The organism is Pseudomonas sp. DWP3-1-3b3 (assembly GCF_049896305.1).
Taxonomy (GTDB): Bacteria; Pseudomonadota; Gammaproteobacteria; order Pseudomonadales; family Pseudomonadaceae; genus Aquipseudomonas; species Aquipseudomonas azotoformans_A.
The window spans coordinates 1-111007 of record NZ_JAFCUA010000009.1 but is presented as its reverse complement, the minus strand read 5'-3'; the positions used below and the strand labels follow the sequence as shown (position 1 = coordinate 111007).

The following is a 111007-nucleotide window of genomic DNA, read 5'->3' as shown; positions in this document are numbered from 1 at the left end:
TGGGTGCGCAGTTGTTTACCCGTGAACCGCGCAAAACCCTGCCCACCGCCTTGGGCTTGAGTGTGATCGAGCAGGCACGGGTGATGCTTGGGGCCTTGCAGGCGATTCGCAGCACCGTGGACGAAGCCAGACCGATGCTGCGTGGGACGATTCGCATCGCCAGTTTCCCCATGGTGCTGGCGACGTTTCTGACACCCGCTTTGCAGCGTTTTGCGCAGCTCTATCCCGGTATCGAGGTCACCACCCTGGATGTCACTGACAACGAAGTGCTCACCCTGCTCGACACTGGCCTTATCGATTTAGGCGTGGTGCTCAACCCCACGCCCGAGCGCAACGCGACGGTGCTGGGCCGTGACTTATGGACGGCCGTGCTGCCAGTGGCGCATGCGCTGGCGCAACGCCCGGCGGATGCCACGGTGTCGCTTGAGGAACTGCTTGAGCAGCCTTTCGTGCTGGCTACCGGTGGCTGCACCGCCAATGCCCGCAGCCTGGGCGCCGCCGCAGGGCTGACCCTGCGCGATATCCGCGTTGAGGTGCGTGAATGGAACAGTGCCTTCAGCCTGGTACGTGAGGGCGTCGGCGTCACACTGGTGCCGGAAATGGCCTTGCCGTCCCAGCGCAAGGGCTTGCGCGTGATGGCGTTGGATGTGCCGCTGCACCGCGAATTTGCCTTGGTCGGCTCGCCGGACCGCCCACCGTCAGCCGCCGCGCTCGCATTGTTAAAAATGCTGGCTGACTAGTGGCCTTGCATAGCGCCAAGCCCTGTCTATGCTCACCCAGAACCGTTGATGACGCTTGGCATATAAAGCGATTTGGATGGTTATTTCCCCATGAAGGTGTGCCAGCAATATCCAACAAATGAATGGAATGCGCCTTCCAGGCGCCGGGAATCTAGGGTGATCTGACCATGTTCAACCGCCATCACAAATCCGACCTGCAAGAAATCGAACGTTTCTCCTGCGCCCTCACCGAATCCAACGCCAAACTGGCCGCCATCAGCCGTTCCATGGCCATGATCGAGTTCGACCCCAGTGGCGTGATCCTCGACGCCAACGACAACTTCTGCAAAACCATGGGTTACAGCGCCGAGGAAATACGCGGCAAACATCACCGCCTGTTTTGCGACGAGCCCTACACCCATACCGACGCCTACGCCAAGCTATGGCGCGACCTGGCGCGGGGCGAGGCCCTCAGTGGCACCTTCATGCGCTTGAACAAGCACGGCCAGGAAGTGTGGCTGGAAGCCAGCTACATGCCGGTGCTGGACAAGGACAACCACGTGCAGAGCGTGATCAAAGTCGCCTCGGATATCACGGCGCGGGTCCATCACGAACATGAAAACCAGAGCCTGATCGATGCCATTGGCCGTTCCATGGCGGTGATCGAGTTCACCCCGCAGGGCCAGATCCTCAACGCCAACGAAAACTTCCTGAAGACCGTGCAGTACTCCCTGGATGAAATCGTCGGCCAGCACCACAGCCTGTTCTGCCACCGCAACGAAGTGGAATCGCCGGCCTACAAGGCGTTCTGGGCGTCGCTCAATCGCGGCGAATACCACTCGCACCGCTTCGAGCGCAAAAACAAGTACGGCAAGACCCTGTTCCTGGAAGCGTCCTACAACCCGATCTTCGACACCAATGGGCGCCTGTACAAAGTGGTGAAGTTCGCCAGCGACATCACTGACCAGGTCACCACCTTGCGCACCGCCGCCGACTCGGCCCACGCCACCTCGGTGCAAAACGACGCCTGCGCCCGCAAGGGCTCGGAGGTGGTGCAGCAAACCGTGCAGATCATCGAGGAAATTTCCCACGACCTGAACCAGGCGGCGCAGAGCATCGATGCGGTCAGCAAACAATCGGACATCATCGGTTCTATCGTGCAGACCATCCGCAGCATTGCCGAGCAGACCAACATGCTCGCGCTCAACGCTGCGATCGAAGCGGCACGGGCCGGGGAGCACGGGCGCGGCTTTGCCGTGGTGGCTGACGAGGTGCGCAGCCTGGCGGCGCGAACCAGCCAGGCGACGGTGGAAATCGTCGATGTGGTGCGCAAGAACCACGACTTGTCGCTGAGCGCGGTATCGAGCATGCAATCGAGCTTGAGCCGCACGGGCTTGGGGGTGGAATTGGCGAATGAAGCGGGGCAGGTGATCCTGGAAATTCAGGAAGGGTCACGGCATGTGGTGGATGCGATCGGGCAGTTCAATTCGACGTTGCAGCTGCAATAAACGCATTGTCATCTTGATAAGCCGATCATTGTGGGAGCATGCCTGCGAAAGCATCACCTCGGTACATCAGAAACACCGAGTGATCCGTATCGCAGGCAAGCCAGCTCCCACACAAGTGCGGCTTAGATCGCCGCCAGGGTCTCTTTCACTGCCTGCGCCTGCGGGTCAACGGTCTTTGCCGCTACCTGCTGCTCTTGCTGCTGCTTCAGGCGTTCGGCCACTTGCTTGGAAATCGCATCCTGCTTTTCCTGGGACATGTTCTGCACGTCCGCCTCAGTCAAACCCTGTTCCTTGAGCAACTGCTCACGGATGCGCTCGGCCGGGGATTTGCTCATGTAGTCAGTGAACTCAGAGCGTGCGGTGCTGGCGGTCGCACCGGTTTTTGGCACTTCGGGCGTCGCGGTGGGGGCAGTGACGGCCTCTGTGGAAGTCTGCAACTGCACGCGGGTCTTGGCGAAGGCCTCGTCGATGCGGTCGTTGACCTTGTCCAGTTCCTTCTGCGCGGCCGGCACGGTCACGCTTTGTTGCGCGGCTTGCAGGGCACCGCTGTACAGCGCGCTGGCAGCGGCGTTGGCGGGGTCCATGTCGGGCCGTTTGAGTTGTTGAACGGTCGACACGGCTAAGGTGTTGTTGTTAACCAGCATGATCGGTCACCTGGGGAAATGTTCGGTGCCACAGGTGGAGCAAATAGCGTGCCGGGTGTGAACGCTAGGGAATTTGGGGCCTGGCCAAGCTGCTATGGCAAGAGTTGTCCTGCTGCCGGCCATTTCTTGCCGGTTGCTGGCAGTTTGAAAGCCCCTGTAGGCCTGCTTATTATTTCAAAGGCCGATACCCACTAACTGCATCTCCCCTGCATTGACTTCCAACAACTCACCCCCTGTACCTGTGGCTCTCATGTAGAACCTCGCATGGACTTTTCCAGTGCTGGTATCGAATTCATAAAATGTAATTTCTCCGGACTCAGCTTGAAACCTGAGGGGTGTAGGGTCGGAGGTGTACTTCAAGTCGCAAGTGGCAGTCACCTGTCCGTCGGGGTTGCGGATGGGGTATTTGTCTCGGTTTCCTGTAATTCCAAGTGGGAGGTGGAACTCAAAGAAGACCACATTGGAGCCTTGCATCGTGGCGTCCAAAATATAGCGGAAGGCTGTTTTTCTTAATCTGATTTCATCGGCTCTGAATTCAAGAATCACATTGCCTCTGACGAGTTGTGCTGTGAACGTTCCGTTGGTGGGATTTTTGTCGTCGCGTTCAACTTGGGAATTTGTCATGACGTTATCCTGATGTGTTCGCTAAGGGGCTTCATAGAGCTGTCCTAGCCCTGCTCAAAATCTGATGCCTATAGCGACTTCAAGTCTACTGTCAGAAATAACAGTCACGACAAATGGCAGCGTTGCTGTCAGTGGGCGATGTTTTCCAACGCCAGGCTCCGCGTACGCGGCCCGAACCAACTGATGGTGATCATCACGATCAACATGCTGCTGGCAATGAACGCCAACACCCCCGGTGTGCCCAGGTGTTCGAGGATAAAGCCGATCAACAAGCTGCTGAACACCGTGGACAAACGGCTGAACGAGTAACAGAAGCCTACCGCCCGTGCGCGGATGTTGGTGGGGAACAATTCACTTTGGTACGAGTGATAACTGAAGCTCAGCCAAGCGTTGCAGAACGTGATCATCACCCCACAGATCACCAGCCCCACCGCCGTGGTTTGCAGGGCGAACAGGCTGCCGAAGACCATCGCGCCCAACGCCGACCCGACGATCTGCCATTTGTTTTCAAAGCGGTTGGCCACCTTCACGAACAGCAACGGCCCCAGCGGATAGGCGAGGGTGATGATGAAGGCGTAGAGCAGGCTGTGGGTCACGCTGACGCCCTGGCCCGACAGCAACGCAGGCAGCCAGTTACCAAAACCGAAGAAGCCGATGGCCTGGAACACATGAAACACAATCAGCATCAAGGCGCGGCGGCGGTAAGGCGGTTGCCAGATATCGGCAAAGCGGCCATCACCCTGCACGCTGACGGCTTCGGGCTCGGGCTCATCCAGTGGTCTGCCGTGATCTTTCTGACAGCGTGCTTCAAGGTTGTCCATGATCACACCGGCTTCTTCGAAACGTCCCTTTTGCGCAAGCCAGCGCGGTGACTCCGGCAAGCGCTTGCGCAGTTGCCAGATAAACAGCGCAAACACGGCGCTCGACAACACCACCCAACGCCAGCCGGACACGCCGAACGGCGCTTGCGGCACCAACCACCACGACATCAACGCCACCGCCGGCACGGACAGGAACTGGATAAAAAACGCAAAGGCAAACGCCGAACTGCGCATGCGCTTGGGCACCAGTTCCGAGAGGTAGGCATCGATGGTCACCAGCTCGATGCCCAGGCCAATGCCGACCAGGAAGCGCATGCCGATGATGCCCACGGCGGAGGTCTGGATGCCCATCAATACCGTGGCGACGGTGTACCAGATCAACGCAAAGGTGAAGATCGCCCGCCGCCCGAAACGGTCGGCGATAGGGCTGAGCAGGCTGGCGCCGAGGAACAGGCCGAGGAAGGTTGCCGAGGCAAAGGTGGCCTGGTCCGAGAAACCGAATACGCCTTCGCTGCCGGTGTGGAAGATTCCGTCACTGATCAGGCCGGGGCTGATGTAGGCGGTCTGGAACAGGTCGTATAGCTCGAAAAAGCCGCCGATGGACAGCAACGCCACCAGGCGCCAGACCGTGGCGACGGCAGGCAGGCGATCGATGCGTGCGCTGATATGGGCGGCGCGGATCGGATCGATGCCGTCGGTGCTAGAGAGTGCGGGCATGGGGAAACTCAATAAGTGATCGGAATCTCGAATGTCTGAAACGCATCATCCTGGGGATGGTAACCCAGCACCCGCGTGGTTTCGCTCAAGTCCAGGCGCTTGAAGCGGTTGTTGGAAATGCCATGGGCGATCAGGTGCTTCACGCCCTCGGCTTCCACCGAGCGTTGCAGCAACTGCACCGCATCGCGCGGGCTGAGCCAGGCGCTGAGGTCGCGGGCGTTGTTGAGGTCGTGGGTTTCGGGGAACTCGAAGGCGCCGATGCGCAGGGCAATGGTCGACAACGGGGTTTTCGCGGCGTAGTAGCCACACAGCGCCTCGCCGTAGCATTTGCTCACACCGTAAAGGTTGGCGGGCATGACCGGCATGCCGGGCGTGATCTGGCGGTCTACCGGGTAGCCTTCGATGGTTTGCGCGCTGCTGGCGAATACCAGGCGCTTTACACCGGCCGTCACGGCCGCTTCGAACAGGTAGGTGGTGGCGAGGATGTTATTGGGCAGCAATTCATCGAACGACGCGCTGGCGTGGGGGATGCCCGACAGGTGCACGATCACGTCGATGCCGTCGAACAAGGCCGCCAGGCTGGATTTGTCGCTGAGATCGGCGTGCACGAAGCGGTGCTCGCCCAAGTCGAAATCCGGCGCGATGCGGTCGGTGAGGGTAAAGCGGTAACGGTCTTTGGATGCGTCGAAAAACGTCTTGCCGATTCTGCCGCAGGCGCCGGTGAGCAGTACGTTGAGTCCTTTCACGCTGTAGTCCTTGTTTTAGTTATGGCCGTCGAGGGCAAAGGTTTTGAAGCCGGGGCGCTGGCTGAGGCGCTGGTAATACGCCTCCACCGCCGGGTAGGGCGGATGCTCCAGCGGCGCGTTGCGCCAGCGGTGTACCGAGAGGCCGACGAGGATGTCGGCCAGGGTGAATTCATCGCCGGTGACGTAGGCGCCGGTCTTGATCAGCTGTTGTTCGAGCAGGCCCATCTTGTCGTTCCAGGCCTGCACGCCGGCCTGGAGGCGCTGCGGGTCCTGGTAGTCCGGGTTCTGGCGCACCAGCGCATGGAACGCGTAGCCCCAGGACGGGTTGAGTTCGGTGGCTTGCCAGTCCATCCATTGCTCGACCCGGGCCCGTGGCGCGGGCTCGGCGGGGAGCAGGTCGTGGCGTTGGTAGAGGCTGACCAGGTAACGGCAGATGGTGTTGGATTCCCACAACACACCGTGGTCGTCGATCAGCACCGGCACCTGGGCGTTGGGGTTCAGGGCGAGGAATTCCGGGGATTGGGTGGGGGTGTAGCCGATACCCCAGTCTTCACGCTGGTAGTCGATGCCGAGTTCCTGGCAGGTCCAGAGCACTTTGCGCACGTTGATGGAGGACGTGCGCCCCAAGATTTTCAGTGAGTGTCCCATGGTGCTTCCCTGGCGGTGACAAGGGACTCAATTTAGCAGGGACATGGGGGCGGTGCGAGACCGTTGTCAGGCATAGGTGGCAAGAGCGCTTTTAGAGGACACAGTGCTCTTGCCACTTTAAGAACATGCACTTTATTAATTTCAAAGGCTGGTGAGCGTAACGACCCCATTCGTAACGTTTACTGCCGGCCCATCTGGCCTGCCAGTTGCTTCGAACTCAAATGTCCCGTCAATTTGTGTCTTGGCGAAATCAACACTATTCAAGTTGAAGGTTCCGGTTTCGGCATAGTGGTTATATTGACCATCTGAGTAAGTGTGGAAAATGTAGGCGCCCACATCTTCGTCGCCACCTGGGGCACCTATGGAGTAAGTGCCAGGGACGATATCTTTATTTACGTAAATCAATACTGCGCGGTCACTTGATTCGCTGGTTGCGAGAATCAGGTATTGGTTGCCCGTATCTAGAAAATTCACTTTATGAGAAGTAAATGGCAAGGGTGTGATGGATACAGTACAGCCGACAACCCCTTTGGCGAGTAGCGATGGAGTGGATGTTTTAGAGGGCATGGCAGGGTCCTTTTCGGTGAGATTCAAGCGTCAGACGTCATCGTCGACGCTTCACTTATAAGGCGCTCATGCGCGGGTGCCTACTGTCAACGTTGACAGGTAGATAGACGCGGATCTGCTCTGCCTTGGCTCAGAACGCAGGCAGCAACCCTCTTACGTACTCTCCCGCACCTGCAACTCAAACCCCATGTCCACCACCGGCTTGGCGATCTTGTTACCCGCCATGATCGTCAACAGATGCTCCGCCGCACGCCGCCCAATCGCTTCACGCGGGGTGCTGATGCTGCTCAGGCGCGGCACCATGAAGGACGAGGCGGGCAGGTCGTTGAAACCCAGCACGGCCACACGTTCCGGCACTTTGATGTCATGGCGCATGGCTTCCAGCAAGGCGCCCTGGGCCAGGTCGTCGTTGCCGAAGAAGATGGCGTCCACGTCGGGATGGGCGGCCAGCAGTTGCAGGAACAGTTCGCCGCCCAGGCCCACGGAGGAGGGGCGCGGCGTCAGCAGTTCCAGTGCCGGGTCATACAGCCCAGCCTGTTGCAGGGCCCGGCGGAATCCTTCGCCGCGCAGCAACGTGCGTTGGTCCAGTTGCGCGCCTATATACGCCAGGCGTTTGTAACCACGGGCCAACAGATGCGCCGCCGCCGTTTCGCCCGCACTCAGTTGCGAGAAACCGACGCAGTTCACCCCGGCGTTCGGGTCCAAATCCATCATATAGACGCAGGGCACATTGCTGGCCTCGACCATCCGTCGGGCGCTTTCGGTGCGATCAAACCCGGTCAGCAGCAAACCCCGTGGCTGGTAGGCCATGTAGTTGCGCAGCAGGTTTTCTTCTTCATCGCGGGAATAGTGGGAGTTGCCAATCAGCACTTCGAAGCCCTTGGGCCGCAGCACCTGGTGGATGGCTTCGAGGGTTTCGATAAACAGCAGGTTGGACAGCGATGGCACCAGCACCACCACCGAATGGCTCTGCGCCGAGGCCAGGGCGCGGGCGGCGGGGTTGACCACGTAGTTGAGTTCGGCGGCCGCCTGCTGCACTTTTTCCACCAGTTCGGTGGCCACGGTGCTGATGCCACGCAGGGCGCGGGACGCGGTAATCGGGCTGACGCCAGCCAGGCGGGCAACTTCGTTAAGGGTCGGGCGACCCGTGGTGCGCAATTTTTTATCGTTCTTGGAGGTCATCAGGCGGCTTGCCAAACAAAAATCGAGGCACTAAGGTAGCGCTGTCTCCAAAAGGCTGCAAATTCTTGAACTTTGGGTTGCCTGATCCGGTTCAAATGATTGGAGCGGATGCACGCGTCACTCCATAAAAATGACAAGACGGCGCGGGAAAAGCCTGTTTTTGCACTAGCCTTACAGCGTGCAAAGGTAGCGCTATCTGCGTCCTGAGGTGTTTCATGAGTCAACCTGTTACCGCCCTGGTCATCATGGGTGTTTCCGGCTGTGGCAAGTCCAGCGTCAGCGAGGCCCTGTGCCGCCTGAACGGTGCCACCGCCATTGAAGGCGACAGCTTTCACCCCGCCGCCAACATCGAAAAGATGAGCGCCGGCCACCCCCTCAACGACGACGACCGCGCCGGCTGGCTCGACATCCTCTGCGATGAACTGCGCCGTTCGCTCAAAGCGGGCGAGCATCCCGTGCTCACCTGTTCCGCCCTGAAAAAGAAATACCGCGACCACCTGCGCGAAGCCGCGCCGGGCCTGGGTTTTGTCTTTTTGGAGCTGACCCGCGCCGTGGCCGCCGACCGCGTGTCCCATCGCCCTGGGCATTTCATGCCGGCCAGCCTCATCGACAGCCAGTTCGCCACCCTTGAATCGCCCAAAGGCGAACCGCTGACCCTGGCCCTCAACGCCAGTGAAGACAGCGTCGAGGAACTGGCCGAGCAGACCAACGCCTGGTGGCTGCAACACGGCTTTGAACCTACTCATTAATTTTTTGCCGGAAAAGATAGCGCTATCCCCGGCAGGAAATTCAACACCCGCTTTAATAACAACAACAAACAGGAGAGACCCCCCATGTTTGGCATGTCCCACGAGTCCTACCTGCTGCTCGATGCAGTGGTCACAATCATTGGGTTGATCGTTCTGATCACCAAGTTCAAGGTGCACCCGTTCATTGCGCTGATCATCGCGGCCGGCTTCCTCGGCCTGACCTCGGGCATGCCCGTGGACAAGATCATCAAGGCGTTCCAGGACGGTTTCGGCGGGGTGCTCGGCTTTGTCGGCATCATCCTTGCGCTGGGCACGATGCTCGGCAAGATGATGGCCGAATCCGGCGGTGCCGATCAGATCGCCCAGACCCTGATCCGTGCCTTCGGCAAAGAGAAAGTCCAGTGGGCCATGATGTTCGCCGCGTTCCTGGTGGGCATCCCGCTGTTCTTCGAGATCGGCTTTGTGCTGCTGATCCCGCTGGTGTTTATCGTGGCACGTCGTACCGGCGTGTCGCTGATCAAGATCGGCATCCCGCTGCTCGCCGGCCTCTCGGCGGTACACGGCCTGGTGCCACCGCATCCCGGCCCGCTGCTGGCCATCGGCGTGTTTGGCGCGGACATCGGCAAGACCATCCTCTACGGCCTGATCGTCGCACTGCCGACCGCCATCATCGCCGGCCCGATCTTCGGTACGTTCATCGCCAAGTACATCCCGGGCAACCCGTCCCAGGAACTGGTCGATCAACTGGCCCGCGAGTCGGAACACAAAAACCTGCCGAGCTTCAGCATCACCCTGATTACCGTGCTGTTGCCGGTGTTCCTGATGCTGCTCAAAACCTTCGCCGATATCGGCTTGCCGGACGGCCACATCGTGCGCAACTGGATGGACATGATCGGTCACCCGATCTCCGCCCTGTTGCTGGCGTTGCTGCTGTCGCTGTACACCTTTGGCCATCGCCAGGGCATTCACTCCAAACAGATCCTCAAACTGCTCGACGCCAGCCTGGCGCCGACCGCCGCGATCATCCTGATCATCGGTGCCGGCGGTGGCTTCAAGCAGATGCTGGTGACCAGCGGCGTGGGCGACGTGATCGGCCATATGGCGGTGAACGCGCAGATCAACCCGATCCTGCTGGCGTGGCTGGTGGCGGCGGTGATTCGCGTGGCAACCGGTTCGGCCACGGTGGCGACCATAACTGGCGCGGGCATTGTGGTGCCGGTGGTGGGGATGATTCCGGGGGTTAACCGTGAGCTGCTGGTGTTGGCGACGGGCGCGGGTTCGTTGATCCTGTCTCACGTCAACGATGCGGGGTTCTGGCTGGTGAAGCAGTACTTCAATATGACCGTGGCGGAGACGTTCAAGACGTGGACGGCGATGGAGACGATTCTGTCCGTCGTGGCGTTGATATTCATCATGTTGCTGTCGTTGGTGGTGTAACCGACACAGCAAAAGCCCATTTGGGAACCCAATCAAAATGTGGGAGCTGGCTTGCCTGCGATGGCGGTGGTGAATTCAACACCGCTATCGCAGGCAAGCCAGCTCCCACATTTATTGGGTTTTTACCGGTGGATTGGGTCAGGCCTTGGTGACCAGCCCATCCGCGCGGAACATCCCGCGAATCCCCCGCACCGCCTGCCGAATCCGGTCCTGGTTCTCGATCAGCGCAAAGCGCACATGGTCATCGCCATACTCACCAAAGCCAATCCCCGGCGACACACACACCTTGGCCTCCAGCAGCAGCTTCTTGGCAAATTCCAGCGAGCCCATGGCGGCATATTGCTCGGGAATCTTCGCCCACACGTACATCGACGCCTTCGGATTTTCCACCATCCAGCCCAACTCATGCAGGCCCTTGACCAGCACATTGCGGCGTTGGCGGTACTGTTCGGCGATGTCTTTCACGCACTGCTGATCGCCTTCCAATGCTGCAATGGCGGCGACTTGCAGCGGGGTGAAGGTGCCGTAGTCGTGGTAGCTCTTGATACGTGCCAGGGCGTTGACCAGTTCCGGGTTGCCCACCATGAAACCGATGCGCCAGCCCGCCATGTTGTAGCTCTTGGACAGGGTGAAAAACTCCACCGCAATGTCCTTGGCGCCCGGCACTTGCATGATCGACGGGGCTTTCCAGCCGTCGTAGACGATGTCGGCGTAGGCCAGGTCGTGGATCACCAGCACGTCGTATTGCTTGGCCAGGGCGATCACACGTTCGAAGAAGTCCAGTTCCACGCACTGCGCGGTGGGGTTGGACGGAAAGCCGAGGATCATCATCTTCGGCTTGGGGATCGAGCCGCGAATCGCCCGTTCCAGCTCCGCGAAGAAGTCCACGCCCGGCACCAGCGGCACCGAACGCACTTGCGCGCCAGCAATCACCGCGCCGTAGATGTGAATCGGGTAGCTCGGGTTGGGCACCAGTACGGTATCGCCCTGGTCCAGGGTAGCCAGCATCAAGTGCGCCAGGCCTTCCTTGGAACCGATGGTCACGATGGCTTCCGACTCGGGGTCGATGTCCACTGCATAGCGATCCTTGTACCAGCGCGAAATCGCCCGGCGCAGACGCGGAATGCCCTTGGACGTGGAATAACCGTGGGTGTCTTCACGCTGGGCCACTTGCACGAGTTTTTCAACAATGTGCGGCGGCGTGGCGCCGTCAGGGTTGCCCATGCTCAAGTCGATGATGTCTTCGCCGCGCCGACGCGCAGCCATCTTCAGCTCAGCCGTGATATTGAAAACGTAAGGGGGGAGTCGATCTATGCGCGCAAAGCGGCGCGGCGAACCTTGGTCGGCCATTGTTGCCTCGAAGTACGTAAGCGCCCGGAACCGTCCGAGCGACGTCGGCCACTGCGGTGGCCTGCGGGGCAGACAATACGGTCGATGATGGCCGGTTGTCCAGATGCGCAGGAAAATTTTCTGCATGGAGCCCAATGCGGATATGCCCCTATACTCGATGCGGGTTTGTTCCCTCATAAGAAGGAGACTGTTCGTATGGATCAGCAGACAAAACAACCGTTAGAGCCACGCATGGAAGCCGGTAAAGCCCTGGTGATCGCCGGGGTGCAAGGGCGTTATTCGAAGGCCACCGTGGGGGATATCCCCAAACTGTGGGAGTTGTTCGACACCTGCATCAAGGACATCAAGAAGCGTGTGGGCGGTGTGACCTATGGTGTTTGCCACAACCCCAAGCACGGCGAGTTCGACTACATGGCCGGTGTCGAAGTCCCGACCAAAGCCGATGTGCCAGGCAACTTCGAATGCATCGAAATCCCCCCGCTCAACTACGCCGTGTTCCCGCATTACGGGCCGGTGCAGGCGCTTGAGCAAACCTACGAGCGCATCATGTTCGAATGGCTGCCGCATTCGGGCTACAAGGTGATGGGCGCGGATTTCGAACGGTACAGCGCGGATTTTGATGCGCGCAAGGGCACCGGGACGGTGGAGATCTGGTTGCCGGTGGGCGAAAGAGGCTAAACACAGCCCCGTGACGAAGCCCGGCAAGCCGGGCTTCTGCAGGCGTATCAATACAGTGTGGCTTTGACCCGCTCAGGCATCTCCCGGTCATACGCTTCTGCGTCAAACTGCCCATCATTGAGCCGCTTGTGAAACTCCCCCGCTGACGGCAACGCCGAGCGGTCCAGGTGCTTCTCGGGGTTCCAGCAGTCCGAACGCACAAATGCCTTGGAACAGTGGAAATACGCAGCCTCCACCTGCACCAGAATCACCGATCGCGCCGGTTTGCCATTCACCGCAAAACTCTCCAGCAGTTCAGGCTCAATGGAAATCTGCGCCCGGCCATTAACGCGCAACGTCTCGCCAATCCCCGGAATGATGAACAGCAGCGCAATTCGCGGGTCCTGCACCAGATTACGCAAGGTATCCAAGCGGTTGTTCCCCGGCCGATCGGGAATTGCCAAGGTGCGCTCATCCACAATCCGCACGAACCCCGGCACATCCCCGCGTGGCGAACCGTCGATACCGTCGGGCCCGGACGAACTCACCACCACCAGCGGCGAAGCCCGCACCATCGCCTGGTAGTCCTCGTTGAGAAGCGGGATTTCCTTGCGCACGGCGCGCTCGTGGGGGACGCCATAGAGGGTTTCGAGTTGTTCGAGGGTTGTCAGCATGGAAGTCACCTTGTCCTTGGATGAAAGCAGGCGCGTGTTCAGCCGCCAAAGCTGTATTGATAACCCTGAGCAGATTGTCGAATGGCGTTTGCCACCTCAGGCGCTAACCGGCAGTAATCGTCTTCACGCTTGAGCGTTACTTCAAGGGTTTGGAGCAGCGCCTGGATGCGTGTTTCGGGATTCTCGACTTCGCAGGTTCTGGCAAATTCGAGAATGCCCAGGCGTGAGGCGAACAGCGATTTGTTTCCACTCAGATCCAACGCCAACGAGTCTTCGGGAATATAGGCAGTCGTGTTCACGATGTCGTAAGCGGGTGCCAAACGTGCGTCCGATTTCACTGGATCGCTGTAGAGCACCCCGAAGTTTTTCAGATGCGCATCGCCGTTACCTACGATGCAGCTCAGCGCTACGCTATCGAATAACTGATCGAGCGAACTGCGTTGATGTACCTGTGCGCAAAACACGCGGACGGCCTTTGCAATGGCGGCGTAACTCTTGGTGTACTTTTGTTCGGCGGACAGGCCCATCAGCGTGGTCATGTCCTCAAAACCCAGTGGGTTGAGGTGTTCATCCCGGTCAAAGCGTCGCATGATGAACAACTTATGATTTTTTGACAGGTAAAACGGTGGCACCGGCAGTCCTGCATCACGGGCAATGGACATGCAGAGGTATTCGTTGATGGCTAGCCCCGGAAACTCTTCGCGCCCGCTTTTGACAATCAGGTCGTTGGTTTTCGAGGTGAATTTCTGTTCGGGTGTTTGTGGTTTTTCCGGCACCAGCACCTTGGGCTGCACGCCAGAAATGCCTGCTCGCAGGATGTAGCGATCTACCAGTTCGACGAACAGATCTTCCACGCCGTCCCAGGCGAGAATTTCGTCGAGGTTTTCTCCGGTCGTGGGAGGGCTGTTGCGATGGATCAGCTCGTTTATTTGATCTGACGATACGAACACCCGGCCGATCGGTGCGCTGCTACCCGAGAGCGCCAAGAGCAGCATCGGGTCTACTTTGACGGTCTTGGCGAGGCGGTTGCGTAGTTGCTCGAGAACGTAGCCTTCCGGCAGATTCATCTGGAAAATCGGGTGAAGTTCTCGCCGACGGTATTCTTCTGCGCGGACTGGCATCGACAGGCTGACTGCGCTTTGCGCCAGCGTGTTCTCGCCGTAGCGAAACAGATAGTCGTTGGCACTCATCAAAACACTGCCGCTTTCGCCCTGGGGGGTATGAACGCGTAAGTGGGGGCTATTCATTGAACAAGTCCTCCAGTTCCTCCAGGGTCGGCATGGTGACAGGTACTAATTTGAATTCACTGCCTAGCGCGGCAACCACTCGCGCATAGGCACTCATCGACACCGAAAGGCTGCCTTTCTCGATTTCAATCAGTTTTTGCCGGGTAATCCCGGCCAACTTCGCCAAATCGGCCTGTTTATAGCCGCGATTGAGTCGCAGGGTGCGCAGTTGGGTGCCAAGTCGTTGAGTGATTACAGAAGTATCCATGTCACGTATTCATTACTTTGTCGGTCATAAGTTATGTATACGTTACATTTATGCCCTGTCAAGGTCGCCCTGACCAAAGGCCCACCTCAACCTCCGCTCATACCCAATCCGCCCCTTATACGCCTCTCCGCCATCCACCCACCCCGCCCCCAGATACAGCCTCATCGCCGCCACATTGTCCGCATCCACCGACAACTCCAGTCCCTTGATCTGCGGCCACGCTTGCAACGCCGCTGCGGGCAGCGCCTGCAGGCAGGCTTTGCCGAAGCCACGCCCTTGCTGATGCCGATCCACCTGCAACGCATGCAAGGTCGCGCTGTGTTCATCCGCCCAGTGGGGCAGACAAGGCGGGCGTTTGAGCAGCAGGAAGGCCACGGGCGTTTCGTCGGCGAGCAGGGCGAAGCCCTTGATGGCGTCAGGATGGGGATTGACCAGCAGGCTGTTCAGCGCACAGTAGATATCGCCGGAATACGCCAGTTGCTCGGGGTGCACTTGCAGGGTGTCGAGTTGCTGTTTCTGCGCAAGGCTCAACGTCTCATACAGGGCGAGGCGGGTTTCCATCGGGTGCGTATCCGAAATCCTACAAAGAGGCGTGGATTCTAGCGGGTTTGCCGGGGGCAAAATTATTTTTAAGCGGCTTGTCGATTGGCCGGTGGGCCATTCGACTAAGGGTGTCTTCCGTGATGTTTTCTACCCCGAGGAGTATCGCCATGAGCACGGCCATCAACACCCTGATCGACCAATGGAAACAAGCCGTCACCGCCAAGGATGTCGAGAAGATTGTCAGCTTTTACGCCGACGATATCGTCGCGTTCGACGCCGTTGGCGCCCTGCAATTCAAAGGCAAGGCCGCGTACCAGGCGCATTGGCAGGCCTGCATGGAATTCTGCCCTGGCCCCGGCGTTTTCGACTTTCATGAGCTGCATATCGTTGCCGGAGCAGACAGTGCCTTTGCCCACTGGTTGGCCCACTGCGGCGGCACCGGCCCGGACGGCGTACTCAAGACCTGCTGGATGCGGGTCAGCACCGGCTACCAGCGCATCGATGGTCAATGGAAAGTGGTGCATGAACACTGGTCCGCGCCGTTCGACATGGAAACCGGCGCTGGTCTGTTCGACCTGAAACCTTGACCCGCGCGATCTATAGTCAGTCGTCCGAAAACGGAGAAACCCATGAAATACCTCTGCCTGATCTACAGCAACGAACAGGTGCTGCACACCTCGCCCGACAGCCCGGCAGACCCGGAGTGCTTCGCCTACGCGCAGTCGGTTCAGGCCAGCGGCCGCATGCTGGCTGCCGAGCCGCTGGAGTCGGTGACCACCGCCACCACTGTGCGCATGCGCAATGGCAAGCTGTCGATCACTGACGGGCCGTTCGCCGAAACCAAGGAGCAGCTCGCCGGGTTCTACCTGATCGAGGCCCGTGATTTAAATGAGGCGATCCAAGTGGCCGGCGGCATTCCGGCCGCCCGGGTCGGCAGTGTGGAAGTGCGCCCTGTGCGTGAATTGAATCTCTGAATACAACAACCCTAAGACTCAAGAGGTTTACCCCATGTCTACGCAACCTGCCGAGTTTGAATTGTCCATCAGCCGCGTGATCGATGCACCGCGCAGCCGTGTGTTCCGTGCCTGGACCGAACCCGCCTTGCTCCAGCAATGGTGGGGACCCCATGGCATGACCACCCCCGAGTGCGAAATGAACCTGTGGGTTGGTGGCCTGTTTCGCACCTTGATGCGCGCGCCGGACGGCGCCGAATACCCGACCCAGGGTGTGTTTCTGGAAATCGATGCGCCCAATCGGCTGGTGTTTACCGACGCCTTCATGCCCGGCTGGATCCCTTCGGGCAAGCCGTTCATGAGCGCCGAAGTGACCTTCGAAGAGGTCGACGGCAAGACGCTTTACACCGCCCGCGCCATGCACTGGAGTGCCGAAGACAAGCAGGCCCACGAAGCCATGGGCTTTCATGACGGCTGGGGCCAGAGTCTGGATCGACTGGTCACCCTGGTGACCGAGGGCATGCGCGATTGACCCTGTCGGTCGAGGCCATTTACCGCGGCGAATCACGTCGAGTCCTCGCGACGCTGATTCGCTTGCTGGGCGATTTCGACCTGGCCGAAGAAGCCCTGCACGAAGCGTTTTTCGTGGCGGTGCAGCGTTGGCCGCTAGACGGAGTGCCGGACAATCCCCGCGCCTGGCTGGTGTCGACCGGGCGCTTCAAGGCCATCGACCGTCTGCGCCGCCAGGCGCGGTTCACCCCGTTGTTGCAGGCGCAGGCCGATACACTGGAAGCCGCTGACTGGAGCGATGAAGACGTGGAAGATGACCGCCTGCGCCTGATCTTCACCTGCTGCCATCCCGCGTTGGCGGCTGATGCCCAGGCGGCGTTGACCTTGCGCGAGATCTGCGACCTCACCACCGAAGAAATCGCCCGGGCGTACCTGGCCACGCCGGCCACCATTGCCCAGCGCATCGTGCGGGCCAAGGGCAAGATCCGCGAGGCGAAGATCCCTTACCAGGTGCCATCCCGCGACGAATTGCCCGAGCGCCTCGAGAGCGTATTACGGGTGATTTACCTGGTGTTCAACGAGGGCTATTCGGCGTCCATGGGGGCGGACCTGACCCGTGAGGATCTGACCCGTGAGGCCATTCGACTGGGCCGATTGTTGATGGAGTTGCTGCCTGAACCGGAAGTCATGGGCCTGCTGGCGTTGATGCTGCTGCACGAATCCCGCCGCCCGGCACGCACCTCGGCCAGTGGAGAGTTGGTGCTGCTGGATGAACAGGACCGCTTGCTGTGGGATGTGTCCTTGATCGACGAAGGCTGTGCACTGGTTGAGCATGCGCTAAGTAAACGGCGCTTCGGTCCCTATTGCCTGCAAGCCGCGATTGCAGCCGTGCACGCCGAAGCGCCCAGTGCGAGTGAAACCGACTGGCCGCAGATTGTCGGGCTCTACGATGTGTTGCTCAGGATGATGCCGTCAGCCGTGATCGAACTGAACCGCGCCGTAGCGCTGGCCATGCGCGATGGACCCTTGGCGGGATTGCAGCAGATAGAAGGGATTCTGGCCCGTGGCGAGTTGCTGGATTACCACCTGGCGCACTCGGCGTGCGGGGAGTTTTACCGGCAATTGGGCCGTGTCGAAGAGGCACGAGTCGCCTACGAACGGGCGCTGGCCTTGACCCAGCAAGCACCCGAACGCAGGTTTATCGACAAGCGTTTGGCCGAACTCTGAATCAAGGCTGCTGGCGGGTGGCGGCCAATACGATTTCGCGAATGCACACATGCTGCGGCTGCTGGTAGGCATAGGCAATCGCCGAGGCCACGTCATCGGCGCTGAGCACGGTGCCGCCCATGTCCTGTTTCCACGCCTGATAGCCGGACTTGATCGCTTCATCGGTGGTATGGCTGAGCAATTCGGTTTCCACCGCACCTGGGGCAATGGTGATGACGCGTACGTTGCTGGGCGACAATTCTTCGCGCAGGTTTTCCGAAATCCCATGCACGGCAAACTTGGTGCCGACGTATGCCACGTGATTCGGGAAGGTCTTGCGGCCCGCCACCGAGCTGACGTTGATGATAGTGCCGCCTTGGCGTGCAACCATGCTGCCGGCCACGGCGTGGATGCCGTTGAGCAGGCCTTTTACGTTCACATCCAGCATCTGTTCCCACTGCGCCGGGTCTTGCTCGCTGACGGCGCCCAGCAGCATGACGCCGGCATTGTTGATCAGTGCATCGGCCGGGCCGAACTGGGCTTCGGCTTCTTGCACGGCGGCGACCAGGGCGGCGCGATCGGTGATGTCGACACCACGGTTCAAGGTATTCGGCAGGCCCAGATCGTTAAGGCGATCAATGCGACGCGCCAGCAGCAACAACGGGTGGCCGGCGGCCGACAACAAGCGGGCAGTGGCTTCGCCGATACCGGAGCTGGCGCCGGTGATGATGATCAATGGCTTGCTCATGCATGAACTCCTGAGATAAGAAAAATCGATAACGGGATCGTGGGCGCAGTATATTTACCGTCGCCAAGGCTGAAAAATGCCTTATTTCTCTGTCAGTCATCGGATTAAGCTATGGATGTTCGTCACCTCAAGGCATTTCTTGCAGTCTTTGAAGAGCGCAATATCACTGCGGCAGCCCAGCGGTTATTTATCAGCCAGCCGACGTTGTCGGTGACGATCAAGCAGTTGGAAGACGAGCTGGGCGTGGCGTTGTTTGTGCGTCAGCCACGGGGTGTGGAAGTGAGTGCCGAGGCGCGTGTGCTGTACCCTCAGGCGCGACGCATGGTGGCCGAAGCCGAGGCGTTGAGCCGCCTGTTTCGCGGACGCGAAAATCGCATCGCCCTGGAACTGGGTGTGGAAGGCGATATTGCCGACAGCCAGATCGAAACCTTCCTGCGCATGGCGCACCAAGGCCTGCCGGGCTTGTTGCTGACTTTGCAGGAAGGCTGCGAAGGCGAAGGACGCCTGGCCGTGGAGGAAATGTGCTGTGAGGACGAATTGTTCCTGCCACTTTGGGAAGAGTCCTACGTGATGGTATTGCCTGCCGCGCACCCCATGGCGCAATCGGGCAAGGAACAGGCCTGGGCACCGATTGAAGACTGGATCACCTGCCCACAACACGATTCACACCAACGCTTGATGGCCTTGTACGGCCGGTCGCCGCAAGCGGTGGCCGGGCACGCCGGTTCGCTGACCCAGGCGTTGCATATGGTGGCGGCTGGTGTGGGCGTGGCGATGTTGCCGCTGTCGCTGGCGGTTGAGCGGGCCGGTGTGGTGATTCGGGAGTGGCATTTGCCGGCACCCACGCGTCGGGTCGGACTGTGTTTCGCCGCGCAAGCCCTGGAGCTGCCTGCGTTGCGTGCCTTGCACGAATACTTCCAGAACAACCGCCCGCCGCAACTGTCGGCCGCATAACCCTGTGGGGTTATTCGAGCATCTGGCTCATCATCCAGCTGCCAGCCGGCCCTGGTGGATGCTGCCGCGACCACAGCGCATCCACCGCCACCGAGCGGGGCCAACCCCGGACGTTGAGTTCAACCAGTCCGGCGTTGCCAAAACGCTCCACCAACCAACGCGGTAGCTCTGCCCAGCCAAAGCCGAGTTGCGCCATCTCCATCAACATCAAAAAACTCGGTGCCGACCACACACGGCCCGAGGGGCGCGTTTCGTTAGGGCTGATGATGCTCGCCAGGCGCAGTTCACGGTGTTGCTGCAAGGCTTGCGGGTCGATGTTCTCTACGCGGGTCAAGGCGTGGCCGGGTGCGACGAACAGCGCGATTTCCGTGCGTTCGGCCACGGGCGAACGGGTCAGGTCGGGAGGGTAAACCGCCTGGGCTTCGATCAAGGCAATCTGTGCGCGGCCGCTCTGCACCAGGGCGATCAGGTCTTCGCACTCGGCGATCAGCCATTCCAGTTCAAGGTCCGGGTAGCGTTGTTCGAACGCCTTGAGCGCAAGCTCAAAACGTTCCGACTGGTAGGTGTCTGACATGGCGATCGTCACCTTCGGCTCCAACCCCTGGGCCAACTGGCTCGCCGCCAACTCCAGACGGCTGCTCGCCTCCAGCACCTGCTCGGCGCGTTGCAGCAGCACATGCCCGGCGGGGGTCAGTGTCGGTTTGCGACTGCTGCGGTCGAACAGCACCACATCCAGGTCAATCTCCAGGCTCGCCACTGCCGCGCTGACAGTGGACTGGCTCTTGCCCAGCTTGCGCGCCGCCGCAGAAAACGAACCCTGGGTCGCGGCCTGGACAAACGCTTGCAGCACTTCGTGGGAGGCCATGACTATCGCCTTGATCGATGGTTATTAGTTATGAAGTATCGATTCAAAGGGTAATCATGGCAACCATCGTCACTCACGGAGAAGGGTCATGCACCCCACCAAGTCGATTACTGAACGTGTTTGCCAGGCCCTGGGGTTTGAAGGCCTGGCGTTGTTGATCTGTACACCGCTGCTGGTCTGGATCACCGGGCGGCCGGCCCTGGAAATGGGCGCGGTGACCCTGGGTTTGAGCCTTTTGGCGCTGACCTGGAATATCATTTTCAACAGCCTGTTCGACCGCCTCAAGGTGCGCCTGCAACTCTCGGGTGGTGGTTGGACGCGGGTGTTGCATGCGCTGATGTTCGAAGGCGGGCTGATCATCGTCGCGGTGCCGTTGATTGCGGCGTGGCTCAACATCAGCCTGATGCAGGCGTTTATGCTCGATATCGGCGTGCTGCTGTTCTTCCTGCCTTACACCTATGTGTATCACTGGGGGTATGACGTGATCCGGGAAAAAGTCGTACAGCAGCGCCTGCCTAGCCAAGCTTGAGCCCGGCGACAAAATCCAGGAACGCTCGCACCTTGGCGGCGGGCAAGTGCCGCGACGGGTAGTAGGCGTACAACGGAAAACGCTCGTCCGGCCAATCCGCAAACAACTCCACCAACCCGCCGGCCTTCAGCGCCGGCTCCAGCCCGAGGTCGAGCATCTGCGCCACCGCGTGCCCGTGTTCGCACACGCTGTACAAGGTGCTGGCATCGTTGACCACCAGGCGACCATTGGTGCGCACGATCAGCTTTTCGCCGGGACGGTGGAATTCCCAGGCAAACGGACGACCGGTTTGCGAGTCGCGAAAGTCCAGGCACATGTGCCCGGTTTCCAAGTCTTGCGGGACAGTGGGGCGACCGTACTGCTCAAGGTAGGCCGGGGAGGCCAGGGTCAGCACGCGCACTTCCATGAGCTTGCGGGCGATCAACGAGGAGGATTGCGGGATGCCGAAGCGAATCGCCAGGTCGAACCCGTCGGCCACCAGGTCACCGAGTTGGTCGCGGGTGTGCAGGTCCAGTTGCAGGTGCGGATAAAGGCGCATGAAGTCGCCGAGTACCGGGCCTAACACCAGCCGCGAGAAGTACGGGTCGATGTTCACCCGCAGGCGCCCGCGCACGGTCAATGCACTGTCGGCAGCGGCGTTGGCGGCGTCTTCGAGGCCGGCCAGCAGCGGGGCGATTTCCTGGTAGAAACGCCGCCCCTCGTCGGTCAATTGCACTGAACGGGTGGTGCGATCGAACAGGCGGATGCCCAGGCGTTTTTCCAGACGGGAAATCGCCCGGCTGACCCCCGACGGGGTCATGTCCAGGCTGTCGGCGGCGCGGGCGAAACTGCCGCTGTCGACCACGGCCGCCAATACGCCCATGCCGCCGGCCAAACCTGGATCAAAACTCATCGGTGATTGCCTGTCAGTGATCTGAAGGCATGGATGCTAGCGCAGAATGTTCAGAGAAACATGCCGCCCGAGGCCTCGATGCGCTGGCCGGTGATCCAGTTGCTGCCATCGGCCAGCAGCGTGGAAATCGCCCCGCCGATGTCGTCCGGCAAACCGGCGCGCCCCAGGGCCGTATTGTTGGCCACCATCGCATTCACATCCGGGTTGTCGCGCACCGCGCCGCCGCTGAAATCGGTGGCAATCGCGCCGGGAGCCAGGGTGTTCACGGTGATCCCGCGCGGGCCCAGTTCCTTGGCCTGGTAGCGCGACAGCACTTCCACGGCGCCTTTCATCGACGCATAGGCCGCATACCCCGGCAGACTGAACCGCGCCAGGCCGCTGGAGATATTGATGATGCGCCCGCCATCGCGGATCAGCGGCAGCAGTTTTTGCGTGAGGAAAAACGGTGCCTTGAAGTGGATCGCCACCAGTTGGTCGAACTGGGCTTCGGTGGTCTCGGCAAAACTGGCGTGGGCGCCGATGCCGGCGTTGTTGATCAGAAAGTTGAAGTGATCCTGTGCGAATACATCCTTGAGCAAGCAGCCGACTTCACCGACAAAACCATCGAAGCGGCCACTCTGGCTCACATCCAGTTGCAGCATGGCGGCGCGGCCACCCAGGGCCTGAACCTGTTCGACCACCGCTTGGGCTTCCGCTGCCGCGCTGTGGTAGGTGCCGATGATGTCAACGCCCTGTGCCGCCAGGTGCAACGCGGCGCTTTTGCCCAGGCCACGGCTGGCGCCGGTGATGAGTGCGATTTTACGGGTCATGGTGCGGTCCTCTCAGGTGATCAGTGGAGCTGAGTGTATTTATTCGCCCATAACGTGATAAACAGCGCTTTACCGGAATCACTGGCCGGATAAGGCGAACAATCCCATGAACAAGCTTGAGCTGCTGCGCACCTTTGTGCGCGTCACCGAACTGTCGAGTTTCACCCAGGCCGGCGAGAGCCTGGGCCTGCCGCGTTCTACCGTGTCGGAGCACGTGCAGGCGCTGGAGGAATTGCTTGGCGCGCGTTTGTTGCAACGCACCACGCGCAAGGTGCAGGCGACCCAGGATGGCCGTGTGCTGTATGAGCGCAGCAAGGATTTGCTGTCGCACATGGAAGAGTTGGAGGGGTTGTTTCGCCAGGATGAGGCGCAGCTGACCGGCCGGATTCGCGTGGACATGCCCAACGTGATGGCGCGCGGCATGATCCTGCCGCACTTGCCGCTGTTCATGGAGCGCCATCCGCTGATCCAGATGGAAATCAGCAGCTCGGACCGCCAGGTGGACCTGATCGCCGAAGGCTTCGACTGCGTGTTGCGGGTGGGCGCCCAGCCCGATCAAACCGTGGTGGCGCGCCGGGTGTGCAGCATGCCGATGGTCAACTGCGCGAGCCCGGCCTACCTGCAACGCTATGGCGTGCCGCAGACCCTGGCGGACTTGGCGGATCATCAATTGGTGCATTACGTACGGCCGTTGGGCGCACGTTCGTCCGGCTTCGAATATCAGGCGGGCGGCAAAGTGCAGCGGGTGCCGATGGCCGGGCGTGTCACCGTCAACAGCACCGATGCCTACCAGGCGGCGTGCCTGGGTGGCTTTGGCATTACCCAGGTGCCGCTGCTGGGGATTCGCACCTTGTTGGCCAGTGGAGAGCTGGTGGCAGTGTTGCCGGATTACCCGGCGCCGCCGCTGGACGTGTCATTGCTCTACGCCGGCCAGCGGCATTTGCCGTTGCGGGTGCGGGTGTTCATGGACTGGTTGGCGGCGACCCTGCAAGCCCACCTCTAACGCCGTGCCGACAACTGCTGCGGCGCCAGGAACGCGTCGTGGAAATAATCGCGCACCGCCTGCATTGCCGGGGTAAACGCGCGCTCGCGGTGCCAGGCCAGGCCCACGCTCATCGGCGTCACTGGGTCAGTGACCGTGAGCGTTTCGATGCGTTTGCCTTCCAGGGACCAGGGCCGGTGCACCAGGTCCGACAGGATCGCCACGCCGCTGCCATTGGCGACCATGCTGCGCACCGCCTCCACCGAACTGGTGCGCAGGCGCACCTTGGGCGTCTGCCCGGCCTGCTCCCAATAGCGCATGGCGCTGTGTTCGGCCTCGTCAACCGTGAGCAGGATATACGGCTCCTGGGCCACATCCGCCAGGCTCACGGCGCCACGTTCGCACAAGGGATGATGGCTGGGCAGCCACAGGCGGCGCTCTGAATTGAACAGGATTTCCGAGACGATATCCGGGTGGGTCAGGTTGGCAGTGAGTACCACCGCCATGTCGAACTGGCCGTCGAGCAAACCCTGTTCGATGGCCTGGCGTTCCTGTTCGAAGACTTCGATGGTCACGTCCGGGTGCCAGTGTTCCAGGCGTTGCAAGTGGTGCGGCAGGAAGTAACCGAGCACCGTGTAACTGGCGGCCAAGCGCAGCACGCCACGGGCGCGGTGGTCGGGCAGGGGGCTGTTCAGCGCGTCATCGACACTGCGCAGGATCACGTAGGCACGGTTGAGAAAATGCCGGCCCGCGTCGGTCAGGTTCATGCCCTGGGCCGATCGCACGAACAGCTGCACGCCGAGCATCGCCTCCAGCTCCTTGATCGCTGTGGTCACCGCCGATTGCGAGATATTCAGGTGAATGGCCGCCTGGGAAATCTGGCCGATTTCGGCGGTGGCGACGAAATAACGAATCTGGCGCAAGGTGAGGGACATCGGCCTCTCCAAAACATAGGGCTATCTGATTTTCAGAAGATGGGCCATCTGATAATAGATCTTCCCAAGGGGTCAAGCCGCAGCCTACTTTTCGTCCATCACTTAGGCGGAGCGACTCTGATGCAGGCAGTGGATTTCAACTCGGACATGGGCGAAGGCTTCGGCCCCTGGACCATCGGCGACGGCGTCGACGCGGAGCTGATGGCCTACATCAGCTCGGCCAACATCGCCACCGGCTTCCATGCCGGCGACCCCGGCACCATGCGCCGCACCGTCGAGCGCGCCAAGCAACTGGGCGTGGCCATCGGCGCGCATCCGGGCTTTCGGGACCTGGTCGGTTTTGGACGTCGCCACATCAACGCACCGGCCCAGGAGCTGGTGGACGATATGCTCTATCAGCTCGGCGCCCTGCGGGAAATCGCCCGCGCCCAAGGCGTGATCCTGCAACACATCAAGCCCCACGGCGCGCTGTACATGCACCTGGCCCGTGATGAAGAAGCGGCGCGGCTGCTGGTGCAGAACCTGCAAATCATCGAACCGACGCTGTTGTTGTACTGCATGCCCAACTCGGTGATCTGGCGCGTGGCCAAGGAGTTGGGGCAGCCGGTGGTGCGGGAGTTTTATGCCGACCGTGAGTACGATCTGACCGGCTCCATCGTGTTTACCCGCACTGTGCGAGCGCTGGATCCTGCGACGGTGGCAGCGCGTGTCCTGCGGGCCTGTCAGACCGGGCTGGTGCGAACCGTGGAAGGCGAAGACCTGTTTATCGAATTCGATTCCATCTGCCTGCACAGCGACACGCCGGGTGCGCTGGAGCTGGTAGAGGCGACCCGCGAAGCGTTGGACCAAGCGGGCATCACCGTCAAAACACCCCAATAAAAACGATCCCTCAATTTTTTCGCCTGCCTTTCTACAATGATTCCAAGAGGAACAGACATGGCTGAAACATCCCCCATCCGCTACAGCTTCGGCGGTGATGAACACCTGTTTGCCGAGGTCAGCGACAGCATGTCCCTGGAGGCCTTTTTCAAAGGCATGGCCGTGACCCGCGCTGTGGAGCGCCTGGCGTTGGAGGGTGTGCTGGATGTGTGCCTGGCCAACGCGTCGTTCCAGATCCGCTTCGACCCCGACCGCATCGCGCCCCATGTGCTGCTCGACGCGGTGCAGACCGCCGAAGCCCAGGCCGTGGCGGAGCGCACCTTGCACACGCGCATCATCGAAATCCCGGTGTTGTACAACGACCCGTGGACCTTTGAGACCCTGATGCGTTTTCGCGACCGCCATCAAGACCCCAGCGGTACGGACCTGGAGTACGCCGCGCGCATCAACGGGCTGGCCGATGTGGAGGCGTTTATTGCCGCTCACAGTGGGGCGCCGTGGTTTGTGTCGATGGTCGGGTTCGTGGCGGGCCTGCCGTTCATGTTCCAGATGGTCGAGCGCGAACGGCAGTTGCAGGTGCCCAAGTACCTGCGGCCACGCACCGACACGCCCAAACTGACTCTTGGCCATGGCGGCTGTTTTGGCTGCATCTACTCGGTACGCGGTGCCGGCGGTTACCAGATGTTCGGCGTGACCCCGGCGCCGATCTACGACCCGGCGCAGCAACTGGCGTACCTCAAGGAACACATGGTGTTCTTCCGCCCCGGCGATATTGTGCAGTTCAAACCTATGGACCGTGAGGCGTACGACTTGGCCGTTGCCGAAGTCGACGCAGGACGTTTCGACCTGCGCATCCGCCCTGTGGAATTTTCCCTCGATGCTTTTCTCGCCGACCCCATCGGTTATCCGAAATCCCTGCAGGAGGCGCTGGCATGATCAAGGTCCTCAAACCCGGCCTCGCCACCTCCGTGCAGGACCTTGGCCGCGAAGGCTATTACCACCTGGGCATCCCGCCGTCGGGTGCATTGGATCAATATGCGTTGAGTGCGGCCAACCATTTGGTGGGCAATCCCGTCGGCGCGGCGGGCCTGGAATGCACATTGATCGGCCCCGAGCTGGAGTTCCAGCAAGACGCGCTGGTAGCCCTTAGCGGCGCCTTGATGTCGCCGCGCCTGGACGGTGAAGTGGTGCACCAGGACACCGCGTTCCAGGTGCGCGCCGGGCAGGTGTTGCGCTTTGAGTTTCCCAAGGCGGGCGCGAGGACTTATCTCGCGGTGGCCGGTGGCATTGACGTGCCGTTGGTGCTCGGCAGCCGCTCGACTTATACCCTCGGCGCGCTTGGCGGGTTTAGCGGGCGGCGCTTGCAGGAAGGCGATGAATTGCCCATCGGTACAGCCAGTGGCACGGGCCGGGCGGGCAACAGTCTGCCGATGGCACTGCGCCGATCAGTGGGCGGCGACGTGACCCTGCGTGTGGTGCCGGGGCTGTATTACGAGCGCCTCACTGAGGCGGCGAAAAGCAGCTTCTTTGCCGAGCCGTGGACCGTGGGTTCCGAAGCCGACCGCATCGGCTATCGCTTCAAAGGTGGCAGTGCCCTGAGTTTCCAACCACGGGAGCAGCCGTTTGGCGCGGGGTCGGATCCGTCGAATATCGTCGACAGTTGCTACCCGATTGGCTCGATCCAGGTGCCGGCGGGATTGGAACCTATAGTGTTGCACCGGGATGCAGTGTCGGGCGGTGGCTACGCGATGATCGGCACGGTGATCAGCGCCGACCTGGACCTGATCGGGCAGATGCAGCCGAACCAGCGGGCGGGGTTTGTGGCGGTGACGCTGGAAGAGGCGTTGGAGGCGCGGCGGGTGTACAAGAAGCGGTTGAAGATGATGTCGGGGTTGTTCGCCGGCTAAAAAGTGTGGGAGCTGGCAATCCAGCTCCCACATTTTGCTCGGTGTTGTGTCAGAACAGTTTGGTGAACAGCCAGTAGAGGCTGCCTGACAGCAGAATCGCAGCCGGTAATGTGAGCACCCACGCCATCGCCAGGTTGCGAATCGTGCGCATCTGCAACCCACCGCCATTCGCCACCATCGTCCCCGCGACACCAGACGACAACACGTGGGTGGTCGACACCGGCAACCCATACATATCCGCCGCGCCAATCGTCAGCATCGCCACCATTTCCGCCGAAGCGCCCTGGGCGTAGGTCAGGTGCGTCTTGCCGATCTTCTCGCCGACGGTGACCACGATGCGCTTCCAGCCCACCATGGTGCCCAGGCCGAGGGCGATGGCCACGGCGATCTTCACCCACAGTGGAATGAAGCGTGTGGAGCTGTCGATCTGTTGCTTGAACAGTTGCAGCTTGCCCTGGGTATCCGCGTCGAAATTGCCGACCTTGCCCTTGTCCATCAAACGGATGGTTTCGCTGGTCAGGTACATGTCGTTGCGCACGTTGCCTACGGCTTCGGCGGGCACTTTGGCCAGGGAGCCGTAGCCTTTCACCTCATCACCGATCTGCCCGGCCAGGGCGGCGAGGGCGGGGACCAGTTCCGGCGTGGCTTCCTTGGTGCGCACGTAGGTCGAGAGGATCGGGCGCGGGTCGCCGGCCAGTGCTTGCGGCGCACTTTTCACCAGGGCGACTTGGGTCACTTCGGCCACCGCCGCGAACTGCAACGACTGCTCGGCGGGCATGGTGCGGTTCAGCGCGTAGGCCATCGGCAAAGTACCGACCAGGATCAGCATGATCAGGCCCATACCTTTCTGCCCGTCGTTGGAACCGTGGGCAAAGGACACGCCGGTGCACGTGGCGATCAGCAGGCCGCGAATCCACCATGGCGGCGGGGTGTCGCCTTTGGGTGCCTTGTACAGAGCACGGTTCTTGACGAAGGCACGCAGGGCCAGCAACAGCATCGCCGCAAAGGCAAAGCCGATCAGCGGTGACAGCAGCAAGGCGTAACCGATCTTGATCGCCTGGCTCCAGTCCACGCCGCTGGTGCCGTCACGTCCGTGCATCAAGGCATTCGCCACGCCGACGCCGATGATCGAGCCGATCAACGTGTGGGACGACGACGCCGGCAAACCCAGCCACCAGGTGCCGAGGTTCCACAGGATCGCGGCGATCAACAGGGCGAAGATCATCGCGAAACCGGCGGAAGAACCCACCTGCAAAATCAACTCCACCGGCAGCAACGCAATGATGCCGAACGCCACCGCACCGCTGGAAAGCAGCACGCCAAGGAAGTTGAAAAAACCCGACCACACCACCGCAAAATGTGGCGGCAGCGAGTTGGTGTAGATCACCGTCGCCACAGCGTTGGCTGTGTCGTGGAAGCCGTTGACGAACTCGAACCCCAGGGCGATCAACAGCGCCACGCCGAGCAGCAAGAAGGGGGTCCAGGTGGTGAGTTGGGCGCCCATTTCGTGCATGTCGTGCATCAGGCTGTAGGCGGTGAACAACAGGCCCATGGCGAGCACGGCGAAGAAGATGATCACCGTCACCAGGCCGGGTTTCTTGTCCAGCCTGGGTTTGGGGTCTGCGGGAGAGGCGTGGGGGGAGGCAGTCAGGGAAGGGGTGGCCATGCCGGAGCATCCATGTTGGGAGGATGTCGTTCATGATCATTGCAAGATGTTACAGAGATGCTGCCATATATCAGTGTTTAGGTGATTGAACCGGCCGCTGGTCAGTAATCCTTGCGCTTCCTGAACGCCCAGCGCCCGGCGATCAGGGTAAAGGTCGCGACCAACGCCACCAATATCCAGAAGCCTTCCGGGTCCTGGGAAAGCGGTACGCCGCCTACGTTCATGCCGAAAAAACCGGCGATGATGTTGATCGGCAGCGCCAGCACCGTCACCACCGTGAGGGTGAACAGTGTGCGGTTGCTTTGCTCGTTGAGGTTGGCGGCGATCTCTTCCTGCAACAACTTGATGCGTTCGCCCAGGGCCATCAGGTCGTTGATGATCAACGCAAACTCCTCGGTGGATTTGCGCAACTCCTTCACGTCTTCCTTTTGCAGCCATTGCGGCGGGCGGTTGAGCAGGCGCAACAGCGAGCCCGGCTCCAACGCCAGCAGGCGTTGCAGGCGCACCAGCACTCGGCGTGCGGCGCCCAGTTCAGCACGGTTGGTGGACAAACGTGAGGACAGCAACTGGTCTTCGATATGGTCAACGCTGATGCTGGTCTTGCGCACGATCTGGGTCAGTACTTCACCCTGGTCGCGCAGCAAATGCACCAGCAAGGCCAGCGGTGAACGAAAGCTTTCGCCAGCCTTCACCGACGAGCGCAACTTGTCTACCGAGTGCAAGGGTTGCAGGCGCGCGCTGATCAACAGGCGGCTGCGGGCGCAGACCCACAGCGTGGAAATGTCCGACGAGACCATGCTGCTGAAGTTGAACACCACATCGTTGACCACCGCCAGCAAGGCCGAGTCGACGTGTTCGATGCGCGTGGAGCGCGAGCCTTCATGCAGGGCTTCGAAGAACTCTTCCGGCAGGTCCAGGTGGGCCTGCATCCAACGCTCGCACGCGGCATGGGCGAGGTTCAGGTGCAGCCACAAGAACTCTTCCGGGTCGCCCGGTTGGCGTAACGCTTGGAGCGCCGCCGCCGAATCTATCTGCTCACCCTTTTCCCCTGGGCGAAAACGAAAACCGTAGAGCAAGCCAAACAGGTCGGAATCCTGGTGGCTGTGATCGATGCTGTGGTTCATGAGGGCTCGCAGAAAAAGCGCCTGTAGGAGATTTCACAGGTTCGCATGCGCGAATCATTGCAAGGGAATTTGACAGTTTTGTGACGGTTTTGAATTTATTTCGTTGCGATGACATTTATTTGACCGTCTGTCAGGAACCGTTCAAGAAGGCTCTAATTCGGCCGATTCAGGGCATCAAGAACCGCTGTGGATGGGCGGTGCCTTTTGATGACAAGGACGTTAGGCGTGCATGCACCAATTCCTTGTATCGAGGCTTTTCCCCGATGAATGTTTTGCGAACCTCCTTGAGAGCACAAATCCTGTCGCTGCTCGGTGGCAGCCTGTTGGCGATGCTGTTGATCGCCCTGGCCTGTTTCAACTTTTTGTCCAACGGGGTGCAGAGCTATCGCAGCTTGATCGATGGGCCGCTGCTGACTTCACAATTGATTGACGAGGCCAACCTGCAATTCAAGGTGCAGGTGCAGGAATGGAAAAACGTCCTGCTGCGCGGCAAGCAGCCCCAGGACATGGAGAAATACTGGGGCCAGTTCCAGGACCGCCAACGCGATGTGCAAGGTATCCTCACCCGGTTGGTCACCCAGACCAGCAGCGACCCGAGCCTGAGCCGCCGCATCGAAACCCTGCGCCAGGAACACCAGCAACTCGGCGTGGCTTACCAGAAGGGCCGCGATGCCTATGTGGCCGCCGGTGGCGATGCAACGGCCGGCGACACTGCGGTAAAAGGTGTGGACCGCGCCGCCAGTGAGCAGATGAGTGCATTGGTCAGCGACCTGCGCGAACAAGGCAGCCAGCAATCCAAGGCCATCAGCGCCTATGCCGAGCGCACGGTGCTGGTGGGGCTGGCGATCATGTTGTTGTCCGGTGTGTTGATCGGACTGTTCAGCCTGTGGCTGATCAACCGCAACCTGATCCTGCCGATCCGTGGCTTGATCGACTACGTGACGCAACTGAGTCATGGTCGCTTTGCCGAGCGTGTTGCCAGCCGTCGTCAGGATGAGCTGGGCCACCTGGCCGCTGCCGCGAATACCTTGCGCGACTTCCTGGCCGAAACCTTCAGCCGTTTGCAGCGCAGCGCGACCGACCTGGTCAGCGCCAGCGGCGAGTTGAATGCCATCGCCGGGCAGATGGCGACGGGCACCAACGATCAATTCAACCGTACCGACCAAGTGGCCACGGCCATGACGGAAATGTCGGCCACCGCGCAGGAAGTCGCGCGCCACGCCGCCAGTGCCTCCCGCGCGGCGGACGAGGCCGATCACTCGGCCCGCGAAGGCGGTGAAGTGATGAAAGTCACCATTGCCACCATCGGCCAGATGCGCAACGAGATCCTTAACACCGGCACCATCATCCGCCGCCTGGAAACCGACAGCGTGCGCATCGGCAAGGTGCTGGAAGTGATTCGCGGCATTGCCGAACAGACCAACCTGCTGGCACTCAACGCCGCCATTGAAGCGGCACGTGCGGGTGAAGCCGGCCGGGGTTTTGCGGTGGTGGCCGATGAAGTGCGCAGCCTGGCGCAACGCACGGCGGCGTCGATCATCGAGATCAACGGGATTATCGAAGCGGTGCAGACCGGCGCGGTGGATGCGGCTGAAGCCATCGTGAGTGGCCAGTCGTGCAGCGATGAGAGCGTGGAGAAGGTCACACAGGCCGGCGCCATGCTCGCGCACATCACTCAGGCGGTGGAGGCGATCCGCGACATGAATCGTCAGATCGCCACGGCGGCCGAAGAGCAGACCTCGGTGGCCGAGGACATCTCGCGCAACATCACGCAGATCACCACGGTGGCAACGGCCAACCTGGATAACGTGCAGCGCACCGAAGCAGCGAGCCACAACCTGCGTGGGTTATCGAGCGAGTTGAATGAAGTGACGGCGCGTCTGGGCGCCTGATCGGGCACAAAAAAACGCCACCCAAATGTGGGAGCGGGCTTGCTCGCGAACGCGGAGTGTCAGTCGACATATTCATTGACTGATCCACCGCATTCGCGAGCAAGCCCGCTCCCACATGGGGTTCTGCGTTTTAATCAAGTATCGAGTTTGTTTTCCAGCACTTCGCTGGTTTTGGCATCGAGCTTCACGTCCCACTTTTTGCCGGTGGTGTCGGTCAGGTCGACTTCGTAGACCAGGCGGCCGGCTTCGTTGTCCAGCTCGGTGTCGTTGATCACGGCGCCGGGGTGTTTGGCCAGGGCATCTTTGTTGAGCTGCTCGAAAGGCTTCACCGCACCGGACTGCAACAGGCTTGGAATCTGGTCGGGGCGAACATCGGCCTGGGCCAGGCCAGCGGTCAGGGTCAGGGCGGTAGCGGCGAACAAAGCGGTCAGTGTTTTCATGGTGTGTGTCCTTCTGGTGAGCTGTTTAAGTGGGATCAGGTTATCCAGCGCAACTTAATTCACCCTTAATTATTTCAAGCGGTTGCGCAGTTTGTTCAATCCGCCACGCGCAGGGAATTTCATGCTGGAGGCTCACTTCAAAGGAGACTCGGCATGAAACGATTTGTGAGTTGGCTCTACGCCCCTGCATTCCTGCTGGGGTTTCTCGGTTACGCGCTTTGCCAGCCGGACAGCTTGATTCTGCTGTTTGTGATTGCGGTCGCGGTGTCATTTCTGACAGAACAATGGTTGCCCTATGAACCGCAGTGGAATCGCAGCCTGGGCGATCGTCGGCGCGATACGTTGCACGCCCTGGTCAATGAAAGCCTGAACGCGCTGGGTTTGTTGATCCTGCCGGGGCTCACGGCGCTGTTGGCGTTCGAAGGCATTTGGCCGCGTGGCTGGCCGCTGTGGGAGCAACTGCTGATGGCCATCGTGCTGGCCGATGCCGGTATCACCTTGATGCATTACGCCAGCCATCGCATCCGGCCGCTGTGGCGACTGCATGCGGTGCATCACAGCGTGCAGCGGCTGTATGGTTTCAACGGGCTGATGAAGCATCCGCTGCACCAGATGCTGGAAGCCACGGCCGGGTTGCTGCCGTTGATCCTGCTGGGGATTCCCCTGGACGTGGCGCAGTTGCTGGCGTTGGCCATTGCCCTGCAACTGCTGTTGCAGCATTCCAATGTGGACATGCGCCTGGGGCCGTTGCGCTGGGTGTTTGCCTGGGCGCCGGTGCATCGGTTTCACCACATGAAATATGGCCGCGCCGGGGATGTGAATTTCGGTCTGTTCTTCAACCTATGGGATTGGCTGCTGGGCACGGCGTATTACCGCGAACGCTATCGCATGGGGCCGGGGGATCTGGGGATTGGCAGTCGACCGGATTTCCCGGTGGACTATGGGGCACAGTTGCGTGATCCCTTCAGGCCGGTTCGCTTGAGCAAGGAACCGTCACTGCCGGACGATTTACGTTAACAGTTGAACATCCAGCTGGCGCAATGAGGCTGCCGCCGTGACGCCAAACAGCTGCTTCATGGTCCGCGAGAAATGCGCCGAATCGGCAAAACCCGCACCGTGAGCGGCTTCGGTCAGCGTGCCTCCGGCAAGCGCCAACTGCAGGGCGATGCGCAATCGTCGCCACAGCACCAGACGACGCACGGGTAAACCGAGTTGGTGGGCGAACAGCCGCTCCAGTTGGCTCAATGACAGGTGCGCGGCCTGGGCCAGGGCCTGGGCTGACACTTTGCCGTTGAGTTGTTGATCCAGTGCGGCGAGGGCGCGCTCCAGGCGCGGATCATCCAGGCTGCGTCGGGGGAGTTGGCGCAATGCCTCCAGGGACAGGTCCTGGTGCAGCAAAGGGGCGATATCAAACACGGCCGGTTCGGCATACAGCACCGAGACCTCACCTTGAGTTTCAAGAATGGCGTGGGTCTGTCGCGACGGGATGAACAGGCGATGGGCCGTGGTGACCTGGCCATCGAGGCTGACCGTGATCGGTGCGCCTTTGGAGCACATCAGTTGGTCGGCGTAGTGCGCATGGGGCGCGGTGCGCCCCAGCTCGCCCAGGATCAGGCCGTAGTCACGACCCAACCACAGGCGGCCTGACCATTCGGCCTTCACTCAGTACTTATAGTCGTTCAGCAGGTCTTGCACGCTGGACGACGGCCAGCGCTTGTAGAACTTCAGCAGTTCGGCGGCGCGGTTGGTGAAGATGCCATCGACGCCGGCCTTCATCACTTTGTCGAAGTCCACCGGCTCGTCGACGGTGTAGACGTGCACCAGCAAGCCCTTGTCATGGGTCAGCTTGTTCATCTCCGGTTTGACCAGGTCCGAATAGCTCTGGTCGCCGTGGTGGGTCAGCTCAGCCGAGGGGCCGGTGCCGATGGCGCCGAGGCTCTTGGCTTCGTCGACCCACTTTTCGAACTCGGCCGCGTCTTTCGGCTCTTGCTTGGCGTAGTAGGCGGCCTTGGTGGTTTCACCGGACTCCGCGAACGTCTGCTTGTTCTTCGGCTCGATGCTGCCTTCACCCACCCACAGCAGCAGGATTTTCGGGGTGTTCGGCATTTCTTTCTGCAGCTCTTTCAGGCTGGCCACTTCGAAGGTTTGCAGCACCACGCGCCCTTTGCCCTGGCCGACGCCAGTGTTGCTCTTGCCCAGCTTGGAACCGGCAGAACTCAGCCAACCTTTGTCGAGCAGCTTGTTCTTCAGGTCGGCTTCAATGCCCGGGAATTGCTTGGGCTCCTTGGTTTCGATGTACAGGCCGGGTTTGTGCTGCGGGTTGCCTTCGGCGATCTTGATGATGTCGTCCAGGCTCTGGATCTTCAGGCCGACGAAGCCTGGGCGCGCACGGTCCGGGTACGCGGCGTTGAACCAGCTGCCGGCGTCGAGGGTTTGCAGTTCTTTCCAGGTGAACTCGTTGGCTGGAGCGTCCTTGCGATCCGGGAACTTGGTGGCCACGTCGGTGGTGCGCTGCAGGTTGTTGTCGTGCAGGGCGAACAGCACGCCGTCCTTGCTGCGCTGCAGGTCCATTTCCAGGTAGTCGGCACCCAGGTCGCGGGCGATCTTGTAGGCGGCGGCGGTGGATTCCGGTGCATCGAAGGAGGCGCCACGGTGGGCGATCACGGCCGGGTACGGAATGCCTTCATTGGTTGCCAATTCAGCCGGGCTGATCGGATCGGCAGCCTGCGCTTGGCCAAGGCCGAGCAGCAGAGCGAGCAGCAGGGCGCTCTTGGTAAACGTGACAGGCATATGCGAAGTCCTTTCGTGGAGGTAGCTTTGAGAAGGCCTCCTTTTTAACAATTGATTGCGAAAGGCGCTATCACCAAACCGACATTAACGTGCGCAGGCTTCAATTTTCTCGGATTTTTTGCCAGGCATTGCAGTATTCTTGCCCGAAGCTGCCCCGTTAGAGGGCGGTACTTTCCGCCACGCGTGTAAACCATCTTTCCAGTCCCTGTGGGACTTTTCAGTGAGGTTTACCATGCGCATCACTTCCGAACTTATCTGCCAGGCTGCCGACCAACTCCACGGGTTTGTTGGCCTCAACCGCAAGACCGGCCAGTACATCGTGCGTTTCAGCGAAGACGCGTTCGGCATGGACGTGGCCGATGACGGCATCATCCCCACCGCCGAATTCGTCTGGCTGCCGGCCCCGGAGCAGACCATGACCCTGTCCCGCGAGCGCATCCAGTTGCTGCTGGACCAGAACATCGACGACCGCATCAACATCACCGAGCCGTTGCGGGTGTATATGCGCCGGGTGGAGATACCGCAGATCAGTGCGTTGCGCAGTCTGGTGAGCTAATCCTGTGGCGAGCGGGCTTGCCCCGCGTTGGGCTGCGTAGCAGCCCAAGTAAGGGCGCCGCGTTCGTTCAGTTAGAACGGAGTGTCAGGTTTGGGGCCGCTGCGCAGCCCAACGCGGGGCAAGCCCGCTCACCACAGGAAGCCACAACAAGTCCGATCATCACTGGGTTTATTTGCTTTCGAAGGCGTAGGCCCGTTCGACTTTACATACCCGGGTCTGGAAGGCCGAGTACCAGGTGGCGCGCCCCTGTTCGCGCACTGTCCGGTGTTCGGCCTGCTGCTTCCAGGCAAGGATGGCCGCCTCACTCTCCCAGTACGACACAGTAATGCCCAGGCCGTCTTCCCGTGCGGACTCCACGCCGAGAAACCCCGGTTGTTCACGCGCCAGTTCCAGCATGCGGCTGGCCGCCTGGCCGTAGCCTTGATCGCCTTCGGTGCGCAGTGAGCTGAAGATCACCGCATAGTAGGGCGGCGAAGGTGTGCGGGCGATCATGCAGACACCGCCTGGCAAGCCTTGAGCAGGGCCATCGCCAAGGGCGGGGTAATGCCTGCCAGCGCGGTACGTTCGGGCTGGAACAGGGTGGCGACGAAGAACGGGTGGTCGAGCAGTTCCACCGCGCGCAGGTCGCCGGCCGAATCATGGCCGCTGGGGATCAGGTCGCCTTCGAGCAAGGCACCGAGGAACTCGGGGTTCACGCCATAACGGCAGCGATAGCCTTCTTGCACATCCAGGGTGCCATAGGCTTCGGCGATCCGGGTGTAGGGCGCCAGGCGCACGGTGTCGGTGGCTTCCACCAGGGCGCAGCTCAGCGGTGCGATCACGGCACGCTTGGCGTGTGGCGCGAGTTCGCCATGTTCGGCATCCTTCCAGCCCAGGACATTGCGGGCGTATTCCAGCACGGCATGCTGAAAACCGCCGCAGGTGCCGAGGAACGGTCGGCGTTGCTCGCGGGCAAACCGGATCGCCCGCATTGCGCCTTCAGTGTCGCGGTAAGGGCTGGCGGGGACGCACCAGAAACCGTCGAAGTCATGCAGTGATTGGGGCAGGTTATCGGTATCGAGCCACTGCACATGAACGTTCAGGCCGAGGGTCTCGGCCGCCTGTTGCAGCGCCACAGGGATGGCCTGGTGGGCGATGACATCGGGGTTGTAATCGCCGATCAGAGCGAGGTGCAGAGGCGTGGTTTTCATTGTGTTCATCCCATGGCTTGTGGTGTCCTGGGGCGCACTATAGATTGGCGCTCACGCAATCAATATTGGCGTTTTAGCAAATGCTCAATGCAGTCACGCACTATTCAATCGACTACCCGGACCTCTCGCTGATCCTCGCCCTGGTGCGCGGCGGCACACTCGCACGGGCGGCCGCGTTGTTGCGGGTGGACGTGTCCACGGTGTTCCGCGCGGTGCGGCGCCTGGAGGCGGCGCTGGGCCAGACGTTGTTCGAAAAAAGCCGCGCCGGCTACCTGCCCACCAGCCTGGCAAGCCATCTGGCGCAGCAGGCGGAACGCGCCGAGCAGGCGCTGGAGGCCGCACGCATTGGTGTGGAGCAGGGCGGTGAAGTGATCAGCGGCACGGTGCGCCTGACCTGTACTGACTCGGTGCTGCAAGGGTTGCTGTTACCGGCCCTGGCGCAGTTCATGCCGCAGTATCCGGCGTTGACCCTGGAACTGAGTACGTCGAATGATTTCGCCAACCTCAGCCGCCGCGACGCGGATATCGCGCTGCGCCTGACGCGCACGCCGCCGGAGCATCTGGTGGGTCGGCGCCTGGGCAATGTGGCGTATCAGGTGTGCGCCAGTCCGGGTTTCGCCCAACTGCATGAAGGCCGCGAGCTGGCAGACCTGCCCTGGATTGCCCCGGATGACTTTCTGCCCGATCACCCCACCGTCGTCTGGCGCCGCGAGCAACTGCCGGGCGTGCGTCCCAGCTATCGCTGCAACAGCATGTTGTCGGTCACCGAACTGGTACGCGCGGGGTTGGGAGTGGCGGCATTGCCGGACTTTCTATTGGGCAACGGCCTGCAACCGCTGGGCCCCGCATTGGCGGGGCACGACACGGCGTTATGGTTGCTCACACGCCCCGATTGTCGAGCATTGCGCTCGGTGGTGACGCTGTTTGACGAGCTGGGGCGACACCTGCGGTTACCTTAGGTTTTTCGCACAAAGTGCTCGTGCATTTCGCTAGTCAGGCTTTCGATGTGTTCTGTCAGCTGTTTGGTCATTTCCGTCAGCCGGGTGTTTTGTTCGAGCAGTTCCAGCAACTGTTTGGTGGTTTGCGCGGCCTGGGCCTGGCGCTCGGTGTTGGCAATCGCCAGGGCTTCACGGTGTTGCGCGTCGGCATCTGACTGCGCTTTGTCGCGAGCCGCCTGGCGGGTCTGGGCCAGCAGGATCAGCGGCGCGGCATAGGCCGATTGCAGGCTGAACGCCAGGTTGAGCAGGATAAACGGGTACACGTCGAAGTGCGTGACGCCGGTCATGTTCAGCACCACCCACAACACCACGATGGCGGTTTGCGCGCCGAGGAAGGTGGGCGTGCCGAAGAATCGGGCGAACGCTTCGGCCTTGAGCGCAAAGGTGTCGTTGCCGAAGGTCGGTGCCAGGTGGGCATGAGGGCGGTGGAAACGCAGGTGGTCGACGGGAGCGGTTTCGGTCTTTTCTGGGGTCATGGCAGGCTCGGATCATTTGCTTGAAGACAAGCAAGCACTATAGACCGAGCCCCCAGCGCTCCGTATGAAGATCGGGTCAGTTGCCACCGCGCTCATTGGCGAATGCACTCACCGCTTGCACGGCCTCGCTGGTGCCTTCGCGGATCTGCACGATGACGGTACCGGCTTGGTTAGCCAGCTCCACACCCAGGGCGGCGCGGTCGCGGGTGCCGTCCATGCTGTGGATGGCCTGGCGGGTTTCGTCCTGGATCATCGCGATCATGCTGGAGATTTCCGCCGTGGAGCCGCTGGTGCGCGCTGCCAGTTGCCGCACTTCATCGGCTACCACGGCAAACCCACGACCTTGCTCGCCGGCCCGCGCCGCCTCGATGGCGGCGTTGAGCGCCAGCAGGTTGGTCTGGTCGGCGATGCCGCGAATGGTGTTGACGATGGCGGTGATCTGCTGCGAACGCTCGCCCAGCTTGGCGATCAGCTGCGAGGAGCCGTCGATGTCCGCCGCAATATCGCGCATGCCACTGGCGGTTTGCTGGATCACTTCGGCGCCTTTTTCGGCGATGTCCCGGGTGTTCAGGGAGATGTGATACGCCTGGGCCGCGCTGGCGGCGTCGGCGGTGTGTTGCTGCACCATAGCAGTCACGTCCGAGGCGAACTTGACCACTTTGCACAGGCGTCCGCCGGCGTCGTACACCGGGTTGTAGTTGGCTTCGAGCCACACGGCCTGGCCGTTCTTATCCACCCGTTCGAACTGGCCGCTGAACATTTCGCCTTGATTCAGGCGCTTCCAGAAGTCGCTGTAGGTCGAGCTGCTGGCCACGGCCGCGCTGCAGAACATGCGGTGATGCTGGCCCTGGATCTGCGCCAGGGTGTAACCCATGCGCTGCAGGAAGTTGGCGTTGGCTGTGATGATGGTGCCGTCGAGGTTGAACTCGATCACCGCCATGGCGCGGCCGATGGCGGCCAGTTTGGCATTGGCTTCGCTTTCAGCCTGCAGGCGCGGCGTAACGTCCATGGCGTACTTCACCACTTTGGTGACTTGGCCTGCTTCGTCACGCACCGGGTTGTAGCTGGCCTCCAGCCAAACCGATTGGCCATCGCCCGCCACCCGTTCAAAGGTGCCTGACTGGAACTGGCCATTACGCAGGTTCGACCACAACTGGTTGTACTCGGCGCTGCGGGCGAATGCGGGGGTGCAGAACATACGGTGGGGCTGGCCCTCGATCTGCTCGGCGCGGTAGCCCATGGTCTGGAGGAAGTTGTCATTGGCCCGCAGCACAGTGCCGGACAGGTCGAATTCGATCACCGCCATGGAACGCTCGATGGCATCCAGCAGGCTGGCCTGTTGGGCGACGGTGTGTTGCAGGGCATTGATGGTTTTTTTATGGGCGTTGAATAGCATGTTCGGGTGCTCGGGCAAGCAAGCTACTGGATTTCCTTGGGTATGCGCCTGCCCCCGTAAGGCATTCGCTATACGGTTGACTTGCTCATTGTCAGCTTCCTTGTGCCGACAGCGGGGGTGGAACAACGGGTTCAGAGTGATCAGCCTGGCAAGAAGTTCGCCTCAGGGGCAGGACCTTTTTTGGGTAGCCGACAAGTGGTGGCATTATGCTTTCTCCTCGCGCACAGGCAGGAAGATTCAGACGAGGAGTCGTAGGACAACCTCAGGCGGAATGAGCGATCACCGCTTCGCTGATGTTGACCCGGTTGCGTCCGGTGTCCTTGGCGGCATACAGCGCCCGGTCCGCCGCATTCAGCCACATGGCGGCGTCGGTAAAGAAGGGTTGGAAATCAGCCAGGCCGATGCTCAGGCTCACGCGCAGCTCAGGGATCTGCGGGTTGCGGTAATTGCTGAAGGTCTCGCGCATGCGTTCCATCACCTGTGCCGCCTCTTCCAGCGGAACTTGCGGAAGAATCACGCAGAACTCATCGCCTCCGTAACGCCCGGCCAGGTCGTTTTCACGCAGGTTGCGTCGCAGTTCCAGGCTCAGTTGGCGCAGGACGGCGTCGCCGACGATGTGGCCGTGGGTGTCGTTGATCTGCTTGAAGTGATCGATATCGATCAAGGCGATGGTGGCGTGGCTTTGCTGCTGTTGGCACTTATGAAATTTAAGGTGCAGCAAGTCTTTCCAGGAGCCGTGGTTCAGCAGGCCGGTGAGGCTGTCGGTTCGGCTGAGGGCACTGAGTGCGCGTTTGTGTTCCGATAATTTGATCGCCAACTGGTAGCAGACCGTGCCGATGGCCATGGGGTAGAGCGTCAGCATCGGCAGGCAGGTGTAGACCTGGGTGAGGCTGACGTTGGGGTTGAACCGGATGCCGAAAAGCGCGCACGCCACCCCGATACCGACCACTTGCGCCAGCAGCCCGCGCAGGAACAGCCGCTTGCCACCCGCTGCCACGTTGTTCATGGTCATCATGGAAAGGATGGTGACGGTTGTCAGTGGTGTGAACTGCGTGGCGGCGGCCCAGAACCCGCCGAACAATGAGTCGTACAACAGGTTGCGTTGCTCGGTCTGATAGGGGAATTGCGAGCGCACTGAGAGTTGGTAGGCCACATGCGCCCAGGCGAAACCGTTGAACAGCAGGAATACCCAGACCCAGCCCGGCATTGCGAGCGGATAAAGTGCGCCTGTGACACTGATGCAGCCGATGCCCAAGCCGATAATCCTTGGCTTGTAGATACGTCTGGCAAATGAAAGCCCTTTGCCTCGTCTGTTTTCCATAATTTCCTGGAGCCGTTCTTTTTCTGCAGGTGCGGCAAGATGCGTCAGCGGGTCGAACCGTTGATCGGATAATAGTTGTGAATATTGTCAGTTATTCGCGTGGGAATAATCAGTGTCCTTCCAAGCCATTTGTGTAGGACGGCGTGCGAATATGTCAAAAACGACCAGGAATGTCGTTCACGCAACAGGTTTTTACAGCTGGCGGGATGGCGTGACTTCGTAGCCGGCCAGGAACAGGTCGATGGCCGACTCGATAACACTGGCCTGACTGGCGGCGTCCAGGACCGGCTGCCCCAGGGTAATCTGCGGCCAGAAGGCAAACGCCTTGAGCAGGCTCTGAATCTGGTGGGCGGCAAAGGCCGGGTCGCTGCAATTGAGTCGACCGCCTTCCTGGGCTGCACGTACCCATTGGGTAAAACCTTCTTCGCGCTTGCTCAGGCGGGTGACCATGTCTTGCGCACGTTCCGGCGAATGGATGGTGGCGGCGATGGCGACCCGGGCCAGGTCGAGGAAATTGGCATCCGCCATCATCTTCATCTTGGCTTCCAGCAAGCCGCGCAATTGTTCGCGCAGCGGGCGGTCGCTGGCGTAGCTGACGTCAAGCTGGGCCACGCTGCTGGCCCAGAGTTGATGAAGAATTTCAGCGAACAACTCTTCCTTGCTGGGGAAGTGGTTGTACACCGTGCGCTTGGAAACGCCGGCGGTGGCGGCGATTTTGTCCATGCTGGTGACCTCGAAACCGTTCTCGCGAAATTCAGCGATGGCCGCGGCCACGATGGCTTCGCGTTTACGGTCGGTGAGGCGTTGAGGGGCAGTCATGGAGGGCGCTCGGTTCGTCAAGGAAAGTTACACTCGGTAGTTTACTTGCTGTGTATTTTGTTGCAATCTTGAAACTACACTGTGCAGTGTAATTTAAGAGCGGTCTGTAGGAGTCACCTGTAAATGGCCACGATTTCGTCCCGTGTCGATTCTTCGCCGGCAGCGCCCAAGCAAGACCTGGGGCACTTCAGCAACGAGGCGCCCGTACAGCAGGGCGGCTTCGGCAAGACTTTGCGTATTTTCTGGAACATGCTGTTCAACAAACCGCGCAGCACGCGGCCGGTGGGGCAGATTCCGGTACAACCGCTGACCCGCGAGCAGTTGCTGGCGGCGCCTGATCACAGCGTGTTCCGCCTTGGGCATTCCACTGTCTTACTGAAAATGCGCGGCAAATTCTGGGTGACCGATCCGGTGTTCGCCGAGCGTGCGTCGCCGTTCAGTTGGGCCGGCCCCAAGCGTTTCCACCAGCCGCCGATCAGCCTTGAAGAGCTGCCGCCGCTAGAGGCAGTGATTCTTTCCCACAACCACTACGACCATCTTGACCGCAAGGCTGTCGTCCAATTGGCCGATAAAACCCGCTATTTTCTCGCGCCGCTGGGCGTCGGGGACATTCTGGTGAAATGGGGCGTGGACGCCAGCAAAGTGCGCCAGCTGGATTGGTGGCAGGGCACTGAGGTGGACGGCATTCGGTTTGTTGCCACGCCAGCGCAGCATTTTTCCGGGCGCGGCCTGTTTGATGCCAACCAGACCTTGTGGTGTTCCTGGGTGATGATCGATGGGGCGCGGCGGATTTTTTTCAGCGGCGATACCGGTTACTTCGACGGTTTCAAACGCATCGGCGAACAGTACGGCCCGTTTGACCTGACGCTGATGGAAACAGGTGCTTACAACGTCGATTGGCCCCACGTGCACATGCAACCTGAGCAAACCCTGCAAGCGCATATCGATCTCAAAGGCCGCTGGTTGCTGCCGATTCACAACGGCACTTTCGACCTGGCGTTCCATGCCTGGCACGAACCGTTCGACCGCATCATGGCCCTGGCCTGGGAGCGCAACGTGTTTATCACCACACCGCAGATGGGCCAGGCGTTCAGTTTGAACCAGCCTGAGCGCGGGTATGCGTGGTGGCTGGAGGTGGAAAATCAAGGTGCAGAGGAGCGCCTCGTCAGCTGAAGGAAGAGGCGTCGGAAAAAGGAGTTTTCAAGCTGTTTCAGAGCTGCGACAGACGCCAGTCAACGGTGCGATGATCCCCGGAAAGTCATTTCTCGGGGACGGTTTTTATGGAGAGTAAGTGTCAGAAATATTGGCAGGCGGGTCTGGCTTGCCCGACGGGCCAACCTGCTTCAGTGCTCGCTGAAGCGTCTGGACTGGCGACTACGTTCAGCGAGCAAGTGAATCCGCGAGGTATCGCTTTTGGTGTCGAGCCCCAGGCCCGTGACAACCCTGGGCGAAGCGTCCCGATTCCTGGATATGACGCGCCAAGTCTTCCCCTGAAACCCTCGCGGGATCCGTCGCTGTCACTGATTGCCTTGAGTGGAGTTGATCCTTCTGGGCCGGTGATGGTGGAAGTCCCCCTGGTGGAAAACAACACGACCTTCACGGCGGATCACGCGCTCGGCGGCAGACGCGTGGGGTTTGCCGAGCGGTTTGTGGAGGGTAGCCAACATGAGCAGATCGAGCACAACCCCTCTTTCCTGAGAGCCTTGGATGTCTTGCGCCGGTCTGGAACCGAGCTGGTACCGGTGCCTGCGCACCGGGCCAACCACACCCTGCATTCGCGCAACGAAATCGATGAACTGGTGCGCGCATTCCGCCTGGACGCGCTGGTTTCCGACAGCCGCAGCAGCGCATTCCACGGGGCGTGCTGGAGTGGCTACCCAGGGTTTGGTGAGCCCCTTGGGGAGGGTGCGACGCTGTGGTTCTACGGCGCACGATGGGCCAAGGATTGGTTGCCGGCCTTGGTGCAGGGGTATCGACGCGCTCGTCGCGCGGCGGATCTGCAGGATGAGCCACCCACTGCGTTGAACTATCCCACACGCTGAATCGCCTGCGTCGCGCTGCCTGGGAGGAGTGGAGTTTTTAGACTGGGCCACGGATCAACGTTGGTCCTTCTTCATTTCTTACTCCTCAGGAGGTCGTATGTTAGGTATCGCGTATGGGATGGGCTCCATGGTCCGGCAAGTCGTACAGTCCTTTGCTGGAGACTACTCACCCGCTGCTTCAACACCCGTACCCGCTGGCACTGAGTACCTGAGTGTCAAAGAGCTTGGCACGCAAATGGCCCAGCCGGGCGGACTCACCTCGGCCAGTCTGGTCGCTTACCTGCAGGAGCGGATCGGCAGGTTGGATCCGCAACTCAGCTCCGTCATAGAGCTCAACCCCAAGGCACTTGAGATTGCGCGTGAGTTGGACCGTGAGCGAGCCAGTGGCAAGGTGCGCGGGCCACTGCATGGCATTCCCATCTTGCTCAAGGACACGATCGAAACCGAAAGTATGCAAACCAGTGCCGGTGCGTTTGGGCTGGTCGGTGACGCGGCCGGCAAGAATGCCCCGTTGGTGGATTACCTGATCAAGCAGGGCGCGGTGATCCTCGGTAAAACCAATATGACTGAAATGGCAGGGTTCCGTGGAGGTCCGGATGGCTGGAGCAGTCGGGGCGGGCAGACCCGAAATCCTCATCGATCAGATGCCGATGTTGGGGGGTCAAGTTCCGGTTCTGCCGCTGCTGTTGCAGCCGGGTTGGCGCCCTTGGCGGTGGGGGCGGAAACCAACGGTTCGATCATTGTGCCGGCAGCACGCAACGGTATTGTCGGGCTCAAGCCCACTGTCGGCCTGTTGGACCGCAACGGGATTATTCCCGCGAGCCATCACCAGGATACACCGGGCCCAATGACGCGCTCGGTGTATGACGCTGCCCTGATGCTCAATGCCATGTCTGGCAGTGATCCTAAGGACCCGGCAAGTGTGGGAGCGCCTCAAGGTATCGATTACACGCAGTTGCTGGTTCCAAGCGCTTTGAAAGGCAAGCGTATCGGCTATCCCGCCACGTTCTCCAAAGAGGGTGAAACCTTGCCTGTGGAGAACAGCGCGCAGTTCAATCGGACACTGGAAGTGCTTCGCGAGCAAGGCGCGGTGTTGGTGCCGGTCAACCTGCGGCTGGCTGATGCCTCGCGCTACGATGAGTTGCTGCTCTCGGATGTGAAAGAGGAGCTGAACACCTACCTGGGCAAACGTTCTGGGTTGCCGGTCAAATCGTTGACCGAGTTGATCCGGTTCAATGATCTACGTGACGGCAGTGAGACGGATCATCAGCCAGTGCTCAAGGAAATCAGCGCCTCAACCCTGACGCCAGAGGAACGCAAGCCACTTTGGGATGCGCTCATTCAGGATTTCAGAAACACGATCGATGACCCGATCAAGGCAGAAAACCTGGACGCGATGGTGTCGGATTTCGACACCAATAGTTACTTCGGTGTCGCGGCGGCTGGCTATCCTGGAATCGCCGTACCGTCTGGTGTAGATGAGGATGGCCTACCCACCAGTGCCTACTTTTTTGGTACCCAATGGACCGAACCCACCTTGCTGGCAGTGGCCCATGGGTATGAGCAGGCCGCTCAGGTAGCGGTTAAGCCGGAGCTTTGATGCCATAACGTGCCGCTGGGGAGCGATGCGACAGGTTGGGCCCCAGGGCCAGGCGTGCTGTCTCGTAGGCGTCCCAGTCGAGGCTGTCGGGCAATGACGGGATGGTCACCTTTTCGCCCTGGGCAAGGCCTGCCAGTGCCGCATCCACCAGATTTTCCGTGCTCATGACGATGGTGTCGGGAAGGTTGTTCACGGGCAGCCCCGCAACATCCCAGAACTCGGTGGCGGTGGCGCCTGGCAGCACCACTTGAACACTGACCCCCTTGTCACTCAGCTCATGGTCGAGGGATTCACTGAACGCCTGCACAAAAGCCTTGGTGCCGGCGTACACACCATTCAACAACTTAGGCGCGACCGCGACGATCGACCCGATGTTGATCAGGGTGCCACGACCCTGGGCGACAAAATTGGTCGCGGCGGCTTTTGCCAGGCGGGTGAGCGCGAGGACATTGAGCAGGATCATGGCGTCCATCTTGTCCGGGTCAGAGGCCAGCAATGACGCCGTCGCACCAACGCCGGCGTTGTTCACCAGCAGGCTGATGCGGCTGTCTTCAAGCAGAATCTGTTCTATGCGCGACAGGTCGGCAGGCAAGTTGAGATCGGCGGCCACTACGTGAATGTCCCGTTGGGTCTCGACTTTCAGTCGGGCCGCCAGTTGGTCGAGTCGTTGCTGATTGCGCGCCACCAGCATCAGGTCGTAACCCTGGCGAGCCAGGCGGTCGGCATACACGGCACCGATCCCGGATGAAGCGCCAGTGATCAGGGCATAACCTTTGGATTGAGTCATTGCAGTTGCTCCAGAAGGGCCGGGGAAGGGCGGCCTTGTTGGAGACAAGATTATGGGTGTAATGTATTGGCTGCAATGTCGTATATCCCTCCTTTCGGGACATGAGGTTTCGCCATGGTATCTATCGGTATTCTGCTGTTTCCCGGGTTCCAGATGCTCAGCCTGGGCACCAGTACCGTGTTCGAATTCGCCAACTTCGAGTTGGACCAGCCGTTCTATCGCGTGGACCTGTTGTCGGAACATGGTGGGCCGATCAAAAGCTCCATGGGCTTCGCCATCGCTACCATGCCCTTCGGCCAACAGCACTACGACACACTGTTGGTGGTGGGAGACAACGAACTGCTGCAAGCAACGCCCGGCATGCTCACTTACCTGCAGCAAGCCATGCTCACTTCGCGTCGCGTGACATCGGCCTGCACCGGCTCCTTTTATCTGGCCGCCGCCGGGTTGCTAGAGGGCCGCAAAGCGACGACCCATTGGTATCACGCCCACACCTTTCGTCAGGCCTACCCGAATGTACGGCTGGAGGAAGACCGGATCTTCACCGTCGATGGCCCGCTCTGGACCTCCGCCGGCCTGACTGCCGCCCTCGACCTGGCCCTGGCCTTGGTCGAGCATGACCTGGGTGTCGAGGTTGCACGTGCAGTAGCGCGTAAATTGGTGGTTTACCATCGACGCGCAGGTGGCCAGTCACAGTTTTCCGCACTGTTGGAGATCGATCCCAAATCCGACCGCGTGCAAACCGCACTGGTCTACGCTCGGCAGCACTTGCAGGACGATCTCTCAGTAGAGCAGTTGGCTGAAGTCGCCCACCTGAGCCCGCGCCAATTCAGCCGATTGTTCCGTGCCGAAACCGGCCAGTCACCCGCCAAGGCTATCGAGCGGTTGCGCATCGAGGCAGCCCGCCTGCTGCTTGAATCTGGCGATCACTCCATTGACATCATCGCCCGCGAAACCGGCTTCGGCGACCCGGAGCGCATGCGCCGCGCCTTCCTGAGGGCCTTTGGCCAACCGCCGCAGATGATGCGTCGGGCGCTGCAACTGCAGGCTTGAGGCTCTATGCACCACTAGGTTTAAGGGGGGCCGACGTTGCCCCTATCAAGCGAGAGAGGATGCCTTGCGCTACAGGCTCTGATTCTTCGGTGTCAAACCGGCGCACACTCATCCCCCACCCCGGCGCAAACCCTGGGAAGAACACCAGCCCTTCAGCCTCCAACCGAAACGCCAAGGCCAGGCGGGTTTCATCACCTACGTCATGATGGTGTTCAAACTGTTGAACCGCTTCAACCGCCACGCCGGCCTGGCAAGCCAGGTCTTCCCGGCTCCAGCCCAGCATCGCGCGGGCCTGAACGCTGTGTTTGGCGGTGAATTGATGCAGGACGATCTGCTGTTCTACGAAAGAGCTCATTGCCAGAGAGGACATGGGTTTTCTCCAGGTTCGACGGGGGAGGACAAACTATACTGTGTTTTTGTACAGTTGTTTTGACCGCTCATCAACTGGATTGTCGCGGACCCGCTATTCCACCCCTGGCGCCTCCCGAATGATCAGATGGTCCAGATTTTCGATGTTCGCGCTGAAGACCCCGAACGTTTGCTCGGGGTTCTTCTTGCTCGGCACCTGTTTCAGTTCCGGCGTCACCCCATAGAAGAAGCAGTACAACGCGCGCTCACTGTCCACTGCGGCCTTGATCTGCTCCAGGAACGCTTTGCGCTTGCGGTAGTTCTCAATGAGTTTTTTGCTCAGGTACACGTTGACCGAGTAGGGCCTCTTGTCGAGCCACACCTTCTTTTCGAAGTCGATGCGAAAGCTGCTGGTGTAGTCCTTGATCGCCTTGATCTTGCCCCAGTAGATCAGGCCCTTGTTGTCCTGCAGGTATTCGATCTTCTTGAAAAACGTCCAGTAGGTTGCGGTGTGCTCACCGATCTTCAACGGCATGGACTTGAGCTTGTCCTTGTCGTCGCTGTTAGACACGAAACATTCCACGGGGTGGGCGAACACGCTGGTTTTGTCTGGAGTGCTGTCACTGGTGCTGTGGGAGGCATAGCTTCGATTTGAAGGCGCCTTCACGGGATCGGGTGAGATGTTTCCCTCTACCCCGACAAGCGGCGTTTTGCGTTCGTACTGACGACGGGTGAGTACAAACTCCGATGGGAAATTGTCCTCACGCTCGTCGTCATTTTCCCCTGTCGCAGTCTTGTGCGTGCTGGCGTAACGGCAACCGTCGATATGCCGGGTGCTGGTCTTGTTCTTGAAATGCGGCGTGCGCAGGTAATTGACGTTTTTGGCGTTGAAGGTGCTCAGTGCGTTGCCGGTATCAAACGCCGCGCGACACTCATCATTGGGGCAGAGGAAGCTGTCCTTGTCTGAATCGAAGTCGGTTGTTTCGTCGAAATTCAGGTCTCGTACGTCGTAGATCGACAGCTTGTCATCGAGACTCAGGCTGTAGGCCGTGTCGAATTTCATGGGGCTCGGGTCCGTGAGAGGTTTCGCTATTAATAGCGGGATCTTGCGTAAATATCAGCAAGAACCTGCAACCCGTCGCCCGCTCAAGAAACACAGCGTTCCGCCCACCGCCGTCAACCCGGCCAGCGCATAAAACATCGTGGTCGGCGGTGAGTTGATCAATAGATAGCCACAAATCACCGGGCTCAGCGCGCCGCCAAAGGCCGCCAGGTTCTGTGCGCCGTAGTAACTGCCCCGCAGCGACTCGGGGGCGAGGGTGTCGATAAACAGGAACTCGGATGGGAAAATAATCATCTCGCCCAACGTAAACACGAACATCGCCACACACCATGACAGCAGGCTGTCAGCCTGGCTGAAGCCGATCAGGCCACCGATGAACAGCGCAGTGCCCAGCAGGATCCAGTAGCGCAATTGCTCGCGCTTGAGGAAGCGGCCGATCTGGTATTGCAGCAACATCACGGTAATGGCGTTACAGGCTAGGACCGCGGAAAGAATCTTCAGCGCATCATCCGGGTTGTGAATCACCAACAGAAATTGCGACAGGTACAAGGTATAGCGGCCATGCACGATGGTGCTCAACAGGCTGCCGCCGGTGAACAGCACCAGGCTGCGGTCGTTGCGCAGGGTTTTCAGCGTGGTGAGAAAACTCAAGGGTTTGCTGCTTTCATCACGCTGGGTGGGCGGGATGCCGATCATCAGGAACACGCTGATAAACGCAATGGCGCTGGACAGCATGAACGGCAACAGGGGCATCTGCCCAGCAATCACCACGCCGACCATAGGGCCCGTGGCATAGCCGATATTGGTGAGGGTGTAGCGCAGGGAAAACACCTTGGCGCGCTGCTCAACCGGCAGGTTCTCGCTGATGATCGCCTTGGAGCCGATCAGGAACAGCGCCGATGCCGACTCGGTAATCACCAGCGTCAACGTGGTGAGGTAGAGGTTGGTGGCAAAGGTCAGTAACAGAAAACCGATGGAGCTGGAGAGCATCGCCAGGATCAGCAATTTGCGCTTTTCCATGCGGTCGATGACGTAGCCGCCGTACAGGCCCATCAAGGTGGCGGTAAACACCGCGATGCCCATCAGCAAGCCGATGTCCTGCTGATCGAGGCCCAGGCGTCGGCTCAGCAGCAAAGTCATCAAGGGACTGGTCATGGCCCGGCTGATGACGATAGTCAGCGAGCAAATCATCAGGCGGCGGATTACCAGGGAGTAGGTGGCCACGGCGGGGCGAGTGTCCTTATTATTTTTTCAACGCAACACACATCAAATGGGGGAGCAGGCAAGCCCACTCCCCCATTTAGATCGGGTTACTGGCCAGAGTTGATGGTGATCTTCTCTACAGCACCTTGCTCCAGATCCCACTTCTTCAGGATCTTGCCGTACGTGCCGTCATCGATCATGCCCTGTAACGCTTCACTGATCGCGGTGACCAGTTCAGTGTTGCTCTTCTCGATCCCCAGCCCGGTGAATTGCTTGGAAATCGCCAGGCCCACCGGCTTGTACTTGCCCTTGTCCAACGACATCAAATAAGGAATGGTCTCGCTGCCCTGCATCGCCGCATCCAACCGGTTCTGCTGCAACTGCGCCCGCGCGTCCGCCGAACCTTCAGTGCCGATCACCACGATCGCCGGCTTACCCGCCGCTTCGCAGTTTTCCTTGCTCCACGCGGCGATTTCCGACGGCCAGGTGGTACGGCGGCTGGTGCCGACTTTTTTACCGCACAGGTCAGTCAATGCCTTGAGGTCTTCACGCTTGGCCAGGGTGTACAGCTGCGGGCCGCTGGTGAAGTAGTCGATGAACGTCACGGATTTCTGGCGTTCGGCGGTGTCGGTCATGCCGGACAGCACGATGTCCACGCGCTTGGTGGTCAGGCCGCTGAGCATCTGCTCGAAGCCGGTTTCCTGCCACTTGATCTTCACGCCCAGGCGCTCGGCCAGGGCGTTGCCGAGGTCGAAGTCCAGGCCGGTGATCTTGTTGGTGGCCGGGTCCTTGAAATCCATCGGCGGATAGTTCGGCACGATGGCCGCGCTGATCTCACCCTTGTCCTTGATGGCCGCCGGCAATGCCGCGAATACACAGGTGGAGGCCATCAGGCCTGCAAGCACGGTTGGGATAAACAATCTTTTCATTGGGGGCGTTCTCGTTTGTTTTTTAGTTAAGTGCGAACGGCAGAAATAAAGCTTTGGGTACGTGGGTTTTGTGGGCTTATTAGAATTTCTTCGGGGCTGCCGGCTTCCACAATCTGACCGGCATCCATGAACACCATGCGGTTGGACACTTCACGGGCGAAGCCCAATTCATGGGTGACCACGATCATGGTCATGCCGGTGGTGGCCAAATCGCGCATCACCGACAGCACTTCGCCTACCAGCTCCGGGTCGAGGGCTGACGTGGGTTCGTCAAACAGCATCAATTTGGGGCGCATGGCCAACGCGCGGGCAATCGCCACACGTTGCTGCTGGCCGCCGGACAACTCCACCGGGTAAGCATTGCGCTTGTCCGCCAGGCCGACGCGGGCCAGCAGTTCCAGCGCATCTTCGATGGCCTCCTTGGGTGAGCGCTTGAGCACCTGGCAGGGGCCTTCGATGATGTTCTGCAACACAGTCATGTGCGGGAACAAATTGAAGCGCTGGAACACCATGCCGGTCGCCAGGCGCTGGCGGGCGATCTGCGATTCATTCATCTCATGCAGCTTGTTGCCGACGACGCGGTAACCCACCAGTTCGCCGTCGACCCACAGGCCGCCCTTGTCGATTTTTTCCAGCTGGTTGACGCAGCGCAGCAGGGTGCTTTTACCGGAACCCGACGGGCCGATGATGCACATCACTTCGCCTTGCTCGACCTCGATATTGATGTCGCGCAGCGCGTGATACTGGTCGTAATACTTGTTCAGGTTGACGGCCTTGACGATGCTTCTCATGGGGCAAATCTCCTCAACCCAGGCTTACGAACGCTTGCCGGCGCCGCGGGCAAAACGACGCTCGAGGCGGCTTTGACCAAATGAAAGAACAGTCACCACCGCCAGGTACCAGATGCCGGCCACAATCAGCAGCTCCATGACCCGTGCGTTGGCGTAGTAGATGTTTTGCGCGTTGTGCAGCAGCTCCGAGTACTGGATCACGCTGGCCAGGCTGGTCATTTTCACCATGCTGATGAACTCGTTGCCTACAGGCGGAATGATCACGCGCATCGCCTGCGGAAGAATGATCCTACGCAGCGCCTGCAGGCTCGGCATGCCGATGGACTTGGCGGCTTCGTATTGGCCGGTATCCACCGACAGCAAACCCGCGCGCACCACCTCGGCGGTGTAGGCGCCCTGGTTGATGCTGAGGCCGAGCAGGGCGGCCACGAATGGCGTCATCAGGTCGACGGTGTCGATGCTGAACAGGCCGGGAATCGCGATCACCGGGAAGATCAACGCCAGGTTGAACCACAGCAGCAGTTGCAGGATCAGCGGCGTGCCGCGGAACAGCCAGGTGTAGGTGATGGCCACGTAACGCAGGATCGGGTTGGCCGACATGCGCATGATCGCCGTGATCACCCCGATCACCACGCCCAGCGCCATGGCCAGGATCGACATGACAATGGTGTTCACCAGACCCCACAAAATGGCCTCAGACGTGAGGAACTGCCCGATGTAGGACCATTCGATTTGACCATTGGCGAATGCACGCAACAGCGCGGCCAACACGATCACGATCACGGTGGCAAAAAACATCCGCCCGTAATAGCGACGCGGCACGTGCTCATACTGCGTGATATCGAACTGGTTCTCGGACAACTTGCGCTCGGCTTCCAAGCGCTCTGCCGGGGTTTGGTTCATGGTGAATCTCCAAAAAAAGCGACTACCGCTGTACTCGGTCCAACTGTTAAAACCCGATCCAATGTGGGAGCTGGCTTGCCTGCGAAAGCGCCCGGCCAGACACCTCATCACCCACAGGCTTAAATGCGAAATCCCTGGTAACTCTCTGTCCATTTTTGCTGTTCGGCCAATGCCACTTTCAACCGCCCAATCTGCTCCCGAACCCGCTCCGGCGCCGTCCCACCCCAACCACTGCGGGCGGCAATCGCCGCTTCCAATGTCAGGCAGTCGCGCACCTCAGGCGTCAACCGAGCATCCACCTCCGCCAACATCGCCGGCGATGCTTCCCACAACTCAATCTCATGCTTCTCACAGGCCTGCACCAAGGCGCCGGTAATCTCATGCGCCTCTTTGAACGGCACACCACGGGTGGCCAACCAATCCGCCACCTCAGTCGCCAAGGTAAAGCCCATTGGCGCCTGACGCCGTAGCTCTTCCACCTGCACCTTCATGGTCGCAACCATTCCCGCCATCGCCGGCAACACCAGCAGCAAGGTATCCACACTGTCCAACACACTGTGCTTGTCTTCACTCAAATCGCGGTTGTACGACAGTGGCAGCGACTTGAGCGTCGACATCAATCCCGTCAGGTTGCCAATCAACCGCCCCGCCTTACCTCGCGCCAGTTCAGCGATATCCGGGTTCTTTTTCTGCGGCATGATCGAGCTGCCAGTAGCGTAGGCATCGTCCAGCACTACCCAGCGAAATTGCCGCGAAGACCACAGGCAAAACTCTTCGGACAGGCGCGAAATATTCACCCCGAGCATGCCCGCGACAAACAGGAATTCCGCCACATGGTCACGGCTGGCGACGGCGTCAATGGAGTTTTCGCACGGCCCGGTGTAGCCCATTTCCTTGGCGGAATGTTCCGGCTGACGGGCAATCGCGGAACCGGCCATGGCGGCGGCACCCAACGGCGACAACGCCGTGCGCGCATCCCAATCCACCAGACGTTGTACATCCCTCAACATCGACTGCGCGTGAGCCAGCAAGTGGTGAGCAAACACAATCGGTTGCGCTTGCTGTAAATGGGTAAAGCCGGGGCAGATGCTCTCGATATGCTGCTCGGCCTGTTCCACCAACGCCTGCTGCAAACCCAGCACCTCGGTGGTGATGGTGCGCGCATGGTCGCGTAGGAAAAGGCGCACGTCATTGGCGGTCTGGTCATTACGCGAACGCCCGGCGCGCAGCTTGCCGCCCAGGGCGCCGAGGCGCTCGGTCAATACTCGTTCGATGAAGGTGTGCACATCCTCGTCATCCAGGGTTGGATGCAGGTTGCCGGCAGCGAAATCTGCGCCAATATCGTCCAGCGCCTCTAGGGTGCGCAGGGTTTCCGACTCGTCCAGTAAACCGGCGCGCTGCAACTCACGGGCATGGGCACGGGAGCCGGCCAGGTCGTAGGGCGTCAGGCGGAAATAGCGCTCAGGGCAACGGGACAATGCGGCCAATGCAGCAGACGGACCGGTCTTGAAACGAGCGCCCCAAAGGCGGTCGGTGGGCTGGGACATGGGTATTCCTCACGCTTGTTTTTAGAAGAGTCGGAGGCAGTAAAAATAAGTTTTCAACTAGACTGAACCAGCGTCTGACGCGCCGTATTCAAGGTTGCCAAGGGCGGATGTTTATGTTCATTATCGCCGCCTGGCTATGTTCAAGGATTGGGTTGAAGCCTGTTGAATATGGCACTTGAGGTCAACGCGTATTATGGAAACCCCACTTTCCACTTCTGGAAACCTACCGCCAAAACCCGGCTCAAGACCGCCCCTGCAACTGAGCGGCCTGGACTTCAAATTGCTGCGCGTGTTCATGGCCGTTGTCGAAGCGGGCGGCTTCAGCGCCGCGCAAAACGAGCTGAACGTGGGCCTGGCGGCGATCAGTAAACAGATCTCCGACCTGGAAATCCGCATCGGCATGCGCCTGTGTACACGGGGGCGGGAAGGGTTCGGGCTGACCGAAGAGGGCAAGTTGGTATATCAAGCCTCTATCGAGTTATTTACCTCGGTGGACAGTTTTCGCGACAAGCTTAGTTCGGCGCAAAACGAGCTTATTGGCGACCTTAGTGTCGGCGTTATTGATAACACCGTGTCCGACGTTAATTCCCCGCTGATTACCGCGTTGGGGAAATTACATAGCGAATCGCCCAAGATTAGATTGCGCCTACATGCCTCGCAATTGGACGAAGTTGAACGCGGCGTGGTGGAAGGGCGGCTGATTGTCGGCATCGTGCCGGTGTACCAACGCCGCGAAGAATTCGACTATTTCCCACTGTACGAAGAAAAGGCCCACGCCTACTGTGCTGTAGGACATCCACTGTTCAACGCGAGCAACATCACGCCCGACGTACTGCGCCAATACGAAGTAGTGAACCACCGGTATGCGATCCACCGCGACAAGGTCAACTTCGTCACTTACGACAGTCAGTCCGCCTCAGCGTCCCAGGTCGAAGCCGTCGCCATTTTGATCCTCACTGGTCGTTTCCTGGGCTTCTTGCCAGAACACTACGCTGCGCCACTGGTAGGGGAAGGGCGCCTGCGCGCACTGTGCCCGGAGCAAGTTCACCTGAGCACCGCCTTCAACCTCATCCTGCGCCATAACGCCCCCAGAAGCCCGATGGTAAAAGCCTTCGCGACGGCGCTGGGCGTAGACCTCAAAACCACTGTCTGATCAACCTGTGGTGAGCGGGCTTGCCCCGCGCTGGGCTGCGCAGCAGTCCCAAAAAAAACGCCGCATGCTGTCGGACAGAATGCGGCGTTTGGTTTTAGGCCGCTACGCGCCCCGAACACAGATCAACCGGCTGACAAAGATCAAATGTGGGAGCAGTCGAGCCCCAGCGAGGCTGCGAATGGATCGCCTCGGTTTCCCTGTCGGGCCCACGACCTCATATCGCCTCTCTACGGACCGTTATCGTTTTTCACGTGGATAGCCAATTTGTTAGCGAATTTCAGAGCGCATTAGCGTTCTCCTGATCGTAGGAAGCAGCTATCAGGAGGGGTGAATCGGATGATTGACCCCTAGTCCCCCAAGCTAGTGCGCTAAGAACAGACATTCGTCGGATGGTTGCCATAGAGCTATGCAATAGAGCATCCTCGAACTATCATTCTTCCTAGTCTTTCCCTACCCAGAGAGGTGTTCTCTATGTCTTCTGGAACCATCTTTACTAACAATCGGACGCAAAATATCCGCATCCCTGCCGACATGCGTTTTCCTGCGGGAGTGAAAACTGTCGAGGTCCGTGCTGTAGGGAGAGAGCTGATTATTTCGCCTGTAGAAAACACTTGGGACAGCTTTTTTCTTGCCAGTGAATCGGTATCTGAGGATTTTATGGAGGAGCGTGCCGATCAAACCCAGCAAGAACGAGAGTCCTTTGATGATTAAGTACATGCTTGATACCAACATCGTGATCTACATCATCAAGCGTCGGCCGATCGAGATATTGGAGAAATTCAACGCCAACGTAGGGCGTATGGTGATCTCTTCAATCACACTCGCAGAGCTGATGCATGGCGCAGAAAATAGTCAGCTTGTAGAAAAAAACATGCGAGCCGTGGAAGACTTCTCTTCCCGGCTCGATGTCCTTAGCTACGACGACAAGGCGGCTTTTCACTACGGCTCGATCCGTTCAGACCTGGAGAAAAAGGGCACGCCTATTGGCGTCAATGACCTACACATTGCCGGGCACGCTAGAAGCTCTGGCTTGGTGTTGGTGACTAACAATGAAGGTGAGTTCAAGCGCGTAAATGGCTTGATTGTGGAAAACTGGATAGGCGCCTAGCGAGTATCTGCCAACCCCACCCGCATCACCGCTGCAACCGAGCCCGCTTCTTCTTCGCATGAAAATGCCGAAAATGCGCATCCTGCGCCGCCGCCAACAACTCCCGATCCCCACGCGTATCGCCCCAGGCCCGCAGCCGATACTCGCCCAAATCCCCATACACCGCCTCAAGCCGCAGCACCTTGTTTTCACAACGGCAGTTGTTCCCGGTGAGCTTGCCGGTCAACACCCCGTCGACCACCTCAAGCTCAGTCCCGATCAACTTGATCCCCAGCCGATTCGCAAACGGCTGCAACACCAACGCCGGCGACGCCGAACACAGCGTAACCTCCGCCCCGGAGCCCAACTCCTGCTCCACCGACAACACCCCCGTCGACCGCATCAACCGCGCCCAGGTCTTCTGGCAATACTCCTCGGCCTTCTGCTGCACCCACGCCTTCTCCACCCCGGTCATAAAGGTGCGGATCAACTGCGCCTTCAACTCATCCCGGCTGATCTGCCGCACCAAAAAACGCAGCCCCGGCACTGCCAGCTTGACCATACGGCCATAGAACTCGCCAGGGCCAAAGGCAAACTTGAGGAAGGGCACGAAACTGTCGTGGTGGGTCAGGGTGCCGTCGAAGTCAAAGACGGAAAGTACTTTGGCGTCAGCGGGGCCGGCTTCGAGCATGTCTGGGTTCACGGGTTGGCCTCGGTCCTATCTGGTATTTTTTTGAGTGTTCATCAGGTGTGACAGCGGGAGTTTACTCCCGTGCCAATCTTCCGACTTTGGCGTAAAGCCACTTCAGTGAAGGCATTCCGATCACTACGCTGATGGCAATTGGGGCACAAGGCTACAGCATTGGTGATGCGATCCGAACCCTTTGGGGCGAGGTGGTCAGCTTGATGTGCTTCAAGAAGTGGCGATTCACCGGGCATAAAAAAGCCCTGAACGTGTCAGGGCTTAATGGGGTTGATGAGCTCCGGAATCAATCCCAGCTCAGCGCGCCGCCAGTCTGGTACTCAATCACACGAGTCTCAAAGAAGTTCTTCTCTTTCTTCAAGTCCATGATCTCGCTCATCCATGGGAACGGGTTAGTCGTCCCTGGATACTCTTCCTTCAAGCCAATCTGCGACAGGCGACGGTTAGCGATGAACTTGAGGTAGTCCTCCATCATCGCCGCGTTCATACCCAGCACGCCACGCGGCATGGTATCGCGCGCATATTCAATCTCCAACTGAGTCCCTTGCAGGATCATCTGGGTCGCTTCTTCCTTCATCTCGGCATCCCACAAATGCGGGTTTTCGATTTTGATCTGGTTGATCACGTCGATACCGAAGTTCAGGTGCATCGACTCATCCCGCAGGATGTACTGGAACTGCTCGGCCACGCCGGTCATTTTGTTGCGACGGCCCATGGACAGGATCTGGGTGAAGCCGCAGTAGAAGAAGATGCCTTCCAGCACGCAGTAGTAGGCGACCAGGTTGCGCAGCAGCTCTTTGTCGGTTTCGACGGTGCCGGTTTCGAACTTCGGATCGGAGATCGAACGGGTGTATTTCAAACCCCAGGCGGCTTTTTTCGCGACCGACGGGATCTCGTGGTACATGTTGAAGATCTCGCCTTCATCCATGGCCAGCGATTCGATGCAGTACTGGTAGGCGTGGGTGTGGATCGCTTCTTCGAAGGCCTGGCGCAGGATGTACTGGCGGCACTCCGGGTTGGTGATCAGGCGGTACACGGCCAGCACCAGGTTGTTGGCGACCAGGGAGTCGGCGGTGGAGAAGAAGCCCAGGTTGCGCATGACGATGCGACGTTCGTCGTCGGTCAGGCCTTCGGGGTTTTTCCACAGGGCGATGTCGGCGGTCATGTTGACCTCTTGCGGCATCCAGTGGTTGGCGCAGCCGTCGAGGTACTTCTGCCAGGCCCAGTCGTACTTGAACGGCACGAGTTGGTTGAGGTCGGCGCGGCAGTTGATCATACGTTTTTCGTCAACGGCGACGCGGGCGGCGGAGCCTTCCAGCTCTGCGAGGCCTTCGGCGACGTCGAGTTTGTCGAGGGCGGCCTTGGCGCGCACGATGGCGGCGGAGTCACTGGCGGTGACGGCGCGGGCTTCGATGGCGGCGGCGGCGCCAGCACCGTCGAGGCGGTCCATGTTGGCTTCGGTGGCGTGGCCGGCGTTGGCGCCTTTGGTGGCTACTTCGCCTTCTTCTTCTTTGTCGAATTCGTCCCAGCTCAGCATGACGTGTCGTCTCCTGCGTGAGGGCTCAAAGGTGCCCGTGTGAAACCGGATGGTTGGGTGTTCACACGGCCCTGAGGCCGCGGTGGATCTTAAGGAATCGTTTGTTGCAGCTAGCGCACGCATTAAACGGAATAGGGTTACGGGTGGTCTGCGTGAGGCTTGAGGTGCGGAGCGGTAGGTGCTTGCTCCCGCGGGAGGCCTCAGGTCTGGCTCTTCATCCCAGTGTAAAGGGATATTGCAGGCCCGATTTACCCGCGCATTATAGGGAAAAAATCGACTTTGTGTTGTGGCGGATGGTCACGGATCGCAGACAAAAAGCCTGCTTTTCAAGCCAAGACGCGGGTTTGCTGGGGTTGGCCGGAGGGACGAGCGGCGGGATTTTTTTCGAGGGGGCACAGCGAGGTGAAGAGGAGGCGGGTTCTTAGCCGCAAGAACGATTTCTTGCGGCGAATAAGATCAGGTTCAGATCGAACGCATCAGGTTATTACCCGTTAGAGCAACCATTGCCCATCACGTGGTAATTAAGAATATGACGCTGACCTTGTGAGTCTTCATATTCCATCTTCACCGGTACAACTTCGCAGACTTCCGGGATAGTGCTCATGGACAATACTTTGGCCACATCCAAGTGGGTGCTGTAAGTGTAGTCCTCGACGATCGGGGTGTTGCGGCTAGCTACGTCAGTCGGGGCTTCGTCGGCCAGGGCGGCGGTGGCGCACAAGCTGCTGAGGGCCATAACTACTAAAGCTTTCATTTCTCTATTTACCTTATTCAGGGCGAGTGGGGTCACGGGGCCCTTGTGAGGCCGCGTGTGTAACTTAAAAGTTGGGAAGTTCGGATTAACGTTGCCTTCGTGGGGGCTGTTGCGTTGTTAATCACAGTGCCTTGTTGGCGGAGTTGATTTTAGGCCTCCAGGTTATATTCATATACCCGTCCTTTTGATAAACACTATTGGCGGTTTTTGTAACAATCCCGTGGTAAAGCTTTTTTCACAAAGCCGCGAAGCGCCGCAGCCTGCGGGCTAGAGGTGCACAAGGGGATATCAGGGCAATTTGTAGGGGCTTGTTACTACCATCGTCGAATGGTTCTATAGGTCGGCCCCGGCTACAACAGGGCCATACAAAAACAACTATGTCACCGAGGTAAGAAAGATGAGTGCGGCTTCCCTGTACCCCGTTCGCCCCGAAGTAGCAGCCAACACGCTGACCGACGAGGCGACCTACAAGGCCATGTACCAGCAGTCGGTGGTCAACCCCGATGGCTTCTGGCGCGAGCAAGCCAAGCGCCTTGACTGGATCAAGCCTTTCACCACGGTGAAGCAGACCTCGTTCGACGATCACCATGTCGACATCAAGTGGTTCGCCGATGGCACCCTGAACGTTTCCTACAACTGCCTGGACCGTCACCTCGCCGAGCGCGGTGACCAGGCCGCCATCATCTGGGAAGGCGACGACCCTGCCGAGAGCCGTACCATCACCTACCGCGAACTGCATGAAGAAGTCTGCAAGTTCGCCAACGCCTTGCGCGGCCAGGATGTGCATCGCGGTGACGTGGTGACTATCTATATGCCGATGATCCCCGAAGCCGTGGTCGCCATGCTGGCGTGTACCCGCATCGGTGCGATCCATTCCGTGGTGTTTGGCGGTTTCTCGCCGGAAGCCCTGGCCGGTCGCATCATCGACTGTAAGTCTAAGGTGGTGATCACCGCCGATGAAGGCATCCGCGCCGGTAAGAAGATTCCGCTGAAGGCCAACGTCGACGACGCCCTGACCAACCCGGAAACCAGCAGCATCCAGAAGGTCATCGTCTGCAAGCGCACCAATGGCAACATCAAGTGGAACCAGCATCGCGACATCTGGTACGAAGACCTGATGAAAGTCGCGGGCACTGTGTGTGCGCCAAAAGAGATGGGCGCCGAAGAAGCGCTGTTCATCCTCTACACCTCGGGTTCCACCGGCAAGCCCAAGGGCGTGCAGCACACCACCGGCGGCTACCTGCTGTATGCGTCCCTGACCCATGAGCGCGTGTTCGACTACCGCCCAGGCGAAATCTACTGGTGCACCGCCGACGTCGGTTGGGTCACCGGCCACACGTATATTGTCTACGGCCCGCTGGCCAATGGCGCGACCACGCTGCTGTTCGAAGGCGTGCCGAACTACCCGGATATCACGCGGGTGGCGAAGATCGTCGACAAGCACAAGGTCAATATCCTCTACACAGCACCGACTGCCATCCGCGCCATGATGGCGTCCGGCACTGCGGCGTGCGAAGGCGCAGACGGCAGCAGCCTGCGCCTGCTCGGTTCGGTGGGCGAGCCGATCAACCCTGAGGCGTGGGACTGGTACTACAAGAACGTCGGCCAATCCCGTTGCCCGATTGTCGACACCTGGTGGCAGACCGAAACCGGCGGCAACATGATGAGCCCGCTGCCGGGCGCCCATGCGCTCAAGCCGGGTTCGGCGGCACGGCCATTCTTCGGCGTGGTGCCGGCGCTGGTGGATAACCTGGGCAACCTGATCGAAGGCGCTGCCGAAGGCAACCTGGTGATCCTCGATTCGTGGCCAGGCCAGGCACGTACGTTGTACGGCGACCATGATCGCTTCGTCGACACCTACTTCAAGACCTTCCGTGGCATGTACTTCACCGGTGACGGTGCGCGTCGTGACGAAGACGGTTACTACTGGATCACCGGCCGCGTGGACGACGTGTTGAACGTGTCCGGCCACCGCATGGGCACCGCCGAAATCGAAAGCGCCATGGTTGCCCACCCGAAAGTCGCCGAGGCTGCCGTCGTCGGTGTGCCCCACGACATCAAGGGCCAAGGCATCTATGTGTATGTCACGCTCAAGAACGGCGAAGAGCCTAACGAAGCCCTGCGCCTGGAGCTGAAAAACTGGGTGCGCAAGGAAATCGGGCCGATTGCTTCGCCGGACGTGATCCAGTGGGCACCGGGCTTGCCGAAGACGCGGTCGGGGAAAATCATGCGCCGTATCCTGCGCAAGATTGCCACGGCCGAGTACGACGGGCTGGGGGATATCTCCACCCTGGCGGACCCAGGTGTGGTCGCGCATTTGATTGAGACGCACAAGACCATGAACGTCGCGTAAGGCGCAATAGTCAGATAAAGCCCCATTTGGCGTAGGCCGGGTGGGGCTTTTTTGTGTTCAGGGCAGGTTGTTGTGGTGAGTGATATCTGATCGGAGGCCAATAAATATCGGTTTCTCTCGTAGGAGGTTTCTGAATGTTACCGTCGAACGCAAATGTGTAACCCGTCGCCCAAACATGAGGCAAAGTGCTACGCCCATGCCCCGAAAAACCGCGTTTTAGACACGCCGCTAAATAAGATTAAACGCCAGACTTGCCGTGCTAGAAGGGTTTGCGAATAATAGGCCCGCAATTTGCAGCGTCTACAGGTTTAATGTCTTTTGTCTCTGCATAAAAAACAGAGGCTGTCAATGAGCTGGAACCGCTTTCTCGGTGCTTCTGTAAATTGTTGTCGCATTGAGGAAATATCGGCTTCCGGCCTGTCGTTAGAATGCCGATCACTCGCTCGTCGTCTCCAGTGTGTAACTGGTGTAGGACGCAGCACCGCAATTCGGTTTCCCTTAAGTCGCATCGTGGGCCATGGCTCATACTGCTGTTTTGCCCTATACCGATGGAGTCCCAAGATGAAGAAACTCGTGCTGTTGGGCGCCCTGGCGCTGTCCGTGCTGTCCATGCAGGCTTTCGCTGAAGGCAAGCCCCTGAAAATTGGTATCGAAGCGGCTTACCCTCCGTTTGCCTCCAAAGCCCCCGATGGCAGCATCGTTGGTTTTGACTACGACATCGGCAACGCCCTGTGCGAAGAGATGAAGGTCAAGTGCACTTGGGTCGAGCAAGAGTTCGACGGCCTGATCCCAGCGCTGAAAGTGCGCAAGATCGACGCGATCCTGTCGTCCATGTCCATCACGGAAGACCGCAAGAAATCCGTGGACTTCACCAATCGCTACTACCTGACCCCAGCACGCCTGGTATTGAAGGAAGGCACTGCGGTCAGCGACAGCCTGGACGAACTCAAAGGCAAGAAAATCGGTGTACAGCGCGGTTCGATCCACGATCGTTTCGCCAAGGAAGTCCTGGCCCCTAAAGGCGCCACGGTTGTGCCTTACAGCTCGCAGAACGAAATCTACCTGGACGTGGAAGCCGGTCGCCTCGACGGCACCGTGGCTGACGCCACCCTTCTGCAGGAAGGTTTCCTCGACACCCCGGCCGGCAAAGGCTACGCGTTCACCGGCCCATCCTTCACCGACGTCAAATACTTCGGCGACGGCGTAGGCATCGCGGTTCGCAAGGGCGACAAGGAAAACCTGGACCGCATCAACGCGGCTATCGCGGCGATCCGCGCCAGTGGCAAGTACAAAACTATCCAAGACAAGTATTTCAACTTCGACATTTACGGCCCTGAAGCCAAGTAAATCGTCTTAGCGGTCTGTCCGAAATGGCGCAAGCAACAGAATTCCTGAGGTTTGCGCCATTTTTTCATCCCCCTTTTCGAGGACCTGAATCATGTTGAAAGGCTACGGGGCCGTCATCCTCGATGGCGCATGGTTGACGCTTCAGCTCGCCTTGTCGTCCATGGCCTTGGCCATCGTTCTGGGTCTGATCGGGGTCGCGTTGCGCCTGTCGCCGGTGCGCTGGTTGGCCTGGCTGGGTGACTTGTACTCCACGGTGATCCGCGGGATCCCCGACCTGGTGCTGATCCTGCTGATTTTCTACGGCGGTCAGGACCTGCTCAACCGCGTCGCGCCGATGTTGGGCTACGACGACTATATCGACTTGAACCCCTTGGCCGCCGGTATCGGCACCCTGGGTTTCATCTTTGGCGCCTACCTGTCGGAAACCTTCCGCGGCGCCTTCATGGCCATTCCCAAGGGCCAGGCCGAAGCCGGCCTTGCGTATGGCATGAGCAGTTTCCAGGTGTTTTTCCGGGTGATGGTGCCGCAGATGATCCGTCTGGCGATCCCCGGTTTCACCAACAACTGGCTGGTCCTCACCAAGGCCACTGCGCTGATTTCGGTGGTGGGCCTGCAAGACATGATGTTCAAGGCCAAGCAGGCGGCAGATGCCACCCGCGAGCCTTTTACCTTCTTCCTCGCGGTGGCGGCAATGTACCTGGTGATTACCAGCGTGTCGTTGCTGGCCTTGCGTCATCTTGAGAAGCGCTACTCGGTAGGCGTAAGGGCGGCTGATCTATGATCTTCGACTACAACGTCATCTGGGAGGCCATGCCGCTGTACCTTGGCGGCCTGCTGACCACCCTGAAACTGCTCGCCATCTCGCTGTTCTTCGGCCTGCTTGCCGCCTTGCCCCTGGGCTTGATGCGCGTGTCCAAGCAGCCGATCGTCAATGGCGCGGCCTGGCTTTACACCTACGTGATCCGTGGCACGCCGATGTTGGTGCAACTGTTTTTGATCTACTACGGCCTGGCCCAGTTCGACGCCGTGCGCGAAAGCTTCCTGTGGCCGCTGCTGTCCAGCGCGACGTTCTGTGCGTGCCTGGCGTTTGCGATCAACACCAGCGCCTACACCGCCGAAATCATTGCCGGTAGCCTCAAGGCCACGCCTAATGGCGAGATCGAAGCGGCCAAGGCCATGGGCATGTCGCGCTACAAGCTGTACCGCCGCATCCTGCTGCCCTCGGCCCTGCGCCGCGCACTGCCGCAGTACAGCAACGAAGTGATCATGATGCTGCAGACCACCAGCCTGGCCTCCATCGTCACCCTGATCGACATCACCGGTGCCGCGCGCACGGTGAACGCCCAATTCTACTTGCCGTTCGAAGCCTATATCACCGCTGGCGCGTTCTACCTGTGCCTGACCTTCATCCTGGTGCGCCTGTTCAAGTTGGCCGAGCGCCGCTGGCTGAGCTACCTGGCTCCACGGAAGCACTGATATGGAACGTATCGATCATCGGTTGCCCTGGGGGCATTTGGGTTGCGAGCGCCAACTGAGCGTATTCCGTTTCGGCCAGGGCGAGCGTAAGGCCTATATCCAGGCCAGCCTGCACGCTGATGAATTGCCCGGTATGCGCGCCGCGTGGGAGCTGAAAAAGCGCCTCACCGAACTGGAACAGCAAGGCGCGCTCAACGGCGTGATCGAGTTGGTGCCGGTCGCCAACCCGATGGGCCTGGGCCAACTGCTGCAAGGCAGTCACCAGGGACGTTTCGAGGTGGGCAGCGGCAAGAATTTCAATCGCGACTTCGTGGAGTTGAGCGAGCCGGTTGCCGAGTTGCTCAACGGCAAGCTGGGCGATGATCCCCACGCCAATGTGCGTATGATTCGCCAGGCCATGACCGATGTGCTCGCCGCTTTGCCCGCGCCAGGCAGTCAATTGCAAGGCATGCAGCGGGTTCTGCTGAGCCATGCCTGCACCGCAGACATAGTCCTCGACCTGCATTGCGACTGCGAAGCCGCGCTGCACATGTACGCGCTGCCCCAGCATTGGCCGCAGTGGCGTTCGCTGGCGGCGCATTTGAATGTGAAAGTCGGCCTACTGGCGGAAGACTCCGGCGGCAGCTCGTTCGATGAGGCCTGTTCAACACCTTGGTTGCGCCTGTCCGGGTTGTTTCCCGAGGCGCAGATCCCCTTGGCGTGCCTGGCGACTACGCTGGAGTTGGGCGGTCAGTCAGACACCGGGCGTGATGAGGCGATCTTCCATGCCGAGGGCATCCTGGCGTTTCTGGCCGAGCAAGGCATGATCAAGGGTGACTGGCCGGCGCCGCAGCACGAGCCGTGCGAGGGTATGCCCTTTGAAGGCACCGAAATGTTGTTCGCTCCCCATGCTGGCGTGATCAGCTTCCTGCGCGCGCCGGGCAGTTGGGTGGAAGCCGGCGAGCCGATTTTTGAAGTGATTGATCCCTTGTCCGATCAGGTCAGCATTGTCTGCGCCGGCACGGCCGGGGTGTTGTTTGCCGTTGAACGGCTGCGTTATGCCCAAGCAGGTTTTTGGCTGGCCAAGGTGGCGGGACGCGAAGCCCTGCGCCATGGCAATTTGCTGAATGACTGACCCACTGTTTTTGTGAGAACCGACCGCATGTACAAACTTGAAGTCCAAGACCTGCATAAACGCTATGGCAGTCATGAAGTGCTCAAAGGTGTGTCCCTGGCCGCCGCAGCCGGTGATGTGATCAGCATCATTGGTTCCAGTGGTTCGGGCAAAAGTACCTTTTTGCGCTGCATCAACCTGCTGGAGCAACCCCACGCCGGCAAGATTCTGCTCAATAACGAAGAGCTGAAGCTGGTCGCCAACAAGGACGGCGCCATGAAGGCCGCCGATCCTAAACAGCTGCAGCGCATGCGGTCGCGCCTGTCGATGGTGTTCCAGCACTTCAACCTGTGGTCGCACATGACCGCGCTTGAAAACGTGATGGAAGCCCCGGTGCACGTGCTGGGCATGTCGAAGAAAGAAGCCCGTGAAAAGGCCGAGCATTACTTGGCCAAAGTCGGCGTGGGTCATCGCAAAGATGCGTTCCCCGGTCATATGTCCGGCGGCGAGCAGCAGCGCGTAGCCATCGCTCGCGCCCTGGCGATGGAGCCTGAGGTGATGCTGTTCGACGAACCCACCTCGGCCCTCGACCCGGAACTGGTTGGCGAAGTGCTCAAGGTGATGCAGGACCTGGCCCAGGAAGGCCGCACTATGGTGGTAGTGACCCACGAAATGGGCTTTGCCCGTGAAGTGTCGAACCAGCTGGTGTTTTTGCACAAAGGCATCGTCGAAGAGCGCGGCAACCCGCGTGAAGTGCTGGTGAACCCGCAGTCCGAGCGTTTGCAGCAGTTCCTTTCCGGTAGCTTGAAATAATCAAGACTGCCGTTGTGCACTGATATAGGGCATGCTTCGCGCTTTGCGCAACATGCACTATGTTGGTGGTTGCCACTTTTGGCCTTAACACTGTTACTCGCTTCGGATAGCCCTCCATGACCGCCCATCGCATTGGTTTCCTGATTTGGCCCAGCACAAAAGCACTCACGCTTGCGCTGGCTGAGGAGGCCTTGCGCGTTGCCCAGCGGGTGCATCCGGACGTGGTCTACGAGCTGTCGTTCCTGCAAGCCGAACCTGCGACCGAAGGCGCCTGGCAACTGCCGGGAGAGCCATGGGCCGGCAAGCTTGAAGGTTTCCAGAAGCTGTTCCTGCTGGCAGATGAACCACCCACTGTCATCGCCTCGCAACTGAGCACTGCGCTCAAGCAGCTTGTCCGGGCCGGTTGTGTAATCGGCGGTTTGTCGGCCGGTGTCTACCCGCTGGCCCAGCTCGGCCTGCTCGACGGCTACCGCGCCGCCGTGCACTGGCGCTGGCAGGACGATTTCGCCGAGCGTTTCCCCAAGGTCATCGCCACCAGCCATCTGTTCGACTGGGACCGCGATCGCCTGACCGCTTGCGGTGGCATGTCGGTACTCGACTTGCTGCTGGCGGTGCTGGCCCGTGACCACGGCGCTGAGCTGGCCGGTGCAGTCTCTGAGGAACTGGTGGTGGAGCGCATCCGTGAAGGCGGCGAGCGCCAGCGTATCCCGTTGCAAAACCGCCTGGGTTCCAGCCACCCCAAGCTGACCCAGGCCGTGTTGTTGATGGAAGCCAATATCGAAGAACCGCTGACCACCGACGAAATCGCCCAGCACGTCTGTGTGTCGCGACGACAACTGGAACGGATCTTCAAGCAATACCTCAACCGCGTTCCCAGCCAGTACTACCTGGAACTGCGCCTGAACAAGGCGCGCCAGATGCTCATGCAAACCAGCAAGTCGATCATCCAGATCGGCCTGTCGTGCGGCTTCTCCTCGGGGCCGCACTTCTCCAGCGCCTACCGTAATTTCTTTGGCGCCACGCCCCGTGAAGACCGCAACCAGCGGCGTAGCAGCAGCCCGTTCGAGTTGTCTTCGGTGCCTTCCGAGCGCGGCTGAGTTTTTATTCCTCTCCCTCTCCCTCTTCTTCGGATTGAGTGTCGCTGAGCGTCGCCGCGGGCTGTCGTGCTTCAGGCACGTCAAAGTCCACTGCTGTACGACGGTAATAATGGCGCAGCTTGGCGATCGTCTCGGCAGAGAAGGGGTTGCCGCTGAGATTAAAACCATCAGCCCTGTCAGCGTCCAGCTCAAAGAGATCGTCAGGAAGCTCGGTTATTTGGTTGTTGCTCAAGTCCAGTATCTCAAGCCGTGGCAAGTTGAGTACTCCGTGGGGCGGCTCAGTGAGGCCGGCATTTTCGATCATCAGAGTCTCCAGGTCGGATAGTTTGCTGACGTCGGGGGAAATTCCCAGGCCGGTGTTTTCACTCAAATCCAGGTAGTGAAGCGTGTGCAGGTCGCTCAAGTCTGCGGCGCTCTTTTGCGTCAAACGGACATTGCTTTGAGTCAGGGTGAGTCGCTTGAGCTTCGCCAGGTTGAATACGTCGGCAGGTATGTCTTGCAGTGCATACCTATGGATAAACAAACTTTCCAGATTGGGGAAACGCTGGAGAAATCCCGCCGGGATCGATGTGGTGTTTTCGCCCCGTAGTTCCAGCCTTGAAACATGCTCGAAATCAACCCTAAGTACCGGCAGGTCGCCGAGTAACGGCACGGTTAACGTCATGTCGTGGGAGTTTGCAGAGGGACCTTGCTCTGAATCGAGGCTGGTTTCCCGTCGCCAACCTTCCTCCAGCGCTGCCTTGAAGCGGTCTCGCAGGATTTGTTGTCGCGCCTGCATGTCTTCGTCCAGAGGCGCGCCATCGTGCTGTCTGGGTACGTCGGCCGCCCATTCTCCCAGGTCCGATTGCAGTCGCTCGTAGTCTGCCTTCAGGCTTGCCAGTATTGCCATTGAGTCGTCCAGCCCACCGGGTAGCCTGAAAATAAAGTTGTTGGCTTCATTGGTGGTATAGGTGGGGTAGAGCTCATGGACCAGCCTACGCTCGGCAGGATGGGCGTCTGCGCCAAAGTGTTCGCCGGTTCTCTGGCAATAGCTTTTGATGCTCTCAAGCGTTGCGCGTGAGAGTGGGTTGCCCGATAAGTTAAGGGTTCTGGCGATTTCCCGGGGCACGTCGAAGAGAGTGGCGGGCAACCTCCTTATGTAGTTGTTGCTGAGGTCGGTACTCGTCAACTGAGGGCGGTTGAGTAGGCCTTCGGGGAACTGAGCAATGTTGGTTTGGCTCAGGTTCAGCGTCTGCAAGTGGTTCAAGGGCCTAAGGTCGGGGGGGAGTGATAGTTGGTTGTTGTTAGAGAGGTCCAGATGTCGAAGCCCGGTCAACGTGGCAAGGTTTGTACGGTTTGGAATGGATAGATGGAGGTTGCAATTGCGCAGCGTCAGGCTGTTGAGATGGGGCATCCCTATAACCTCGGGGGGAATGGTGATGAAGGCAATATCGCGGATATCCAATGTGCGCAGATTGGGAAAGCTCGCCAGGAAGGCGGGTGCGTTCCGGGTGGTGTGGTATCCCTTCAGATTAAGGGTGGAGATGAATTGGAAGCGCTTATCCAGTGTCGGAAGTTCGCCGTATGCTGCATCGAGGTGCAATAGGTGGCCTCCGCTAAACGTCGGGTCCGGTGGGGTTTCATGACGCCAGGCGCCGAGCAGTTGTTGGCGCCATCTCCAGCGGGTGAGTCGCTGATCGACGACTGTCTGGGGAGGGAGCGGTATTTCGGTGTCAAGGAAGGTGCTCGGAGTATTTCGGTACCAGGCCGAAAGGGCATTTTCAAAGCTTAAATAGTCAGCCTTCAAGTCTTGAAGCGTTCGCAGTGGCGAGCCGGGCTGGCTTCGCATGAAGTCCAACGCGCTGTTTATTTGTGCTGGGCGCAGCCAGGGGTACAGCTCATGTAACAGCTGAGCCTCCAGATTGCCGCTGTCTGCTGCGGTGGCACCGTAGCCTTCCATGCCGCCGTGCAGGCGCATCAGGTTCGGGTCGTACATGGGTTTGCGCACGGGGTGTTCGGCCAACAGAGTGCCCAGCGCTTCACGCGTCAATGTGTGTTGACGCAAGGTCTGCCTGAGCAGCGGCCCCTGGGCGATGTGAATGCCCAGTGCGTTGCGTTGCGCATCCGGCAGCGCCTGGAGGACGGCAGTGTAGAAGTCGGTTTCTCCAAACAGCGTGCCTTTGCCGTCCTCGGGAATGTAATCGCCCTCGACAGTGCGCACGAGGGTGCGTTGCAGGGGCGCCTGAGGGCTGCCGATAGCATCTCGCACCGTGCCGGTACGGCTGAAGTCGGTGACGACCAGGCGCACCTGCGGCGACCATCCCGGCAGGTTTTCCAGTGAGTGCAGAGCGAGCCGGTGTGAGTCGTTGCTTGCCAGCGCCTCCATGTATAGCCCTTCATAGGCTCGACTGATTCGCACTTCATGAGCGGCCCAGCGTGCGCGCTCAATCACCGATATGGGGATTTTGCCGGCGTCGACGTCCAGCAGTTCTTGGCCGGTGGCGCCGCGTAGTATTTCTTCGGCCATGCTCGTTGGCAGGCCAGAGGTGGTGTCGATGATCTTTTGCTGGCGTGCGTCATCGGTTATTTCCGCTTTTCGATAGCGTGAGTCAAACAGGCTGGCGCGTTTGTCGTGGGCTTGGCGTGCCAGGCGTTTGCGTAGTTTGGCAGTGCGCACAGGCATCTGGGTGATGGGTGTGCCGAAGTCTTCTTCCAGCAAGGTTTTGCGCTCTGACTCGTTCAAGGTTTCCAGCAGGGTTTTCAACAGGTCGCCGTTGTTCATCTGGGCTTCGTGTATTTGCGCCACGGCGGCGTTTTCTTGGCCTTGATGCTCCCAGACGGTTTTCCCCTTTGCGTTGAGAAACCGCAGGGTCTTGGTTTCGGGCCACAAGCCGGTCTGGCTCAGCAACCACAGTTGGGTCTGTGGATCGGCCTTGTGATAGATCAGAGGGTCGTCACTGTTCATCTGGTCGATGAAGTCTTGTAATTGCTCATCGATCCTGACGCGCTTGAGTGCGTCGACCAGCAGTGGCGGCGGTGGTTGATGATCCAAATGCATTTTGCGCAGTGCGCCATCGCTGGTTCCGCTGATGCGATGGGCCAGTTCAAGGCCCGTCTCGCTGATGGCCTCGGCCGCAGGGCCGAGGCGGCGCAGCAGCGTGGTGCGGTTCCACGTCAGCGGGCGATCTTGTGGCATCAACCAGGCCCCCTTGCCATTGCTGGTTATGCGCGGACGGTGGGCGTGCACGCGGTTGGGGTGTGCAAGGACCCTGTCGCCCGATTGTTGCGTGACGGAAAAATGCTGCCCGTTGAGCGCCAGGATCTGTTTGCCTGCGTGGGCATGCAGCCCCTGCTGGTCAGGGCGAGAGCCGACGGCCAGCTGAATGTCATGGGCGTAGGGGGCAGGTTCAGGGTTCCACAGGCGGGTTTTACCGTCGGTGGTGACCTGCGTGAGTGAATCAAAAAAGCCCCACAGTTCCTTTGGCAGCTTCTGTCGCAACAGGCCCTCGGCAATCGGCGCACCGATCGCAAACATACCCAGTTGAACCATTTGCTCAAGGATGGACATCAGGTGTTCGAATGCTTGGTGTTTGAGGCCTTCGGCCCAATCGACGATGCCTTCTATAACCTCATCGAGCAGTTGATAGGCGGTATAGCCGAGCATCAGCAACCCCAGTGGTGGAATGAAGGGTGTGGCGATGAACGCGGCGATTTCGAGAATGGCTTTACCGATTTTTTGCACAACGTCCCAGCGCCGCCAGCGTGCCTCGCTATCGGCGTCGGCGGTGGGTATGGCGATCGCCCGCGCATCATTGAGCAGCTTGTCGAGTTTGCTTTCGTACAGGTGCTCGTACAGGTCGCCGCTGATTTTTTCTGCGTCGAACTGCAAATGGGGGCTGGTGATCGGCTCGTCGCGCCAGGTGGGCCGCGGGTCACCGACGACGTGCTCGTGCCAGACCACTTGTGATAAGCGGCTGTTGAGATCGGCAAAGAAATAGCCACGGTGTTCATGGTTGACGAAACGGCTGAAAAACGCCTGGTAGTCAGGGTTGCGCAGCTTGTTGGCCAGGTCTTGCATGAACGCTGTGCTGTGGCGGTAATGCTTGAGGGGAGACTGCGGGTCGCCGGGAATGTAGGCCACCACCGGGACAGCACTGCGCGCCAGCTCCAGGTCGGCGGCGAACAGCACGATGTCGCTCATCGGTGCGTTCATCAGGCTCAGGCGGTGGCTGAGCAGTGTCTTGCCGGCAAGCTCGGCGTCAAGGTTATTCAGGTGCAGATTCAATGCATGATCGACTGCGGGCGACACATCCTTTTTCAGTCGCGCCATTTTCAGGGCGGCCCGCGCTTCGGCTTTCAGGCTCTGGATGACCTTGTTGCGCAACTGCAGCTTGAGTGCAGCGTCCTGGAAACCGAAAAACTGCTTCAGGTAGCGCTGGTACTGCGCGCCGATATCCAGCTGGCGGCATAACCCGACGAATTGCGCGATGCTGATTTGGTCGCGCACCTCGGGCAGTGTGTCGAACTGCCCGGTAGCGGACGGTTGGGTAATAAAGGTCGATTCTGTGGTGTAAGCCGTTGATTGGCTTTCACTCGCGTCGAAGTTGTGCAGTGCCGCCTCTACCAGCGACACGGTCCAGGACTTCACGCCGTCGGACTGGATGGGGAGCAAGGGCAGGGTGATCGGGGTGTACAGGCGCAGATAGGTGGTGCTGACATCGGCTTCAACATCAAATTGCGTCTTAAGTGCCTGTTGCAATAGCGGTGCGGCAAAGGCCTGGGGGGATTGTAAGGTTGCGAGGGCGCTATCGACCTGGTTTTGTGCCTCCCAACTGGCCTGTATTGCCCGTTGGAGGGGGGCGTGCTGCGAGCGATTGGCAGCGCCATACCAATCGGCGAATTTAAGTGGGCTGTTTTTCAAGGCTTGGCGCTTTTCGCTCGAAACGTTCGCCAGCCAGCTCGGAAGGCGGGTGTAAGCGCCGGTCGGTACTCTGTTCGCCGCATCTTTAAGGCTTTGAAGGAGAGGAGGTACGGTATTTGGGGGCATGTGGCTAAACCTTTCGTGAGGGGTGTCGGCGCCATCACATCAAGCCAAGTGGTTGCCCGGGCAGCGGATAATTAGGGCATGCGCAGATAATCAGCGCACGGTGCCCCTGCCTCTCAAGCGGCACACCGTTTAAACTGCGCCATTGCGATGCTATTTGTCGCATTGGCGTAAACCCGCCAAAATCGCGGGTTGGCGCTATAAGAAGTTGTCGCTTGGCGGCAAGGCCGCGCTGAAAACTGTCCTTACAATCCCTGCATCGCCCGCCAGTTCCAGGCAGGCGTTCCTCTTCAGGAGACTCCGATGTCCGTTGAGCAAGCCCCGGTGCAACGTGCCGATTTCGACCAGGTCATGGTGCCTAACTACGCACCGGCCGCATTCATTCCTGTGCGTGGCGAAGGTTCGCGCGTGTGGGACCAGGCGGGTCGCGAGCTGATCGACTTTGCCGGCGGCATCGCGGTCAACGTATTGGGCCACGCCCACCCGGCGCTGGTCGGTGCACTGACTGAACAGGCCAACAAGCTGTGGCACGTCTCCAACGTCTTCACCAATGAGCCGGCCCTGCGCCTGGCCCACAAGCTGATCGACGCTACCTTTGCCGAGCGCGTGTTCTTCTGCAACTCCGGCGCCGAAGCCAACGAGGCCGCGTTCAAGCTGGCCCGTCGTGTTGCGTTCGACCGTTTCGGCACTGAGAAGTACGAGATCATCGCCGCGCTGAACAGCTTCCACGGCCGTACCCTGTTTACCGTCAATGTCGGTGGCCAGTCCAAGTACTCCGATGGTTTCGGGCCGAAAATCACCGGCATCACCCATGTGCCTTATAACGACCTGGCTGCGCTAAAAGCCGCCGTGTCGGACAAGACCTGCGCCGTTGTACTGGAGCCGATCCAGGGTGAAGGTGGCGTACTGCCGGCCGAGCTGGCTTACCTGCAAGGCGCCCGCGAGCTGTGCGACGCGAACAACGCGCTGCTGGTGTTCGACGAAGTGCAAACCGGCATGGGCCGCAGCGGCCACCTGTTCGCTTACCAGCATTACGGCGTGACCCCGGACATCCTCACCAGCGCCAAGAGCCTGGGCGGCGGTTTCCCGATTGCAGCCATGCTCACCACCGAAGCGCTGGCCAAGCACCTGGTGGTCGGCACTCACGGCACCACCTACGGCGGCAACCCGCTGGCGTGCGCGGTGGCTGAAGCGGTGATCGACGTGATCAACACCCCAGAAGTGCTGGCGGGTGTGAACGCCAAGCATGACCTGTTCAAGGCGCGCCTGGAGCAGATCGGCAAGCAGTACGGCATCTTCACCGAAGTGCGCGGCATGGGCCTGTTGCTCGGTTGTGTGTTGAGCGATGCGTACAAAGGCAAGGCCAAGGACGTGTTCAACGCGGCCGAGAAAGAAAACCTGATGATCCTGCAAGCCGGCCCGGACGTGGTGCGTTTCGCGCCGAGTTTGGTGGTGGAAGAGGCGGATATCAAGGAAGGCCTGGACCGTTTTGAGCGTGCTGTGAAAGTGCTGACGCAAGGCTGATGACCCTTCACCACCTGGCACGCCGGGTGGTGAACCGAATTGTGTGTGTGCCGGGCCCGCCCGGCATTTTTTCCTCTGTGCAGGCTCCAGGCCTGCCTGTTTTTCGAGTTAAGGAGTGACACCATGCTGGTGATGCGCCCCGCGCAAATGGCTGATCTGGGCGAGGTACAGCGTCTGGCTGCGGACAGCCCGATTGGTGTCACCTCCTTGCCGGACGATGTGGAACGCCTCAGCGACAAGATCGCCGCCAGCGAAGCGTCCTTCGCGGCCGAGGTCAGTTTCAATGGCGAAGAGAGTTATTTCTTCGTGCTCGAAGACACCGAGACCGGCAAGCTCGCCGGTTGCTCGGCCATCGTCGCCTCGGCCGGCTACTCGGAACCCTTCTACAGTTTCCGTAACGAGACCTTCGTGCACGCCTCCCGCGAGCTGAAGATCCACAACAAGATCCACGTGCTTTCCCAGTGCCACGACCTCACTGGCAACAGCCTGCTCACCAGTTTCTACGTGGTGCCTGAGCTGGTTGGTTCGCCGTGGTCTGAACTCAATTCCCGTGGCCGCCTGCTGTTTGTCGCCAGCCACCCCGAGCGCTTTGCCGACTCGGTGGTGACCGAGATCGTCGGCTACAGCGACGAGAGCGGTGACTCGCCGTTCTGGGACGCTATCGGGCGCAACTTCTTCGACCTCAACTACGCCGCCGCCGAGCGCCTGTGTGGGCTGAAAAGCCGTACCTTCCTCGCCGAGCTGATGCCGCACTACCCGATCTACGTACCGCTGCTGCCGGACGAAGCCCAGGAAGCCATGGGCCAGGTGCACCCGCGTGCGCAGATCACCTTCGACATCCTCATGCGCGAAGGCTTCGAGACCGACCATTACATCGACATCTTCGACGGCGGCCCGACGCTGCACGCACGGGTCTCGGGCATTCGCTCGATCGCCCAGAGCCGCGTGGTGCCGGTGAAGATCGGTGAGATGGTCAAGGGCGTCGGTCGCCAGTACCTGGTGAGCAACGCGCAGTTGCAGGATTACCGTGCGGTGATGCTGGAACTGGACTACGCGCCGGGTAAACCGGTGACGTTGGACCTCGCAGCGGCCGAAGCCCTGGGTGTTGGCGAAGGCGCGAGTGTGCGCCTGGTAGCGGTTTAAAAAGAGAGTTTCGCGGGTGGCTGACAACAGCGGCCCGTTCGAGGAGATAGCATGATCGTTCGTCCCGTACGCAGCAGCGATTTACCGGCCCTGATTGATCTGGCGCGCAGCACCGGCACCGGCCTCACCACCTTGCCGGCCAACGAAGAGCGTCTGACCCACCGCGTGGGCTGGGCCGAGAAAACCTTTCGCGGTGACGCCGGGCGCGGCGATGCCGACTACCTGTTCGTGCTGGAAAACGACGAAGGCCGCGTGGTGGGGATTTCCGCCATTGCTGGCGCCGTTGGCCTGCGTGAGCCTTGGTACAACTTCCGGGTGGGCCTGACAGTCAGCGCCTCCCAGGAGCTGAACATCTACCGCGAAATCCCGACGCTGTTCCTGGCCAACGACCTCACCGGCAACTCCGAGCTGTGCTCGTTGTTCCTGCACGCCGATTACCGCACCGGCCTCAACGGCCGCATGCTGGCCAAGGCGCGCCTGCTGTTTATCGCGGAGTTCCCGCAGCTGTTTGGCAACAAGATCATCGCCGAGATGCGCGGGGTGTCCAACGACGCCGGGCGTTCGCCGTTCTGGGAGAGCCTGGGCCGGCACTTCTTCAAGATGGAATTCAGCCAGGCCGATTACCTCACCGGCGTGGGCAACAAGGCGTTTATCGCAGAGCTGATGCCGAAGTTTCCGCTGTACAGCTGCTTCCTGTCCGAAGACGCACGCAACGTGATCGGCAAGGTCCACCCGGACACCGAGCCGGCGCTGAGCATGCTCAAGAGCGAAGGCTTCAGCTACCAGGGCTATGTCGACATCTTCGACGCGGGACCTGCGGTGGAATGTGAAACCACCAAGATCCGCGCCGTGCGCGATAGCCAGTCGCTGGTACTGGCCATCGGCACGCCGGGGGACGACGCCACGCCGTTCCTGATCCATAACCGTAAGCGCGAAGAGTGCCGCATTACGGCCGCACCGGCTCGCCTGGCGGCAGGCACGCTGGTGGTCGATCCGCAGACCGCCAAGCGCCTGCAACTGGTGGTGGGTGATCAAGTGCGTGCTGTTCCGTTGTCCGCTGCTCGGGAGTCGAAATAATGAATTCGCTGTATATCGCAGGTAGCTGGCTGGCAGGCCAGGGTGAACTGTTTGAATCGCGCAACCCGGTCACCCAGCAGGTGCTGTGGGCCGGCAATGGCGCTACCGTCGAGCAGGTTGAGTCCGCCGTGCAGGCCGCGCGCCAGGCGTTTCCGGCCTGGGCCACGCGCCCGCTGGAAGAGCGCATCGCTATTCTGGAAACCTTCGCCGCCACCCTGAAAAGCCGCGCCGACGAAATCGCCCGTTGCATCGGTGAGGAAACCGGCAAGCCGCTGTGGGAATCGGCCACTGAAGTCACCAGCATGGCCAACAAGATTGCGATCTCGGTGCAAAGCTACCGCGAGCGTACCGGCGAGAAGAGCGGCCCGCTGGGCGACGCCACCGCCGTGCTGCGCCACAAGCCGCACGGCGTGGTAGCGGTGTTTGGCCCGTACAACTTCCCTGGTCACTTGCCGAACGGGCATATCGTCCCGGCCTTGCTGGCGGGTAACACCGTGCTGTTCAAGCCGAGCGAACTGACCCCCAAGGTTGCCGAGTTGACCGTGCAATGCTGGATCGAAGCCGGGTTGCCGGCGGGTGTGTTGAACCTGCTGCAAGGCGCGCGGGAAACCGGTATCGCGCTGGCGGCCAACCCTGGTATCGACGGGTTGTTCTTCACCGGTTCCAGCCGCACCGGCAATCATCTGCACCAGCAATTCTCCGGACGCCCGGACAAGATCCTCGCGCTAGAAATGGGCGGCAACAACCCGTTGGTGGTCGACGAAGTGGCCGACGTGGATGCGGCGGTCTACACCATTATCCAGTCGGCGTTTATTTCGGCCGGCCAGCGTTGCACCTGTGCCCGTCGCCTGTTGGTGCCGGAAGGCGCGTGGGGTGATGCGTTGCTGGCGCGCCTGGTGGCGGTCAGCGCGACGATTGAGGTGGGCGCTTTTGATCAGCAGCCGGCACCGTTCATGGGCTCGGTGATCTCCCTCGCGGCGGCCAAAGCCTTGATGGACGCCCAGGAACTGATGCTCGCCAATGGCGCCGTGGCGCTGCTGGAAATGACCCAGCCCCAGGACCAGGCCGCCTTGCTGACCCCCGGCATCATCGACGTGACTGGCGTGAGCGAGCGCGAAGACGAGGAGCTGTTCGGCCCACTGTTGCAGGTGATCCGCTACGCTGATTTCGAAGCGGCGATTGCCGAGGCCAACAACACCCAGTACGGCTTGGCCGCGGGTTTGCTGTCGGACTCCGAAGCGCGCTACCAGCAGTTCTGGCTGGAAAGCCGCGCGGGCATCGTCAACTGGAACAAACAACTGACCGGCGCCGCCAGTACCGCGCCGTTTGGTGGAGTAGGGGCGTCGGGCAACCATCGCGCCAGTGCCTATTACGCGGCGGATTATTGCGCATACCCGGTGGCCTCGCTTGAGACCCCGAGTCTGGTGGTGCCCGCCACGCTGACCCCAGGTATTACGCTGAACTAAAGATGCCACCGATCCAATGTGGGAGCTGGCTTGCCTGCGATGGCATCACCTCGGTCCGATTGACAGACCGAGTCGTCTGCATCGCAGGCAAGCCAGCTCCCACATTGAGCGGTGGTGGATTGAAGTCATTTGAAGCCTATAAAAACAGATGTTCGTGGAGCCTCGCCGATGAAATCCTATGAAGTCAATTTTGACGGTCTAGTGGGGCCGACCCATAACTACGGCGGTTTGTCCTTCGGCAACGTCGCGTCCCAGAGCAACAGCCAGCAGCATTCCAACCCCAAGGAAGCGGCGTTGCAGGGCCTGCAGAAGATGAAAGCCCTGATGGACATGGGTTTTGTGCAAGGGGTGTTGGCACCTCAGGAACGTCCTGATGTGGCCGCCTTGCGCAGCCTGGGTTTCAGCGGCACCGACGCCCAAGTGATCCAGCAAGCGGCCAAGGATGCGATGCCGTTGCTGGTCGCGAGCTGCTCCGCATCGAGCATGTGGGTGGCCAATGCCGCCACCGTTAGCCCAAGCGCCGACACCTTTGACGGCCGCGTGCATTTCACCGCCGCCAACCTCAACTGCAAATACCACCGCAGCATCGAGCACCCGACCACCAGCCGTGTGTTGGGCGCGATGTTTGCCGATGATAAACACTTCGCCCATCACGCGGCGTTGCCGGCGGTGGCGCAGTTCGGTGATGAAGGCGCGGCCAACCACACGCGCTTCTGCCGTGACTATGGCGAAGCGGGCGTCGAATTTTTTGTGTTTGGTCGCAGCGCGTTCGATCCCCGTTACCCGGCGCCGCAGAAATATCCGGCGCGCCAGACCCTTGAAGCCTCTCAGGCCGTCGCACGCCTGCACGGTTTGAAGGATGACGGCGTGGTCTACGCCCAGCAGAACCCGGCAGTGATCGATGCCGGCGTGTTCCACAACGACGTCATCGCGGTCGGCAACGGCGAAGTGCTGTTCTATCACGAGGACGCGTTTCTCAATACCGAGCAGATGCTCGCCGAACTGCAAGGCAAATTGGGCAAGTTGGGCGGCAACTTCCAGTCCGTCTGCGTGCCCCGCGCCCAGGTCAGTGTCGAAGACGCGGTACGTTCCTACCTGTTCAACAGCCAATTGTTGAGTCGCGCTGACGGCTCGATGCTGCTGATTGTGCCGGAAGAGTGCCGTGCTAATGAGCGCGTCTGGCAGTACCTGCAAAGCCTGACTGCCGCCGGTGGCCTGATCCGCGAAGTGAAGGTATTCGACCTCAAGCAAAGCATGCAGAACGGCGGCGGCCCGGCGTGCCTGCGTTTACGTGTGGCGTTGAACGAAACGGAACTGGCGGCGGTGAATCCAGGCGTTATCATGACAGCGCCGTTGTACGAAACACTGACTCAGTGGGTAGGCAAGCACTACCGCGACAGCCTGCGCGAAAGCGACTTGGCTGACCCGCAATTGCTGCTTGAATGCCGGACGGCACTGGATGAACTGACGCAAATCCTTAAACTGGGCGCTGTTTATCCTTTCCAGATCAATTAAACGCCGCATGGCTGAGAGCTATTTATGACCACCGACACCCTGAAACTGATTCTTGAAGACACCGACGGCACCCAGCTGGAAACTTCCTGCACCCGCGTCGCCGTGGTCTGGCAGGGCAAGGAGATCTGGATCCAGCACGACGGCCGTGGCCAACTGCTGATCGGCGTGGACGTGGAAGAAGGTGACGCCGAGTACGCCAACCTGCTGATGCGCCCACTGGCCACCAACCTGATGAGCCTGCAACTGGAAATGGAACCGGCCGACGTTGAAGGTGATGACGACGATCACGTCCACGGCCCAGGCTGCAACCACTAAGGAAGCTGCGTATGCTCGCCCTCGGCAAACTGCTTGAACTGACCCTCGCCGGTCGCGAACCGGCGCAAAAAATTCAACTGACTGTCGACGGCGTGCAGATGCGCTGGCTCAGCGAAGGCGCGCTTGAAGTGCGCCCACCTGAAGCGAAGGACAATGGCGGCGACCTGTTGCTGTCGTCCGGCATCCATGGCAACGAAACCGCGCCGATCGAACTGCTCGACCGCCTGTTGCATGGTATTGCCCGCGGGGAGATCAAACCCCGTACCCGTATTCTGTTCCTGTTCGGCAACCCCGAGGCCATGCGCCGCGGCGAGCGTTACCTGGAACTTGACGTCAACCGGCTGTTCAACGGGCGCCACGAAAAAAACATCGGCCCCGAGGCCATGCGTGCCGCCGAGCTTGAGCAGCTGGCTCGTAGCTTTTTCAGCCAGCCTGGTCGTTCACGCCTGCATTACGACCTGCACACGGCCATTCGTGGCTCGAAGATCGAGCAGTTCGCGTTGTACCCGTGGAAGGAAGGCCGTCAGCATTCGCGCCATGAACTGGCCCGCCTGCGCGCTGCCGGCATGGAAGCGGTGCTGTTGCAGAACAAGACCTCGATCACCTTCACCGCGTTTACCTACGAGCAGCTAGAGGCCGAAGCCTTCACCCTCGAACTGGGTAAGGCAAGGCCGTTCGGGCAGAACCAGGGCGTGGACGTGTCCCGCCTGGAAACCCGCCTGAAGCAGATCATCGAAGGCTCCGAGCCGCAAACCGAAAGCCTGGATGGCTTGCAACTGTTTGCCGTGTCCCGTGAAGTCATCAAGCACAGTGATTCGTTCCTGATGCACCTGCCGGCGGATGTGGAAAACTTCTCGCCGTTGGCGCAGGGCTATTTGTTGGCTGAGGACGTGGCCAAGACCCGTTGGGTGATTGAGGAGGAGGGTGCGCGCATCATCTTCCCGAACCCGAAGGTGAAGAATGGTTTGCGAGCGGGGATACTGATTGTGCCGACCACGGACGCTGGCCTGGCCTGAAAAAGAAAAAACCCGGCTTTTACACCGGGTTTTTTGTGTCTCTTAGACGGCTACAGCCCGTGGCTCGCTGCGACGGATCGCACGCACCTTGTGCAGGGTGTCGGCGCAGGTGCGCGCGGCTTCCTGGCCCTTGTGCACAAAGTGATCGTGGAAGAACGCATGGTGTTCGCTGCCCGCGTGGAAGTGATGCGGGGTCAGCGACACCGAGAACACCGGCACTTCGGTTTCCAGCTGCACCTGCATCAGGCCGCTGACCACCGATTGGGCGACGAATTCGTGGCGGTAGATGCCACCGTCCACCACCAGCGCGGCAGCAACGATACCGGCGTAACGGCCGGTCTTGGCCAGCAGCTTGGCGTGCAGGGGCATTTCAAAGGCGCCGCCGACTTCGAAGAAATCGATGTCCGATTCCTGGTAGCCCTGGGCGATCATTTCGGCAAGGAAACCTTTACGCGATTGGTCGACAATATCCTTGTGCCAGCAGGCCTGGATAAACGCGACGCGCTCGCCGTGGTGGTTTTTGCTTTTGCTGTCGATTGCGGTGGGTTGCATGTTCTGACTCCTGTTTAAGAAAAAAACAGGGCGTTATGAATCGAATGGGATTTAAGGGTACGCAAGACGAGCGGCCCTTAGGTGCCAATCCCGTTCTCTCTTCATCCGGACTATGACCGTCGGCCCCGGGATCACACCGGGTCTGCTGACCTTGTCGCCGTCCTGCCGGAGCAGTTCGAGGCGCCAAGCGCTCGCGGGCTATACACATTGCGTGTAATTACCGCCGGTGGGGAATTGCACCCCGCCCTGAGAACGTTGCCGCCAGAACCCTGGCGGCGGAGAGTTTTTAACACGCTTTTTCGAAAACTGCACGATTGCCGTATCGATAACCTATATCGGTTTGTTTGGTTGGTATTCGATTGAATGCAATGGGGGCTTGATATTCCGTGGCATTGCCCGCAGTAATCACACTCAAAAGGAACTTACTCAACCCTTCAGAGGCTTGTTTCATGTCTGTGATCGACCTGCGCAGCGACACCGTGACCCAACCCACCCCCGGCATGCGGGACGCGATGGCTGCTGCCGTCAGCGGCGATGACGTGTATGGCGAAGACCCCAGCGTCAATCACCTCGAAGCCGAGCTGGCCAAGCGCCTGGGCTTTGCCGCTGCGTTGTTCGTCCCGACCGGCACCATGAGCAACCTGCTGGCGTTGATGGCCCACTGTGAGCGCGGCGAGGAATACATCGTCGGCCAGCAGGCCCATACCTACAAATACGAGGGCGGTGGCGCGGCGGTGCTCGGTTCGATCCAGCCGCAACCCCTGGACGTGCAGGCCGACGGCTCACTGGACCTGGACCAGGTACTGGCGGCGATCAAGCCCGACGACTTCCACTTCGCCCGCACCCGCTTGCTGGCGCTGGAAAACACCATGCAAGGCAAGGTATTACCGCTGGATTACCTGGCAAAGGCACGGGCGTTCACCCGCGAGCATGATCTGGCCCTGCATCTGGATGGCGCGCGGCTCTACAACGCAGCGGTCAAGCTCGGCGTGGATGCACGCGAGATTGCCCAGTATTTCGATTCGGTGTCGGTGTGCCTGTCCAAAGGCCTTGGCGCGCCGATTGGCTCGGTGCTGTGCGGTTCCACGGCGTTGATCGCCAAGGCCCGGCGCCTGCGCAAAATGGTCGGCGGCGGCATGCGCCAGGCCGGCTCGTTGGCGGCCGCGGGGTTGTATGCCCTGGATCACCAGGTTCAGCGCCTGGCCGACGACCACGCCAATGCCCAATGGCTGGGCGATGCGTTGCGCCAGGCCGGTTATGAGGTGGAGCCGGTGCAGACCAACATGGTCTACGTGCAGATCGGTGACCAGGCCCAGGCCTTGAAGGCGTTTGCCGCCGAACGCGGGATCACGTTGAGCGCCGCCCCGCGCCTGCGCATGGTCACGCATTTGGATGTCAGCCGGGCGCAGATCGAGCAGGTCGCGCAGACATTCGTCGAATTTTCGCGGAAATGACAGTGCAGACCGTCTAATTGAACGTTTCAATCGTATAAACACGCTGTACCACCGGCAAAGGGCCGATATAATGCGGCCCTTTGCCGTCGCTCCGTCTGATGATGTTGCGCACTGGCCTTTGGCCGCAGCCTCCGTGGAAGAACCTAATGAAAAGCGCAGAAATCCGTGAAGCCTTCCTTCGCTTCTTCGAAGAGCAAGGTCACACCCGTGTCTCCTCCAGCTCCTTGATCCCAGGCAATGACCCAACCCTGCTGTTCACCAACGCGGGGATGAACCAGTTCAAGGACTGCTTCCTGGGCCAGGAAAAGCGCGCGTACACCCGCGCCGTCAGCAGCCAGAAATGCGTCCGCGCCGGTGGCAAGCACAACGACCTGGAAAACGTCGGCTACACCGCCCGTCACCACACCTTTTTCGAAATGCTCGGCAACTTCAGCTTTGGCGATTATTTCAAGCAAGACGCGATCAACTTCGCCTGGACCTTCCTCACCGGCGTGCTGAAGCTGCCGAAGGAAAAACTCTGGGTCACCGTCTACGCCAGCGATGACGAGGCCTACGACATCTGGACCAAGGAAGTCGGCGTGCCGGCAGAGCGCATGGTGCGCATCGGCGACAACAAAGGCGCCCCGTACGCCTCCGACAACTTCTGGACCATGGGCGATACCGGCCCGTGTGGCCCGTGCACCGAGATCTTCTACGACCACGGCGCCGACATCTGGGGTGGCCCACCGGGCTCGCCAGAGGAAGACGGCGACCGTTACATCGAGATCTGGAACAACGTGTTCATGCAATTCAACCGCACCGCCGATGGCGTGTTGCATCCGTTGCCAGCGCCGTCGGTAGACACCGGCATGGGCCTGGAGCGGATCAGTGCGGTGATGCAACACGTGCATTCCAACTACGAGATCGACCTGTTCCAAAGCCTGCTGGCCGCGGCAGCCAAGGCCATTGGTTGCACCAATGAAGACCAGGCGTCGCTGAAAGTCGTCGCTGACCACATCCGTTCCTGCGGCTTCCTGATTGCCGACGGCGTGTTGCCGTCCAACGAAGGCCGTGGCTATGTGCTGCGTCGCATCATCCGTCGTGCTTGCCGTCACGGTAACAAGCTGGGCGCCAACGGCAGCTTCTTCTACCAGATCGTCGCGGCGCTGGTGGCCGAGATGGGCGAAGCCTTCCCGGAGCTCAAGCAGAACCAGGCGCACATCGAGCGCGTACTGAAGGCCGAAGAAGAGCAGTTCGCCAAGACCCTGGAACAGGGCCTGAAGATCCTTGAGCAAGACCTTGCCAACCTGCAAGGCACCGTGGTGCCGGGCGACGTGGTGTTCAAGCTCTACGACACCTACGGTTTCCCGATGGACCTGACCGGCGACATCGCCCGTGAGCGCAACCTGACCCTCGACGAGGAAGGTTTCGAACGTGAGATGGAAGCCCAGCGTGTGCGCGCTCGTTCGGCCAGCTCGTTCGGTATGGACTACAACAGCCTGGTCAAGGTTGACGTGGCCACCGAGTTCACCGGCTACAAGGCCACCAACGGTTCGGCCAAAGTGGTTGCCCTCTATAAAGAAGGCCAGTCGGTTGACGTACTGAATGAAGGTGACGACGGTGTGGTGGTCCTGGACCAGACGCCGTTCTACGCCGAGTCCGGTGGCCAGATTGGCGACTGTGGTTTCCTGAAAGCCGCGTCCGGTCGTTTTGACGTGCGCGACACCACCAAGACCGGCGGCGCATTCCTGCACCACGGTGTGCTGGCTTCGGGCAGCCTCACCGTCGGTTCGCCGGTGGATGCACAGGTGGACGCCGATGTGCGTCACGCCACCTCGCTGAACCACTCGGCCACGCACTTGCTGCACGCTGCGCTGCGTCAGGTACTGGGCGATCACGTGCAACAAAAGGGTTCGTTGGTCGACAGCCAGCGCCTGCGCTTCGACTTCAGCCACTTTGAAGCGATCAAGCCGGAGCAGATCAAGGCCCTGGAAGACATCGTCAACGCCGAGATTCGCAAGAACACGGCGGTAGAAACCGAAGAAACCGATATCGAGACTGCAAAAGCCAAGGGCGCCATGGCGCTGTTCGGCGAGAAGTACGGCGACAGCGTGCGCGTACTGAGCATGGGCGGCGACTTCTCGGTAGAACTGTGCGGCGGTATCCACGCCAACCGTACCGGCGACATCGCCCTGCTGAAGATCATCAGCGAAGGTGGCGTGGCGTCCGGTGTGCGTCGTATCGAGGCGGTCACCGGCGCTGCGGCCCTGGCCTACCTGAATGCGGCAGAAGAACAACTCAAGGAAGCGGCCAGCCTGGTCAAGGGCAGCCGCGACAACCTGATCGACAAACTGTCCGCTGTGCTGGAGCGCAACCGCGCCCTGGAGAAACAGCTGGAGCAGTTGCAAGCCAAGGCAGCCAGCGCGGCGGGCGACGATCTGTCGGCTTCGGCGGTGGACGTCAAGGATGTGAAGGTTTTGGCTGCACGCCTGGACGGTCAGGACGGCAAGGCGCTGTTGGCCTTGGTCGATCAGTTGAAGAACAAGCTCGGCCGCGCAGTGATCCTGCTCGGCGGTGTCCATGAGGATAAGGTCGTTCTGGTTGCCGGTGTAACCAAGGACCTGACTGGCCAACTCAAGGCCGGTGATTTGATGAAGCAAGCCGCCGCGGCAGTGGGCGGGAAGGGCGGTGGTCGTCCGGACATGGCGCAAGGCGGTGGTGTAGACGCCGGCAGCCTGGACGCAGCCCTGGCCCTGACCGTGCCGTTTGTCGAGGCAGGTATTTAAGGCACTGTTAACCGGCCCGTGGTCTAGTCACGGGCCTGTTCGGTGCTGGTTGATTGGATATTAGGCGCCCCTTTACGGGCTGAGGCGGCTTAGAAATGGCTTTGATCGTACAGAAATTTGGAGGCACCTCGGTCGGTTCTGTCGAAAGAATCGAGCAGGTGGCCGACAAGGTTAAGAAATTCCGCGATGCCGGCGACGACCTGGTGGTGGTGCTGTCGGCCATGAGCGGCGAGACCAATCGCCTGATCGATCTGGCCAAGGCAATCAGTGGCGATCAACAGCCGCTCCCGCGTGAGCTGGATGTGATCGTGTCCACCGGCGAGCAGGTGACCATCGCCTTGCTGGCCATGGCGCTGAACAAGCGCGGTGTGCCGGCGGTGTCCTACACTGGCAGCCAGGTGCGCATCCTGACCGACAGCGCGCACACCAAGGCGCGCATCCTGCAGATCGACGATCAGAAAATCCGTACGGATCTGAAAGCCGGTCGCGTGGTAGTTGTAGCGGGCTTCCAGGGCGTGGACGAGCAGGGCAACATCACCACCCTTGGGCGTGGCGGTTCGGACACCACCGGCGTGGCGCTGGCAGCGGCGCTGAAGGCCGATGAATGCCAGATCTACACCGATGTGGACGGCGTCTACACCACTGACCCGCGAGTGGTGTCCGTGGCTCAGCGCCTGGACAAGATCACCTTTGAAGAGATGCTGGAAATGGCCAGCCTCGGTTCCAAGGTGTTGCAGATCCGTGCGGTGGAATTCGCCGGCAAGTACAACGTTCCGCTGCGCGTATTGCACAGCTTCAAAGAGGGTCCGGGCACCCTCATTACTATTGATGAAGAGGAATCCATGGAACAGCCGATCATTTCCGGTATCGCTTTCAACCGTGATGAAGCCAAGCTGACTATCCGTGGCGTGCCAGACACCCCGGGCGTGGCCTTCAAGATTCTGGGCCCGATCAGCGGCGCGAACATTGAAGTCGACATGATCGTGCAGAACGTTTCGCACGATAACACCACCGATTTCACCTTCACCGTGCACCGCAACGAGTACGATGCGGCGGAGCGGATCCTGCAGAACACTGCGAAGGAGATCGGCGCCCGTGAAGTGGTCGGTGATACCAAGATCGCCAAGGTGTCGATCGTGGGTGTGGGCATGCGCTCTCACGCGGGCGTTGCCAGCCGCATGTTCGAGGCCCTGGCCAAGGAAAGCATCAACATCCAGATGATCTCCACGTCGGAAATCAAGGTCTCGGTGGTGATCGAAGAGAAGTACCTGGAACTGGCTGTACGCGCGCTGCATACCGCTTTTGAGCTGGACGCTCCGGCCCGACAGGGCGAGTGACGAAGTGCCAGGAAGGCGCGGTTTACCGCGCCTTTCCTTTTTTTGTAGGACGCATGTTCTTTTGCGTGCGCTCGACAATACTTAGGCGGGTAGGGCTATGGCCTTTGGGTTGTAGGTCGAAGGCCTTTTTTTTGCAGACTGTTGTTCCTGAACTGAAATGCGTGAGGAGAAAGGTATGCTGATTCTGACTCGTCGTTGCGCAGAAAGCCTGATTATCGGTGATGGCGAAATCACCGTGACCGTGCTCGGCGTCAAAGGCAATCAAGTGCGTATCGGGGTTAACGCTCCGAAAGAGGTAGCGGTACACCGCGAGGAAATCTACCTGCGGATCAAGAAAGAGAAGGACGAAGAACCAAGCCTTTAATTTTTATCGTTTTTTATGTTTGCAAACGGGGATGAACGTGGTTAATATACGCCCCGTGTTGCGGAGAGCTGGCCGAGTGGCCGAAGGCGCTCCCCTGCTAAGGGAGTACACCTCAAAAGGGTGTCGGGGGTTCGAATCCCCCGTTCTCCGCCATTATTTGCTTAGTACGTTGCAATCTGGTTTTTTCGCTAAGTTGTTGAAAATTAACGAAAAAATAGCTTTACATAGAGATTGAACGGCCTATAATGCGCGGCAACAAATGCACTCGTAGCTCAGCTGGATAGAGTACTCGGCTACGAACCGAGCGGTCACAGGTTCGAATCCTGTCGAGTGCACCATTTAAGAGTCAGTTGCAGTAATGCAGGTGATTCGGTTACAACCAGTTGTGATCTGGTCTAAAAACACAATCTGCACTCGTAGCTCAGCTGGATAGAGTACTCGGCTACGAACCGAGCGGTCACAGGTTCGAATCCTGTCGAGTGCACCATACAAACAAAAAGCCCGCCTAGTGCGGGCTTTTTGCCGTCTGGGGTTTGTGTAGGATTTTTTCTTTTTCTCTCGCCTTCATGTGTTCTCCTTCTCCACTGCGTCGTCGCAGTTCATAGATGCAGCCAATGCTCAGCTTTGGCTCGCAAGCGCTTGTTCTTTCCAGTTTTTTGACGTTTAAAGTGGCCGGGCGGTGTATCATTGCGCCCGTCAGCCCCGCCGGGGCTTGTGGAATACCTCCATGGACTTACCCAGTAGTTGCTCAGTACCCCGCTTTACCAATCATGAATTGACTGATTGATCCTTCCGGCGTGCCCCGCTGCTGGGAGTGGAGTTCGCCTATGACCGAAGTAGAAGTAAAGAAAACACAAGAAAGCCTGCAGGATCGCCTGGCTCAAGTCATCGAGCTGCTGCAGCGCCAGCGTGTGGTCGAAGACCTTACGCATCGCCAGGACGGCCCGAACAACAACCTGGTCGAAAACCTGGTTCATCGGCAAAACCTTGTTGAGCTGCAACGCAAGCTCGACGACCTGCACTCCGCCGACGTCGCCTACATTCTCGAAGCGTTGCCACTGGATGATCGACTGACCCTCTGGCAGTTGGTCAAGGCTGACCGCGACGGCGACATCCTGCTCGAAGTATCCGACTCGGTCCGTGAAACCCTGATCGCCGACATGGACGATCACGAGCTCCTGGCTGCGGCCAAGGAGATGGACGCCGACGAGCTGGCCGACCTGGCCCCCGAACTGCCCCGTGATGTTGTCCATGAGCTGATGGAGGCCCTCGACGGCCAGCAGCGTGAGCGTGTGCGCTCCGCGCTGTCCTACGACGAGGATCAGGTTGGCGCGCTGATGGACTTCGAGATGGTCACCATCCGCGAAGACGTCAGTTTGGAAGTGGTCTTGCGTTACCTGCGTCGTCTCAAGGAATTGCCAGGCCATACCGACAAACTGTTTGTGGTCGACTATGAGGGCATTCTCAAGGGCGTGCTGCCGATCAAGCGCCTGCTGGTCAACGACCCTGAGAAAAAAGTGGCCGACGTCATGGCCAGTGATCCGGTGAGTTTTCACCCGGATGAAGACGCCTACGAGGCAGCCCAGGCGTTTGAGCGTTATGACTTGATCTCGGCGCCGGTGGTCGACAAGAACGGCAAGTTGATCGGCCGTTTGACCATCGATGAAATGGTCGACCTGATTCGTGAAGAGAGTGAGACCGAAGTCCTCAACATGGCGGGTCTGCGTGAAGAGGAAGACATCTTTGCCTCGGTCTGGCGCTCGCTGCATAACCGTTGGGCGTGGCTGGCCGTTAACCTGATCACCGCTTTTATCGCGTCGCGGGTTATTGGCTTGTTCGAAGGTTCGATCGAGAAGCTGGTGGCGCTCGCTGCGCTGATGCCGATTGTGGCCGGGATCGGCGGCAACTCGGGTAACCAGACGATTACCATGATTGTGCGCGCCATGGCGCTGGACCAAGTGAGTACGGCGAACTCGTCGCGCCTGCTGCGCAAAGAGTTGGCGGTAGGTCTTATCAACGGCCTGGTGTGGGGTGGGGTGATCGGTGTGGTGGCCTACTTGCTGTATGGCAGTTGGTCGCTCGGTGTGGTGATGACCGCCGCCATGACCCTCAACCTGCTGCTGGCGGCTTTGATGGGGGTGTTGATCCCGATGACCCTGGCCCGTCTTGGGCGCGACCCGGCAATGGGTGCCAGTGTGATGATCACGGCCATGACCGACAGCGGTGGCTTCTTCATCTTCCTGGGCCTGGCAACGATCTTCCTGCTCTGATTCCACCCTGCGGGGGCAAGTCTGCCCCCGCCTCAACACTTCTTCCCAAATCCCACGCAAAAAAAAGCCAGCACATGGCTGGCTTCGGCTTTCAGTTGCAGATCAATTGGCTTCTGCGGCCGCCTCAACGTCGTGCGCGATAAGCGAGACGAGAGCATTTTGCTGGCGGTGGGAGAGCTGACGAAAACGCTGCAGCAGTTCGCGTTCGTGCAGCGACAGCTCGGGGCTGTCCAGGCGCATGCTCAACTCTTCGCCCAACGCACCTTCCTGAATGAGGCTTTGTTCCAGGCGCGCGATGATTTCGGAGTTCATGCTGCGGTGATGATTGCGAGCCACCTCGGCAATGCGTTCCCGCATTCCGTCTGGCAGACGTACGACGAACTTGTCAGCCGTACGGCTGGAATAAATTGCCTGTTTCAATGGGCGCATATATTTAACCGGTTAGTTCAGGGGAGCGGTTTTTGGAATTGGCCGCAAGATGTGTGTTAGGACAAGGCTTGCAGCCAAATGTTCAACCTGAATTGCAAAGAGGCCGCATCATGCCTCAGATTTGCCAGTTCCTTGGCGTCAATTCTGTGACAAATATTGAACTGCCTAAAGGCTTTATGCCAGCACTCATTTGCATTTTTGCGGACTGGTTGGAAAACTTTTCAACGCGTGAATCTGCGAAGGAACTTCCCGTAAGTCCAGGCCACCACAGGGTTTGAGGCCGCACATCCTATAGCAAAGTGGCCTTTTGCCCTTAAGTTTAAGACTAGTGGCAATTTGCCGATTAGCGAGGGGGAGGCGACATAAGGTAGGCGAGGGAGTTAGCGCAGTACTGGGTCGAATTTGATGCGTCGACCCACGATCAGGGTGAGCAGCCATAGGCTGGCGAAGACGCCGCTGGCGATAAATGCAGTGGTTTGGCTGTCGTGGGATTCGGCATTCAGGCCCAGAATCCCTGTTATTGCGGTCAGGCACAAAAACAGCCAGGCAAATTTGCTCATCAAAGCTTCCTCAGAAAACCCAGTGTTCAGAGGCGGGTGCGGACTGAGTGTCTTGGGTCAGGCGCACGGGGGATTGTGCATTAGGTGTCATCACCGCCAGTTGCGGGCGTTGTTGCAGATGATGTGGCACAGCCTGGCTGATCTGCGCAGGGTCATTGCTGCCGGTCGATTGAAAGTGAAACATCAGTAATGCAGCCAAGGCTACGGTGTTGAGGGCTAACAGAAGGGCACTGTTCATGGTCATGTTCTCCGCTTAACGCCGTGGCTTGTTGGGTTTGTAGGAGAAGTATTGCAGGTGTCGTGCCAATCTATTTATTCAATAAAAACAAGTACTTGAGTCTACTTTAAGTGACTGGAATGTTGCAATTTGCAATGATGGCGTTTTGGGGGAGTGCATTTTGCACGATGGCCTCACAGGCCCGTGTTTGCGGGGTCAAGGCAGGATAAGTAAGGCTGGCATCGACCTACACTCAAAAAGCCCACGGACGACATGACAAAACCCACCTCGGCCGTTAACATGCACGCCGTCCGTCGCCGCGCCTTTAGCGCTGCGGCTGTCATTTGTCCCAGTAGCTCAATTGGATAGAGCATCCCCCTCCTAAGGGGAAGGTTGGCCGTTCGAACCGGCCCTGGGACACCACATTCAAAGCCCCGCACAGTTCCGTCTGGCGGGGCTTTTTTGTGGGCCTTTTCCGAAGATGGGCCGAACCTTGCCGGGGTTATGGGTTCACAGCCCTGGCATCGTGTATTTATAGCAATCCGTGTATCCCGCGAGCAGCCAGGCAGCGTCAGAGCCTTGAAGCAAAATAATCCCCGGAAACAGCGCATACCGCCTGTCCGGACCCGGCCACCCCGGACTATCATGCCGATAGCCCTGTCTCTCACCGCAAGGAGCCGCTCGGAACGCCGATGCGCCAGATCTGGAAATCTTTTCGAGCCCTTTATTTCGCCTCCTTGATGATGCTGATCGGCTCCGGCCTGCTCAGTACTTATCTGGCCCTGCGCCTGGCGGCCGATCATGTCGACAGCCTGTGGGTCGGTGCGTTGATGGCGGCCAACTATTTTGGCCTGGTGCTGGGTGGCAAGATCGGGCATCGCCTGATTGCCCGGGTCGGGCATATCCGTGCCTATGCGACCTGCGCCGGGATCGTCGGTGCGGCGGTGTTGGGGCACGGTCTGATTGACTGGTTGCCGGCCTGGATCGTGCTGCGGATGATCGTGGGCCTTGGCATGATGTGCCAGTACATGGTCATCGAAAGCTGGCTCAATGAGCAGGCCGACGCCAAGCAGCGCGGCGTGGTGTTCAGCGGCTATATGATCGCGTCCTACTTGGGCCTGGTCCTCGGCCAGCTGATTCTGGTCATGCACCCGCAGTTGGGTCTTGAACTGCTGATGCTGGTCGCGCTGTGCTTTGCCTTGTGCCTGGTGCCGGTGGCCATGACGCGGCGGATTCACCCGGCGCCTCTGCATCCTGCGCCGATGGAGCCGCGCTTCTTTATCAAGCGCGTGCCGCAGTCACTGAGTACGGTGCTTGGGGCCGGGTTGATCGTCGGCTCGTTCTACGGTCTGGCGCCGCTGTATGCCTCTCAGCAGGGGCTGACCACTGAGCAGGTGGGTCTGTTCATGGGTAGCTGCATTTTTGCCGGGCTGGTGGTGCAGTGGCCATTGGGCTGGCTGTCTGACCGCTATGATCGCGCGCTGCTGATCCGCTGCTTTGCGCTGTGCCTGGCCGTGGCGGCGTTGCCGTTGGCGATACTGACCCAGGTGCCGCTGGAAGTGTTGTTCGTGGCAGGCTTCGTCTGCTCCCTGGTGCAGTTCTGTCTGTATCCGCTGGCAGTGGCGTTCTCCAACGACCATGTGGAAGGTGATCGCCGTGTGTCGCTGACGGCCATGCTGCTGGTGACCTACGGCGTCGGCGCCAGTGTCGGGCCTTTGCTGGCGGGTGTGGTGATGAAGTTGTTCGGCAGCCACATGTTGTATGCGTTTTTCAGCTTGTGCGCGTTGATCCTGGTGTGGCGAATCCGGCCGAAAGCGGTGACCAACCTGCATCAAGTGGACGACGCACCACTGCACCATGTGGCAATGCCTGACAGTATGTCCAGTTCGCCGTTGGTCGCCGCACTTGATCCGCGGGTGGATGAGGCGGTGGTGCAGGAACAAATGCAAACCACGGCCCCGGAGCCTGAACCGCAAACGGAGCCAAGTCCGGAGGCAGAAGAACCGCCCTTCGTGGGGCCTCCTGAACCTGTGGGGCCAGACGAGCACCCTCACGACTTGAGCAGGGCACGCCCCTGAAAGCAAATAACGGGCAGATCCCATCAGGATCTGCCCGTTTTTTTTTTGCCGCGATCTTTAAGCTTTAAAAATCGTCGTCTTTGTCAAAGCGTCGTGCTTCACGTTGCAACTGGTACACAAAGCGCTCGACCTGGCGCTGCACCAAGCCACTCATGTTGTGGAAGCGTACGCCGGCGAACGTGGTGTTGATCTTCTCTTCGAAGTGCAGGTAACGCAGTTCGACCGAGGTGGTCATGCTGCCAAAGGGCAGGGCGGCGATAAAACGGTCGTAGACCTGGCCCAGTTGCAGGCGCTCGGAGATATCCCCTTCAAAGCGCAGTTTGCAGCCGGTGGCGGAAATATCCAGCAGTTTGCCGCTGACGGGAGCTTTGAGCTTCTCGCCACCCAATTCAATATTGACCAGTTGGGCCAGCTTCAAGGCGGCGCGGAACGCATTGCGGCGCTGGTGGTAGACCACTTCGTCAGGCATGCCGCCGGTGTAGATGCGATGACCGTCTTTTTCGCTGATGGTGTAAGTGCCGTTGCTTTCCCATGCGACACGTACGCCTTCATGAAAACCTTCGATGCGAAACGGTTCGCCGCCTTCGAGGAAGCGCTCACCGTCGCGCGGGATCATTTCGTCCAGCGCCAGGGTCTTGCTGTCCCGGTCAACGTCCACCAAGTAGCTCTGGAAGCGCTGGCTGCGTTCGTGGAAGGTGATGATCAGCGGGTCATGGCTGTCTTGCAGCATCCGCAAGGTGCTGGCGATTTCCAGAGGCGTGGTGAGGACCTTGGGTGGCTGCGGGGCATCTTCCGCATTAAGGGCGTTGAACACGGTTCTTCCATCTCCAGACAAAATACGACTACACGCAAGAGCAGGCATTCTGCCAGTATGTGGCGCGCCTTGGATAGGTCGCGCTGTAAACCGGCGTCAGGCTTGGCTGCGGGTGCTTGGCTTGACCAGGCGCGAGGTGGAACCCTGGGCGTTGTAAAGCGCCGGAGGCTCTCCGCCGTGAAGTATACGCAACTGGTTGGCGGTCGTGGCTTGCTGAAGCTGGATCGACTGACCGTTGAGCAGGTTGGCTTCCTGGCACTGGCTGAGCAATTGATTGAGTTCTTTGCTCTGGGCCAGTAATTGATCGCCAACCGAAGAGTGGCTGGCCAGCTGCGCCAGGCCGTCATGGTCTGCCGGCAGGCCCAGGCTGGCGAGGATCTGGCTGCGTTTCTTGCCGTGCTGTTCCAGCAGGACAATCAGCGACTGCTTACGCGCCAGGATTTCTTCCAGCAGTGGCATGTCCCGGCCGTAGAGGGCCAGGGATTCTTCCCTGAGCAGCTCGAGCAGCTGTTGCGTCGGCGCAAGATCATCAATGATCAGTTGAAGCAGATTTTCGTCGTGATGCATGGCTGGCCTTGGGGTTTAAGCGTCCAAAAGCCCGGCGCAGGCCTTAGCCTAGCGCTCGGCTTCGAAATTAAGCAGCTTGCTGGCTACACGGTTGCTGTCGACTTTATAGCTGCCATCGGCGATTGCCTGTTTCAATTCGGCCACACGGGCTTTATTGACCACCGGTTGATCGCGCAGCGAGTCAGTGACCTTCTGCAACTGTTGAGCCTCATTGCTCAGGTGTACGGATTCCCCGCTCTGGCTGGCGCTGGCCTGTTCTGCCTTGGCGGGCAGTGGCTGGGCCTTGGCTTCTACGCTGTCCTTGGTGACAGTGGCTCGCGTAGGGGCCGACGTGGTCGGGGTGTTATTTAAACGACTGAAATCGATGACCATGATCAAAAAACCTCTGGGTATTTGGACGCTTGCCATGTTTTCGGCCATACCCGGACAAACTTTAGGCTCGATTGACAATAAAACCTACAGGCCGGCATCCAACCGACAGTGTAGGAAAAGCGCGCGCCCGATACCAGTAATCTATAAAGCCACCTCCACCTGACCCGGTGCGGTGACCCGCGCCTTGATCACCCGGTTGGAGTTGAGGTTCTTGACGCGGATTTGTTCGCTCATACCGCCGTTGGACAACGCTTCCCCCGGCATTTTGACCTGCAACGCGCCGCTGCTGGCGGAAATCACTACCTGGTCGCCTTTGCGAATCACCTCCGCCTGCTCAAGATGCACCAAAGTAATGACCTGGTCGGTGACCACTGGTCGGGTCAATTTCTGCCCGACTGCCTGGTCGAGGGTGGTCAGGTAGCCCTGGCTGATCATGCTGATGTCGCGTTCGCGCAGCACAACGTCGTCGAAACCGATGATGCCGGTGCGTTTCAATGGCCGAGCAACCACTACCACATCGCGGAACAGCTTGACCTGCGCCGGCACGAACACGGTCCAGGGCGAGGCGCCGTCGCAGCGCACTTTGACCGTCACGCGGCCGATGGGCTGGGCGGGGCTTTCCAGGGTGGCTGTCAATTCCTTGTCGCACATGGGCATGCGCAACCGTGGGTCCAGCTGGTTGACCTGGATTTCATATCGCCCTGGCGTCTGGGTAGTCGCCAGATAATCTTCTACAGTGAACTCAAGAAAGCCTTGAGTGACGCCGATAAGTAGATCAGGCAAGGTGACGTTGTCTGCGCGGGCCGTGGCGCCCAGGCCCAAGGCGAGCAACGCCAGCGGTACGCAGAGCAATCTGCGGTACCGTGTCAGGATGGGGCGTCGGGAAACTGTCGTTTTAATATCCATGACCTGTAAATAGCAAAGGCCGTGCCGTTTAGTGTTGGGTGCGCGTCGCACCTTTAAAGGTTTTAGCGTAGGAGTCTGGGCATGGCAGGAGTAATGGATTCAGTAAACCAGCGCACACAGCTGGTAGGGCAGAATCGCCTGGAGTTGTTGCTTTTTCGCCTGGATGGCAAGCAGTTGTATGGCATCAACGTGTTCAAGGTGCGGGAAGTGCTGCAATGTCCCAAGCTGACGATCATGCCCAAATCGAGCCCGGTGGTGTGTGGTGTCGCCAACATCCGTGGCGCGACGATCCCGATTCTTGACTTGGCCCTGGCCACCGGTTCGGCGGGTTTGCAAGACCGCGAGAACCCGTTCGTCATCATTACCGAGTACAACACCAAGACCCAGGGTTTTCTGGTGCGCTCGGTGGAGCGCATCGTCAACATGAACTGGGAAGAGATTCATCCGCCGCCCAAGGGCACCGGTCGCGATCATTACCTCACGGCGGTGACGCGGGTCGATAACCAGTTGGTGGAAATCATCGACGTGGAGAAGATCCTTGCTGAAGTGGCGCCCACATCGGAGTCAATTTCCGTGGGGGTGGTGGACGCTGAAACCGCGCACAAGGCAATCTCCCTGCGTGTGTTGACGGTGGACGATTCCTCGGTGGCGCGTAAACAGGTGACCCGTTGCCTGCAAACCGTCGGTGTGGAAGTGGTGGCCCTCAACGATGGTCGCCAGGCGCTGGATTACCTGCGCAAGCTGGTGGACGACGGCAAGAAGCCGGAAGAAGAATTCTTGATGATGATCTCCGACATCGAGATGCCGGAAATGGACGGCTACACCCTCACGGCCGAGATACGCAACGATCCACGCATGCAAAAATTGCATATCATCCTGCATACTTCGTTGTCGGGTGTCTTCAACCAGGCGATGGTCAAGAAGGTCGGTGCCGATGACTTTTTGGCCAAATTCCGTCCTGATGACCTGGCATCCCGGGTAGTCGACCGGATCAAGGCAGCAGATCACGGCTAGGGGGATTTCCCCTGGCGGTCACACGATTTAAGAGGCGGTATCATTGTCTACGGGTAATTTGGATTTCGAACAATTCCGGGTCTTCCTGGAAAAAGCCTGTGGCATATTGCTCGGTGAAAACAAGCAGTACCTGGTATCCAGCCGTCTCAACAAACTGATGGAGCAGCAGGGCATCAAGTCGTTGGGTGAGCTGGTCCAGCGCATCCAGGGGCAGCCGCGCAGCGGGCTCAAGGAGATGGTGGTCGATGCCATGACCACCAACGAAACCCTGTGGTTTCGCGATACCTACCCGTTTGAAGTGCTCAAGAGCAAAGTGCTGCCGGAGGCCATCAAGGCCAGCCCCGGCCAGCGCTTGCGCATCTGGTCGGCCGCCTGCTCTTCGGGGCAGGAACCGTACTCGATTTCGATGTCCATCGATGAGTTCGAACGGACCAACATGGGCCAGTTGAAGGCGGGGGCGCAAATCGTCGCCACCGACCTGTCCGGCACCATGCTCACCAACTGCAAGACCGGCGAGTACGACAGCCTGGCCCTGGGCCGTGGTTTGTCCCAGGAGCGCTTGCAACGTTACTTCGACCCGAAAGGGGCAGGGCGTTGGGCGGTCAAGGCGCCGATCAAGAGCCGCGTGGAATTCCGCTCGTTCAACCTGCTCGACAGCTACGCCAGCCTGGGCAAGTTCGACATGGTGTTCTGCCGCAACGTGCTGATCTACTTCTCGGCCGAAGTGAAGAAAGACATCCTGCTGCGCATCCACGGCACGCTCAAGCGTGGCGGTTATCTGTTCCTCGGTGCTTCCGAAGCGCTGAACGGTCTGCCGGATCATTACCAGATGGTGCAGTGCAGTCCGGGGATCATCTACCAGGCCAAGTGATGCACGCTTGAACAGACAATGGGAGGCCTCACAAAGGCCTCCCATTTTTTTGGCCGCAAAGCGGCAAACGCCATTGCCGCTTTACTGGCGCCACGCGGAAACCGCTTGCCGCTTTTCTGGCATTGCCGCCGCCAAGCGCCCCCCAAACCCTTGATATACGGGGGTTGGTAAGATTGGCACACACCTTGCTATAACCCAGTTAACGAAAAGCAGGTCAGCCCTTAAAGGTTTCCGCCATGAGCATCAGCTTCGATAAAGCGCTCGGTATCCACGAACAAGCCCTGGGCTTCCGCGCCCAGCGTGCCGAAGTCCTGGCCAACAACATTGCCAACGCCGATACCCCGAACTACAAGGCTCGGGACCTGGACTTCTCCGCCGTGCTCGCCGCGCAGCAGGACAAGACCAAGAACGGCACCTTCGCCTTGAACATGACCAACAGCCGTCATATCGAAGCGCAAGGCCTGAGCAATGGTGACGAGTCGTTGCTGTATCGCACGCCGATGCAGCCGTCGATCGACCAGAACACCGTCGACGCGCAGCTGGAGCAATCGGCCTACGCCGAGAACTCGGTGAACTTCCAAGCCAGCTTCACCCTGCTTAACAGTAAATTCAAAGGGCTGATGTCAGCCCTGCGTGGAGAGTAAGCCATGTCCCTGTCCAGTGTTTTCAATATTGCCGGCAGTGGCATGAGCGCGCAGACCACGCGTTTGAACACCGTCGCCAGTAACATCGCCAACGCCGAGACCGTGTCTTCGAGCATTGACCAGACCTACCGCGCCCGTCACCCGGTGTTCGCCACCATGTTCCAGGGCGGCCAGGCGGGCGGCAGCGATTCGTTGTTCCAGGACCAAGGTGCAGCAGGCTCCGGCGTGCAAGTGCTCGGCGTGGTCGAAGACCAAAGCAACCTTGAAGCCCGCTACGAACCCAACCATCCCGCCGCGAACGAAAAGGGTTATGTCTACTACCCGAACGTCAACGTGGTCGAGGAAATGGCCGACATGATTTCCGCCAGCCGTTCGTTCCAGACCAACGCGGAAATGATGAACACCGCCAAAACCATGATGCAGAAGGTCCTGACCCTGGGTCAGTGATAAGGGGCGCCAAATAATGGCCATTGTTGATACGAGTAACAACACGCCAGTCCAGGACCTTTTCAACTCCAAGGTCAAGACCGCGACAGACAACGCCAGCAGCCTGGGTGACGCTTCCAAGGCCGCGACCGGCAAACAGTCGCTGGGCAAGGATGCGTTCCTGCAACTGCTGGTTACCCAGCTGAAAAACCAGAACCCGCTGTCGCCGCAAGACAACGGCGCGTTCGTGGCCCAGTTGGCGCAGTTCAGCAGCCTGGAAGGCATCAACACCCTGAATGACTCGGTGAATGCGATCTCCAGCAACTTCAGCTCGTCGCAAGCGCTGCAGGCGTCGTCGCTGGTAGGGCGCTCGATCATCATCCAGACCGACAAGGCCATGGTGGATACCAGCAAGAGCATGACCGGTTCGGTGGATGTGAAAACGGCGACGGGCAACGTCACCGTCAAGGTCACCGACAAAGACGGCAACCTGGTGCGCACCATCGAAATGGGCGCCCAGGCTGTCGGCAGCCAAAGCTTCATCTGGGATGGCAAGAACGACAAGGGCGAGGTCGCCCCTGCGGGCACCTACACCTTCAATGCCACCACCAAGAATGACAAGGGCGACGCCGTTGCCCTGACCACTTCGCTGCCAGCAACGGTAACGAGCGTGACCCTGAGCAAGACCGGCGGCGAAATGCTGCTGAACCTGGCTGGCGGCATGGGCAGCGTCAAGCTGTCGCAAATTCAGACTATCGGTACATAGAGCCGGCTAAATACGGCAGAGGGAGAGAAACATGTCTTTTAACATCGGCCTTAGCGGCCTCTATGCGGCCAACAAACAACTGGACGTGACCGGCAACAACATCGCCAACGTCGCGACCACTGGCTTCAAGTCGTCCCGTGCGGAATTCGCGGACATCTACGCCGCCTCCAAACTGGGCACCGGCCAGAACAGTATCGGCAACGGTGTGAACCTGGCGGCGGTGTCCCAGCAGTTCACCCAAGGTGACGTGAACGGCAGCGGTGGCATCCTGGACATGGCGATCCAGGGCGGCGGCTTCTTCGTGCAGAAGGGCAGCGACGGTTCGCTGGAGTACACCCGTAGTGGTGCCTTCCGTGCCGACAAAGATGGCTATATCACCAACAACACCGGCACTTCGCGCCTGCAAGGTTATGCTGCGGACGAGAACGGCAAGATCATCAAGGGCGGCCTGACCGACCTGCAACTGAACTTGGCGAATCTGCCGCCCAAGGCATCCACCAAAGTGGACTCCACCAGTAACCTGAACTCCTCGGAGCCGGTAATCGACCAAGTGGCGAAGCCGTTCAACCCGAACGACACCAGCACCTTCACCACCCAGTACAGCACCACCTTGTATGACTCTCAGGGCAATGCACACCCGATGGTGCAGTACCTGGTGAAAACCGACGGCAACAAGTGGAATGCCTATACCCTGATTGACGGTCGCAACCCTGACGGTTCGCCACCTTTCGGTACCGGTGCGGATGTGAAGGCGCCGGTGCCGTCAACCTTGACCTTTGATGGTGCCGGCAAGCTCACCAGTGTCGTGACCGGTACTGTGTCGAATAAAACCCTGACCATTACCGGCTGGGTACCGGGTACCGTGACCGACGGTGTGTGGAAGAAAAATGGTGCTGATGCGAACCCCACCGGGATCGCCGTCAACATGGCCAACATTACCCAGTACAACTCGGCCACGTACCGCAACCCACCGGTCACCGATGGCTACGCCACCGGCCAGATCACCGGCCTGAAAATCGACGGCAGCGGTGTACTGTTCGCAACGTTCAGCAACCAGCAGAGCAAGGCCATTGGCCAGATCTCCCTGGCCAGTTTCAACAACGAACAAGGTCTGCAGCCCAACGGCGGTACTACCTGGAAAGAGACCTTCGCCTCGGGCCAGCCAGGTTATGACACCCCGCAAGCCGGCACCCTGGGGTCGATCGTGGCCAACTCCCTGGAGAACTCCAACGTCAACCTGACCAACGAGCTGGTGGACCTGATCAAGGCCCAGAGCAACTACCAGGCGAACGCCAAGACCATCTCCACCCAGAGCACCATCATGCAGACCATCATTCAGATGACGTAATGTCATTGGTCTGACGCTGGCGAAAGAAAACCCCTCAACGAGGGGTTTTTTTTGCGCGTTCATTTTGTAGGCGCGACTTTTCGTACTGCCTGCGTCCCTACGAGACCACTCGTTTTTACTGGAACGGCCGACGCACTTTTCCCTACCAAGTACACCAACGGTGGCTTACGGGCGGGGGAAATTTATGCAATGGGCTCAACAGATATCAGGCCAAACGGCCCGAGTTTACTTTGGCGACAGAACCGCTGCTTTTGGTGCTGAAAACACCCAGGACAAAACCGATGGTGTTCAGAGCCTGGAGGCCGATAAGGCGGTGGTATCCAATCTTCTGAAGGCATTGGAGGAGGCGCAGAAAACCTCCAAGAGCCAAACCGTCCAGGACTTGCGTGACAAGCTCAATGAGGTGCGCAAGAAACTCGGAGAGGAGAAGTTCAAGGCGATTATCGAGGCGTTAAAAAAAGACGCATCTGACAGTTGGCTCGCATTTTTGAAGGCGCTTTTTCCAGAGCTGTTTGCAGATGATGAATCGCCCTCTCCACCGGCCCCCCCAGACATTGGTGGCGGTGGAGGAGGTGGCGGAGGTGGCGGTGGCGGCCGTGTGAACCCGGAGAATTTTGGCCCTTCCGAATCCATGAGCAACAAGCCCATCACTGAGGGGGCGAAACACCATGATTACCAGCCTGATAAAAGTGTGCGTGGGAAAAAGCCGGATAACATTTGGAGTGGTTTCTCTCAAGGCTTCGAAGGCAATTGCACGACAGTATCCTCAATAAAAGCCGCCATGCAGCACTTCGGCCAGGACCCCAAAGACGTTTTCAAGAATGTCGAGTTGAAGGGCAATACCTATGAGGTGGAGATGCGTGATGGATTCAAACTCAAGCTGACCAAGGATGAGCTGCGCATGGCTGCGCGAGAGGCGCGCTTCAAGGGTGATGACCCTACCTTAATGACCAACGCCAACTTTATGTATGCGGCGAGTGCCAAGCGAGCGCAGATGGAAGGCAATAGTGGCTCTCCTGGCGAAAACGACAGAAATGCCACGAGAAGCTTCAAGGATGCGCTGATCAGCTTGAATGATGGAGAGCATTCTCGTGAGGGCTTGCATAGGCTTGGGCTGAAAGATCACTACAGGCCGGGCTTTCAAAGTGATTTTGCGCGGGGGATGGTGGGGACTTATGAAACGAATGCGCACTCCATGGCGGTGATTGGCAATCGTAAGGAGTTATGGGGAGGGCGAGGCGGTGCTCCAGGACCAGGTATTTACACGGTGCTTTTCTAAGCGGCCATAAAAAAGCCGACAAACCCAATCATGCTCAGGTTTGTCGGCGTTTTTTCAGTTCCGGATCATTGCGACCCGCAACCGTCTCAGCTTATTGGCAAGCCTCGCAATCCGGCTCATCGATCGCGCAGGCTTTTGGCACTGGTGCCGGGCCGGCTGGCGCTGCAAGCACCGAATCATCACCGTGGTTGCCGCCGCTGGAAACCGCGTTCAGCTTGCCGGTGTTGATGGTCGACTTCTCGGTGCTGGTCGCGGCCAGGGCACGGAGGTAGTAAGTGGTTTTCAGGCCACGGTACCACGCCATGCGGTAGGTCACGTCAAGCTTCTTGCCCGAAGCGCCAGCGATGTACAGGTTCAGCGACTGCGCCTGGTCGATCCACTTCTGGCGACGGCTGGCGGCGTCAACGATCCACTTGGTGTCCACTTCGAAAGCCGTCGCGTAGAGCTCTTTGAGTTCTTGCGGGATGCGCTCGATCTGCTGCACGGAACCGTCGTAGTACTTCAGGTCGTTGATCATGACCGAGTCCCACAGGCCGCGGGCTTTCAGGTCGCGAACCAGGTACGGGTTGATCACGGTGAATTCGCCCGACAGGTTCGATTTCACATACAGGTTCTGGTAAGTCGGTTCGATCGACTGCGATACGCCAGTGATGTTGGCGATGGTCGCGGTCGGCGCGATGGCCATGATGTTGGAGTTACGAATACCTTTCTGCACGCGGGCACGTACTGGCGCCCAGTCCAGGGATTCTTCCAGGTCAACGTCGATGTACTTCTGGCCGCGTTGCTCGATCAGGATCTGTTGCGAATCCAGCGGCAGGATGCCTTTGGACCACAGCGAACCCTGGAACGTCTCGTAGGCGCCGCGCTCGTCGGCCAGGTCGCAGGAAGCCTGGATCGCGTAGTAGCTGACCGCTTCCATGGACTTGTCGGCGAACTCGACTGCAGCATCCGAACCGTAAGGAATGTGCTGCAGGTACAGCGCGTCCTGGAAGCCCATGATGCCCAAGCCGACCGGACGGTGCTTGAAGTTGGAGTTCTGCGCCTGTGGCACCGAGTAGTAGTTGATGTCGATCACGTTATCGAGCATGCGCACGGCGGTGTTGACGGTACGTTCCAGCTTGGCGGTGTCCAGCTTGCCGTTGACGATGTGGTTCGGCAGGTTGATCGAGCCCAGGTTGCAAACGGCGATCTCGTCCTTGTTGGTGTTCAAGGTGATCTCGGTGCACAGGTTCGAGCTGTGGACCACGCCCACGTGCTGCTGCGGGCTGCGCAGGTTGCACGGGTCTTTGAAGGTCAGCCATGGGTGGCCGGTTTCAAACAGCATGGACAGCATTTTGCGCCACAGGTCTTTGGCCTGGATGGTCTTGAACAGCTTGATCTTGCCAGGGTACTGAGCCAGGGCTTCGTAGTACTCGTAGCGCTCTTCGAAAGCCTTGCCGGTCAGGTCGTGCAGGTCCGGCACTTCGGAAGGCGAGAACAGGGTCCACTGGCCGTCGTCGAAGACACGCTTCATGAACAGGTCAGGGATCCAGTTGGCGGTGTTCATGTCGTGGGTACGACGACGGTCATCACCGGTGTTCTTGCGCAGCTCGATGAACTCTTCAATGTCCATGTGCCAGGTTTCCAGGTAGGCACAGACAGCGCCTTTGCGCTTGCCACCCTGGTTCACGGCGACGGCGGTGTCGTTCACCACTTTCAGGAACGGTACAACGCCCTGGGACTTGCCGTTGGTGCCCTTGATGTACGAACCCAGTGCACGCACCGGGGTCCAGTCGTTGCCCAGGCCGCCAGCGAATTTGGACAACATGGCGTTGTCGTGGATCGCGTGGTAGATGCCCGACAGGTCATCCGGCACGGTGGTCAGGTAGCAACTGGACAGCTGTGGACGCAGGGTACCGGCGTTGAACAGGGTCGGGGTCGACGACATGTAGTCGAAGGACGACAACAGGTTGTAGAACTCGATGGCACGGTCTTCTTTCTGCTTCTCTTCGATTGCCAGGCCCATGGCCACGCGCATGAAGAACACTTGCGGCAGTTCGAAGCGGATACCGTCCTTGTGGATGAAGTAACGGTCGTACAGGGTTTGCAGGCCCAGGTAGGTGAACTGCTGGTCACGCTCGTGGTTGATCGCCTTGCCGAGTTTTTCCAGGTCGAAGGTGGCCAGGACCGGGTTCAGCAATTCGAATTCGATACCCTTGGCGATGTAGGCAGGCAGCGCCTTGGCGTACAGGTCGGCCATTTCGTGGTGGGTGGCGCTGTCGGCGACTTTCAGGAAGCCCAGGCCTTCGGCACGCAGGGTGTCCATCAGCAGGCGCGCGGTCACGAACGAGTAGTTCGGCTCGCGTTCAACCAGGGTACGGGCGGTCATCACCAGGGCGGTGTTGACGTCGGTCAGGGCCACGCCGTCGTACAGGTTCTTCAGGGTTTCTCGCTGGATCAGGTCACCGTCGACTTCTTCCAGGCCTTCGCAGGCCTCGGTGACGATGGTGTTCAGGCGACCCAGGTCCAGCGGTGCAAACGTACCGTCGGCCAGGGTGATGCGGATCGATGGGTGAGCTTGTACCGCAGCTTCTTCAGCTGGGGTGCGTACAGCGCGTTCCTTGGAACGTGCGTCACGGTAGATCACGTAGTCGCGGGCAACTTTCTGTTCGCCGGCACGCATCAGGGCCAGTTCGACCTGGTCCTGGATTTCTTCGATGTGGATGGTGCCGCCCGAAGGCATGCGACGCTTGAAGGTCGCGGTGACTTGTTCGGTCAGGCGGGCAACGGTGTCGTGGATGCGCGACGAGGCGGCAGCGGTGCCGCCTTCAACTGCAAGAAACGCTTTGGTGATGGCGACGGTGATTTTGTCATCGGTGTAAGGAACGACAGTGCCGTTACGCTTGATCACACGCAATTGGCCGGGTGCAGTGGCGGACAGATCCAGGTTCGAATCGGCGGCCTGCGGCACGGAGCCTTGCGGGTTCTCGCGAGTTGTGTCGGTTTGCATGGGGGGTTGTCTCCACGTTCTATATTTGATTGCGAGTGCCAGGCTCTTCCTGCAACACCCGTACCGTTTTCCATATCGGGGATGGGAAACAGCTGCCATCCGCGTGAGCGGTTTGGTCTACTGAAAATCGGTTGGTTCCATGCTGCGCTAGCAATAAAACGCTTGAATTTCTTGCCACTTGTGTGGTTGGGCGCTTTCTTCGAAAACCCCACATGTAGGGTCTTCTCCAGTGCCGAGGTACAAGATAATGCGTTTTCGAGGGGTTAGCAACGCAGTAACCTGTGGATAACGCTGTGGGTAAAATGTGTAAGAAAGGTTGAATGGGTGTGTAGGCCGCACTGCTGCTGGATTACGCCGTTTGTCATTAAATGTTTCGGGCTTAAAACAACCTGCCCATTTTCGAAGGGCGCGAACCCTATCACAAAAAAACGCGATCACCGAATGGATTTCCCGGCTTGTGTTTGAGGGCTGGCCCATGGCTACAATCGGCCGCATCGGGCTGTGCAGTTACCCAGATCATGCCCGCCTTTTATGACAGACATTGAGGTCACCCGTGGAGCAAGAAGCCTGGCAGGTATTGATAGTCGAAGACGACCAGCGATTGGCCGAATTGACCCGTGAGTATCTGGAGAGCAACGGCCTGCGGGTGTCCGTGGAAGGCGATGGCGCCCTGGCCACGGCGCGCATCATCGACGAACAGCCTGACCTGGTGATCCTCGACCTGATGCTGCCCGGTGAAGACGGCTTGAGCATCTGCCGCAAGGTGCGCGAGCGCTATGACGGCGTGATCCTGATGCTCACCGCGCGCACCGATGACATGGACCAGGTGCTGGGCCTGGACATGGGCGCCGACGACTATGTGTGCAAACCCGTGCGCCCGCGCCTGTTGCTGGCGCGCATCCAGGCCTTGCTGCGGCGCAGCGAACCGGCGGAACCGGCGGCCGTGGAGAATCAGCGTCGCCTGCAATTCGGTCCCTTGGTGGTGGACAACGCATTGCGCGAAGCCTGGCTGCATAATGAGGGTATCGAGCTGACCAGCGCCGAATTCGACCTGCTGTGGCTGTTGGTGGCCAATGCCGGGCGCATTTTGTCCCGCGAAGAAATCTTCATCGCCCTGCGCGGTATCGGTTACGACGGCCAGGACCGCTCCATCGACGTGCGTATCTCACGCATCCGCCCCAAGATAGGTGACGACCCGATCCATCCGCGCCTGATCAAGACCATTCGCAGCAAGGGCTACCTGTTCGTCCCTGAAGCTGCCGCCGACATGCCGCTGTGAACTCGATCTTCCTGCGCATCTACGGCGGCATGTGCGCGGCGCTGATCCTGGTCGCACTGCTCGGCGTGCTGGCCCTGCACCTGCTCAACGAGGTGCGCAGCGGCCAATACCGCGAGCGCCTGGCCCACGGCACCTTCGCCTTGATGGGCGACAACCTGCAACCCATGAGCCCCATCGAACGCCAGCGCGCCTTGGCCGTGTGGGAGCGCTTGCTCGGCATTCCCTTGGAACTGCGCCCCCTGGCCGATGCGCAACTGGACTTGAGCCAGCGCAATCGCCTGCAACGCGGCCAGGTGCTGGTCGAGCAGACCGGGCCTCACGCCGCGCGGGTGCTGCGCCTGGTCAGTGATCAGTCGCAACTGGTGCTCACGGGCGAAGTGCAGCAGATCAGCGAACAGCTGGCGCGCGCGACTATCTACCTGCTCGCCGACGAACTGGTGCGCTTTCCGGTGGCTGAACAGCCGCAACGCCTGGCGGATATAAAAGACGCCAAGGGGTTTGGCTTCGACATGCACCTGATGACGCTCGACCAGGCCGACATGGACGAAGACCAACGCCGCCGCGTCTCGGAAGGCGACACCGTGATGGCCCTGGGCAAGGGCGGCGATTCGATCCGCGTGTTCGCTGGCATGGTCGGCACGCCTTGGGTGCTGGAACTGGGGCCTTTGTATCAGATGAACCCTTACCCGCCGCAATGGCTGATCCTGATCGCGTTGATCGGCCTGACCCTGATCGGTTTGATCGTCTATCTATTGGTGCGTCAGCTTGAGCGTCGGCTGCGCGGCCTGGAAGCCGCCGCCACCCGCATCGCCAAGGGCAACCTGGAAGTGCGTGTGCCGGCCCGCGGCGCTGACTCGGTGGGACGCCTGGCCGCGGCGTTCAATGGCATGGCCGAGCACTTGCAGCAGTTGCTGGCGATCCAGCGTGAGCTGGTACGCGCGGTGTCCCACGAACTGCGCACACCGGTGGCGCGCTTGCGGTTCGGCCTGGAGATGGTCGGTGATGCCACCACGGCCGAGGCGCGGCGTAAATACTTGGAAGGCATGGACAGCGATATCCAGGACCTTGATGGCCTGGTCGATGAAATGCTCACGTATGCGCGGCTGGAACAAGGCTCGCCGGAGCTGAATTTCCAGCGGGTCGACCTCGATGCGCTGCTTGATCAGGTGATAGGCGAATTATCGCCACTGCGTCCGCAGGTCAAAGTGAGCAGGGGCATTTGCCTGTCTTCGGCGCATTGGGAGGATGCGTGGGTGGATGCCGAGCCACGTTACCTGCACCGTGCGCTGCAGAATCTGGTGAGCAATGCCATGCGTCATGCCCAGGGCCAGGTGTTGATCAGTTATCAGGTGGGCCAGGTGCGTTGCCGCATCGACGTGGAGGATGATGGCCCCGGTGTGCCTGAGAGTGCCTGGGAGCGCATCTTCACGCCATTCCTGCGCCTGGACGACAGCCGCACTCGTGCGTCTGGCGGGCACGGGTTGGGGTTGTCGATCGTACGGCGGATCATCTATTGGCACGGCGGGCGGGCGTTGATTGGCAAGAGCAACAATCTGGGTGGGGCGTGTTTCAGTTTGAGTTGGCCGAGGGATCAGGAGAAAACCTGACACCGCTTTCGCGAGCAAGCCCGCTCCCACATTCGACCGAGTTCCAGCGTTGGAATACGGTCAACTGTGGGAGCGGGCTTGCCCGCGAAAGCGATGGATCAGGCGCCGATAGCCACCAGGCTCAACAACTGCCCGTCATCCACCGCAAACTGTCCCGCCAACTCCTTGCCATGGCACCATTCCTCGGACAAGTCCGTCAGCAACCGCAGCCTTATATACCCGGCCTCAGTCCACTCCATTACTTCGGCATGCTCAAAATAGAAACGCTTCTGCACGATTGGGTAGAGCGCCTTGAACAGGCTCTCCTTGACCGAAAACGTCAATGTCACCAATTGTGCGATCTGCTCTCGCGGTAGCGTTGCCATACGTTGCAGTTCATCCGCCGTCAGGATCTCCCCGGCCAAGCGCTCCGCCCGTTCCAGGCTCAGCACATTCTCCAAGTCCATCCCCAGCCCACGCCATTGCGCCTTGTGCGCGACAATCGCGGCGGCATGCCCGGTGCTGTGGGTGATGGAGCCACAGATATGCGCAGGCCACACCGGCGCACGGTCTTCACCGATTGCCGGGATGTAGTTCAGGTGATCGAGTTGTTGCAGGGCTGCGCGGGCACACACTCGACCGGCCAGGAATTCGGCCTGGCGCTTGGCCACCGAGCGCTGGATGCTGGCCGGGGGCGGTATGGCGCTGCGCTGGAAATCGCCAGCCGTTAATAACGCGGGGTCAAAGCGCGTGCTGAGAAACACCGTGCCTGGCAAGGGTTCGGGCAGCGGCCAATCGGCGTCGAGTGGGGTGCAGCAAGCGGGTAGGGAATTCATGGGCGGTATTTTGCCGAGTTGACGCGCAACAGGATAGCCCGCTGCGGTTCAGGTGAGGTTCAGAGCCTGTTCAGGGGGAGTTCAGGGGCGCCTGCGTAGTCTGGAACTCACACAAGGGTAGCAGCCAAACGCGTAGAGGTAACACCATGACCGTGATCAAACAGCTGATGTTGGCGTTAACCATGCTCAGTGCCACTGCCGGAGCCCAGGCAGGCGATCGTGCCTTTGCCGCGTTCGGCGGTGAGAAAACCAAGAAATCCAGCACCTTGATCCAGCGTGTCAGTTTCGAAGAATCTGCCAGCCAACCCACGCCCTGGGGCCAGTCCCTGGGCCTGGCAACCCCGCAGCCGGCCTATCGCGCCGGCTATGAACACCTGACCGGCCAGTTCAATGGCATTAAACTGCGCCCGCAAGACTTGCAGGGCCGCTATGATATCCCTCTGTCGGACAGTTGATTTGCTTTGGAGAGCCTTATGAAATTGCTGGTGGTGGAAGATGAGGCGCTGCTGCGTCATCACCTGTTGACCCGCCTGACCGACAGCGGGCATGTGGTCGAGGCCGTGGCCAATGCCGAAGAGGCCCTGTACCAGACTGGCCAGTTCAACCATGACCTGGCGATCATCGACCTGGGCCTGCCCGGCATGGGCGGCCTGGACCTGATCCGCCAACTGCGCACCCAGGCCAAGACCTTCCCGATCCTGATCCTCACCGCCCGTGGCAACTGGCAGGACAAGGTCGAAGGCCTGGCCGCCGGTGCCGACGACTACGTGGTCAAGCCGTTCCAGTTCGAAGAGCTGGAGGCGCGGATGAACGCGTTGTTGCGCCGCTCCAGTGGCTTTACCCAGTCGACGATTGTCGCAGGCCCGCTGCTGCTGGACCTCAACCGCAAGCAGGCGTCCCTCGACGAACAGCCCCTGGCGCTGACGGCCTACGAATACCGAATCCTTGAGTACCTGATGCGCCATCACCAGCAAGTGGTGGCCAAGGATCGCTTGATGGAACAGCTCTACCCCGATGACGACGAGCGTGATCCGAATGTCATCGAAGTGCTGGTCGGCCGCCTGCGTCGCAAGCTGGAAGGCCCGGCCGGTTTCAAGCCCATCGACACCGTGCGTGGCCTGGGCTACCTGTTCAATGAGCGCTGCCGTTGATTCGCTCGCTACGCGTGCGCTTGATGCTGGCGGCCGCGACCCTGGCCGTGCTGTTCATGCTGGGCTTGTTGCCGGCCATGCAAGGGGCGTTCAGCCTGGCGTTGCAGGATTCCATCGAGCAACGCCTGGCGTCGGACGTCACCACGCTGATCTCTGCCGCGCGGGTCGAAAACAACCGCCTGCTGATGCCGGCGCAGTTGCCGGACGAACGCTTCAATCTCACTGACAGCCGCTTGCTCGGCTACATCTATGACCGTGAAGGCCACTTGGTGTGGCGTTCGCGGGCGACCAAGGAAGAAAATATCAACTACAAACCGCGCTACGACGGGCGCGGCAATGAATTTGCACGGATTCGCGAGGCCAACGGCCAGGAGTTCTTTGTCTATGACGTCGAGGTCAGGCTGCTCGGCGGTAAAAGTGCGGCGTTCAGTATTGTCGCCCTGCAACCGGTGCGCGAATACCAACTGACCCTCGAAGGCCTGCGCGAAAACCTCTACCTGGGCTTCGGTGCGGCCTTGCTGGTGCTGCTGACCTTGCTCTGGCTGGGCCTGACCTGGGGGTTGCAGGCGCTGCGACGGCTGAGCCAGGAACTCGATCAGATCGAAGGCGGCACCCGCGAAAGCCTGTCCGAACAACACCCTCGCGAACTGCTGCGCCTCACTGGGTCCCTCAACCGCTTGCTGCACAGTGAGCGTGAGCAACGGGCGCGTTACCGCGATTCCCTCGACGACCTGGCCCACAGCCTGAAAACCCCGCTCGCCGTACTGCAAGGCGTGAGCGAAGACATGGCCCAGCGCCCGGAAGATCGCGACCAGGCCTGGGTGCTGCAATCGCAGATCGAGCGCATGAGCCAGCAGATCAGCTACCAGTTGCAACGTGCCAGCCTGCGTAAAAGTGGCTTGGTGCGGCACCAGGTGCGCTTGGAGCCGGTGCTGCAAAGCCTGTGCGATACGCTGGACAAGGTTTACCGCGACAAGCGTGTCACCGTGTCCTTTGAACTGCCGGAAGAGTGCGACGTGCCGATCGAGAAGGGCGCCTTGCTGGAGTTGCTCGGCAACCTGCTGGAAAACGCCTACCGCCTGTGTGTGAGCGAAGTGCGCATCAGCTTCGTGGAAAACCTCGAAGGCAGTGAGCTGTGTATTGAAGATGATGGCCCAGGCGTGCCGCCGGATCAGCGGGCAAGGATTCTGCAGCGGGGCGAGCGGCTTGATCGCCAGCATCCGGGGCAGGGGATCGGCTTGGCGGTGGTCAAGGACATCATTGAAAGCTATGGCGCGCGGCTGACCTTGGGTGATTCGCCGTTGGGCGGCGCTGCGTTCAAGATTCACTTTCCGGCCTTGTGATCTCTATCGGCTATGCCGGCCTCTTCGCAGGCAAGCCCGCTTGTATGTTTAGACTTGAAGGGGTGGGCGGCGACTAAAAGCCAGATTCCGACTCTAGCCAGTACGGACCGTGGGA

Annotated in this window: 107 protein-coding genes, 4 tRNA genes, 4 pseudogenes and 1 riboswitch (1 of these 116 cut by a window edge); of the genes and pseudogenes, 63 read left to right on the top strand and 52 right to left on the bottom strand. The window is 59.8% G+C overall.

All coding sequences use genetic code 11. The features are described 5' to 3' along the window. The 3 genes and pseudogenes from ACP7BX_RS24535 to ACP7BX_RS24525 all read left to right on the top strand — a co-directional run. Positions 1-740 carry the 3' portion of a LysR family transcriptional regulator gene (locus ACP7BX_RS24535; RefSeq protein ID WP_426130954.1) on the top strand. It extends 130 nt beyond the left edge of the window, so 740 of the gene's 870 nt are visible here — the last part of the coding sequence; the start codon falls outside the window, past its left edge; it ends in the stop codon at positions 738-740. A gap of 167 nt (positions 741-907) precedes the next feature. Then, positions 908-1684, top strand: a pseudogene (locus tag ACP7BX_RS24530) (PAS domain-containing protein); the annotation flags it as partial. After that, positions 1658-2227: a methyl-accepting chemotaxis protein gene (locus ACP7BX_RS24525; RefSeq protein ID WP_408003533.1), complete on the top strand. Its 570-nt coding sequence runs from the start codon at positions 1658-1660 to the stop codon at positions 2225-2227. The pseudogene ACP7BX_RS24530 and the gene ACP7BX_RS24525, both read left to right, overlap by 27 nt. A gap of 122 nt (positions 2228-2349) precedes the next feature. Here ACP7BX_RS24525 and ACP7BX_RS24520 read toward each other — a convergent pair whose 3' ends face one another. From ACP7BX_RS24520 to ACP7BX_RS24490, 7 genes are all read right to left on the bottom strand, one after another. Continuing rightward, a complete protein-coding gene (locus tag ACP7BX_RS24520; RefSeq protein WP_426130956.1) occupies positions 2350-2871 on the bottom strand; it encodes a hypothetical protein in 522 nt (173 codons plus the stop codon). 174 nt (positions 2872-3045) lie between these two features. Further along, the gene (locus ACP7BX_RS24515; protein ID WP_426130957.1) at positions 3046-3495 is read right to left on the bottom strand and encodes a hypothetical protein; all 450 of its coding nucleotides are present in this window, start codon (positions 3493-3495) and stop codon (positions 3046-3048) included. A 128-nt stretch (positions 3496-3623) separates the two neighbouring features. Beyond that, complete coding sequence (locus ACP7BX_RS24510; protein ID WP_426130959.1) at positions 3624-5033, bottom strand: MFS transporter; 1410 nt, start codon at positions 5031-5033, stop codon at positions 3624-3626. 8 nt (positions 5034-5041) lie between these two features. Next, positions 5042-5779, bottom strand: coding sequence for an NAD-dependent epimerase/dehydratase family protein (locus ACP7BX_RS24505; protein WP_426130961.1), 738 nt, complete (start codon positions 5777-5779; stop codon positions 5042-5044). 15 nt (positions 5780-5794) lie between these two features. Then, on the bottom strand, positions 5795-6427 hold the full coding sequence (locus ACP7BX_RS24500) for a glutathione S-transferase family protein (RefSeq protein WP_426130963.1): 633 nt from the start codon (positions 6425-6427) through the stop codon (positions 5795-5797). Between the two features lie 141 nt (positions 6428-6568). After that, positions 6569-6994: a DUF6252 family protein gene (locus tag ACP7BX_RS24495; RefSeq protein WP_314535037.1), complete on the bottom strand. Its 426-nt coding sequence runs from the start codon at positions 6992-6994 to the stop codon at positions 6569-6571. A 153-nt stretch (positions 6995-7147) separates the two neighbouring features. Next, positions 7148-8179, bottom strand: a complete 1032-nt coding sequence (locus tag ACP7BX_RS24490; RefSeq protein ID WP_426130970.1) for a LacI family DNA-binding transcriptional regulator — start codon at positions 8177-8179, stop codon at positions 7148-7150. A gap of 212 nt (positions 8180-8391) precedes the next feature. Here ACP7BX_RS24490 and ACP7BX_RS24485 point away from each other — a divergent pair, with 212 nt between their 5' ends. Together ACP7BX_RS24485 and ACP7BX_RS24480 are read left to right on the top strand one after the other, a co-directional pair. Next, positions 8392-8925 carry a gluconokinase gene (locus ACP7BX_RS24485; RefSeq protein ID WP_033896292.1) on the top strand — a complete coding sequence of 178 codons (534 nt, stop codon included), beginning with the start codon at positions 8392-8394 and terminating at the stop codon, positions 8923-8925. A gap of 84 nt (positions 8926-9009) precedes the next feature. Then, positions 9010-10362: a GntP family permease gene (locus tag ACP7BX_RS24480; RefSeq protein WP_017738791.1), complete on the top strand. Its 1353-nt coding sequence runs from the start codon at positions 9010-9012 to the stop codon at positions 10360-10362. Between the two features lie 138 nt (positions 10363-10500). On the opposite strand, the gene alaC is transcribed toward ACP7BX_RS24480, so the two are convergent. Continuing rightward, complete coding sequence (gene alaC / locus ACP7BX_RS24475) at positions 10501-11712, bottom strand: alanine transaminase (RefSeq protein WP_105523944.1); 1212 nt, start codon at positions 11710-11712, stop codon at positions 10501-10503. A gap of 195 nt (positions 11713-11907) precedes the next feature. Between alaC and ACP7BX_RS24470 the strand changes: the two genes are divergently transcribed. Beyond that, positions 11908-12390: a GyrI-like domain-containing protein gene (locus ACP7BX_RS24470; RefSeq protein ID WP_177004818.1), complete on the top strand. Its 483-nt coding sequence runs from the start codon at positions 11908-11910 to the stop codon at positions 12388-12390. 47 nt (positions 12391-12437) lie between these two features. Here ACP7BX_RS24470 and ACP7BX_RS24465 read toward each other — a convergent pair whose 3' ends face one another. Genes ACP7BX_RS24465 through ACP7BX_RS24450 form a run of 4 tightly spaced genes read right to left on the bottom strand, consistent with a single transcriptional unit; the run spans position 12438 to position 15098 of the window. Continuing rightward, complete coding sequence (locus ACP7BX_RS24465) at positions 12438-13043, bottom strand: pyridoxamine 5'-phosphate oxidase family protein (protein WP_177111133.1); 606 nt, start codon at positions 13041-13043, stop codon at positions 12438-12440. Between the two features lie 38 nt (positions 13044-13081). Continuing rightward, a complete protein-coding gene (locus tag ACP7BX_RS24460) occupies positions 13082-14290 on the bottom strand; it encodes a type II toxin-antitoxin system HipA family toxin (protein WP_426131543.1) in 1209 nt (402 codons plus the stop codon). Beyond that, positions 14283-14537, bottom strand: coding sequence for a helix-turn-helix domain-containing protein (locus ACP7BX_RS24455; RefSeq protein ID WP_016978315.1), 255 nt, complete (start codon positions 14535-14537; stop codon positions 14283-14285). Before ACP7BX_RS24455 ends, ACP7BX_RS24460 begins: the two co-directional genes overlap by 8 nt. Positions 14538-14585: 48 nt before the next feature. Next, the gene (locus tag ACP7BX_RS24450; protein WP_426131545.1) at positions 14586-15098 is read right to left on the bottom strand and encodes a GNAT family N-acetyltransferase; all 513 of its coding nucleotides are present in this window, start codon (positions 15096-15098) and stop codon (positions 14586-14588) included. A 149-nt stretch (positions 15099-15247) separates the two neighbouring features. Between ACP7BX_RS24450 and ACP7BX_RS24445 the strand changes: the two genes are divergently transcribed. From ACP7BX_RS24445 to ACP7BX_RS24430, 4 genes are read left to right on the top strand one after another with little or no spacing between them, the layout of a single operon-like run. Continuing rightward, on the top strand, positions 15248-15667 hold the full coding sequence (locus ACP7BX_RS24445; protein WP_426131547.1) for a YybH family protein: 420 nt from the start codon (positions 15248-15250) through the stop codon (positions 15665-15667). Positions 15668-15709: 42 nt separating this feature from the next. Further along, positions 15710-16054, top strand: a complete 345-nt coding sequence (locus ACP7BX_RS24440; protein WP_061449320.1) for a YciI family protein — start codon at positions 15710-15712, stop codon at positions 16052-16054. Between the two features lie 34 nt (positions 16055-16088). Next, positions 16089-16565 carry an SRPBCC family protein gene (locus tag ACP7BX_RS24435; protein ID WP_426131549.1) on the top strand — a complete coding sequence of 159 codons (477 nt, stop codon included), beginning with the start codon at positions 16089-16091 and terminating at the stop codon, positions 16563-16565. Further along, positions 16562-17770: an RNA polymerase sigma factor gene (locus ACP7BX_RS24430; protein WP_426131551.1), complete on the top strand. Its 1209-nt coding sequence runs from the start codon at positions 16562-16564 to the stop codon at positions 17768-17770. Before ACP7BX_RS24435 ends, ACP7BX_RS24430 begins: the two co-directional genes overlap by 4 nt. Position 17771: 1 nt before the next feature. Here the strand turns inward: ACP7BX_RS24430 and ACP7BX_RS24425 are convergent, their stop codons facing one another. Continuing rightward, complete coding sequence (locus ACP7BX_RS24425; protein WP_426131553.1) at positions 17772-18497, bottom strand: SDR family oxidoreductase; 726 nt, start codon at positions 18495-18497, stop codon at positions 17772-17774. Between the two features lie 111 nt (positions 18498-18608). On the opposite strand from ACP7BX_RS24425, the gene ACP7BX_RS24420 reads away from it, so the two are divergent. Beyond that, a complete protein-coding gene (locus ACP7BX_RS24420; protein ID WP_038850601.1) occupies positions 18609-19451 on the top strand; it encodes a LysR family transcriptional regulator in 843 nt (280 codons plus the stop codon). Positions 19452-19461: 10 nt separating this feature from the next. Here the strand turns inward: ACP7BX_RS24420 and ACP7BX_RS24415 are convergent, their stop codons facing one another. After that, positions 19462-20316, bottom strand: coding sequence for a LysR family transcriptional regulator (locus ACP7BX_RS24415; protein ID WP_269131812.1), 855 nt, complete (start codon positions 20314-20316; stop codon positions 19462-19464). A gap of 88 nt (positions 20317-20404) precedes the next feature. Between ACP7BX_RS24415 and ACP7BX_RS24410 the strand changes: the two genes are divergently transcribed. Further along, positions 20405-20845, top strand: a complete 441-nt coding sequence (locus tag ACP7BX_RS24410) for a multidrug/biocide efflux PACE transporter (protein WP_038850604.1) — start codon at positions 20405-20407, stop codon at positions 20843-20845. On the opposite strand, the gene ACP7BX_RS24405 is transcribed toward ACP7BX_RS24410, so the two are convergent. Further along, the gene (locus ACP7BX_RS24405; protein ID WP_426131556.1) at positions 20832-21737 is read right to left on the bottom strand and encodes a LysR family transcriptional regulator; all 906 of its coding nucleotides are present in this window, start codon (positions 21735-21737) and stop codon (positions 20832-20834) included. The genes ACP7BX_RS24410 and ACP7BX_RS24405 overlap by 14 nt on opposite strands. A gap of 50 nt (positions 21738-21787) precedes the next feature. Then, on the bottom strand, positions 21788-22546 hold the full coding sequence (locus ACP7BX_RS24400) for an SDR family NAD(P)-dependent oxidoreductase (RefSeq protein WP_426131558.1): 759 nt from the start codon (positions 22544-22546) through the stop codon (positions 21788-21790). Positions 22547-22652: 106 nt separating this feature from the next. Here ACP7BX_RS24400 and ACP7BX_RS24395 point away from each other — a divergent pair, with 106 nt between their 5' ends. Next, on the top strand, positions 22653-23549 hold the full coding sequence (locus ACP7BX_RS24395) for a LysR family transcriptional regulator (protein WP_426131560.1): 897 nt from the start codon (positions 22653-22655) through the stop codon (positions 23547-23549). Here ACP7BX_RS24395 and ACP7BX_RS24390 read toward each other — a convergent pair. Next, positions 23546-24463 (bottom strand): LysR family transcriptional regulator, encoded by a 918-nt coding sequence (locus ACP7BX_RS24390; protein WP_426131562.1) that lies wholly within the window; start codon positions 24461-24463, stop codon positions 23546-23548. The genes ACP7BX_RS24395 and ACP7BX_RS24390 overlap by 4 nt on opposite strands. A gap of 120 nt (positions 24464-24583) precedes the next feature. On the opposite strand from ACP7BX_RS24390, the gene ACP7BX_RS24385 reads away from it, so the two are divergent. From ACP7BX_RS24385 to ACP7BX_RS24375, 3 genes are read left to right on the top strand one after another with little or no spacing between them, the layout of a single operon-like run. Further along, on the top strand, positions 24584-25342 hold the full coding sequence (locus tag ACP7BX_RS24385) for a 5-oxoprolinase subunit PxpA (protein ID WP_426131564.1): 759 nt from the start codon (positions 24584-24586) through the stop codon (positions 25340-25342). 57 nt (positions 25343-25399) lie between these two features. Next, complete coding sequence (locus ACP7BX_RS24380) at positions 25400-26278, top strand: 5-oxoprolinase subunit B family protein (protein ID WP_038850612.1); 879 nt, start codon at positions 25400-25402, stop codon at positions 26276-26278. Next, the gene (locus tag ACP7BX_RS24375; RefSeq protein WP_178954535.1) at positions 26275-27249 is read left to right on the top strand and encodes a biotin-dependent carboxyltransferase family protein; all 975 of its coding nucleotides are present in this window, start codon (positions 26275-26277) and stop codon (positions 27247-27249) included. Before ACP7BX_RS24380 ends, ACP7BX_RS24375 begins: the two co-directional genes overlap by 4 nt. 49 nt (positions 27250-27298) lie before the next feature. Here ACP7BX_RS24375 and ACP7BX_RS24370 read toward each other — a convergent pair whose 3' ends face one another. Both ACP7BX_RS24370 and ACP7BX_RS24365 read right to left on the bottom strand, forming a co-directional pair. Further along, entirely contained in the window at positions 27299-28915 is a 1617-nt protein-coding gene (locus tag ACP7BX_RS24370) for an inorganic phosphate transporter (protein WP_269131807.1), read from the bottom strand. Positions 28916-29016: 101 nt separating this feature from the next. Continuing rightward, positions 29017-30039, bottom strand: a complete 1023-nt coding sequence (locus tag ACP7BX_RS24365; protein ID WP_016978332.1) for a transporter — start codon at positions 30037-30039, stop codon at positions 29017-29019. A gap of 263 nt (positions 30040-30302) precedes the next feature. On the opposite strand from ACP7BX_RS24365, the gene ACP7BX_RS24360 reads away from it, so the two are divergent. Further along, complete coding sequence (locus ACP7BX_RS24360; protein WP_314534521.1) at positions 30303-31931, top strand: methyl-accepting chemotaxis protein; 1629 nt, start codon at positions 30303-30305, stop codon at positions 31929-31931. A gap of 134 nt (positions 31932-32065) precedes the next feature. On the opposite strand, the gene ACP7BX_RS24355 is transcribed toward ACP7BX_RS24360, so the two are convergent. Continuing rightward, a complete protein-coding gene (locus ACP7BX_RS24355; protein ID WP_033896270.1) occupies positions 32066-32371 on the bottom strand; it encodes a PepSY domain-containing protein in 306 nt (101 codons plus the stop codon). A 153-nt stretch (positions 32372-32524) separates the two neighbouring features. Between ACP7BX_RS24355 and ACP7BX_RS24350 the strand changes: the two genes are divergently transcribed. Beyond that, a complete protein-coding gene (locus tag ACP7BX_RS24350) occupies positions 32525-33388 on the top strand; it encodes a sterol desaturase family protein (protein WP_426131568.1) in 864 nt (287 codons plus the stop codon). Here the strand turns inward: ACP7BX_RS24350 and ACP7BX_RS24345 are convergent. Continuing rightward, positions 33380-34033 carry a helix-turn-helix domain-containing protein gene (locus ACP7BX_RS24345; protein WP_033896268.1) on the bottom strand — a complete coding sequence of 218 codons (654 nt, stop codon included), beginning with the start codon at positions 34031-34033 and terminating at the stop codon, positions 33380-33382. The genes ACP7BX_RS24350 and ACP7BX_RS24345 overlap by 9 nt on opposite strands. Further along, complete coding sequence (locus tag ACP7BX_RS24340) at positions 34034-35161, bottom strand: glycerophosphodiester phosphodiesterase family protein (RefSeq protein WP_426131570.1); 1128 nt, start codon at positions 35159-35161, stop codon at positions 34034-34036. It lies immediately after the preceding gene. 232 nt (positions 35162-35393) lie between these two features. Here ACP7BX_RS24340 and ACP7BX_RS24335 point away from each other — a divergent pair, with 232 nt between their 5' ends. Continuing rightward, a complete protein-coding gene (locus ACP7BX_RS24335) occupies positions 35394-35717 on the top strand; it encodes a DUF2025 family protein (protein WP_033896266.1) in 324 nt (107 codons plus the stop codon). Between the two features lie 168 nt (positions 35718-35885). Here ACP7BX_RS24335 and ACP7BX_RS24330 read toward each other — a convergent pair whose 3' ends face one another. Together ACP7BX_RS24330 and ACP7BX_RS24325 are read right to left on the bottom strand one after the other, a co-directional pair. Next, entirely contained in the window at positions 35886-36209 is a 324-nt protein-coding gene (locus ACP7BX_RS24330; protein ID WP_314534512.1) for an antibiotic biosynthesis monooxygenase, read from the bottom strand. After that, positions 36206-36907, bottom strand: coding sequence for a CTP synthase C-terminal region-related (seleno)protein (locus ACP7BX_RS24325; RefSeq protein ID WP_426131573.1), 702 nt, complete (start codon positions 36905-36907; stop codon positions 36206-36208). The genes ACP7BX_RS24330 and ACP7BX_RS24325 overlap by 4 nt, the downstream gene beginning before the upstream one ends. A gap of 80 nt (positions 36908-36987) precedes the next feature. Between ACP7BX_RS24325 and ACP7BX_RS24320 the strand changes: the two genes are divergently transcribed. After that, a complete protein-coding gene (locus ACP7BX_RS24320; RefSeq protein WP_033896263.1) occupies positions 36988-37866 on the top strand; it encodes a LysR family transcriptional regulator in 879 nt (292 codons plus the stop codon). Here ACP7BX_RS24320 and ACP7BX_RS24315 read toward each other — a convergent pair. From ACP7BX_RS24315 to ACP7BX_RS24295, 5 genes and pseudogenes are all read right to left on the bottom strand, one after another. Continuing rightward, positions 37863-38381 (bottom strand): DUF1003 domain-containing protein, encoded by a 519-nt coding sequence (locus ACP7BX_RS24315; protein WP_033896262.1) that lies wholly within the window; start codon positions 38379-38381, stop codon positions 37863-37865. The genes ACP7BX_RS24320 and ACP7BX_RS24315 overlap by 4 nt on opposite strands. 76 nt (positions 38382-38457) lie before the next feature. Further along, a pseudogene (locus ACP7BX_RS24310) lies at positions 38458-38892 on the bottom strand (methyl-accepting chemotaxis protein); the annotation flags it as partial. 117 nt (positions 38893-39009) lie between these two features. Then, positions 39010-39777 (bottom strand): annotated as a pseudogene (locus ACP7BX_RS24305) (PAS domain-containing protein); the annotation flags it as partial. 262 nt (positions 39778-40039) lie between these two features. Beyond that, positions 40040-41098 (bottom strand): diguanylate cyclase, encoded by a 1059-nt coding sequence (locus ACP7BX_RS24300; protein ID WP_426131575.1) that lies wholly within the window; start codon positions 41096-41098, stop codon positions 40040-40042. A 192-nt stretch (positions 41099-41290) separates the two neighbouring features. Then, the gene (locus ACP7BX_RS24295) at positions 41291-41917 is read right to left on the bottom strand and encodes a TetR/AcrR family transcriptional regulator (protein WP_426131577.1); all 627 of its coding nucleotides are present in this window, start codon (positions 41915-41917) and stop codon (positions 41291-41293) included. Positions 41918-42040: 123 nt separating this feature from the next. Here ACP7BX_RS24295 and ACP7BX_RS24290 point away from each other — a divergent pair, with 123 nt between their 5' ends. From ACP7BX_RS24290 to ACP7BX_RS24280, 3 genes are all read left to right on the top strand, one after another. Beyond that, a complete protein-coding gene (locus ACP7BX_RS24290; RefSeq protein WP_269131800.1) occupies positions 42041-43090 on the top strand; it encodes an MBL fold metallo-hydrolase in 1050 nt (349 codons plus the stop codon). Positions 43091-43197: 107 nt separating this feature from the next. Beyond that, positions 43198-43959 carry a hypothetical protein gene (locus tag ACP7BX_RS24285; protein WP_426131579.1) on the top strand — a complete coding sequence of 254 codons (762 nt, stop codon included), beginning with the start codon at positions 43198-43200 and terminating at the stop codon, positions 43957-43959. Between the two features lie 97 nt (positions 43960-44056). Beyond that, positions 44057-45559 carry an amidase family protein gene (locus ACP7BX_RS24280; RefSeq protein WP_426131581.1) on the top strand — a complete coding sequence of 501 codons (1503 nt, stop codon included), beginning with the start codon at positions 44057-44059 and terminating at the stop codon, positions 45557-45559. Here the strand turns inward: ACP7BX_RS24280 and ACP7BX_RS24275 are convergent. After that, complete coding sequence (locus tag ACP7BX_RS24275; RefSeq protein WP_426131583.1) at positions 45543-46346, bottom strand: SDR family NAD(P)-dependent oxidoreductase; 804 nt, start codon at positions 46344-46346, stop codon at positions 45543-45545. The two genes, ACP7BX_RS24280 and ACP7BX_RS24275, sit on opposite strands and share 17 nt — an antisense overlap. A gap of 114 nt (positions 46347-46460) precedes the next feature. Between ACP7BX_RS24275 and ACP7BX_RS24270 the strand changes: the two genes are divergently transcribed. Then, positions 46461-47399 (top strand): GlxA family transcriptional regulator, encoded by a 939-nt coding sequence (locus tag ACP7BX_RS24270; protein WP_033901940.1) that lies wholly within the window; start codon positions 46461-46463, stop codon positions 47397-47399. Positions 47400-47403: 4 nt separating this feature from the next. Here ACP7BX_RS24270 and ACP7BX_RS24265 read toward each other — a convergent pair whose 3' ends face one another. The 7 genes from ACP7BX_RS24265 to argH form a co-directional block, all read right to left on the bottom strand. Then, positions 47404-47769 (bottom strand): XRE family transcriptional regulator, encoded by a 366-nt coding sequence (locus ACP7BX_RS24265; RefSeq protein WP_426131586.1) that lies wholly within the window; start codon positions 47767-47769, stop codon positions 47404-47406. Between the two features lie 93 nt (positions 47770-47862). Next, positions 47863-48810, bottom strand: coding sequence for a hypothetical protein (locus ACP7BX_RS24260; protein WP_426131587.1), 948 nt, complete (start codon positions 48808-48810; stop codon positions 47863-47865). Positions 48811-48864: 54 nt separating this feature from the next. Continuing rightward, positions 48865-50034 (bottom strand): MFS transporter, encoded by a 1170-nt coding sequence (locus tag ACP7BX_RS24255; RefSeq protein ID WP_314534483.1) that lies wholly within the window; start codon positions 50032-50034, stop codon positions 48865-48867. An 86-nt stretch (positions 50035-50120) separates the two neighbouring features. Further along, entirely contained in the window at positions 50121-50942 is an 822-nt protein-coding gene (locus ACP7BX_RS24250) for an ABC transporter substrate-binding protein (RefSeq protein ID WP_314534481.1), read from the bottom strand. Between the two features lie 26 nt (positions 50943-50968). Then, a complete protein-coding gene (locus tag ACP7BX_RS24245; protein WP_010208290.1) occupies positions 50969-51733 on the bottom strand; it encodes an amino acid ABC transporter ATP-binding protein in 765 nt (254 codons plus the stop codon). A 24-nt stretch (positions 51734-51757) separates the two neighbouring features. Next, positions 51758-52636, bottom strand: a complete 879-nt coding sequence (locus ACP7BX_RS24240) for an amino acid ABC transporter permease (protein ID WP_314534478.1) — start codon at positions 52634-52636, stop codon at positions 51758-51760. A 119-nt stretch (positions 52637-52755) separates the two neighbouring features. Next, a complete protein-coding gene (argH, locus tag ACP7BX_RS24235; protein ID WP_426131590.1) occupies positions 52756-54183 on the bottom strand; it encodes an argininosuccinate lyase in 1428 nt (475 codons plus the stop codon). Between the two features lie 193 nt (positions 54184-54376). Here argH and ACP7BX_RS24230 point away from each other — a divergent pair, with 193 nt between their 5' ends. From ACP7BX_RS24230 to vapC, 3 genes are all read left to right on the top strand, one after another. After that, positions 54377-55336: a LysR family transcriptional regulator gene (locus tag ACP7BX_RS24230; RefSeq protein WP_426131592.1), complete on the top strand. Its 960-nt coding sequence runs from the start codon at positions 54377-54379 to the stop codon at positions 55334-55336. Between the two features lie 471 nt (positions 55337-55807). Continuing rightward, entirely contained in the window at positions 55808-56047 is a 240-nt protein-coding gene (vapB, locus tag ACP7BX_RS24225) for a type II toxin-antitoxin system VapB family antitoxin (RefSeq protein ID WP_080589294.1), read from the top strand. Beyond that, positions 56040-56444, top strand: a complete 405-nt coding sequence (gene vapC / locus ACP7BX_RS24220) for a type II toxin-antitoxin system tRNA(fMet)-specific endonuclease VapC (protein ID WP_426131595.1) — start codon at positions 56040-56042, stop codon at positions 56442-56444. Before vapB ends, vapC begins: the two co-directional genes overlap by 8 nt. Positions 56445-56469: 25 nt before the next feature. Here the strand turns inward: vapC and ACP7BX_RS24215 are convergent, their stop codons facing one another. The 4 genes and pseudogenes from ACP7BX_RS24215 to ACP7BX_RS24200 all read right to left on the bottom strand — a co-directional run bounded on the left by ACP7BX_RS24215 (position 56470) and on the right by ACP7BX_RS24200 (position 59417). Then, positions 56470-57114, bottom strand: a complete 645-nt coding sequence (locus ACP7BX_RS24215; protein ID WP_426131597.1) for an HAD-IB family hydrolase — start codon at positions 57112-57114, stop codon at positions 56470-56472. Positions 57115-57187: 73 nt separating this feature from the next. After that, positions 57188-57347, bottom strand: a pseudogene (locus tag ACP7BX_RS24210) (HNH endonuclease); the annotation flags it as partial. Positions 57348-57412: 65 nt separating this feature from the next. Next, the gene (locus ACP7BX_RS24205; protein WP_005790649.1) at positions 57413-58663 is read right to left on the bottom strand and encodes a ribonucleotide-diphosphate reductase subunit beta; all 1251 of its coding nucleotides are present in this window, start codon (positions 58661-58663) and stop codon (positions 57413-57415) included. A gap of 484 nt (positions 58664-59147) precedes the next feature. Beyond that, complete coding sequence (locus ACP7BX_RS24200) at positions 59148-59417, bottom strand: DUF2790 domain-containing protein (protein ID WP_033902233.1); 270 nt, start codon at positions 59415-59417, stop codon at positions 59148-59150. A 397-nt stretch (positions 59418-59814) separates the two neighbouring features. Here ACP7BX_RS24200 and acs point away from each other — a divergent pair, with 397 nt between their 5' ends. The 7 genes from acs (at position 59815) to argR (ending at position 67596) form a co-directional block, all read left to right on the top strand. Beyond that, entirely contained in the window at positions 59815-61770 is a 1956-nt protein-coding gene (gene acs, locus ACP7BX_RS24195) for an acetate--CoA ligase (RefSeq protein ID WP_033902234.1), read from the top strand. 561 nt (positions 61771-62331) lie between these two features. Then, positions 62332-63117, top strand: coding sequence for an ABC transporter substrate-binding protein (locus ACP7BX_RS24190; RefSeq protein ID WP_038848991.1), 786 nt, complete (start codon positions 62332-62334; stop codon positions 63115-63117). A gap of 91 nt (positions 63118-63208) precedes the next feature. After that, positions 63209-63898, top strand: a complete 690-nt coding sequence (locus ACP7BX_RS24185) for an ABC transporter permease (RefSeq protein ID WP_010208305.1) — start codon at positions 63209-63211, stop codon at positions 63896-63898. After that, a complete protein-coding gene (locus ACP7BX_RS24180; protein ID WP_016979807.1) occupies positions 63895-64593 on the top strand; it encodes an ABC transporter permease in 699 nt (232 codons plus the stop codon). Before ACP7BX_RS24185 ends, ACP7BX_RS24180 begins: the two co-directional genes overlap by 4 nt. Position 64594: 1 nt before the next feature. Further along, entirely contained in the window at positions 64595-65707 is a 1113-nt protein-coding gene (locus ACP7BX_RS24175) for a M14 family metallopeptidase (RefSeq protein WP_426131600.1), read from the top strand. A 27-nt stretch (positions 65708-65734) separates the two neighbouring features. Continuing rightward, a complete protein-coding gene (locus tag ACP7BX_RS24170) occupies positions 65735-66499 on the top strand; it encodes an ABC transporter ATP-binding protein (protein ID WP_005790637.1) in 765 nt (254 codons plus the stop codon). A 116-nt stretch (positions 66500-66615) separates the two neighbouring features. Next, positions 66616-67596 carry a transcriptional regulator ArgR gene (gene argR, locus ACP7BX_RS24165; protein ID WP_033901304.1) on the top strand — a complete coding sequence of 327 codons (981 nt, stop codon included), beginning with the start codon at positions 66616-66618 and terminating at the stop codon, positions 67594-67596. Between the two features lie 4 nt (positions 67597-67600). Here argR and ACP7BX_RS24160 read toward each other — a convergent pair whose 3' ends face one another. Next, a complete protein-coding gene (locus ACP7BX_RS24160; protein WP_426131603.1) occupies positions 67601-72622 on the bottom strand; it encodes a dermonecrotic toxin domain-containing protein in 5022 nt (1673 codons plus the stop codon). Positions 72623-72922: 300 nt separating this feature from the next. On the opposite strand from ACP7BX_RS24160, the gene ACP7BX_RS24155 reads away from it, so the two are divergent. The 7 genes from ACP7BX_RS24155 to astE all read left to right on the top strand — a co-directional run bounded on the left by ACP7BX_RS24155 (position 72923) and on the right by astE (position 80675). Beyond that, positions 72923-74143: an aspartate aminotransferase family protein gene (locus ACP7BX_RS24155; RefSeq protein ID WP_426131605.1), complete on the top strand. Its 1221-nt coding sequence runs from the start codon at positions 72923-72925 to the stop codon at positions 74141-74143. A gap of 123 nt (positions 74144-74266) precedes the next feature. Further along, positions 74267-75286: an arginine/ornithine succinyltransferase subunit alpha gene (gene aruF, locus ACP7BX_RS24150; protein ID WP_426131607.1), complete on the top strand. Its 1020-nt coding sequence runs from the start codon at positions 74267-74269 to the stop codon at positions 75284-75286. Between the two features lie 51 nt (positions 75287-75337). Continuing rightward, positions 75338-76363, top strand: a complete 1026-nt coding sequence (gene astA / locus ACP7BX_RS24145) for an arginine N-succinyltransferase (RefSeq protein ID WP_426131609.1) — start codon at positions 75338-75340, stop codon at positions 76361-76363. After that, positions 76360-77829, top strand: a complete 1470-nt coding sequence (gene astD, locus ACP7BX_RS24140) for a succinylglutamate-semialdehyde dehydrogenase (RefSeq protein ID WP_426131637.1) — start codon at positions 76360-76362, stop codon at positions 77827-77829. The genes astA and astD overlap by 4 nt, the downstream gene beginning before the upstream one ends. A 168-nt stretch (positions 77830-77997) precedes the next feature. Next, positions 77998-79344 carry an N-succinylarginine dihydrolase gene (gene astB, locus ACP7BX_RS24135; protein WP_426131611.1) on the top strand — a complete coding sequence of 449 codons (1347 nt, stop codon included), beginning with the start codon at positions 77998-78000 and terminating at the stop codon, positions 79342-79344. A gap of 24 nt (positions 79345-79368) precedes the next feature. Further along, complete coding sequence (locus ACP7BX_RS24130; RefSeq protein ID WP_003214319.1) at positions 79369-79659, top strand: hypothetical protein; 291 nt, start codon at positions 79369-79371, stop codon at positions 79657-79659. An 11-nt stretch (positions 79660-79670) separates the two neighbouring features. Further along, positions 79671-80675 carry a succinylglutamate desuccinylase gene (gene astE / locus ACP7BX_RS24125; protein WP_426131613.1) on the top strand — a complete coding sequence of 335 codons (1005 nt, stop codon included), beginning with the start codon at positions 79671-79673 and terminating at the stop codon, positions 80673-80675. A gap of 42 nt (positions 80676-80717) precedes the next feature. Here astE and ACP7BX_RS24120 read toward each other — a convergent pair whose 3' ends face one another. Then, complete coding sequence (locus tag ACP7BX_RS24120) at positions 80718-81227, bottom strand: 6,7-dimethyl-8-ribityllumazine synthase (RefSeq protein ID WP_016979790.1); 510 nt, start codon at positions 81225-81227, stop codon at positions 80718-80720. An 88-nt stretch (positions 81228-81315) separates the two neighbouring features. Further along, positions 81316-81485, bottom strand: a riboswitch (FMN riboswitch). 191 nt (positions 81486-81676) lie between these two features. Between ACP7BX_RS24120 and ltaE the strand changes: the two genes are divergently transcribed. The 8 genes from ltaE to mgtE all read left to right on the top strand — a co-directional run bounded on the left by ltaE (position 81677) and on the right by mgtE (position 89417). Continuing rightward, the gene (gene ltaE / locus ACP7BX_RS24115) at positions 81677-82681 is read left to right on the top strand and encodes a low-specificity L-threonine aldolase (RefSeq protein WP_426131615.1); all 1005 of its coding nucleotides are present in this window, start codon (positions 81677-81679) and stop codon (positions 82679-82681) included. Between the two features lie 146 nt (positions 82682-82827). After that, the gene (gene alaS / locus ACP7BX_RS24110; protein ID WP_314532519.1) at positions 82828-85446 is read left to right on the top strand and encodes an alanine--tRNA ligase; all 2619 of its coding nucleotides are present in this window, start codon (positions 82828-82830) and stop codon (positions 85444-85446) included. Between the two features lie 95 nt (positions 85447-85541). Continuing rightward, positions 85542-86783 carry an aspartate kinase gene (locus ACP7BX_RS24105; RefSeq protein ID WP_010208327.1) on the top strand — a complete coding sequence of 414 codons (1242 nt, stop codon included), beginning with the start codon at positions 85542-85544 and terminating at the stop codon, positions 86781-86783. A 175-nt stretch (positions 86784-86958) separates the two neighbouring features. Further along, positions 86959-87147, top strand: coding sequence for a carbon storage regulator CsrA (csrA, locus tag ACP7BX_RS24100; RefSeq protein WP_003175645.1), 189 nt, complete (start codon positions 86959-86961; stop codon positions 87145-87147). A gap of 62 nt (positions 87148-87209) precedes the next feature. Further along, positions 87210-87300, top strand: a tRNA-Ser gene (locus ACP7BX_RS24095). Positions 87301-87408: 108 nt separating this feature from the next. Further along, positions 87409-87485 (top strand) — tRNA-Arg (locus ACP7BX_RS24090). Positions 87486-87557: 72 nt separating this feature from the next. Beyond that, positions 87558-87634 (top strand) — tRNA-Arg (locus ACP7BX_RS24085). A 340-nt stretch (positions 87635-87974) separates the two neighbouring features. Further along, positions 87975-89417 (top strand): magnesium transporter, encoded by a 1443-nt coding sequence (gene mgtE / locus ACP7BX_RS24080; protein WP_033901295.1) that lies wholly within the window; start codon positions 87975-87977, stop codon positions 89415-89417. A 102-nt stretch (positions 89418-89519) separates the two neighbouring features. Here mgtE and ACP7BX_RS24075 read toward each other — a convergent pair whose 3' ends face one another. The 3 genes from ACP7BX_RS24075 to ACP7BX_RS24065 form a co-directional block, all read right to left on the bottom strand. Then, positions 89520-89846, bottom strand: a complete 327-nt coding sequence (locus ACP7BX_RS24075; protein WP_003193592.1) for an Arc family DNA-binding protein — start codon at positions 89844-89846, stop codon at positions 89520-89522. A gap of 380 nt (positions 89847-90226) precedes the next feature. After that, a complete protein-coding gene (locus ACP7BX_RS24070; protein ID WP_426131618.1) occupies positions 90227-90406 on the bottom strand; it encodes a PA3371 family protein in 180 nt (59 codons plus the stop codon). Between the two features lie 10 nt (positions 90407-90416). Beyond that, complete coding sequence (locus tag ACP7BX_RS24065; RefSeq protein ID WP_033901293.1) at positions 90417-90644, bottom strand: hypothetical protein; 228 nt, start codon at positions 90642-90644, stop codon at positions 90417-90419. A 325-nt stretch (positions 90645-90969) separates the two neighbouring features. Between ACP7BX_RS24065 and ACP7BX_RS24060 the strand changes: the two genes are divergently transcribed. After that, positions 90970-91046, top strand: a tRNA-Arg gene (locus tag ACP7BX_RS24060). Between the two features lie 269 nt (positions 91047-91315). Continuing rightward, positions 91316-92701, top strand: a complete 1386-nt coding sequence (locus ACP7BX_RS24055) for an MFS transporter (RefSeq protein WP_269131775.1) — start codon at positions 91316-91318, stop codon at positions 92699-92701. A gap of 64 nt (positions 92702-92765) precedes the next feature. Here ACP7BX_RS24055 and ACP7BX_RS24050 read toward each other — a convergent pair whose 3' ends face one another. The 4 genes from ACP7BX_RS24050 to flgA form a co-directional block, all read right to left on the bottom strand. Beyond that, entirely contained in the window at positions 92766-93515 is a 750-nt protein-coding gene (locus ACP7BX_RS24050; RefSeq protein ID WP_033901291.1) for a flagellar brake protein, read from the bottom strand. A gap of 96 nt (positions 93516-93611) precedes the next feature. Further along, positions 93612-94082 carry a flagella synthesis protein FlgN gene (locus ACP7BX_RS24045; protein ID WP_426131621.1) on the bottom strand — a complete coding sequence of 157 codons (471 nt, stop codon included), beginning with the start codon at positions 94080-94082 and terminating at the stop codon, positions 93612-93614. Positions 94083-94130: 48 nt separating this feature from the next. After that, positions 94131-94454 carry a flagellar biosynthesis anti-sigma factor FlgM gene (gene flgM, locus ACP7BX_RS24040; RefSeq protein ID WP_033901289.1) on the bottom strand — a complete coding sequence of 108 codons (324 nt, stop codon included), beginning with the start codon at positions 94452-94454 and terminating at the stop codon, positions 94131-94133. A 141-nt stretch (positions 94455-94595) separates the two neighbouring features. Continuing rightward, the gene (gene flgA, locus ACP7BX_RS24035) at positions 94596-95360 is read right to left on the bottom strand and encodes a flagellar basal body P-ring formation chaperone FlgA (RefSeq protein ID WP_426131623.1); all 765 of its coding nucleotides are present in this window, start codon (positions 95358-95360) and stop codon (positions 94596-94598) included. An 81-nt stretch (positions 95361-95441) separates the two neighbouring features. On the opposite strand from flgA, the gene ACP7BX_RS24030 reads away from it, so the two are divergent. The 7 genes from ACP7BX_RS24030 (at position 95442) to ACP7BX_RS24000 (ending at position 101708) form a co-directional block, all read left to right on the top strand. Next, positions 95442-96374, top strand: coding sequence for a chemotaxis protein CheV (locus ACP7BX_RS24030; protein WP_033901287.1), 933 nt, complete (start codon positions 95442-95444; stop codon positions 96372-96374). A 43-nt stretch (positions 96375-96417) separates the two neighbouring features. Then, positions 96418-97245, top strand: a complete 828-nt coding sequence (gene cheR, locus ACP7BX_RS24025) for a protein-glutamate O-methyltransferase CheR (protein ID WP_016979774.1) — start codon at positions 96418-96420, stop codon at positions 97243-97245. Positions 97246-97481: 236 nt separating this feature from the next. Then, entirely contained in the window at positions 97482-97889 is a 408-nt protein-coding gene (gene flgB / locus ACP7BX_RS24020) for a flagellar basal body rod protein FlgB (RefSeq protein ID WP_010208346.1), read from the top strand. A 3-nt stretch (positions 97890-97892) separates the two neighbouring features. Beyond that, positions 97893-98336 carry a flagellar basal body rod protein FlgC gene (gene flgC, locus ACP7BX_RS24015; RefSeq protein WP_010208347.1) on the top strand — a complete coding sequence of 148 codons (444 nt, stop codon included), beginning with the start codon at positions 97893-97895 and terminating at the stop codon, positions 98334-98336. A 16-nt stretch (positions 98337-98352) separates the two neighbouring features. After that, positions 98353-99081 carry a flagellar hook assembly protein FlgD gene (flgD, locus tag ACP7BX_RS24010; RefSeq protein WP_033901285.1) on the top strand — a complete coding sequence of 243 codons (729 nt, stop codon included), beginning with the start codon at positions 98353-98355 and terminating at the stop codon, positions 99079-99081. 31 nt (positions 99082-99112) lie between these two features. After that, the gene (flgE, locus tag ACP7BX_RS24005) at positions 99113-100429 is read left to right on the top strand and encodes a flagellar hook protein FlgE (RefSeq protein WP_033901284.1); all 1317 of its coding nucleotides are present in this window, start codon (positions 99113-99115) and stop codon (positions 100427-100429) included. Between the two features lie 184 nt (positions 100430-100613). Continuing rightward, a complete protein-coding gene (locus ACP7BX_RS24000; RefSeq protein WP_426131626.1) occupies positions 100614-101708 on the top strand; it encodes a hypothetical protein in 1095 nt (364 codons plus the stop codon). A gap of 91 nt (positions 101709-101799) precedes the next feature. Here the strand turns inward: ACP7BX_RS24000 and ACP7BX_RS23995 are convergent, their stop codons facing one another. Further along, the gene (locus ACP7BX_RS23995) at positions 101800-104697 is read right to left on the bottom strand and encodes a ribonucleoside-diphosphate reductase subunit alpha (RefSeq protein ID WP_426131628.1); all 2898 of its coding nucleotides are present in this window, start codon (positions 104695-104697) and stop codon (positions 101800-101802) included. Positions 104698-105250: 553 nt separating this feature from the next. On the opposite strand from ACP7BX_RS23995, the gene ACP7BX_RS23990 reads away from it, so the two are divergent. Both ACP7BX_RS23990 and ACP7BX_RS23985 read left to right on the top strand, forming a co-directional pair. Beyond that, positions 105251-105976: a response regulator gene (locus ACP7BX_RS23990; RefSeq protein ID WP_426131630.1), complete on the top strand. Its 726-nt coding sequence runs from the start codon at positions 105251-105253 to the stop codon at positions 105974-105976. Then, positions 105973-107583, top strand: coding sequence for an ATP-binding protein (locus ACP7BX_RS23985; protein WP_177074047.1), 1611 nt, complete (start codon positions 105973-105975; stop codon positions 107581-107583). The genes ACP7BX_RS23990 and ACP7BX_RS23985 overlap by 4 nt, the downstream gene beginning before the upstream one ends. A gap of 98 nt (positions 107584-107681) precedes the next feature. Here the strand turns inward: ACP7BX_RS23985 and ACP7BX_RS23980 are convergent, their stop codons facing one another. Continuing rightward, positions 107682-108398, bottom strand: a complete 717-nt coding sequence (locus ACP7BX_RS23980) for a 4'-phosphopantetheinyl transferase family protein (protein ID WP_426131632.1) — start codon at positions 108396-108398, stop codon at positions 107682-107684. Between the two features lie 146 nt (positions 108399-108544). On the opposite strand from ACP7BX_RS23980, the gene ACP7BX_RS23975 reads away from it, so the two are divergent. The 3 genes from ACP7BX_RS23975 to ACP7BX_RS23965 are packed head-to-tail and all read left to right on the top strand — an operon-like array spanning position 108545 to position 110892. Next, entirely contained in the window at positions 108545-108853 is a 309-nt protein-coding gene (locus tag ACP7BX_RS23975) for a hypothetical protein (RefSeq protein ID WP_016979766.1), read from the top strand. An 18-nt stretch (positions 108854-108871) separates the two neighbouring features. Further along, positions 108872-109549, top strand: a complete 678-nt coding sequence (locus tag ACP7BX_RS23970) for a response regulator transcription factor (RefSeq protein WP_016973689.1) — start codon at positions 108872-108874, stop codon at positions 109547-109549. Continuing rightward, positions 109546-110892, top strand: coding sequence for an ATP-binding protein (locus ACP7BX_RS23965; RefSeq protein ID WP_426131634.1), 1347 nt, complete (start codon positions 109546-109548; stop codon positions 110890-110892). Before ACP7BX_RS23970 ends, ACP7BX_RS23965 begins: the two co-directional genes overlap by 4 nt. Positions 110893-111007 lie beyond the last annotated feature (115 nt).

Coding starts and splice junctions, on each gene's coding strand:
- ACP7BX_RS24520 (WP_426130956.1), bottom strand. CDS start 2,871: ATGCTGGTTAACAACAACACCTTAGCCGTGTCGACCGTTCAACAACTC.
- ACP7BX_RS24515 (WP_426130957.1), bottom strand. CDS start 3,495: ATGACAAATTCCCAAGTTGAACGCGACGACAAAAATCCCACCAACGGA.
- ACP7BX_RS24510 (WP_426130959.1), bottom strand. CDS start 5,033: ATGCCCGCACTCTCTAGCACCGACGGCATCGATCCGATCCGCGCCGCC.
- ACP7BX_RS24500 (WP_426130963.1), bottom strand. CDS start 6,427: ATGGGACACTCACTGAAAATCTTGGGGCGCACGTCCTCCATCAACGTG.
- ACP7BX_RS24495 (WP_314535037.1), bottom strand. CDS start 6,994: ATGCCCTCTAAAACATCCACTCCATCGCTACTCGCCAAAGGGGTTGTC.
- ACP7BX_RS24485 (WP_033896292.1), top strand. CDS start 8,392: ATGAGTCAACCTGTTACCGCCCTGGTCATCATGGGTGTTTCCGGCTGT.
- ACP7BX_RS24480 (WP_017738791.1), top strand. CDS start 9,010: ATGTTTGGCATGTCCCACGAGTCCTACCTGCTGCTCGATGCAGTGGTC.
- alaC (WP_105523944.1), bottom strand. CDS start 11,712: ATGGCCGACCAAGGTTCGCCGCGCCGCTTTGCGCGCATAGATCGACTC.
- ACP7BX_RS24470 (WP_177004818.1), top strand. CDS start 11,908: ATGGATCAGCAGACAAAACAACCGTTAGAGCCACGCATGGAAGCCGGT.
- ACP7BX_RS24465 (WP_177111133.1), bottom strand. CDS start 13,043: ATGCTGACAACCCTCGAACAACTCGAAACCCTCTATGGCGTCCCCCAC.
- ACP7BX_RS24460 (WP_426131543.1), bottom strand. CDS start 14,290: ATGAATAGCCCCCACTTACGCGTTCATACCCCCCAGGGCGAAAGCGGC.
- ACP7BX_RS24455 (WP_016978315.1), bottom strand. CDS start 14,537: ATGGATACTTCTGTAATCACTCAACGACTTGGCACCCAACTGCGCACC.
- ACP7BX_RS24450 (WP_426131545.1), bottom strand. CDS start 15,098: ATGGAAACCCGCCTCGCCCTGTATGAGACGTTGAGCCTTGCGCAGAAA.
- ACP7BX_RS24445 (WP_426131547.1), top strand. CDS start 15,248: ATGAGCACGGCCATCAACACCCTGATCGACCAATGGAAACAAGCCGTC.
- ACP7BX_RS24440 (WP_061449320.1), top strand. CDS start 15,710: ATGAAATACCTCTGCCTGATCTACAGCAACGAACAGGTGCTGCACACC.
- ACP7BX_RS24435 (WP_426131549.1), top strand. CDS start 16,089: ATGTCTACGCAACCTGCCGAGTTTGAATTGTCCATCAGCCGCGTGATC.
- ACP7BX_RS24425 (WP_426131553.1), bottom strand. CDS start 18,497: ATGAGCAAGCCATTGATCATCATCACCGGCGCCAGCTCCGGTATCGGC.
- ACP7BX_RS24420 (WP_038850601.1), top strand. CDS start 18,609: ATGGATGTTCGTCACCTCAAGGCATTTCTTGCAGTCTTTGAAGAGCGC.
- ACP7BX_RS24415 (WP_269131812.1), bottom strand. CDS start 20,316: ATGGCCTCCCACGAAGTGCTGCAAGCGTTTGTCCAGGCCGCGACCCAG.
- ACP7BX_RS24410 (WP_038850604.1), top strand. CDS start 20,405: ATGCACCCCACCAAGTCGATTACTGAACGTGTTTGCCAGGCCCTGGGG.
- ACP7BX_RS24405 (WP_426131556.1), bottom strand. CDS start 21,737: ATGAGTTTTGATCCAGGTTTGGCCGGCGGCATGGGCGTATTGGCGGCC.
- ACP7BX_RS24400 (WP_426131558.1), bottom strand. CDS start 22,546: ATGACCCGTAAAATCGCACTCATCACCGGCGCCAGCCGTGGCCTGGGC.
- ACP7BX_RS24395 (WP_426131560.1), top strand. CDS start 22,653: ATGAACAAGCTTGAGCTGCTGCGCACCTTTGTGCGCGTCACCGAACTG.
- ACP7BX_RS24390 (WP_426131562.1), bottom strand. CDS start 24,463: ATGTCCCTCACCTTGCGCCAGATTCGTTATTTCGTCGCCACCGCCGAA.
- ACP7BX_RS24385 (WP_426131564.1), top strand. CDS start 24,584: ATGCAGGCAGTGGATTTCAACTCGGACATGGGCGAAGGCTTCGGCCCC.
- ACP7BX_RS24380 (WP_038850612.1), top strand. CDS start 25,400: ATGGCTGAAACATCCCCCATCCGCTACAGCTTCGGCGGTGATGAACAC.
- ACP7BX_RS24375 (WP_178954535.1), top strand. CDS start 26,275: ATGATCAAGGTCCTCAAACCCGGCCTCGCCACCTCCGTGCAGGACCTT.
- ACP7BX_RS24370 (WP_269131807.1), bottom strand. CDS start 28,915: ATGGCCACCCCTTCCCTGACTGCCTCCCCCCACGCCTCTCCCGCAGAC.
- ACP7BX_RS24365 (WP_016978332.1), bottom strand. CDS start 30,039: ATGAACCACAGCATCGATCACAGCCACCAGGATTCCGACCTGTTTGGC.
- ACP7BX_RS24360 (WP_314534521.1), top strand. CDS start 30,303: ATGAATGTTTTGCGAACCTCCTTGAGAGCACAAATCCTGTCGCTGCTC.
- ACP7BX_RS24355 (WP_033896270.1), bottom strand. CDS start 32,371: ATGAAAACACTGACCGCTTTGTTCGCCGCTACCGCCCTGACCCTGACC.
- ACP7BX_RS24350 (WP_426131568.1), top strand. CDS start 32,525: ATGAAACGATTTGTGAGTTGGCTCTACGCCCCTGCATTCCTGCTGGGG.
- ACP7BX_RS24340 (WP_426131570.1), bottom strand. CDS start 35,161: ATGCCTGTCACGTTTACCAAGAGCGCCCTGCTGCTCGCTCTGCTGCTC.
- ACP7BX_RS24335 (WP_033896266.1), top strand. CDS start 35,394: ATGCGCATCACTTCCGAACTTATCTGCCAGGCTGCCGACCAACTCCAC.
- ACP7BX_RS24330 (WP_314534512.1), bottom strand. CDS start 36,209: ATGATCGCCCGCACACCTTCGCCGCCCTACTATGCGGTGATCTTCAGC.
- ACP7BX_RS24325 (WP_426131573.1), bottom strand. CDS start 36,907: ATGAAAACCACGCCTCTGCACCTCGCTCTGATCGGCGATTACAACCCC.
- ACP7BX_RS24320 (WP_033896263.1), top strand. CDS start 36,988: ATGCTCAATGCAGTCACGCACTATTCAATCGACTACCCGGACCTCTCG.
- ACP7BX_RS24315 (WP_033896262.1), bottom strand. CDS start 38,381: ATGACCCCAGAAAAGACCGAAACCGCTCCCGTCGACCACCTGCGTTTC.
- ACP7BX_RS24300 (WP_426131575.1), bottom strand. CDS start 41,098: ATGGAAAACAGACGAGGCAAAGGGCTTTCATTTGCCAGACGTATCTAC.
- ACP7BX_RS24295 (WP_426131577.1), bottom strand. CDS start 41,917: ATGACTGCCCCTCAACGCCTCACCGACCGTAAACGCGAAGCCATCGTG.
- ACP7BX_RS24290 (WP_269131800.1), top strand. CDS start 42,041: ATGGCCACGATTTCGTCCCGTGTCGATTCTTCGCCGGCAGCGCCCAAG.
- ACP7BX_RS24285 (WP_426131579.1), top strand. CDS start 43,198: ATGGAGAGTAAGTGTCAGAAATATTGGCAGGCGGGTCTGGCTTGCCCG.
- ACP7BX_RS24280 (WP_426131581.1), top strand. CDS start 44,057: ATGTTAGGTATCGCGTATGGGATGGGCTCCATGGTCCGGCAAGTCGTA.
- ACP7BX_RS24275 (WP_426131583.1), bottom strand. CDS start 46,346: ATGACTCAATCCAAAGGTTATGCCCTGATCACTGGCGCTTCATCCGGG.
- ACP7BX_RS24270 (WP_033901940.1), top strand. CDS start 46,461: ATGGTATCTATCGGTATTCTGCTGTTTCCCGGGTTCCAGATGCTCAGC.
- ACP7BX_RS24265 (WP_426131586.1), bottom strand. CDS start 47,769: ATGTCCTCTCTGGCAATGAGCTCTTTCGTAGAACAGCAGATCGTCCTG.
- ACP7BX_RS24260 (WP_426131587.1), bottom strand. CDS start 48,810: ATGAAATTCGACACGGCCTACAGCCTGAGTCTCGATGACAAGCTGTCG.
- ACP7BX_RS24250 (WP_314534481.1), bottom strand. CDS start 50,942: ATGAAAAGATTGTTTATCCCAACCGTGCTTGCAGGCCTGATGGCCTCC.
- ACP7BX_RS24245 (WP_010208290.1), bottom strand. CDS start 51,733: ATGAGAAGCATCGTCAAGGCCGTCAACCTGAACAAGTATTACGACCAG.
- ACP7BX_RS24240 (WP_314534478.1), bottom strand. CDS start 52,636: ATGAACCAAACCCCGGCAGAGCGCTTGGAAGCCGAGCGCAAGTTGTCC.
- argH (WP_426131590.1), bottom strand. CDS start 54,183: ATGTCCCAGCCCACCGACCGCCTTTGGGGCGCTCGTTTCAAGACCGGT.
- ACP7BX_RS24230 (WP_426131592.1), top strand. CDS start 54,377: ATGGAAACCCCACTTTCCACTTCTGGAAACCTACCGCCAAAACCCGGC.
- vapB (WP_080589294.1), top strand. CDS start 55,808: ATGTCTTCTGGAACCATCTTTACTAACAATCGGACGCAAAATATCCGC.
- vapC (WP_426131595.1), top strand. CDS start 56,040: ATGATTAAGTACATGCTTGATACCAACATCGTGATCTACATCATCAAG.
- ACP7BX_RS24215 (WP_426131597.1), bottom strand. CDS start 57,114: ATGCTCGAAGCCGGCCCCGCTGACGCCAAAGTACTTTCCGTCTTTGAC.
- ACP7BX_RS24205 (WP_005790649.1), bottom strand. CDS start 58,663: ATGCTGAGCTGGGACGAATTCGACAAAGAAGAAGAAGGCGAAGTAGCC.
- ACP7BX_RS24200 (WP_033902233.1), bottom strand. CDS start 59,417: ATGAAAGCTTTAGTAGTTATGGCCCTCAGCAGCTTGTGCGCCACCGCC.
- acs (WP_033902234.1), top strand. CDS start 59,815: ATGAGTGCGGCTTCCCTGTACCCCGTTCGCCCCGAAGTAGCAGCCAAC.
- ACP7BX_RS24190 (WP_038848991.1), top strand. CDS start 62,332: ATGAAGAAACTCGTGCTGTTGGGCGCCCTGGCGCTGTCCGTGCTGTCC.
- ACP7BX_RS24185 (WP_010208305.1), top strand. CDS start 63,209: ATGTTGAAAGGCTACGGGGCCGTCATCCTCGATGGCGCATGGTTGACG.
- ACP7BX_RS24180 (WP_016979807.1), top strand. CDS start 63,895: ATGATCTTCGACTACAACGTCATCTGGGAGGCCATGCCGCTGTACCTT.
- ACP7BX_RS24175 (WP_426131600.1), top strand. CDS start 64,595: ATGGAACGTATCGATCATCGGTTGCCCTGGGGGCATTTGGGTTGCGAG.
- ACP7BX_RS24170 (WP_005790637.1), top strand. CDS start 65,735: ATGTACAAACTTGAAGTCCAAGACCTGCATAAACGCTATGGCAGTCAT.
- argR (WP_033901304.1), top strand. CDS start 66,616: ATGACCGCCCATCGCATTGGTTTCCTGATTTGGCCCAGCACAAAAGCA.
- ACP7BX_RS24160 (WP_426131603.1), bottom strand. CDS start 72,622: ATGCCCCCAAATACCGTACCTCCTCTCCTTCAAAGCCTTAAAGATGCG.
- ACP7BX_RS24155 (WP_426131605.1), top strand. CDS start 72,923: ATGTCCGTTGAGCAAGCCCCGGTGCAACGTGCCGATTTCGACCAGGTC.
- aruF (WP_426131607.1), top strand. CDS start 74,267: ATGCTGGTGATGCGCCCCGCGCAAATGGCTGATCTGGGCGAGGTACAG.
- astA (WP_426131609.1), top strand. CDS start 75,338: ATGATCGTTCGTCCCGTACGCAGCAGCGATTTACCGGCCCTGATTGAT.
- astB (WP_426131611.1), top strand. CDS start 77,998: ATGAAATCCTATGAAGTCAATTTTGACGGTCTAGTGGGGCCGACCCAT.
- ACP7BX_RS24130 (WP_003214319.1), top strand. CDS start 79,369: ATGACCACCGACACCCTGAAACTGATTCTTGAAGACACCGACGGCACC.
- astE (WP_426131613.1), top strand. CDS start 79,671: ATGCTCGCCCTCGGCAAACTGCTTGAACTGACCCTCGCCGGTCGCGAA.
- ACP7BX_RS24120 (WP_016979790.1), bottom strand. CDS start 81,227: ATGCAACCCACCGCAATCGACAGCAAAAGCAAAAACCACCACGGCGAG.
- ltaE (WP_426131615.1), top strand. CDS start 81,677: ATGTCTGTGATCGACCTGCGCAGCGACACCGTGACCCAACCCACCCCC.
- alaS (WP_314532519.1), top strand. CDS start 82,828: ATGAAAAGCGCAGAAATCCGTGAAGCCTTCCTTCGCTTCTTCGAAGAG.
- ACP7BX_RS24105 (WP_010208327.1), top strand. CDS start 85,542: ATGGCTTTGATCGTACAGAAATTTGGAGGCACCTCGGTCGGTTCTGTC.
- csrA (WP_003175645.1), top strand. CDS start 86,959: ATGCTGATTCTGACTCGTCGTTGCGCAGAAAGCCTGATTATCGGTGAT.
- mgtE (WP_033901295.1), top strand. CDS start 87,975: ATGACCGAAGTAGAAGTAAAGAAAACACAAGAAAGCCTGCAGGATCGC.
- ACP7BX_RS24075 (WP_003193592.1), bottom strand. CDS start 89,846: ATGCGCCCATTGAAACAGGCAATTTATTCCAGCCGTACGGCTGACAAG.
- ACP7BX_RS24070 (WP_426131618.1), bottom strand. CDS start 90,406: ATGAGCAAATTTGCCTGGCTGTTTTTGTGCCTGACCGCAATAACAGGG.
- ACP7BX_RS24065 (WP_033901293.1), bottom strand. CDS start 90,644: ATGAACAGTGCCCTTCTGTTAGCCCTCAACACCGTAGCCTTGGCTGCA.
- ACP7BX_RS24055 (WP_269131775.1), top strand. CDS start 91,316: ATGCGCCAGATCTGGAAATCTTTTCGAGCCCTTTATTTCGCCTCCTTG.
- ACP7BX_RS24045 (WP_426131621.1), bottom strand. CDS start 94,082: ATGCATCACGACGAAAATCTGCTTCAACTGATCATTGATGATCTTGCG.
- flgM (WP_033901289.1), bottom strand. CDS start 94,454: ATGGTCATCGATTTCAGTCGTTTAAATAACACCCCGACCACGTCGGCC.
- flgA (WP_426131623.1), bottom strand. CDS start 95,360: ATGGATATTAAAACGACAGTTTCCCGACGCCCCATCCTGACACGGTAC.
- ACP7BX_RS24030 (WP_033901287.1), top strand. CDS start 95,442: ATGGCAGGAGTAATGGATTCAGTAAACCAGCGCACACAGCTGGTAGGG.
- flgB (WP_010208346.1), top strand. CDS start 97,482: ATGAGCATCAGCTTCGATAAAGCGCTCGGTATCCACGAACAAGCCCTG.
- flgC (WP_010208347.1), top strand. CDS start 97,893: ATGTCCCTGTCCAGTGTTTTCAATATTGCCGGCAGTGGCATGAGCGCG.
- flgD (WP_033901285.1), top strand. CDS start 98,353: ATGGCCATTGTTGATACGAGTAACAACACGCCAGTCCAGGACCTTTTC.
- flgE (WP_033901284.1), top strand. CDS start 99,113: ATGTCTTTTAACATCGGCCTTAGCGGCCTCTATGCGGCCAACAAACAA.
- ACP7BX_RS24000 (WP_426131626.1), top strand. CDS start 100,614: ATGCAATGGGCTCAACAGATATCAGGCCAAACGGCCCGAGTTTACTTT.
- ACP7BX_RS23995 (WP_426131628.1), bottom strand. CDS start 104,697: ATGCAAACCGACACAACTCGCGAGAACCCGCAAGGCTCCGTGCCGCAG.
- ACP7BX_RS23980 (WP_426131632.1), bottom strand. CDS start 108,398: ATGAATTCCCTACCCGCTTGCTGCACCCCACTCGACGCCGATTGGCCG.
- ACP7BX_RS23975 (WP_016979766.1), top strand. CDS start 108,545: ATGACCGTGATCAAACAGCTGATGTTGGCGTTAACCATGCTCAGTGCC.
- ACP7BX_RS23970 (WP_016973689.1), top strand. CDS start 108,872: ATGAAATTGCTGGTGGTGGAAGATGAGGCGCTGCTGCGTCATCACCTG.